The sequence below is a fragment of the Acetobacter sp. DsW_059 genome (genome assembly GCF_002153695.1).
In the GTDB taxonomy this organism is placed as follows: Bacteria; Pseudomonadota; Alphaproteobacteria; order Acetobacterales; family Acetobacteraceae; genus Acetobacter; species Acetobacter thailandicus.
The window spans coordinates 57,672-170,761 of record NZ_JOPI01000014.1 but is presented as its reverse complement, the minus strand read 5'-3'; the positions used below and the strand labels follow the sequence as shown (position 1 = coordinate 170,761).

General features: G+C 51.2%; 119 protein-coding genes and 2 tRNA genes (2 of these 121 cut by a window edge). 68 read left to right on the top strand and 53 right to left on the bottom strand.

Features of this window, described 5'->3' with window-relative positions; translation table 11 throughout:
• Positions 1-455, bottom strand: the 5' end (the start) of a protein-coding gene (gene eno / locus HK25_RS04120) for a phosphopyruvate hydratase (RefSeq protein ID WP_086554138.1). Its footprint begins 823 nt before the window's first position; the window shows 455 of its 1,278 coding nt (coding positions 1-455); the start codon lies at positions 453-455; its stop codon lies beyond the left edge, outside the window.
• A gap of 182 nt (positions 456-637) precedes the next feature.
• Between eno and HK25_RS04115 the strand changes: the two genes are divergently transcribed.
• From HK25_RS04115 to HK25_RS04095, 5 genes are read left to right on the top strand one after another with little or no spacing between them, the layout of a single operon-like run.
• Positions 638-1,114, top strand: a complete 477-nt coding sequence (locus HK25_RS04115) for a DUF3429 domain-containing protein (RefSeq protein WP_086554139.1) — start codon at positions 638-640, stop codon at positions 1,112-1,114.
• Positions 1,115-1,144: 30 nt separating this feature from the next.
• Positions 1,145-2,122, top strand: coding sequence for a glycine oxidase ThiO (thiO, locus tag HK25_RS04110; RefSeq protein WP_086635394.1), 978 nt, complete (start codon positions 1,145-1,147; stop codon positions 2,120-2,122).
• A gap of 39 nt (positions 2,123-2,161) precedes the next feature.
• Positions 2,162-2,359 (top strand): sulfur carrier protein ThiS, encoded by a 198-nt coding sequence (thiS, locus tag HK25_RS04105; protein WP_086554141.1) that lies wholly within the window; start codon positions 2,162-2,164, stop codon positions 2,357-2,359.
• A gap of 3 nt (positions 2,360-2,362) precedes the next feature.
• Complete coding sequence (locus HK25_RS04100; protein ID WP_086635393.1) at positions 2,363-3,139, top strand: thiazole synthase; 777 nt, start codon at positions 2,363-2,365, stop codon at positions 3,137-3,139.
• Positions 3,136-3,741, top strand: coding sequence for a thiamine phosphate synthase (locus tag HK25_RS04095; RefSeq protein ID WP_086635392.1), 606 nt, complete (start codon positions 3,136-3,138; stop codon positions 3,739-3,741). Before HK25_RS04100 ends, HK25_RS04095 begins: the two co-directional genes overlap by 4 nt.
• A gap of 166 nt (positions 3,742-3,907) precedes the next feature.
• Here the strand turns inward: HK25_RS04095 and recG are convergent, their stop codons facing one another.
• Positions 3,908-6,049: an ATP-dependent DNA helicase RecG gene (gene recG, locus HK25_RS04090; RefSeq protein WP_198945942.1), complete on the bottom strand. Its 2,142-nt coding sequence runs from the start codon at positions 6,047-6,049 to the stop codon at positions 3,908-3,910.
• A gap of 68 nt (positions 6,050-6,117) precedes the next feature.
• Between recG and HK25_RS04085 the strand changes: the two genes are divergently transcribed.
• The 3 genes from HK25_RS04085 (at position 6,118) to HK25_RS04075 (ending at position 10,505) form a co-directional block, all read left to right on the top strand.
• Positions 6,118-6,420 carry a succinate dehydrogenase assembly factor 2 gene (locus tag HK25_RS04085; protein WP_233127669.1) on the top strand — a complete coding sequence of 101 codons (303 nt, stop codon included), beginning with the start codon at positions 6,118-6,120 and terminating at the stop codon, positions 6,418-6,420.
• Positions 6,421-6,426: 6 nt separating this feature from the next.
• The gene (mfd, locus tag HK25_RS04080; RefSeq protein WP_086635390.1) at positions 6,427-9,894 is read left to right on the top strand and encodes a transcription-repair coupling factor; all 3,468 of its coding nucleotides are present in this window, start codon (positions 6,427-6,429) and stop codon (positions 9,892-9,894) included.
• A gap of 173 nt (positions 9,895-10,067) precedes the next feature.
• Positions 10,068-10,505, top strand: a complete 438-nt coding sequence (locus HK25_RS04075; RefSeq protein ID WP_233127668.1) for a hypothetical protein — start codon at positions 10,068-10,070, stop codon at positions 10,503-10,505.
• A gap of 50 nt (positions 10,506-10,555) precedes the next feature.
• Here HK25_RS04075 and HK25_RS04070 read toward each other — a convergent pair whose 3' ends face one another.
• Positions 10,556-11,479, bottom strand: a complete 924-nt coding sequence (locus tag HK25_RS04070; protein ID WP_086554147.1) for a hypothetical protein — start codon at positions 11,477-11,479, stop codon at positions 10,556-10,558.
• Positions 11,480-11,603: 124 nt separating this feature from the next.
• Here HK25_RS04070 and HK25_RS04065 point away from each other — a divergent pair, with 124 nt between their 5' ends.
• Positions 11,604-12,584: a bile acid:sodium symporter family protein gene (locus HK25_RS04065; protein ID WP_086635389.1), complete on the top strand. Its 981-nt coding sequence runs from the start codon at positions 11,604-11,606 to the stop codon at positions 12,582-12,584.
• A 25-nt stretch (positions 12,585-12,609) separates the two neighbouring features.
• On the opposite strand, the gene cobT is transcribed toward HK25_RS04065, so the two are convergent.
• The 3 genes from cobT to HK25_RS04050 form a co-directional block, all read right to left on the bottom strand.
• Complete coding sequence (cobT, locus tag HK25_RS04060; RefSeq protein ID WP_086635388.1) at positions 12,610-14,526, bottom strand: cobaltochelatase subunit CobT; 1,917 nt, start codon at positions 14,524-14,526, stop codon at positions 12,610-12,612.
• A gap of 37 nt (positions 14,527-14,563) precedes the next feature.
• Positions 14,564-15,562, bottom strand: a complete 999-nt coding sequence (locus tag HK25_RS04055) for an AAA family ATPase (protein WP_086554150.1) — start codon at positions 15,560-15,562, stop codon at positions 14,564-14,566.
• A gap of 115 nt (positions 15,563-15,677) precedes the next feature.
• A complete protein-coding gene (locus HK25_RS04050) occupies positions 15,678-16,268 on the bottom strand; it encodes a J domain-containing protein (RefSeq protein WP_086635387.1) in 591 nt (196 codons plus the stop codon).
• 45 nt (positions 16,269-16,313) lie between these two features.
• Between HK25_RS04050 and HK25_RS04045 the strand changes: the two genes are divergently transcribed.
• Both HK25_RS04045 and HK25_RS04040 read left to right on the top strand, forming a co-directional pair.
• Positions 16,314-16,655 (top strand): BolA family transcriptional regulator, encoded by a 342-nt coding sequence (locus HK25_RS04045; protein WP_086635386.1) that lies wholly within the window; start codon positions 16,314-16,316, stop codon positions 16,653-16,655.
• The gene (locus tag HK25_RS04040) at positions 16,643-17,227 is read left to right on the top strand and encodes a hypothetical protein (protein WP_086635385.1); all 585 of its coding nucleotides are present in this window, start codon (positions 16,643-16,645) and stop codon (positions 17,225-17,227) included. Before HK25_RS04045 ends, HK25_RS04040 begins: the two co-directional genes overlap by 13 nt.
• Here the strand turns inward: HK25_RS04040 and lipB are convergent.
• Entirely contained in the window at positions 17,154-17,894 is a 741-nt protein-coding gene (gene lipB, locus HK25_RS04035; RefSeq protein ID WP_086635384.1) for a lipoyl(octanoyl) transferase LipB, read from the bottom strand. The genes HK25_RS04040 and lipB overlap by 74 nt on opposite strands.
• 75 nt (positions 17,895-17,969) lie before the next feature.
• Here lipB and HK25_RS04030 point away from each other — a divergent pair.
• The 3 genes from HK25_RS04030 (at position 17,970) to moaA (ending at position 20,354) form a co-directional block, all read left to right on the top strand.
• Positions 17,970-18,056: transfer RNA gene (locus tag HK25_RS04030), tRNA-Leu, on the top strand.
• 270 nt (positions 18,057-18,326) lie between these two features.
• The gene (gene galU, locus HK25_RS04020; protein WP_086554155.1) at positions 18,327-19,202 is read left to right on the top strand and encodes a UTP--glucose-1-phosphate uridylyltransferase GalU; all 876 of its coding nucleotides are present in this window, start codon (positions 18,327-18,329) and stop codon (positions 19,200-19,202) included.
• Positions 19,203-19,337: 135 nt separating this feature from the next.
• Positions 19,338-20,354 carry a GTP 3',8-cyclase MoaA gene (gene moaA / locus HK25_RS04015; RefSeq protein ID WP_086635382.1) on the top strand — a complete coding sequence of 339 codons (1,017 nt, stop codon included), beginning with the start codon at positions 19,338-19,340 and terminating at the stop codon, positions 20,352-20,354.
• Positions 20,355-20,365: 11 nt separating this feature from the next.
• On the opposite strand, the gene HK25_RS04010 is transcribed toward moaA, so the two are convergent.
• Entirely contained in the window at positions 20,366-21,244 is an 879-nt protein-coding gene (locus tag HK25_RS04010) for a methyltransferase domain-containing protein (RefSeq protein ID WP_086635381.1), read from the bottom strand.
• A gap of 37 nt (positions 21,245-21,281) precedes the next feature.
• Between HK25_RS04010 and HK25_RS04005 the strand changes: the two genes are divergently transcribed.
• The 4 genes from HK25_RS04005 (at position 21,282) to HK25_RS03990 (ending at position 24,315) form a co-directional block, all read left to right on the top strand.
• The gene (locus HK25_RS04005) at positions 21,282-22,088 is read left to right on the top strand and encodes a ComF family protein (protein ID WP_086635380.1); all 807 of its coding nucleotides are present in this window, start codon (positions 21,282-21,284) and stop codon (positions 22,086-22,088) included.
• A gap of 51 nt (positions 22,089-22,139) precedes the next feature.
• Positions 22,140-22,400, top strand: a complete 261-nt coding sequence (grxC, locus tag HK25_RS04000; RefSeq protein WP_086635379.1) for a glutaredoxin 3 — start codon at positions 22,140-22,142, stop codon at positions 22,398-22,400.
• A 131-nt stretch (positions 22,401-22,531) separates the two neighbouring features.
• On the top strand, positions 22,532-23,026 hold the full coding sequence (locus HK25_RS03995) for a DUF2147 domain-containing protein (protein WP_233127666.1): 495 nt from the start codon (positions 22,532-22,534) through the stop codon (positions 23,024-23,026).
• Positions 23,027-23,052: 26 nt separating this feature from the next.
• A complete protein-coding gene (locus HK25_RS03990) occupies positions 23,053-24,315 on the top strand; it encodes a lactonase family protein (RefSeq protein WP_086554160.1) in 1,263 nt (420 codons plus the stop codon).
• A gap of 22 nt (positions 24,316-24,337) precedes the next feature.
• Here HK25_RS03990 and ubiG read toward each other — a convergent pair whose 3' ends face one another.
• On the bottom strand, positions 24,338-25,081 hold the full coding sequence (ubiG, locus tag HK25_RS03985; RefSeq protein ID WP_086554161.1) for a bifunctional 2-polyprenyl-6-hydroxyphenol methylase/3-demethylubiquinol 3-O-methyltransferase UbiG: 744 nt from the start codon (positions 25,079-25,081) through the stop codon (positions 24,338-24,340).
• A 177-nt stretch (positions 25,082-25,258) separates the two neighbouring features.
• On the opposite strand from ubiG, the gene HK25_RS03980 reads away from it, so the two are divergent.
• From HK25_RS03980 to HK25_RS03950, 7 genes are all read left to right on the top strand, one after another.
• Positions 25,259-26,512, top strand: a complete 1,254-nt coding sequence (locus HK25_RS03980) for an aspartate kinase (RefSeq protein ID WP_086635378.1) — start codon at positions 25,259-25,261, stop codon at positions 26,510-26,512.
• Complete coding sequence (locus HK25_RS03975; RefSeq protein WP_086554163.1) at positions 26,502-27,590, top strand: nitronate monooxygenase family protein; 1,089 nt, start codon at positions 26,502-26,504, stop codon at positions 27,588-27,590. The genes HK25_RS03980 and HK25_RS03975 overlap by 11 nt, the downstream gene beginning before the upstream one ends.
• Entirely contained in the window at positions 27,583-28,902 is a 1,320-nt protein-coding gene (locus HK25_RS03970; RefSeq protein WP_086635414.1) for a RodZ domain-containing protein, read from the top strand. The genes HK25_RS03975 and HK25_RS03970 overlap by 8 nt, the downstream gene beginning before the upstream one ends.
• Positions 28,903-29,036: 134 nt before the next feature.
• Positions 29,037-30,188: a flavodoxin-dependent (E)-4-hydroxy-3-methylbut-2-enyl-diphosphate synthase gene (gene ispG, locus HK25_RS03965; protein WP_086635377.1), complete on the top strand. Its 1,152-nt coding sequence runs from the start codon at positions 29,037-29,039 to the stop codon at positions 30,186-30,188.
• A 123-nt stretch (positions 30,189-30,311) separates the two neighbouring features.
• The gene (gene hisS / locus HK25_RS03960) at positions 30,312-31,580 is read left to right on the top strand and encodes a histidine--tRNA ligase (RefSeq protein ID WP_086635376.1); all 1,269 of its coding nucleotides are present in this window, start codon (positions 30,312-30,314) and stop codon (positions 31,578-31,580) included.
• Positions 31,580-32,638, top strand: coding sequence for a peptide chain release factor 1 (gene prfA, locus HK25_RS03955; RefSeq protein ID WP_086635375.1), 1,059 nt, complete (start codon positions 31,580-31,582; stop codon positions 32,636-32,638). The genes hisS and prfA overlap by 1 nt, the downstream gene beginning before the upstream one ends.
• 265 nt (positions 32,639-32,903) lie before the next feature.
• Positions 32,904-33,275, top strand: a complete 372-nt coding sequence (locus tag HK25_RS03950) for a YidB family protein (RefSeq protein ID WP_086635374.1) — start codon at positions 32,904-32,906, stop codon at positions 33,273-33,275.
• 56 nt (positions 33,276-33,331) lie between these two features.
• On the opposite strand, the gene HK25_RS03945 is transcribed toward HK25_RS03950, so the two are convergent.
• Positions 33,332-33,805 (bottom strand): hypothetical protein, encoded by a 474-nt coding sequence (locus HK25_RS03945; RefSeq protein ID WP_233127664.1) that lies wholly within the window; start codon positions 33,803-33,805, stop codon positions 33,332-33,334.
• 37 nt (positions 33,806-33,842) lie between these two features.
• On the opposite strand from HK25_RS03945, the gene prmC reads away from it, so the two are divergent.
• Both prmC and HK25_RS03935 read left to right on the top strand, forming a co-directional pair.
• Positions 33,843-34,724, top strand: coding sequence for a peptide chain release factor N(5)-glutamine methyltransferase (gene prmC / locus HK25_RS03940; RefSeq protein ID WP_086635373.1), 882 nt, complete (start codon positions 33,843-33,845; stop codon positions 34,722-34,724).
• A gap of 241 nt (positions 34,725-34,965) precedes the next feature.
• Positions 34,966-35,415 (top strand): DUF4167 domain-containing protein, encoded by a 450-nt coding sequence (locus tag HK25_RS03935; protein WP_086635372.1) that lies wholly within the window; start codon positions 34,966-34,968, stop codon positions 35,413-35,415.
• A gap of 135 nt (positions 35,416-35,550) precedes the next feature.
• On the opposite strand, the gene HK25_RS03930 is transcribed toward HK25_RS03935, so the two are convergent.
• Positions 35,551-35,625, bottom strand: a tRNA-Met gene (locus HK25_RS03930).
• 107 nt (positions 35,626-35,732) lie between these two features.
• Complete coding sequence (locus HK25_RS03925) at positions 35,733-36,191, bottom strand: MlaD family protein (protein WP_086635371.1); 459 nt, start codon at positions 36,189-36,191, stop codon at positions 35,733-35,735.
• Positions 36,192-36,311: 120 nt separating this feature from the next.
• On the opposite strand from HK25_RS03925, the gene HK25_RS03920 reads away from it, so the two are divergent.
• Together HK25_RS03920 and HK25_RS03915 are read left to right on the top strand one after the other, a co-directional pair.
• Positions 36,312-37,160 (top strand): undecaprenyl-diphosphate phosphatase, encoded by an 849-nt coding sequence (locus HK25_RS03920; RefSeq protein WP_086554171.1) that lies wholly within the window; start codon positions 36,312-36,314, stop codon positions 37,158-37,160.
• Positions 37,161-37,199: 39 nt separating this feature from the next.
• Positions 37,200-38,717 (top strand): amino acid permease, encoded by a 1,518-nt coding sequence (locus tag HK25_RS03915; RefSeq protein WP_086635370.1) that lies wholly within the window; start codon positions 37,200-37,202, stop codon positions 38,715-38,717.
• 9 nt (positions 38,718-38,726) lie between these two features.
• On the opposite strand, the gene HK25_RS03910 is transcribed toward HK25_RS03915, so the two are convergent.
• A complete protein-coding gene (locus HK25_RS03910; protein WP_086635369.1) occupies positions 38,727-39,806 on the bottom strand; it encodes an ATP-grasp domain-containing protein in 1,080 nt (359 codons plus the stop codon).
• On the bottom strand, positions 39,803-40,378 hold the full coding sequence (locus HK25_RS03905) for a DedA family protein (protein ID WP_086635368.1): 576 nt from the start codon (positions 40,376-40,378) through the stop codon (positions 39,803-39,805). The genes HK25_RS03910 and HK25_RS03905 overlap by 4 nt, the downstream gene beginning before the upstream one ends.
• A 202-nt stretch (positions 40,379-40,580) precedes the next feature.
• Here HK25_RS03905 and HK25_RS03900 point away from each other — a divergent pair, with 202 nt between their 5' ends.
• The 8 genes from HK25_RS03900 to HK25_RS03865 are packed head-to-tail and all read left to right on the top strand — an operon-like array spanning position 40,581 to position 48,454.
• Entirely contained in the window at positions 40,581-41,597 is a 1,017-nt protein-coding gene (locus HK25_RS03900) for a lytic transglycosylase domain-containing protein (RefSeq protein WP_369824728.1), read from the top strand.
• A complete protein-coding gene (locus HK25_RS03895) occupies positions 41,594-42,478 on the top strand; it encodes a septal ring lytic transglycosylase RlpA family protein (RefSeq protein WP_233127662.1) in 885 nt (294 codons plus the stop codon). The genes HK25_RS03900 and HK25_RS03895 overlap by 4 nt, the downstream gene beginning before the upstream one ends.
• A gap of 8 nt (positions 42,479-42,486) precedes the next feature.
• Positions 42,487-43,698 (top strand): D-alanyl-D-alanine carboxypeptidase family protein, encoded by a 1,212-nt coding sequence (locus HK25_RS03890; protein ID WP_086635367.1) that lies wholly within the window; start codon positions 42,487-42,489, stop codon positions 43,696-43,698.
• 3 nt (positions 43,699-43,701) lie between these two features.
• Entirely contained in the window at positions 43,702-44,334 is a 633-nt protein-coding gene (gene tmk, locus HK25_RS03885; RefSeq protein ID WP_086635366.1) for a dTMP kinase, read from the top strand.
• Between the two features lies 1 nt (position 44,335).
• Positions 44,336-45,292, top strand: a complete 957-nt coding sequence (locus HK25_RS03880) for a DNA polymerase III subunit delta' (RefSeq protein ID WP_086635365.1) — start codon at positions 44,336-44,338, stop codon at positions 45,290-45,292.
• Positions 45,289-46,827: a methionine--tRNA ligase gene (gene metG / locus HK25_RS03875; protein WP_086554178.1), complete on the top strand. Its 1,539-nt coding sequence runs from the start codon at positions 45,289-45,291 to the stop codon at positions 46,825-46,827. Before HK25_RS03880 ends, metG begins: the two co-directional genes overlap by 4 nt.
• Before the next feature lie 3 nt (positions 46,828-46,830).
• Positions 46,831-47,619 carry a TatD family hydrolase gene (locus HK25_RS03870; protein WP_086635364.1) on the top strand — a complete coding sequence of 263 codons (789 nt, stop codon included), beginning with the start codon at positions 46,831-46,833 and terminating at the stop codon, positions 47,617-47,619.
• 19 nt (positions 47,620-47,638) lie between these two features.
• Complete coding sequence (locus HK25_RS03865; RefSeq protein ID WP_086635363.1) at positions 47,639-48,454, top strand: MBL fold metallo-hydrolase; 816 nt, start codon at positions 47,639-47,641, stop codon at positions 48,452-48,454.
• 38 nt (positions 48,455-48,492) lie between these two features.
• On the opposite strand, the gene HK25_RS03860 is transcribed toward HK25_RS03865, so the two are convergent.
• Complete coding sequence (locus tag HK25_RS03860) at positions 48,493-49,371, bottom strand: universal stress protein (protein ID WP_086635362.1); 879 nt, start codon at positions 49,369-49,371, stop codon at positions 48,493-48,495.
• A 43-nt stretch (positions 49,372-49,414) separates the two neighbouring features.
• A complete protein-coding gene (gene pdxH, locus HK25_RS03855) occupies positions 49,415-50,041 on the bottom strand; it encodes a pyridoxamine 5'-phosphate oxidase (RefSeq protein WP_086635361.1) in 627 nt (208 codons plus the stop codon).
• Between the two features lie 197 nt (positions 50,042-50,238).
• Between pdxH and fabI the strand changes: the two genes are divergently transcribed.
• The 3 genes from fabI (at position 50,239) to HK25_RS03840 (ending at position 53,923) form a co-directional block, all read left to right on the top strand.
• Positions 50,239-51,075, top strand: coding sequence for an enoyl-ACP reductase FabI (gene fabI, locus HK25_RS03850; RefSeq protein WP_086554183.1), 837 nt, complete (start codon positions 50,239-50,241; stop codon positions 51,073-51,075).
• Positions 51,076-51,085: 10 nt separating this feature from the next.
• Entirely contained in the window at positions 51,086-52,159 is a 1,074-nt protein-coding gene (gene aroC, locus HK25_RS03845) for a chorismate synthase (RefSeq protein WP_086635360.1), read from the top strand.
• A gap of 249 nt (positions 52,160-52,408) precedes the next feature.
• Positions 52,409-53,923, top strand: a complete 1,515-nt coding sequence (locus HK25_RS03840) for a malate:quinone oxidoreductase (protein WP_086554185.1) — start codon at positions 52,409-52,411, stop codon at positions 53,921-53,923.
• A gap of 9 nt (positions 53,924-53,932) precedes the next feature.
• Here HK25_RS03840 and HK25_RS03835 read toward each other — a convergent pair whose 3' ends face one another.
• Genes HK25_RS03835 through bioB form a run of 4 tightly spaced genes read right to left on the bottom strand, consistent with a single transcriptional unit; the run spans position 53,933 to position 56,877 of the window.
• Positions 53,933-54,463, bottom strand: coding sequence for a 6-carboxytetrahydropterin synthase (locus HK25_RS03835; protein ID WP_086635359.1), 531 nt, complete (start codon positions 54,461-54,463; stop codon positions 53,933-53,935).
• Positions 54,456-55,184: a 7-cyano-7-deazaguanine synthase QueC gene (queC, locus tag HK25_RS03830; RefSeq protein ID WP_086635358.1), complete on the bottom strand. Its 729-nt coding sequence runs from the start codon at positions 55,182-55,184 to the stop codon at positions 54,456-54,458. The genes HK25_RS03835 and queC overlap by 8 nt, the downstream gene beginning before the upstream one ends.
• A gap of 3 nt (positions 55,185-55,187) precedes the next feature.
• Complete coding sequence (gene queE, locus HK25_RS03825; RefSeq protein ID WP_086635357.1) at positions 55,188-55,829, bottom strand: 7-carboxy-7-deazaguanine synthase; 642 nt, start codon at positions 55,827-55,829, stop codon at positions 55,188-55,190.
• A 25-nt stretch (positions 55,830-55,854) separates the two neighbouring features.
• Positions 55,855-56,877: a biotin synthase BioB gene (bioB, locus tag HK25_RS03820; protein WP_086635356.1), complete on the bottom strand. Its 1,023-nt coding sequence runs from the start codon at positions 56,875-56,877 to the stop codon at positions 55,855-55,857.
• 223 nt (positions 56,878-57,100) lie between these two features.
• On the opposite strand from bioB, the gene HK25_RS03815 reads away from it, so the two are divergent.
• The 15 genes from HK25_RS03815 to HK25_RS03745 all read left to right on the top strand — a co-directional run bounded on the left by HK25_RS03815 (position 57,101) and on the right by HK25_RS03745 (position 72,275).
• Positions 57,101-57,412, top strand: a complete 312-nt coding sequence (locus HK25_RS03815) for a DUF333 domain-containing protein (protein ID WP_233127660.1) — start codon at positions 57,101-57,103, stop codon at positions 57,410-57,412.
• Positions 57,413-57,685: 273 nt separating this feature from the next.
• Positions 57,686-58,372 carry a phosphoadenylyl-sulfate reductase gene (locus HK25_RS03810; protein WP_086635355.1) on the top strand — a complete coding sequence of 229 codons (687 nt, stop codon included), beginning with the start codon at positions 57,686-57,688 and terminating at the stop codon, positions 58,370-58,372.
• Between the two features lie 53 nt (positions 58,373-58,425).
• Positions 58,426-59,220, top strand: coding sequence for a sulfate adenylyltransferase subunit CysD (gene cysD / locus HK25_RS03805; RefSeq protein WP_086554191.1), 795 nt, complete (start codon positions 58,426-58,428; stop codon positions 59,218-59,220).
• 24 nt (positions 59,221-59,244) lie between these two features.
• Complete coding sequence (gene cysC, locus HK25_RS03800) at positions 59,245-61,125, top strand: adenylyl-sulfate kinase (RefSeq protein WP_086635354.1); 1,881 nt, start codon at positions 59,245-59,247, stop codon at positions 61,123-61,125.
• Positions 61,126-61,174: 49 nt separating this feature from the next.
• A complete protein-coding gene (gene cysT / locus HK25_RS03795; protein WP_086635353.1) occupies positions 61,175-62,026 on the top strand; it encodes a sulfate ABC transporter permease subunit CysT in 852 nt (283 codons plus the stop codon).
• The gene (locus HK25_RS03790) at positions 62,023-62,826 is read left to right on the top strand and encodes a sulfate ABC transporter permease (RefSeq protein ID WP_173559884.1); all 804 of its coding nucleotides are present in this window, start codon (positions 62,023-62,025) and stop codon (positions 62,824-62,826) included. Before cysT ends, HK25_RS03790 begins: the two co-directional genes overlap by 4 nt.
• Entirely contained in the window at positions 62,823-63,884 is a 1,062-nt protein-coding gene (locus HK25_RS03785; RefSeq protein ID WP_086635351.1) for a sulfate/molybdate ABC transporter ATP-binding protein, read from the top strand. The genes HK25_RS03790 and HK25_RS03785 overlap by 4 nt, the downstream gene beginning before the upstream one ends.
• A gap of 128 nt (positions 63,885-64,012) precedes the next feature.
• Entirely contained in the window at positions 64,013-64,333 is a 321-nt protein-coding gene (locus HK25_RS03780) for a DUF2849 domain-containing protein (RefSeq protein WP_086554196.1), read from the top strand.
• Between the two features lie 49 nt (positions 64,334-64,382).
• On the top strand, positions 64,383-66,077 hold the full coding sequence (locus tag HK25_RS03775; protein WP_086635350.1) for a nitrite/sulfite reductase: 1,695 nt from the start codon (positions 64,383-64,385) through the stop codon (positions 66,075-66,077).
• A complete protein-coding gene (locus HK25_RS03770) occupies positions 66,064-66,558 on the top strand; it encodes a DUF934 domain-containing protein (RefSeq protein WP_086554198.1) in 495 nt (164 codons plus the stop codon). Before HK25_RS03775 ends, HK25_RS03770 begins: the two co-directional genes overlap by 14 nt.
• 147 nt (positions 66,559-66,705) lie before the next feature.
• Positions 66,706-68,583, top strand: coding sequence for a glycosyltransferase N-terminal domain-containing protein (locus tag HK25_RS03765; RefSeq protein WP_233127658.1), 1,878 nt, complete (start codon positions 66,706-66,708; stop codon positions 68,581-68,583).
• Positions 68,580-69,578: a tetraacyldisaccharide 4'-kinase gene (lpxK, locus tag HK25_RS03760; protein ID WP_086635348.1), complete on the top strand. Its 999-nt coding sequence runs from the start codon at positions 68,580-68,582 to the stop codon at positions 69,576-69,578. The genes HK25_RS03765 and lpxK overlap by 4 nt, the downstream gene beginning before the upstream one ends.
• 26 nt (positions 69,579-69,604) lie before the next feature.
• Positions 69,605-70,501 carry a lauroyl acyltransferase gene (locus HK25_RS03755; RefSeq protein ID WP_086635411.1) on the top strand — a complete coding sequence of 299 codons (897 nt, stop codon included), beginning with the start codon at positions 69,605-69,607 and terminating at the stop codon, positions 70,499-70,501.
• A 39-nt stretch (positions 70,502-70,540) separates the two neighbouring features.
• Positions 70,541-71,341 (top strand): inositol monophosphatase family protein, encoded by an 801-nt coding sequence (locus HK25_RS03750; RefSeq protein WP_086635347.1) that lies wholly within the window; start codon positions 70,541-70,543, stop codon positions 71,339-71,341.
• 94 nt (positions 71,342-71,435) lie between these two features.
• Positions 71,436-72,275 (top strand): lipid-binding SYLF domain-containing protein, encoded by an 840-nt coding sequence (locus HK25_RS03745; protein ID WP_086635410.1) that lies wholly within the window; start codon positions 71,436-71,438, stop codon positions 72,273-72,275.
• A gap of 43 nt (positions 72,276-72,318) precedes the next feature.
• On the opposite strand, the gene mltG is transcribed toward HK25_RS03745, so the two are convergent.
• The 9 genes from mltG to HK25_RS03700 all read right to left on the bottom strand — a co-directional run bounded on the left by mltG (position 72,319) and on the right by HK25_RS03700 (position 80,845).
• Complete coding sequence (gene mltG / locus HK25_RS03740; RefSeq protein WP_233127656.1) at positions 72,319-73,227, bottom strand: endolytic transglycosylase MltG; 909 nt, start codon at positions 73,225-73,227, stop codon at positions 72,319-72,321.
• A 98-nt stretch (positions 73,228-73,325) separates the two neighbouring features.
• The gene (gene fabF / locus HK25_RS03735) at positions 73,326-74,603 is read right to left on the bottom strand and encodes a beta-ketoacyl-ACP synthase II (RefSeq protein WP_255406288.1); all 1,278 of its coding nucleotides are present in this window, start codon (positions 74,601-74,603) and stop codon (positions 73,326-73,328) included.
• A gap of 89 nt (positions 74,604-74,692) precedes the next feature.
• Positions 74,693-74,932: an acyl carrier protein gene (locus HK25_RS03730; protein WP_006557907.1), complete on the bottom strand. Its 240-nt coding sequence runs from the start codon at positions 74,930-74,932 to the stop codon at positions 74,693-74,695.
• Positions 74,933-75,204: 272 nt separating this feature from the next.
• Positions 75,205-75,948, bottom strand: coding sequence for a 3-oxoacyl-[acyl-carrier-protein] reductase (gene fabG, locus HK25_RS03725; RefSeq protein WP_086554204.1), 744 nt, complete (start codon positions 75,946-75,948; stop codon positions 75,205-75,207).
• 36 nt (positions 75,949-75,984) lie between these two features.
• Positions 75,985-76,929 (bottom strand): ACP S-malonyltransferase, encoded by a 945-nt coding sequence (fabD, locus tag HK25_RS03720; RefSeq protein WP_086554205.1) that lies wholly within the window; start codon positions 76,927-76,929, stop codon positions 75,985-75,987.
• Positions 76,930-77,033: 104 nt separating this feature from the next.
• On the bottom strand, positions 77,034-78,293 hold the full coding sequence (locus tag HK25_RS03715; protein WP_233127654.1) for a class I SAM-dependent methyltransferase: 1,260 nt from the start codon (positions 78,291-78,293) through the stop codon (positions 77,034-77,036).
• 14 nt (positions 78,294-78,307) lie between these two features.
• Positions 78,308-79,060 (bottom strand): glycine betaine ABC transporter substrate-binding protein, encoded by a 753-nt coding sequence (locus HK25_RS03710; RefSeq protein ID WP_086554207.1) that lies wholly within the window; start codon positions 79,058-79,060, stop codon positions 78,308-78,310.
• Positions 79,061-79,205: 145 nt separating this feature from the next.
• The gene (locus HK25_RS03705) at positions 79,206-79,565 is read right to left on the bottom strand and encodes a hypothetical protein (protein WP_086554208.1); all 360 of its coding nucleotides are present in this window, start codon (positions 79,563-79,565) and stop codon (positions 79,206-79,208) included.
• Between the two features lie 209 nt (positions 79,566-79,774).
• Complete coding sequence (locus HK25_RS03700) at positions 79,775-80,845, bottom strand: lipid A deacylase LpxR family protein (protein ID WP_086554209.1); 1,071 nt, start codon at positions 80,843-80,845, stop codon at positions 79,775-79,777.
• A gap of 66 nt (positions 80,846-80,911) precedes the next feature.
• On the opposite strand from HK25_RS03700, the gene HK25_RS03695 reads away from it, so the two are divergent.
• Together HK25_RS03695 and HK25_RS13525 are read left to right on the top strand one after the other, a co-directional pair.
• Positions 80,912-81,238: a hypothetical protein gene (locus HK25_RS03695; protein WP_086554210.1), complete on the top strand. Its 327-nt coding sequence runs from the start codon at positions 80,912-80,914 to the stop codon at positions 81,236-81,238.
• Positions 81,235-81,945 carry a cold-shock protein gene (locus tag HK25_RS13525; protein ID WP_086554211.1) on the top strand — a complete coding sequence of 237 codons (711 nt, stop codon included), beginning with the start codon at positions 81,235-81,237 and terminating at the stop codon, positions 81,943-81,945. Before HK25_RS03695 ends, HK25_RS13525 begins: the two co-directional genes overlap by 4 nt.
• 97 nt (positions 81,946-82,042) lie before the next feature.
• On the opposite strand, the gene smpB is transcribed toward HK25_RS13525, so the two are convergent.
• Genes smpB through HK25_RS03670 form a run of 4 tightly spaced genes read right to left on the bottom strand, consistent with a single transcriptional unit; the run spans position 82,043 to position 85,070 of the window.
• Positions 82,043-82,540, bottom strand: a complete 498-nt coding sequence (gene smpB, locus HK25_RS03685) for an SsrA-binding protein SmpB (protein WP_086635344.1) — start codon at positions 82,538-82,540, stop codon at positions 82,043-82,045.
• Positions 82,540-83,430 carry a 4-hydroxy-tetrahydrodipicolinate synthase gene (gene dapA / locus HK25_RS03680; RefSeq protein WP_086554213.1) on the bottom strand — a complete coding sequence of 297 codons (891 nt, stop codon included), beginning with the start codon at positions 83,428-83,430 and terminating at the stop codon, positions 82,540-82,542. Before dapA ends, smpB begins: the two co-directional genes overlap by 1 nt.
• A 6-nt stretch (positions 83,431-83,436) precedes the next feature.
• Complete coding sequence (locus HK25_RS03675; RefSeq protein WP_086635343.1) at positions 83,437-84,330, bottom strand: prephenate dehydratase; 894 nt, start codon at positions 84,328-84,330, stop codon at positions 83,437-83,439.
• Positions 84,327-85,070, bottom strand: a complete 744-nt coding sequence (locus tag HK25_RS03670) for a 3-deoxy-manno-octulosonate cytidylyltransferase (RefSeq protein ID WP_086635342.1) — start codon at positions 85,068-85,070, stop codon at positions 84,327-84,329. Before HK25_RS03670 ends, HK25_RS03675 begins: the two co-directional genes overlap by 4 nt.
• Positions 85,071-85,227: 157 nt before the next feature.
• On the opposite strand from HK25_RS03670, the gene HK25_RS03665 reads away from it, so the two are divergent.
• The 4 genes from HK25_RS03665 (at position 85,228) to HK25_RS03650 (ending at position 89,398) form a co-directional block, all read left to right on the top strand.
• A complete protein-coding gene (locus tag HK25_RS03665; RefSeq protein WP_086635408.1) occupies positions 85,228-85,740 on the top strand; it encodes a cytochrome c family protein in 513 nt (170 codons plus the stop codon).
• Between the two features lie 10 nt (positions 85,741-85,750).
• A complete protein-coding gene (locus HK25_RS03660; protein WP_086635341.1) occupies positions 85,751-86,551 on the top strand; it encodes an inositol monophosphatase family protein in 801 nt (266 codons plus the stop codon).
• A 75-nt stretch (positions 86,552-86,626) separates the two neighbouring features.
• The gene (gene serA, locus HK25_RS03655) at positions 86,627-87,880 is read left to right on the top strand and encodes a phosphoglycerate dehydrogenase (RefSeq protein ID WP_086554217.1); all 1,254 of its coding nucleotides are present in this window, start codon (positions 86,627-86,629) and stop codon (positions 87,878-87,880) included.
• Between the two features lie 21 nt (positions 87,881-87,901).
• A complete protein-coding gene (locus HK25_RS03650) occupies positions 87,902-89,398 on the top strand; it encodes a YifB family Mg chelatase-like AAA ATPase (protein ID WP_086635340.1) in 1,497 nt (498 codons plus the stop codon).
• Positions 89,399-89,407: 9 nt separating this feature from the next.
• Here the strand turns inward: HK25_RS03650 and metC are convergent, their stop codons facing one another.
• Both metC and HK25_RS03640 read right to left on the bottom strand, forming a co-directional pair.
• Positions 89,408-90,619 (bottom strand): cystathionine beta-lyase, encoded by a 1,212-nt coding sequence (gene metC / locus HK25_RS03645; protein WP_086635339.1) that lies wholly within the window; start codon positions 90,617-90,619, stop codon positions 89,408-89,410.
• A 4-nt stretch (positions 90,620-90,623) separates the two neighbouring features.
• Positions 90,624-91,472, bottom strand: coding sequence for a sulfurtransferase (locus HK25_RS03640; protein ID WP_233127652.1), 849 nt, complete (start codon positions 91,470-91,472; stop codon positions 90,624-90,626).
• Between the two features lie 206 nt (positions 91,473-91,678).
• Here HK25_RS03640 and HK25_RS03635 point away from each other — a divergent pair, with 206 nt between their 5' ends.
• Together HK25_RS03635 and HK25_RS03630 are read left to right on the top strand one after the other, a co-directional pair.
• The gene (locus HK25_RS03635; protein ID WP_086635338.1) at positions 91,679-92,770 is read left to right on the top strand and encodes an AI-2E family transporter; all 1,092 of its coding nucleotides are present in this window, start codon (positions 91,679-91,681) and stop codon (positions 92,768-92,770) included.
• A gap of 35 nt (positions 92,771-92,805) precedes the next feature.
• Positions 92,806-93,453, top strand: coding sequence for an endonuclease/exonuclease/phosphatase family protein (locus HK25_RS03630; RefSeq protein ID WP_086554244.1), 648 nt, complete (start codon positions 92,806-92,808; stop codon positions 93,451-93,453).
• 2 nt (positions 93,454-93,455) lie between these two features.
• Here the strand turns inward: HK25_RS03630 and cls are convergent, their stop codons facing one another.
• On the bottom strand, positions 93,456-94,886 hold the full coding sequence (cls, locus tag HK25_RS03625) for a cardiolipin synthase (RefSeq protein WP_086554039.1): 1,431 nt from the start codon (positions 94,884-94,886) through the stop codon (positions 93,456-93,458).
• A gap of 29 nt (positions 94,887-94,915) precedes the next feature.
• Between cls and HK25_RS03620 the strand changes: the two genes are divergently transcribed.
• Positions 94,916-95,332: a YraN family protein gene (locus HK25_RS03620; protein ID WP_158092915.1), complete on the top strand. Its 417-nt coding sequence runs from the start codon at positions 94,916-94,918 to the stop codon at positions 95,330-95,332.
• A gap of 70 nt (positions 95,333-95,402) precedes the next feature.
• Here HK25_RS03620 and HK25_RS03615 read toward each other — a convergent pair whose 3' ends face one another.
• From HK25_RS03615 to purB, 9 genes are all read right to left on the bottom strand, one after another.
• Positions 95,403-95,810: a hypothetical protein gene (locus tag HK25_RS03615; protein ID WP_233127650.1), complete on the bottom strand. Its 408-nt coding sequence runs from the start codon at positions 95,808-95,810 to the stop codon at positions 95,403-95,405.
• Positions 95,791-96,114: a Grx4 family monothiol glutaredoxin gene (gene grxD, locus HK25_RS03610; protein ID WP_086635336.1), complete on the bottom strand. Its 324-nt coding sequence runs from the start codon at positions 96,112-96,114 to the stop codon at positions 95,791-95,793. The genes HK25_RS03615 and grxD overlap by 20 nt, the downstream gene beginning before the upstream one ends.
• A 20-nt stretch (positions 96,115-96,134) precedes the next feature.
• Positions 96,135-96,371: a BolA/IbaG family iron-sulfur metabolism protein gene (locus HK25_RS03605; protein WP_086554043.1), complete on the bottom strand. Its 237-nt coding sequence runs from the start codon at positions 96,369-96,371 to the stop codon at positions 96,135-96,137.
• 25 nt (positions 96,372-96,396) lie between these two features.
• Entirely contained in the window at positions 96,397-98,595 is a 2,199-nt protein-coding gene (gene purL, locus HK25_RS03600) for a phosphoribosylformylglycinamidine synthase subunit PurL (RefSeq protein WP_086554044.1), read from the bottom strand.
• Positions 98,592-99,293: a phosphoribosylformylglycinamidine synthase subunit PurQ gene (purQ, locus tag HK25_RS03595; protein ID WP_086554045.1), complete on the bottom strand. Its 702-nt coding sequence runs from the start codon at positions 99,291-99,293 to the stop codon at positions 98,592-98,594. Before purQ ends, purL begins: the two co-directional genes overlap by 4 nt.
• Complete coding sequence (locus tag HK25_RS03590) at positions 99,290-99,661, bottom strand: Rap1a/Tai family immunity protein (RefSeq protein WP_086635335.1); 372 nt, start codon at positions 99,659-99,661, stop codon at positions 99,290-99,292. The genes purQ and HK25_RS03590 overlap by 4 nt, the downstream gene beginning before the upstream one ends.
• Positions 99,658-99,900, bottom strand: coding sequence for a phosphoribosylformylglycinamidine synthase subunit PurS (gene purS, locus HK25_RS03585; protein WP_086554047.1), 243 nt, complete (start codon positions 99,898-99,900; stop codon positions 99,658-99,660). The genes HK25_RS03590 and purS overlap by 4 nt, the downstream gene beginning before the upstream one ends.
• Positions 99,901-99,934: 34 nt before the next feature.
• Positions 99,935-100,687 (bottom strand): phosphoribosylaminoimidazolesuccinocarboxamide synthase, encoded by a 753-nt coding sequence (gene purC / locus HK25_RS03580; RefSeq protein WP_086554048.1) that lies wholly within the window; start codon positions 100,685-100,687, stop codon positions 99,935-99,937.
• 120 nt (positions 100,688-100,807) lie between these two features.
• A complete protein-coding gene (gene purB / locus HK25_RS03575; RefSeq protein ID WP_086554049.1) occupies positions 100,808-102,157 on the bottom strand; it encodes an adenylosuccinate lyase in 1,350 nt (449 codons plus the stop codon).
• 162 nt (positions 102,158-102,319) lie between these two features.
• On the opposite strand from purB, the gene HK25_RS03570 reads away from it, so the two are divergent.
• From HK25_RS03570 to HK25_RS03555, 4 genes are all read left to right on the top strand, one after another.
• Complete coding sequence (locus HK25_RS03570) at positions 102,320-102,940, top strand: YjbE family putative metal transport protein (protein ID WP_086635334.1); 621 nt, start codon at positions 102,320-102,322, stop codon at positions 102,938-102,940.
• An 85-nt stretch (positions 102,941-103,025) separates the two neighbouring features.
• Positions 103,026-105,005 carry a lytic transglycosylase domain-containing protein gene (locus HK25_RS03565; RefSeq protein WP_086635333.1) on the top strand — a complete coding sequence of 660 codons (1,980 nt, stop codon included), beginning with the start codon at positions 103,026-103,028 and terminating at the stop codon, positions 105,003-105,005.
• Positions 105,002-105,472, top strand: a complete 471-nt coding sequence (locus HK25_RS03560) for a phosphatidylglycerophosphatase A (RefSeq protein ID WP_086554052.1) — start codon at positions 105,002-105,004, stop codon at positions 105,470-105,472. The genes HK25_RS03565 and HK25_RS03560 overlap by 4 nt, the downstream gene beginning before the upstream one ends.
• A 6-nt stretch (positions 105,473-105,478) precedes the next feature.
• Positions 105,479-105,997: a CinA family protein gene (locus HK25_RS03555; RefSeq protein WP_086635332.1), complete on the top strand. Its 519-nt coding sequence runs from the start codon at positions 105,479-105,481 to the stop codon at positions 105,995-105,997.
• 9 nt (positions 105,998-106,006) lie between these two features.
• Here the strand turns inward: HK25_RS03555 and HK25_RS03550 are convergent, their stop codons facing one another.
• From HK25_RS03550 to moaC, 8 genes are all read right to left on the bottom strand, one after another.
• Positions 106,007-106,225 (bottom strand): hypothetical protein, encoded by a 219-nt coding sequence (locus HK25_RS03550; protein ID WP_086635331.1) that lies wholly within the window; start codon positions 106,223-106,225, stop codon positions 106,007-106,009.
• Positions 106,226-106,283: 58 nt separating this feature from the next.
• Complete coding sequence (locus HK25_RS03545) at positions 106,284-106,763, bottom strand: type II toxin-antitoxin system RatA family toxin (RefSeq protein ID WP_086635330.1); 480 nt, start codon at positions 106,761-106,763, stop codon at positions 106,284-106,286.
• Positions 106,756-107,736: a lipoyl synthase gene (gene lipA / locus HK25_RS03540; protein WP_086635329.1), complete on the bottom strand. Its 981-nt coding sequence runs from the start codon at positions 107,734-107,736 to the stop codon at positions 106,756-106,758. Before lipA ends, HK25_RS03545 begins: the two co-directional genes overlap by 8 nt.
• A gap of 133 nt (positions 107,737-107,869) precedes the next feature.
• Complete coding sequence (gene lpdA, locus HK25_RS03535) at positions 107,870-109,282, bottom strand: dihydrolipoyl dehydrogenase (RefSeq protein WP_086635328.1); 1,413 nt, start codon at positions 109,280-109,282, stop codon at positions 107,870-107,872.
• Positions 109,283-109,296: 14 nt separating this feature from the next.
• Positions 109,297-110,541, bottom strand: coding sequence for a pyruvate dehydrogenase complex dihydrolipoamide acetyltransferase (locus HK25_RS03530; RefSeq protein ID WP_086554058.1), 1,245 nt, complete (start codon positions 110,539-110,541; stop codon positions 109,297-109,299).
• Positions 110,542-110,552: 11 nt separating this feature from the next.
• On the bottom strand, positions 110,553-111,905 hold the full coding sequence (locus HK25_RS03525; RefSeq protein WP_086635327.1) for a pyruvate dehydrogenase complex E1 component subunit beta: 1,353 nt from the start codon (positions 111,903-111,905) through the stop codon (positions 110,553-110,555).
• A gap of 6 nt (positions 111,906-111,911) precedes the next feature.
• A complete protein-coding gene (gene pdhA, locus HK25_RS03520; RefSeq protein ID WP_233127649.1) occupies positions 111,912-112,937 on the bottom strand; it encodes a pyruvate dehydrogenase (acetyl-transferring) E1 component subunit alpha in 1,026 nt (341 codons plus the stop codon).
• A gap of 112 nt (positions 112,938-113,049) precedes the next feature.
• On the bottom strand, positions 113,050-113,090 hold the final stretch of the coding sequence (gene moaC / locus HK25_RS03515) for a cyclic pyranopterin monophosphate synthase MoaC (protein WP_086554061.1). 442 nt of this gene lie beyond the right edge of the window; 41 of the gene's 483 nt are visible here — the last part of the coding sequence; its start codon lies off the right edge, out of view — the gene reads right to left on this strand; the stop codon is at positions 113,050-113,052.

Here is a 113,090-nt window from a genome sequence, read left to right as displayed (position 1 = left end):
CCGTTGACGATGTTCATCATTGGCACAGGCAGAGTGTGAGCGAAAACGCCCCCTACATAGCGGTAGAGTGGTACACCCAGCTCAGCTGCTGAAGCTTTTGCAACAGCAAGGGAGACACCAAGAATCGCATTGGCGCCCAGGCGGCTTTTATTGGGTGTGCCATCAAGGTCGATCATCGCATTATCAATGTCGATCTGCTCTGACGATTCGAAACCCTGAAGTGTGGGCAGGATTTCACTTTCAATATTTTCAATGGCTTTCAGAACGCCTTTGCCGCCAAAGCGTTTTTTGTCGCCATCTCTGAGTTCAACCGCCTCATGTGCACCGGTTGAGGCACCTGACGGAACAGCAGCCCGGCCAACTATGCCAGAGGCGAGTTCTACATCAACCTCAACAGTGGGGTTACCACGGCTGTCAAGAATTTCACGTGCTACGATATCTGCAATGACACTCATGTTTTTTATTCCCGTTGCTTATAGCCAGAGAGCGCTCCGGCTGCGATGGTCCTGTTTTGTTGTTTAGTGTCTCAAAAACACGAAGGGGCCATCGGCCTGTTGCCTAGTGGCCTCCTGTTGGGCTTCTCTGTCAACCTGTCTCTTGTCGTAAAAGCGTATCAAAAAAGGTGAAATAGCAATTTATGAAAAAAACATCTGTGATCGCAGGTGGTCTGACAATAGCGGGCTTGCTGCCTTTTGTGTTCAGTGCCGGCTGTATAGTGTTCTTTAATTCCGGTGTGCCGGTAACGAATCTGCTTATGGCCTTTGTATCTTATGGCGCGATTTGTCTGGCTTTCTGGGGGGCAGTGCAGTGGGGGCTTTCACTTGAGACAGACCGGGCTATTCTGGTAGCAGGGGCTGAATCGCGCGATGTCGTGCGTCTGCTGCTGGGGGTAATACCTGCGGCTCTTGCCTGGCTTGCAATCTGTCTCGCCTTTATGTGGTCAGCTGTTATGGCTGTCGCTCTTCTGGCTGTTGCTGTGCCGTTGCAGGGGCTTGCTGAGCGGGCAGGCTGGCGCCGCGGGATGCTGCCGCGCGGGTATATGGGGCTGCGCTGGATAGCTGTTGCTGTTATGGAGAGTTGTCTGCTTGTTGTGCTGATGGCACGTTTGTTTTGATTATGAGCCGGCGTTGCGGGGAGATAAAATATGCAGGGTAAGCCGCGTATTCTGGTCAGAGGTGCCGGTGTGGCAGGTATGGTGACAGCTGTCACACTGGCTGAGCGTGGCGGGCTGGTTACTGTTTACGATCAGAGCGGGCGTGTCGGGGCCGGAGCTTCATGGATGGCGGGCGGCATGCTTGCACCCTGGTGTGAGGGTGAATCTGCCCCGCCGGAGGTTACAGCGCAGTCAGTCGCTTCTGTTGACTGGTGGGCCACACACGTGCCTGACGTGACCAGAGCAGGCAGCCTTGTACTGGCTCCCCCGCGTGATGTCGGGGAGCTTGCACGTTTTGCCCGCCGCACATCGCATTGCGAGATGATAGACGGTAAAAAAATTGCGGCGCTTGAGCCCGATCTGGCCGATCGTTTTCATAAGGGCCTGTTTTTTGAGCAGGAAGGGCATGTTGACCCCCGCAAAGCGCTGCCTGCACTCCTGAGTTCCCTCCTGCAACAGGGAGGAACTATGGTCCATGCGTCAGAAAAAGCGCCCGATAGTGCTGATTTTGACTGGGTCGTTGACTGCACTGGTCTGCAGGGCCGCACAGAGTTGTCTGAGCTGCGTGGTGTCAGAGGTGAGATGCTTTTGCTGCGTTGCCCTGATGTTACGCTACATCGTCCGGTGCGTATGCTGCACCCGCGTATCCCGGTTTATATCGTGCCGCGTGCTGACCATATTTTTATGGTGGGAGCGACGATGATAGAAAGTGAAAATGCCGGGGCGATGACCGTCCGGTCTGTGACGGAGCTGCTCAATGCGGCCTGGACCCTGCATCCGGCTTTTGCTGAGGCTGAGATTGTTGAAATGGGAACAGGTGTTCGTCCTTCTTTCCCTGACAATGTGCCCCAGGTTGTGCAAGAAGGGCATAAGGTTTTTGTTAACGGCATGTACCGGCATGGCTTTTTGCTTTCTCCGGCAAAAGCGGGTGAGGCCGCAGATCTGATTTTTGGCAATGCAGGCGGATGACTGCGAACTGAGTGAGATACGCTCGCAGGGAGAATGACCATGAAAATTATGGTTAATGATGAAGCGCATGATGTGCGGGCCACCACACTTGCGGCCCTGGTTGAAGAGCTGGGGTATGGCGGGGCACGTATTGCGACAGCACTGAACGGAGGGTTTATACCGCTGGCCCGCCGTGGTGAGACAGCTTTGCATGAGGGGGCGCGCATTGAAATTGTCGCCCCGATGCAGGGAGGATAGTAAATGTCAGCGGAATTTTATGGGGTTTCTTTACGCTCACCACTGATGATGGGCACGGCGCAGTATCCGTCTCCTGAAATCCTGCGTGAGGCAGTGCAGGCAGCTTTGCCTGGTCTTGTGACTGTTTCACTGCGACGCGAGTCAGCGGGAGAGCAGGCAGGTCAGTCCTTCTGGTCGCTCATTCGTGATCTTAATGTGTCTGTGCTGCCTAACACGGCCGGGTGTTATACCGTTAAGGAAGCTGTAACTACCGCGCATATGGCCCGCGAAGTTTTTAATACAGAGTGGATCAAGCTTGAAGTGATTGGCGAGCCTGACACACTTCAGCCTGATGTGTTCGGCCTGGTTGAAGCGGCCCGTATCCTGTCAGAAGATGGGTTTAAGGTTTTCCCCTATACGACAGAAGATCTGATCGTCGCTGAAAAGCTGATGGCTGCCGGCTGTGAAGTGCTGATGCCATGGGGGGCGCCTATCGGTTCGGGTAAGGGGTTAAACAACGTGTTTGGCCTGCGTGCCCTGCGTGCCCATTTCCCTGGTGTTCCTCTTGTCGTTGATGCGGGTATAGGTGTGCCTTCTCACGCATTGCGTGCGATGGAACTGGGCTATGATGCTGTGATGATTAACACTGCCATTGCCGGTGCCGGAGATCCGGTCACGATGGCCCGTGCTTTCAGCCTGGCGGTAGAGGCCGGCGTGCTGGCACGTAAGGCCGACCCGATGGAAGAACGTGATATGGCTGTTCCCTCAACCCCTGTTATCGGAAAGGCCATGCTGTCGTGAGCGGACTTCCTCAAAAAATATATCCTGTTGTTGATACTGCCCGCTGGATTGACCGTCTGGGCGGAGCAGGTGCCCGTTTCATTCAGCTGCGTGTAAAAGAGCTGGAGGGTGAGGCGCTGCGTGAGGAGATTCGTCAGGCGCATATTTTTGCCCGGACTCATGGTGTTTGCCTGGTGTTGAATGATTACTGGCAGATCGCACTCGAAGAGGGGATAGACTATATACACCTTGGTCAGGAGGATCTGGATACAGCCGACCTGGCGGCTGTACGTAAGGCGGGTATTCGTTTTGGACTGAGTACACACAGCCACGAAGAGCTTGACCGTGCCCTGTCATTTAAACCTGATTATGTGGCTCTTGGCCCGATCTGGCCAACACGTCTGAAGAAAATGGCTTTTGGTCCTCAGGGTGTTGCAAAGCTGACTGAGTGGAAGAAGCTGATCGGTGACCTGCCACTTGTTGCTATTGGCGGGGTGGCGTTTGAGGGACTTAAGCCTTGTCTTGATGCCGGTGCTGACAGTGTTGCTGCGGTGTCGGCATTTACACAGCATGCTGACCCGGAGGGGCAGATTAAACGCTGGCTGACTGAAGCCGGCGCTTAAGGTGCCGCTGCGACGCCCTCAGGGTTGAGCTTCGAGCTTCAGAGAGGGCATTGTGGCTGCCTGCGTGTTAAAACAACACGCCGCAGCCATTGATATATTGGATGCAAAATACTCTGGCCTGTTTGCAAAGCATGTTTTTCATGTGTTGTCCTGACAATGCCCTGGTTTACCCTCCGGAAAAGAGGCGTGCGGCATCTGCTTTATTGAATAACGTCAACAGAATATTAAGCGGAGGGGAGAGTGACGCCTGATGCTCAGAGGCGCAGCGTTTAAATAAATAACCGGCTTCTTTGTGTGCCAGGTCAAGCAGTTCATCGAACAGATCTTCCTGAGCTATGCGGTATTCAGGCAGGCCTGACTGGCGGTGCCCTGTGGCATCCCCTCCGCCACGCAGGCGAAAATCTTCGTTGGCAATGATAAACCCATCTTCTGTGTCACGCAGACAGTTCAGGCGCCGGCGTGCTGTCAGGCCGAGCTTATCATCGTGCAGCATGAGGCAGTAAGAGGCTTCGCTGCCACGCCCAACGCGCCCGCGCAGCTGGTGTAGCTGAGCAAGCCCAAAGCGTTCAGCATGTTCAATAACCATAATTGTTGCCGCCGGTATATCGACGCCCACCTCAATGACTGTCGTAGCAACCAGCAAACGGGTATTGCCCCGGGCAAATTCATCCAGCTCTTTTTCGCGCACCGCAGTGTCCTGCTGCCCATGGGCCAGGCCGGTTTGCGGGCCAAAACGTGCGCTCAGCTCTGCGTGGCGTGCCTCGGCTGCGGCGATATCGAGGGCTTCACTCTCGCTTACGAGCGGGCAAACCCAGAAAATCTGTGCCTTTTTTGCCAGTGCACGTTCAAGAGCATCAAGGATATCAGGCATTGTGCTGATGCTGTGCAGAGATGTCCGTACAGGTTTACGGCCTGCCGGTTTGCCTTCAAGCCGGCTTGTCTGCATATCACCAAAGCGTGTCAGCAGAAGTGTGCGGGGAATGGGTGTGGCGGTCATGACCAGCATGTCAGCCTCATGACCTTTTTCAACCAGGGCAAGGCGTTGCTCAACACCAAAGCGATGTTGTTCATCAACAACAGCCAGAGCCAGGTCAGAAAAAGATACACCCTCCTGCATTAGTGCATGCGTGCCAACTGCCAGAGGAGCCGATCCGTCAGCAATGCTTTGCAGCACTGTTTTGCGGGCTTTGCCTTTGACTGAACCAGAAAGATAGGCAACCGGAACGGATGTCAGCCTGCTAAAAGTTTTCGCATGCTGCCGTGCCAGAATTTCAGTAGGGGCCATCAGGGCTGCCTGCGCCCCGGCCTCGACAGCTCTGAGCATGGCCAGCAGGGCAACCAGTGTCTTACCCGCGCCGACATCGCCCTGGAGCAGGCGATTCATGCGGTACGGAGCCGCCATATCATGCTCTATTTCGCTGAGTACTTTGCTTTGCCCCGGGGTTAGTGCATGACCAAAAGTTTCCAGGGCTTGTTTTTGTAAAATCCCGGTTCCTTTAATGATACGACCAGGCCTGTGCTGAGAGGCGCGTTGTGCGATACGTGTTGCCAGCTGGTCAGCCAGCAGTTCGTCACAGGCCAGGCGTGCGCGGGCAAGTGCATATTGCTTGCGCCATGCGTCACCGCTTTCACTGCCAGGAATGTTGTCAGGAAAATGGACCTGATTCAGCGCGGTGATGAAATCAGGCCAGTGGTGTGATGAAATCAGACTGGTTTCATGCCATTCAGGCAGGCCTTCAGGTATCAGTGAGAGCGCATGTACCATGGCCTGTCTGACCTGCCCGCTGAACAGGCCTGCTGTAAGTGGCCAGACAGGGTCAAGACGTGGAATGCGCCCGGCAGAACGGGCCGGCAAAACATAGTCCGGAGCTGAAATGCAGACCTTATCATGAAAGAATTCAGCTTTACCTGAGACGACAATATCCTCCCCCTCAGCAATCTGTTTCGCCTGCCAGGGAGAGAAGAAGGCGACCTCAAGCACGCCGGTCCCGTCATACAGGGTAACACGCCATGGCTGGCGGGTGCGCGGAGTCGGTGCGCGTATGGTTTTGACAGTGCCTGTTACTGTGACAATGTTGTCTGGTTTTATTTCTGCCAGCGGCGGGGCAAGGCGGCGGTCTGTAATGCTGTCGGGCAGGCAGAACAAAAGGTCGATGACCCGCGAACCTCTGGCGATACGTCTTATAAGCTTGCCGCGTGCAGCACTGACGCCAGACAGGCTTTCAGGCGGAGCCAGTAAGGGGGCAAGTCTTGTCGTGCTGACAGATGCGTGAGAAGACTCAGTTATGACAGGGACAGGACTGGACACCGGAGAAACTCAGGCCTTTGCTGGGCAGCTGACAGATGGAACTGCCAACGCTATAGGACATCAGCATTATGAACCACAATAATAGTAACATCATGACAGAAAATGATCCACTCGCTGCACGTCGTCGCAGGCTGATCTTTCGTGCTAACCACAGAGGTACTTTTGAAACCGATATTATAATCGGTGATTTTGTAAGAGACACTGTGGCTACCATGACAGAAGCAGAACTGACCGATATGGAGGCTGTGATGCAGATGCCAGACCCTGAACTGACAGACTGGCTGTTTGGACGATTGCCTTTGCCCGCAGAGAATGTGAACCCTATGTTGCGCCGCATGGTTGAGAGCTGCCGTGCCAAAAATAACGGATAAATAGTAATGACTGCACAGGCAGGCTCAGAGCGTCAGGTTGTTTCTGTATGGGGTGTGACAGAAGGCTATGATGCCTTTTTGCTGGCCCGCAGAGCGAGAGAGCATAAAAACGTCGTTTTACATGTTGCCCGTGATGATGCCGCCGTTGCTCGGCTTGCTGATTTGCTGGCTTATGTGGCTGATGATGTTGAGGTTCTGCGTTTTCCGGCCTGGGACTGCCTGCCCTATGACCGGGTGTCACCTAACCCGACCCTGGTTGCCGAACGGGTAGCAACACTTACACGCCTGCTTGAGCCAGCCGGAGGGAAACCCCGGCTTGTGCTGACAACAACAGCTGCCCTTGTGCAGAGAGTATCACCCCGCAGTACGTTCGAGGGGCAGTCTCTTGCCATAAAGCAGGGTGAGAGCCTCGATCAGGAATTTTTGTGTGAGCTGCTGGTTGCTAATGGCTATACCCGCACTGACACCGTGATGGAGCCGGGTGAATTTGCTACCCGTGGTGGTATTTTCGATTTGTACCCCGCAGGTGCATCAGAGCCGGTCAGGCTTGATTTGTTCGGTGATGAAGTTGAAAATATCCGAACATTCGACCCGGGCAGTCAGCGCTCAACCGGCCACCTGACAGAGCTTACGCTGCGGCCTGTTTCTGAGCTTTCTCTCGATGCCGACAGTATTTCACGTTTTCGCACAGGCTGGCGCGATGTGTTCAGTCCTGCCGCGGCATCTGATTCTCTCTATGAGTATGTTTCTGAAGGCAGACGCTATCCGGGCCTCGAGCACTGGCTGCCACTTTTCCATACAAATCTTGAAACCCTGTTTGATTATCTGCCGGGGGCTTCAGTCTCTCTCGATTATCAGGTGAGTGAAATACTTCATGCACGCCTTGAGATGATCGAAGATCATTATCAGGCGCGCCGTCAGCCTGTGCGCGAAGGAGAAACACCTTACAGGGCTCTGCCGCCACATTTGCTTTATCTTGATCAGAAGGGATGGGATGCTGCTCTCGCCCGTTTCCCCTGTGTGACATTAAGCCCGTTTGCTATGCCCGATGGTGCCAGTGGCCTCGATGTCGGTGGCCGCCCAGGTAAAATGTTCTCTAAAATCGTTGCGGGTGCTGAGCGCGAGCAGGTTTTTGGCCTTCTGGGTGAACAGGTGCGCGAGTGGGGTGAGGTGAAACGCCGGGCTTATGTCACAGCCTGGACGCGTGGTTCACGCGAACGTATTGCGACTTTGCTGCGCGAGCATGGTGTGACCAGCCAGAGTTATGACAGCTGGGCTGAGGCAAAAAAAGCAAAACCTGGTGTGGTGGCATTGCTTACTCTGGGGCTGGAACGCGGCTTCGTTGCTGACAATATGGCCTTTGTTTCAGAGCAGGACCTGCTGGGTGAGCGTATTGGCCGTCCGCCGCGCCGCCGCCGCCGTGCTGATGAACTGATTGCTGAGGCAGGCGAAATTACTGCCGGTGACCTCGTTGTGCACCAGGATTATGGTATCGGCCGTTATGATGGTCTTGAGACTGTAAGTGTTGGTGTTGCGCCACATGACTGCCTGCGTTTGCTTTATGACGGAAATGAAAAGCTTTATCTGCCGGTTGAGAATATTGAGCTGCTGAGCCGCTTTGGTTCTGACCAGGCCAGTGTACCGCTGGATAAGCTGGGAGGAGTAGCTTGGCAGGGTCGTAAGGCGCGTATGAAGCAGCGCATTCGCGATATGGCTTCTGACCTGATTCGTACAGCTGCGGCCCGTGCAATGAAGGAGGCACCGGCTCTCGCACCGGCCGAAGGGCTGTGGGATGAGTTTTGTGCACGTTTTCCTTTTGTCGAAACAGATGATCAGGCCAGGGCGATTGCCGATGTTCTGGAGGATATGAACTCTGGTCGTCCGATGGATCGCCTGGTGTGTGGAGATGTTGGGTTCGGCAAGACCGAGGTTGCATTACGCGCCGCCTTTGTGGCTGCGATGTCGGGCGGGCAGGTGGCTGTTGTTGTGCCGACAACCCTGCTGGCCCGCCAGCATTATAAAACCTTTGTCTCACGTTTTGAGGGCTTCCCTGTTAAGGTCGCACAGCTTTCGCGTATGGTGACAGGTAAAGAGGCAACACAGGTTCGTAAGGGTATTACCGACGGCTCAGTGAATATTGTCATTGGTACTCACGCGCTGCTGGCAAAAACTGTACAGTTTGCTTCTCTCGACCTGCTGATTATTGACGAAGAGCAGCATTTTGGTGTTTCGCACAAAGAGAAACTGAAAGCCCTGCGCGAGGATGTGCATGTGCTGACACTCTCAGCCACACCGCTGCCGCGCACATTGCAGCTGTCCCTCTCCGGTGTGCGGGAGATGAGTCTGATCGCCACCCCACCGACTGACAGGCTGGCCGTACGCACTTTTATCATGCCGTTTGACAGTGTGGTGATCCGTGAAGCAATTCAGCGGGAGCGTTTCCGGGGCGGGCAGATTTTCTGTGTTGCACCGCGCATAGAAGACCTTGACCATCTGGCAAAGCGCCTGGCAGAAATTGTGCCGGACGCTCGTATGGTTCAGGCTCATGGCCGTCTTAGCCCGACGGAGCTTGAGCAGGTCATGACAGAGTTTTCTGATGGCCGGTATGATATTCTTCTTTCAACTAATATTGTTGAAAGCGGGCTGGATATGCCTGCGGTGAATACGCTCATTATTCATCGTGCTGATATGTTCGGTCTGGGGCAGCTCTATCAGCTGCGCGGGCGTGTGGGGCGTGGTAAGCAGCGTGGTTATGCATATCTGACATGGCCACAAACGCACGTACTTTCAGCTTCTGCACAGAAGCGTCTCGAAATTATGCAAACGCTTGATACGCTGGGTGCAGGCTTTACCCTTGCATCGCACGATCTTGATTTGCGTGGTGCCGGCAATCTGCTGGGTGACCAGCAGTCAGGTCATGTGCGCGAGGTCGGGATAGAACTTTATCAGCAGATGCTTGAGGATGCCGTGGCTGAGCTGCGTGCCGATAAAGAACGCAAGCGCGCTGAGGACAGAGACTGGACCCCTAACATTATCGTCGGTCTGCCTGTTCTTATTCCTGTTGAGTATGTGCCTGACCTGCCTGTCAGGCTGGGACTATACCGGCGGATCAGCGGTCTTGCCAGTGATGCAGAACTTGAGGCGATGGAGGCTGAGCTGGTTGACAGGTTTGGTCCTGTCCCAGCTGAAGTGAAGAACCTGCTTGATATTGTTGATCTTAAACGCCTGTGCCGTAGTGCCGGTGTTGAGCGTGTTGAGGCCGGGCCAAAAGGTATGGTGCTTCAGTTCCGCAAAAATCAGTTCTGTGACCCGCAGGGGCTGGCAGGATGGATGAACCGCTGGAAGGATGGCACAGTCAGGCTGCGTGCTGATCATAAACTTGCGGTGGTGCGCGAGCTGACAAATGTACAGCGTATTGATCTGGCGCGGAGGGTTCTGCGTGATTTTGCACGCCTGGCAGAGAAAAATGCTTAGAGGGTATTATTAGGTTGATTTTGTTAAATTTTTAATGATAAAAATTATCAGAAGAAATCAATACTCTGATATCTGTCGTGATCTGGTACAGGCGAGCTGTCTGTCAAATATCGCCTGCCTAAAGAACAGGCGGAGGGCTCTGCCTGTTCGTTGGTACAAAACAGGAATACATTATGAAGTATGTATTAAAAGGTGGTGTAGCAGCCTTTGTTCTGGGGGCACTGGTCGTTTTGCCAGGCTGTCAGTCTGCAAAGCAGGCAGTTGCTGCTAAAGAAGATCACCTTGCGGCGGCAGGTTTTCTTGATAAGCCCGCTACGACAGCAGCACAAAAAGCGATGCTGGCCCGTCTTCCGGCACATCATTTTGTCAGTCGTGTTAAAGGTAAAGACGTTTACTATGTCTATGCTGACCCGGTCGTGTGCGACTGCCTGTATGTTGGCAATCAGGCTGCCTATGATCGCTACCAGCAATATGCTCAGACAAAAGCATTGCTGAACGAGCAGGCAACAACAGCACAGACATATGAAGATGCGCAGTGGAACTGGAACGAATGGGGCGCATGGGATTCTCCATGGGGACCAGGTTTCGTTGGCTATGGCCCCGGCTGGTAAGCCCTGATATAGTCGCAGGAGTTAAAAAGGGGAGATTTTCTCCCCTTTTTTTATTTGATGGGTAGGGGAATACCGTTAACGGTCAGTATACCGCCCGACCAGGTTGCGTTCCATGAGTTGCCACCATCAGATTCGCGATGACTGACAAAGCGGGCCATAACGAGTGCAGCAGCAAGCTTAAGCTGGCCAATAGCGCGCACTTTCTGAATGAGGCTCTCAATATTTTGTATTTCCAGATGACCTTCTGCCGAGGTTGCATCGACATTACCCGTTAATACGGCTGAGCCATGACCACCCAGGGTGATGTCGCTATTTTGTGCACTTAAATCCGATATTGTAACGTGAACAGCCGGAGCTTCTTTTGTTTTGCCACCGATAGCAGCCATCAGTCCTGGCAGCTCGGAAGAAGGCAGAGAGAAGGCCGCATGTGCTGATTCGGGGAGGAGATCCTGGTTGGCAATGTTTTTATAGGCCAGCCCCTGCATAGCCAGTGAAGCAGCTGCGTTACCTTCGCCGGTTTTACCCGACAGTGACAGTGCTGCTGAGCTCAGGCTGATACCAGTTTTCTGGTGGCTGATAGAAGCGTTGTTCCATGTCAGGTTATAAGACTGACCAGCCTCAAGGCCGGTTGCGATGGCCTGTCCCTGTTTTTTCAGCCATGCTGAACAGGCGGCATTATGGTGCCCGACCATAGCTGAAACCAGCAGCAATGATGCCGCATCTGCCTGATCCTGCAGGTCAGTCGCAGAGGCCGCGGCTGAAATCGTGTAACTCATCTCTCCTATAGAGAGAGAGGTTTTGTGATCCGGCGTGGAGATTGTGGAAGAGGTATATGTAATATTTTTATCAGTAACCTGCTTGCCGCCGTGATTGACAATAGCGCACGCAGCCGGTGGGGCTGCAAACGTACGCGGTGAGAAAGCCACGCTCACAAACGTGAGAGAGGCAAGGGGGAGGATGTGGCGTGTTTTCATTTGGTGTAAGGGTGGCTCAAGCAGACGCCTGGTGCAACGAGTTTCTGGAGGCGGAAATTTTTTGTATTATGCGTTTTTTGCATAGCCCATGTTCTGAGCTCTGGATGTGAAAGTATGAAGTCACATGTTTGGTGTTGATCCGTTTTTGCTTAGCCTCATAGGCACCGTTCTCCTTGCAACATTTGTGCCGTGTCATGGCGCGGGTGTTGAAGTTTTTCACTGGCTGGCGATTATTGTCATCGGCATTATGTTTTTCCTGCAGGGTGCCAGGCTTTCCCGCAGCGCTGTTGTCGACGGGCTGACAGCATGGCGCCTGCATATTTTAATTTTATGCTGCACCTTTATTTTGTTTCCGTTGCTTGGCCTTGGTTTTCATGCGGCTTTTCCAGGGCTGTTGCAGAATGATGTCTGGCTTGGTGTATTATTTTTATGCTGCCTGCCCTCAACAGTACAGTCGTCCATTGCATTTACCTCTATCGCGGGGGGTAATACGTCCGCTGCAGTCTGTGCAGCTACGGCCTCTAATATCTTTGGTATTTTTATAACACCTGTTCTGGTCGGGCTTATCCTGGCTCGGCATGGAGTGCAGGATAGTAACGGGCTTGATATCGTCTTTCAGCTTTTATTGCCTTTTATTGCGGGGCAGCTGCTTCAGCCATGGATTGGTAATTGGGCACGCCGGCATAAAAAGCTGTTGTCTCTGACTGATCGCAGTTCAATTCTGGTTGTTGTTTATGCCGCCTTTAGTGATGCCGTGATGCAGGGGCTATGGCATAAGCTGCCGCTGAGTGAGCTGGGCATGATTGCAGTCGTTGACTTTATTTTGCTGGCTATTGTGCTGATTGTTACGGCACTGACCTGCCGTCTGGCCGGGCTGCCGTTCCGTGATGAGGTTGCGGTTATATTCTGCGGTTCAAAGAAAACTCTCGCATCAGGCGTACCCATGGCTAACGTGCTGTTTCCGGCAGCAAGTGTTGGTATTATCGTGCTGCCGCTGATGATTTTTCATCAGATACAGCTTTTTATCTGCGCTATTCTGGCACGTCGCTTCGCTGAGGTGACAAAAAGAAGAGCCGCCGCAGGTGCTGCCCTGTCAGAAGAATAGCCGGTTAATAAACCGGCTATTTGCCTTATCTGCTTTTGCGGTTTTTGCCGCTTTTGTAAGTGTCATCAAACAATGCTGAGAGAGACTGGAGCATTGTGCCCCCCAGCTCTTCGGCATCAGTAATGGTCACAGCCCGCCCGTAATAGCGGCCGACATCATGCCCGATCCCGATGGCTGATAATTCGACCGGGGTGCGATTCTCGATCATATGGATGACCTCTCTGAGGTGATCCTCCAGGTATGAAGGCGGGTTTGCCGACAAGGTACTGTCATCGACCGGAGCACCATCTGAAATGACCATAAGAATTTTACGCGCTTCAGGGCGTGCGCGCAGGCGGCGATAGGCCCAGAGCAGGGCCTCACCATCAATATTTTCTTTTAACAGACCTTCGCGCAGCATCAGCCCCATATTCGCACGGGCTCTGCGCCAGGGCATATCTGCCGCTTTATAAATAATATGACGCAGATCATTCAGCCGGCCAGGCTGTTCTGGCTTGCCGTTCTGAATCCATTTCTCACGGCCTTGTCCACCTTTCCAGGCACGGGTTGTAAAGCCGAGAATTTCGACCTTAACACCGCATCGTTCGAGTGTTCTGGCCAGAATATCACCGCATGACGCAGCAACTGAAATGGGGCGTCCACGCATTGACCCTGAGTTGTCGATAAGCAGGGTGACGGCTGTGTCACGAAATTCGGTATCTTTCTCCTGCTTATAAGACAGCGACAGCATTGGGTTAACAATAATGCGTGACAGGCGCCCGGCATCAAGCAGACCTTCTTCCATGTCAAACTGCCACGAGCGGGTTTGCTGAGCCATAAGCTTACGTTGCAGTTTATTAGCCAGCCGCGACACAACGCCCTGCAGGGTTGTGAGCTGCTGGTCCAGCTGACGACGCAGGCGGGTGAGCTCCTGTGGATCACACAGCGATTCAGCCGGAACTTCCTCGTCAAACTGTGTGGTATAAGCTTTGTAAGGAGGCGGAGTATCGTCTGAGGGTGAATCTTCGTGGTGACCGTGTCCGGCTGATTCCCCTGCGCTTTTTACGCTTTCTTCATGCTCCTGCGGCGTGTCAGGCGAGCTCTCACCTGTTTCAGCCGAGGGTTGCTCCTCCAGTGCCTCAGGGGTGGTTTCAGCCTCGTCTGATTCTGTTTCGGGCGTTTCACTTTCTTCAGGTGGGGCGGCTTCGTCAGCGGGCAGATCATCGTCCTGTTCATCAGAGGGGGTGTCGTCTTCCTCCTCCTCTTCTGCCAGGGCAAAGGCTCCCATAAGCTGGCGGGCAGCCTGCGCATAGCTCTCCTGATTATCCTGTGTTTCTTTCAGATGCGTCAGAGCTGTCAGTGCTTTGGCCGGCATAGCCTGACGCCACTGTTCGAGAATATTTTTTGCCGCGGCAGGTGGTGCTTCACCTGTCATGACTTCACGTGCAAGCAGGGAAAGAGCAACGGCTGGTGAGAGCTGTGCCGGGCTGGTGATTTTACCCAGGCCACTTTCTTCACACTCCGCTTCAAGGCGGTGGCGCAGGTTTGCGGCCACTCCTTTCAGGTGTCGTGCCCCGACAGACTCGATTCGGGCCTGCTCAAGTGCGTCATAAACCTCGCGTGCAGTGCTGTCTTCAGGCAGTCTGGCGCGGTGCAGTCTGGCATTATGGTGCTTCAGGCGCAGTGCCTGGGCATCAGCAGCACCACGAATACGTAAAATCTCTTCCTCTTTCAGGCGGCGGGAGGGCGAGGGTAGTCGGGCAGTAGCACCTTCATGGCTGAGAGGTGCAAGAGGTGCGTTGCCGGTCAGAAAAGAAACTTCAGTTTCTCTTGTGCCGCCAAGTGCACGAAAAGCTGCTGTTGTCGCCTGTCTGAAAGCCTCGACCTGCTTATCCTGATGAGAGGCAGACGTCTGGTTATGCCCCGGAGAGGGCGGCTGCGGGCCTGTCCTGCTGTCAGTCATAATATGACGATCCTTCTTTCAGAAAACGCAGGCATCCTTATTTTGCAAACGGGCTGGTGTTAAAGCAGCGCTGATAATATTCAGCAACGATATTGCGTTCAGCTTCATCACATTTATTGAGGAATGTGACGCGGAAGGCAAAAGCAATATCTTTAAAAATACGTTCGTTTTCAGCCCATGTAATGACCGCACGCGGTGACATGACAGTAGAGAGGTCGCCTGCCATAAAACCAGCGCGGATCAGGTTTGCCAGTGCAACCATGCTTTCTATCGTGTTGCGGGCCTCTTTGTTCTGCGGGTCGGTTTTCATGCGGGAAAGAATGATCCCGACTTCCTGCGCATGGGGCAGGTAGTTGAGTGAGGTAACAATGTTCCAGCGATCCATCTGCCCCTGATTGATCTGCTGGGTACCGTGATACAGGCCGGTTGTGTCACCCAGGCCAATAGTGTTGGTCGTGGCAAAGATGCGGAACCATGGGTGTGGCTTCAGTACCCGATTCTGATCAAGTAATGTCAGGTGACCTTCTATTTCGAGTACGCGCTGAATAACGAACATCACATCAGGGCGGCCGGCATCATATTCATCAAACACCAGAGCGCAGGGGTGGCGCAGGCACCAGGGTAGCAGGCCTTCCTGAAACTCAGTGATCTGCTGACCGTCTCTGACCACGATGGCATCTTTGCCAATCAGGTCAATACGCGAGACGTGGCTGTCGAGGTTGATACGGATACAGGGCCAGTTCAGGCGGGCGGCAACCTGCTCAATATGGGATGATTTACCAGTACCATGAAAACCCTGCACCATAACGCGACGGTTGCAGGCAAAACCTGCCAGAATGGCGAGCGTGGTATCGTGGTCGAACAGATAAGCCGGGTCGATATCGGGTACATGTTCAGTGCGAACAGAATAGGCCGGCACTTTAAAGTCTGCATCAATACCAAAGACGTCACGCGCGGACACTTCGAGGTCAGGGGCAGAAAGAACGGAAATAGGAGGAAGTGAATCCGCTGAATCAGAAATGAAAGAATCGGTCATTCTTTATCCATCTTGTGCGTGTGGTGTTGGAAAAAACGATGCAGCCTCTGCCTGTGCTGATCTTTAAGAACGCATGAGGGGAGCATGCCACGGCTTGCGTATTTTTTCGAGCCCCTCAGACATCAAGGTGCGCCTTAACTATTGTATAGGAAATATTAATATCTTTCAGGCGTTCCTCAGCCTGGCGGTCTCCGTTATTGCGGTCAGGGTGGTATTTGCGGGCCAGGTCACGATAACGCGCTTTCGCATCGGTCAGGGTCAGGGGCCAGTTCAGCCCCAGTATTGCCAGATGCTCGCGCAGTTCTGCCGGTGCGCGTGGTGTCGCGTTTCTGCGGTATTGCTCAGCCCGGGCCTGACGGCTGCGGTTGAGGATGTTGAGCGGGTCAAGCACATCCTCTTCATTAAATCGTGTATGTTTTGGGCGTGCTGCGCTTTGCCCGAAGGCCCATGACGGGCGCTCCCACGATACATCAGCGCGCAGGTGGGCTTCAATCTGCCCCGGGTTCATCCCCTTATAATAGTCCCAGCGTGAATTATATTCACGGACATGCGGGAGGCAAAACCAGAAATACTGGTTGAGCGTATCGCGCGAGCGAGGGGCCCGATATCCTGCCTGTTCTGTACAGTCAGGCATATCGCAGCATCGTTGTGGTGCATCCGGATCAGGGTCGAATGCTTTATGTCGGGTATTCCTTTGCTTCATCATCTGCGGTTATGTGCGTTATGAAGGCTTCAGTGCAAGGGGAAAGATATGAGTGGTTCTGGTCGTAAAGCTTCAGGGCAGGAGGCGTCAGGCCCCCGTTCTGTACGTGTTCGTGAAAAGCTGACTGAATTTTTTGGTGCGCAGAAATTAGAAATTTTTGATGAAAGTAGTCGTCATGCACATCATGCGCCGATGGCGCGTGGACCAGGAGAGAATGCAACAGAGACACATTTTCGCCTGCTGATGGTCAGTCCGGCCTTTGAGGGAGTCAGCCGTGTTAACCGTTTCAGGAAGGTGCATGAAGTTCTTCAGCCTGAATTTGACAGTGGTTTGCACGCCCTGGCGATGGTGCTGCGTACACCGGAGGAGGACGCAGCATGTCCGACGTGATATCTGCGGGGAGAGTGTCTCGTCGTCAGGTTCTGGTATGGAGCGGTATGCTCAGTCTGGCTGGTTGTGCGGGCACAAAACAGCCGTCTGATACTGGCAGGCAGGTGCAGATTAACCGCGTCGAGCAGTATTTACGCACTGTGCACCTTAATGCCGTGCCGTTTACGCAGCTATGGCCTGATGGTGCAACAGGCATGGGGCAACTGACCTACAGCCCTGGCTATCTGTATCTGTTTTATCAGGATCCCCCGGGTACAGAGCTGAAAGCCAGGGGGCTGCACGCTGTGTATAAAGATGGGCAGAATGGCTCTGAAACCAGTATGGGGCTTGCGCATAATCCGCTTGGATTACTGATGGGCAACCCCATTGTGCTTTCAGGCGCTGTGATGGTGACTGACGTTAGGCAGCAGCCTGGTGTTTTGCAGATCTCGCTTGCAAGAGCAGCTAACCCTTCTCAGGGGCTGGTGACACTGACATTTGCCGATTCAAACAATATACTTAGCCTGTCTGATATTCATGTGACGGATGAGCGCAGGCGTACGCTTGAGGTTCATCTTCTTCAACAGGGGTAAAGCCAGAGGGCAGGGATCCGAAAATCTTTGCCCAGTTTTTCATCAGTGCCTGGTCAAGCTGTGCCTTTGTATAAGAAAGCCCGAGCTTTTGCAGGCTGGTGACGCCATATTCACGAATACCGCATGGTACAATGCCATCAAAATCATTCAGATCAGGTGACAGGTTGATGGAAACGCCATGCCAGCTGACCCAGCGGGAGACCCTTACGCCAATAGCGGCAATTTTTTCCTCTTTGCCGGTTTTGGGGTCGGTAACCCATACGCCAACCCGCCCGTCACGACATTCGCCTTCTGCACCAAGGTCTGAAAGTGTGCTGATAACCCATTTTTCAAGGCCGTGAACATAAGCGCGTAAATCACGCGGAGGGATGGTACCGTGCTGCTTTTGCAGGTCCATCATCACGTAAGCGATTCTCTGACCCGGGCCGTGATAAGTCCATTGCCCGCCGCGCCCGGCATCATAAGTGGGGTAATTTTGCGGGTTAAACAGGTCCTCCTGCTTTGCTGATGTACCTGCTGTATAGAGGGGGGGGTGTTCAAGCAGCCATACGCGTTCTGCCGCACCTTCCTGCCTGATTTTCTGAGAGATTTCCTGCATGCGACTGAAGGCAAACGGGTAGGAAATAGTTTTTTTGCTTATTTCCCATAAAAAATGCTTTTTGGTCATTGCGGCCTGATACGTGTTGGGTTATACGCCTCTTCAGTAACACGGTGTCGGAGTTTCTGATACAGGTTAACATGTGCGGCCGTGGCGGAATGGTAGACGCGCAAGCTTGAGGTGCTTGTGGGGGAATACCCCGTGGAAGTTCGAGTCTTCTCGGCCGCACCATTTAACTGAAAATGTTACAAAAAAGCGGGCTTCAGGCCTGTTTTTTTTTGCCTTTTTTATGCGAAAAAACATCAGTTTTTCTAACTGTCATACGATCCTGCCTTTTAATTTCCTCATTATATGTTTATCAAATAGCTTCCTGTGTTCGTTTCTGTGTCGAACTGCGGGAGCATGTTGCTCTGCCCCTGTTCGTTGTGACAGTGCTGCTAAAAGCTTTGATGCGTGTGACGTGCCGGATTTAAACTTTAAATTCTTTAAGGTGTTGTATTCGTGTCCAGACCTAAGCCTTTACGTAAAGCAGTCCTGCCGGTAGCAGGGTTGGGTACGCGCTTTTTGCCGGCTACCAAAGCCATGCCAAAAGAAATGCTGACGGTTGTTGACCGTCCGCTCATTCAGTATGCCATTGATGAAGCGCGCGCTGCCGGGATTGAAGAGTTTTGCCTTATCACAGGTCGTGGCAAAGATTCGCTGATTGACTATTTTGATATTGCTTATGAGCTTGAGTCTACACTGCGTGAGCGTAACAAGACTGATGCACTTAAAGCCCTTGAGCCCAGCTCGATCGAGGCAGGATCCCTCGTTGCCGTGCGTCAGCAGGAGCCGCTTGGGCTGGGTCATGCTATCTGGTGTGCCCGCAGCTTTATCGGTGATGACCCGTTTGCTATTTTGCTGCCAGATGACATTGTTAAATCCGGCGTTCCCTGCATGAAACAGCTGGCTGATGCCTATTATCAGACAGGTGGCAGTGTTGTTGCCGTGACAGAAGTGCCGCGCGCGCATACTAATCGTTATGGTATTCTCAAAACCGGGAAAGACGACGGCCGTCTGGTTGAAGTGCAGGGGCTTGTTGAAAAACCAAAACCTGAAGACGCTCCTTCTAATCTGTCAGTCATCGGACGGTACATTCTGACGGCTGACGTGATGAAGCACCTGGCTAAGCTTGAAAAAGGTGCCGGTGGTGAAGTCCAGCTGACAGATGCTATGGCAAAAACCATTGGTGAAGCACCTTTCCATGGCCTGCGCTATGAAGGTGAGCGTTTTGACTGTGGTAATAAAATAGGCTTCCTTGAAGCGCAGATTGCGTTCTCGCTTGATCGCCCTGATCTTGCTGGCGAGGTTAAAGAGTTTCTTAAAAAATATAGCTGATATGCATATATTTCAGCCAGCGTGCTGAAACTGGCTGAACGACTGACATAACGCATTTATATAGTTGTGTTATGTCAGTCGTCGGCATATTAAATTTTTCGACAACGGTCAGCTTTTTTGTTACTTAAAGGACCTATGGTGTCCTCTTTGACCGACCGTGATGGTCGACATATCTCCTACCTGCGCGTTTCGGTGACAGATCGCTGTGATATGCGGTGTGTTTACTGCATGTCTGAGAACATGCGTTTTTTGCCTCGTGAAGATGTTTTGTCTTTCGAGGAGCTTCTGCGGTTATCGCGTGTTTTTATCCGCCAGGGTGTCAGGCGCTTGCGTATTACCGGGGGGGAGCCTCTGGTCAGGCGTGACATAGGAGAGTTTTTCACAGAGCTTGGGCAATGGCTGCATCATTCCGATCAGCAGGGTATGCTCGATGAACTGACCCTTACCACAAATGGCACTCTGCTGGCCGATTATGCTGAGCTTTTATATAAGGCGGGCGTCAGGCGGGTTAATGTTAGTCTTGATACTCTGGATGATGTGCGTTTCAGGCAAATCACGCGCCGGGGGCATCTGGCAACTACGCTGAATGGTATTCGTGCTGCGCGGGCAGCGGGTCTTGCCGTGCGCATTAATACCGTGGCGATGGCCGGCGTCAATGATGACGAATTTGACGCGCTGCTGTCATGGTGTGGCGAAATTGGTGCTGATCTCTGTTTTATTGAAACCATGCCTATGGGGGAAACAGGCGAGGATCGCACAGCTTCTTACCTGCCGCTCTCACGGGTGCAGGAGCAGTTGCGTACACGCTGGTCTCTTACCCCCCTGAACGACAGAACCGGCGGGCCTGCACGGTATATGCGCGTTGAAAAAACCGGGCAGCGCATCGGGTTTATTACCCCGATGAGTCATAATTTCTGCAGTAGCTGTAACCGAGTACGACTTTCATGCACGGGGCGTCTCTATACCTGCCTCGGCCAGGAGGATGGTATAGATCTGCGTGAGATTATGCGCAGCGGCGGTGATGATGCCGCTATTCTGACGGGTATCGAAGAAGCGATTTCCCGTAAGCCCACAGGTCATACTTTTTTGCTTGATGAAAAAATGGGCAGAGTGTCGGGGCCGGCCCGGCATATGAGCGTGACCGGCGGCTAAAGCCGGTAATTTTATTCTTGGTCCGGGTGGGCTGCGTTCAGCGCGCTTTCCAGAGAGTGGGTAAACTGTCCGGGTTGCAGCGGCTTAGGCTGTGTCGGGGCAGGGCTCCAGGCTGTCAGTACTGCCATATGCAGTGGCATGGCGAAGCGACCGTCCTCATCATAGGTTATTTCAGCGTCTGCCGCGGGGAACAGCATGCGTGGTGGTATCTTTTTACTACGAAATGCCAGAGCATTACTCTCTCCGGCATGACGTAAATCCTGCAGCAGGCCAGTGAGTGATTCGTAGCGCAGGGGTATAATTTCAGTATCCACAACAGGCAAAGCAAAGCCGCAGCGTTGCAAAAGTGCTGCGCAGCTGTGCTGTGTCGGTAAAGGTGCAACGCGGGGCGAAAGGCCGTCGCACAGAGCCAGCTCCGCGTTTTCCAGTGCCTGTTTTAACGGGCGCAGCGTTGGCAGTATGGGAATACTGGCGAGTAACAGGCCATCAGGACGCAATATGTGGCGTATTTGCGATAAGGTGCCGGGAAGGTCATTAATGCTGTGCAGCGACAGGCTGGCCGTTACCAGGTCAAAACTTTCAGGCGCAAAGGGAAGCTGTTCCTCATCAGCGCAGAGGGTGTGCCAGCTTCGGGAGGATGTGGCTCTTGCCAGTTTAAGGCTGCTTTCGCACTGCACGACAGTGATACCTTTTGCGGCGAGGTGCGGTGCAATAAATCCCTTGCCACCGATATCAAGGGCCGTATCAAACGTGCGCGTTATATCATTCAGCCTGTCGAGAAGAATATCAGCCGCAGCCTCAAAAACAGGGGCAACATGATGCAGAGTATCTGCTGCCCTGTCTTTATACTGGCGTATTGCTTTGCGATCGAAAATAATAGGAGCTTGCATAGTCTCAGAGACACGCTTTCAGAACTGAGAGAGTAAAATGAGCAGACATGTAGTATGGAGCAAGCTGTCAGCATTGGCCAGAAAAGCAACGCTTGCTGGCATAGATGTTATTTTTCCGCCTGCGTGTCTTCTGTGTGGTGAGGAAATACAGCAGTCAGGTCTTCTGTGTGCAGGTTGTTTTGCGCATCTTGTGTCAGTTGGTCAGCCATTTTGTATCAGATGCGCTTTGCCGCAATCTTCCGCAGAGTGTCTGAATGCAGAAGGGGAGTGCCTTGAATGTGTACAGCATCCTCCCCCCTGGCATGCTGCACGTTCAGCATTTGTATATGAAAAAACAGCACGGGACTTATTATTGCGTCTTAAATATGCGGATCGCCCTGAGTATGCCAGCTTTGCCGGGCGTTATATGTGGCAGGCAGGAGAAGACGTTTTGCGCCAGGGAGCTCTGGTTATACCGGTTCCTGTCCATAAAAAACGCCTGATGGAAAGGCGTTATAATCAGGCTGCGTTGCTGGCGTGGGCTGTTGCCCGTTGTGCGAAGCTCAGATGTTTGCCTGACGGCCTTGAGAGGCGTCGTGTCACCGGGCGACTTGCGGGCTTTACGAAAGCGGAACGACAGCAGGAGATGGAAGGGGCTATTACTGTTCGTTCTGCTTATGTGTCAGATATGGCCGGGCGTGACGTTGTACTGGTGGATGATCTGCTAACGACCGGAGCAACGGCTTCGGCCTGTACGAAGGCATTGTTACAGGCCGGAGTGCGTTCGGTGTTTTTGCTGGTTGCTGCACGTGTGGTTTTGCAAAAAAATGCAGATTTCGGGTTATCCATTCTGGAAGACGAATGATTTTTTCACTACTTATGAAGCCACCTGTGATTTTTTTTAAAAGGGGGCGTAATGCCAGTCGTAGAAATTTATACCCAGCCGGGGTGCCCTTACTGTGTGCGTGCAGTCGATCTGCTGCGAAGCAAGGGTGTGGAAATGAAAGAAATTAACGCTCCTCGTGGCACGGCGGAGCGCCAGGAGGCTATTGAGCGTTCAGGCGGAGCACAGACTGTACCGCAGATTTTTATCGGTGATCAGGCTCTGGGTGGCTGCACAGAGCTGATAGGCCTCGATCGTGCAGGCAAGCTCGATAGTTTGCTGGGTATTAATTAGTTTATATTAATATGCTGAATGTGCTTTCATAAAACTGGTTGATCGTCAGGAGTGCAGCAGGATGCGGTGTTGAAGTGTCACTGTCTGTCCTGACGGCTGGGTATACTTCCGGAAGATGGAGTGAGGTCAGAGTGGTCAGAAAAAAAAGATGTTTTATTACGCTGATGGTAACCGCTCTGGCTTGTGTCGGTGCAGTTATGCCATTTGGTTCTGCTGCAGTGCAGGCAAAAAGTATTTCTCAGTCTGATAAAGCGGCTCTTCACGGATACTGGCTGAGCCAGGAACGGGATGGTGTGTTCAGGCTGGAGGAATGCGGCGATAAATTATGTGGTCGCCTTGTTGCACTGCAGTACGAAGGCACAAATGTGCCCCGGGACAAAAATGGCAAGTCAGAATGTAACCTGCTGATGCTGACAGATTTTAAACCGACTGACGGTAAGCGGTGGTCCGGGAAAATTCTTGATCCCGACAGCGGGGCTGTTTATCAGGCTCAGATATGGCTTTCCTCACATAATGTGCTCAAGCTGCGTGGCTATATAGGCTTGCCTCTTTTTGGTGAGACGCAGGTCTGGAGTCGTTATCAGACACCGGGGAAAATTGGGCCAGAATGTAAGATGCTGCCTTGATATCAAGGGTGAAGGTAACGCGTTAAATGAAAAATTCTCTTTCTCGCCGGCTGTTTGGGCTGGGAGGACTGGCTGGCGTAGCTGTGGCCGGGAGTCACAGTGCTTTTGCTGCGGATGATACAGCAAAAGCGCCGGAGCAGGATACTACGCCATCAAAGCAGAAAACATTCTGCTATCTCGGGGCATATACAAAGCATGGCCCGCCAGGCGGGAACGGGGCAGGTATTACAGTTTTCGAAATGAATTCTGAAACCGGTTCGCTGACGAATGTCATGACGTTTACCGATATAGACAGCCCGTCTTATATCGTGCTCTCTCCCGATAAACGTTTTTTATATGCCGTCAGTGAGGTCAGTGACTTTGACACAACGCATAGTGGCTCTGTCACAGCGTTTTCTGTCAATCATGAAACGGCAGCCCTGACCAAGCTGAATACGGTTGCGTCCGGCGGGGCAGACCCCGCTTATGTCAGTGTGCACCCTTCGGGGCGATATGTATTTATTGCCAATTATACCGGGGGAACTGTGAGTGTTATTCACGTTCTGGCGGATGGGTCACTAGGGCATACAACTGAGCTGATACATGATTCCGGCCCGAGAATGCCTGACAGGGCAGCTGATAACCCGACAGGTAATTTTGCGGTCAGTGATCACTCCTCCGCGCATCCGCATATGGTGCAGGCTGATCCGACAGGTAAGTTTGTTCTGGTCGCTGATGCTGGCCTTGATCGTATGTATGTCTGGACGATCGACCTCGATACGGGCCACCTTAAGCCGGCAGCTGTGCCTTTCACCAATATGACGCCGGGCTCTGCTCCACGCCATTTTTGTTTCAGTTCAGATGGCAGGCGGCTTTATATTCTGTGTGAACAGGATTCTAAAGTTGTTGTTGCTGATTTTGACCCTGATACCGGCAAAATTGCGCCGAGGCAGACAGTCAGTACAGTTACGGCTCACTTTAAAGGAAGTACTCTGGCTGCTGGTATTGTTTTATCGCCAGATGAGCGCTTCCTTTATGTTTCTAACCGGCTTGGTGATTCACTCGCAGTGTTTCAGATGGCAAAGGATGGCGGTTTAACGCTGGTTGATGAAATCTGGACACATGCAGATTACGGCCGTGCGCTGAGCTTTGATCCTTCTGGCAGCTATCTCTATGTAGCCAACCAGCGCAGCGATACGATCACTTCGTTCCGTGTTGATAAAACGACCGGGAAAATAAGCTTCACGTGGGACTTTACGCCAGCAGGCAGTCCCACATGTTTTGCTTTTCTCAGGCTGCCCGCAGCCTGACAGGCATATGCTCTCGCAGCTTTCAGAGTTTTCTGAAAGCTGCGATATAATTGATACTCAGGTTGCGGCTTTCTTTCCAGTCTCCCGTTATTGTGGGGCTCATGCCGGCAATAGCTTCAATTGTAAGGCCGGCAGCCCGTGCGTAACGACCCAGTTCTGCCGGGGTGACAAATTTTTTCCACGTGTGTGTGCCGGTGGGTAGCAGGCGGAGTAAATATTCAGCGCCGATTTTACCAACCGCAAGTGAGCTGAGAGTGCGGTTCATTGTCGAGACAATGAGCGTGCCACCTGGTTCAAGCAGCTGAGAGAGTGTGGCCATAAAAGCCGCCGGGTCAGTAACGTGCTCAATAATTTCGAATGCTATGACAGCGTCAAATTTTGCGCCCTCTTTTGCAAGCTCTTCTGCGCTGCCTTCACGGTAAGACAGTGAGCCGGCACCCCGTGGCAGCGGATACGTCTCCAGGTGCTTTCTGGCGGCGGCAATGCCGTTTGCTGAGGCATCCAGGCCCGTCACATTATGACCTGCCTTAGCGAGAGCTTCGCTGGCCAGTCCCGCACCGCAGCCAATATCAAGGGCTGAGACCCGTCTGCTATGCCGGCCCTGAACCGGTATATGGCGACATGCCCAGCTGATACGTAAAGGGTTCATGGCATGGAGCGGGCGCATAGGGCCGCGTGGGTCCCACCATTTCTCAGCCAGAGCACTAAAGCGTGAGATTTCATCCGGAGCGACGGAGGAGAAAGAATCGGAGCTGGAGGTGGTCATACTGTGAAAAATTCCTTTCCTGCGGAGCTTACCCGCTGGACGAGAGAGGGTTTAAAGAGTATGTGGCGCGCCTTGCAAGGCTTCATAACTCTCCTTTTGCGTCTTTCATATCTGCATGTGAAGCGGTAAGAGACTAAAAGAGCGCTGATTTGCCTGTTTTTTAGTGGAGTGAAGACTATGCCCGGTTCCGTACCTCGGATCGTGATGAAGTTCGGCGGAACGTCCGTAGGTGATCTGGAGCGCATCAGAGCAGTAGCCGCACGCGTTAAGCAGCAAAAAGATGCTGGCTGCGATGTTGTTGTTGTTGTTTCTGCTATGGCCGGTGAAACCAATAAACTGGTTGGATACTGTAACGCACTATCTCCGTTACATGACCCAAAAGAATATGATTCTATTGTTGCTACCGGCGAGCAGGTGACAAGCGGGCTTCTGGCCATTGCTTTGCAGGCACTGGGTGTGAAGTCACGTTCACGGGCTGGCTGGCAGATTCCGTTAGTTACCGATTCGGCGCACGGTAAAGCGGGGATCGTTTCTGTTGATGGTACAAGCCTGCTGGCTGATATGGCTGATGGTATTGTGCCTGTTGTCGCAGGGTTTCAGGGTATTGGCCCGGATGAGCGTATAACGACGCTGGGGCGGGGTGGCTCTGATACATCTGCCGTTGCGATTGCAGCCGCGGTTAAAGCAGACCGGTGCGATATTTATACCGATGTTGACGGTATTTATACGACTGACCCGCGTATTGTGGCTAAGGCTCGCAAACTCGATAAAATTACTTATGAGGAAATGCTTGAGCTGGCTTCAGTTGGGGCAAAAGTGTTGCAGACACGCAGTGTCGGGCTTGCGATGCGCGAGGGAGTGCGCGTTCAGGTGCTGTCTAGCTTTGTAGAGGGAGAGGCCCTGGTTGAAGGAAAGCTCCCAGGCTCTCTGGTTGTAGATGAGGACGAAATAGTGGAAGATAAACTGGTCACCGGGATTGCATATTCGCGTGATGAAGCCAAAGTGTCAGTCAGACGCATTCCTGATCGTCCAGGGATCGCCGCTGCTATTTTCGGTCCGTTAAGTGAGGCTGGCGTGAACGTCGATATGATTGTGCAGAGCACAGGTGCTGACGGTACGACTGATATGACATTTACAACAGGTAAAGCCGACTTGCCCCGGGCAATCAGCACGCTTGAATCTGTGCATGATAATGTCCAGTACGAAGAACTTCTGACTGATGATGACGTTGTGAAAATCAGTGTTGTTGGTACAGGTATGCGTTCTCATGCCGGCGTTGCCAGCACTATGTTCCGCACATTGTCTGAGCGCTCTATTAATATCCAGGTCATTTCAACCAGCGAAATCAAGGTTTCAGTTCTGGTTTCAGCTGATTATGCTGAGCTGGCTGTCAGAGCCTTACATACCGCTTACGGTCTGGATGGTGTCTGAAGTTATGGAAGAGAACATTTACGCTCCTGTGACAGATACTGAAAAAGAGTTTGCACGGCATAGCCTGCACCGTGCGTGTCAGCGGGGGAGTGCTTTTCTGGGGTCTGAATACGCTATTCTCGGCGGAGCCATGTCGTGGCTGAGTGAGCGTCATCTGGTTTCAGCAATTTCCAACGCCGGTGGTTTTGGGGTTATTGCCTGCGGAGCGATGTCGCCTGAGTTGCTCGAGGCTGAAATTCTGGCAACCCGCGCCATGACTGACCGCCCGTTTGGCGTAAACCTGATTACAATGCATCCTCAGCTCTCTGAGCTGGTTGATGTGTGTCTTAAAAACAGTGTCGGTCATATTGTGCTTGCTGGTGGCATTCCGCCAGCTGCGGCTATTAAGGCGGCAAAAGATGGTGGTGCCAAGGTTATTGCCTTTGCACCGGCTCTGGTGCTTGCAAAGCGTCTTATTAAGATGGGTGTCGATGCTCTGATTATCGAAGGCGCAGAAGCCGGTGGACATATCGGCCCTGTTTCACTGACGGTTCTTGCGCAGGAAATTCTCCCCGTTATCAGAGAAGTGCCGGTTTTTGTTGCCGGCGGAATTGGTCGCGGTGATGCGATGGTCTCCTATCTTGATATGGGGGCATCAGGGGCGCAGCTTGGAACACGCTTTGCCGCAGCATCAGAAAGCATTGCACACGAGAAGTTTAAAAAGGCCTTTGTGCGCGGCAACGCCCGTGATGCAGTCGCTTCTGTGCAGCTTGACCCGCGTTTTCCTGTTATTCCTGTGCGTGGTCTCAGTAATGAAGGCAGCCAGCAGTTTATCGTGCACCAGGCTGATGTCATTAACCGTTTCCAGAGTGGCGCCCTCACTCGTGAGGAAGCTCAGCTTGAAATTGAACATTTCTGGGCTGGTGCTCTCAGGCGCGCAGTTATAGACGGAGACGTTGAGCACGGTTCTGTTATGGCGGGGCAGTCTGTCGGACTGGTTCGTTCAGTGCAGCCTGTTGCTGAAATTATAGCAGATCTTGTTGACCAGGCGCTGGAGGCTATTGTGCGCCGCAAGCGACGTCTGGATGCTGATGCCTGACAATGATACCGACACCGGACAGGGAGAACTCCCTGTCGTTTATCATGAGCTGCCTGATGTTAACAGCCTGAGGGTAGGACCCGCGCTGCGCAAGCGTCGGGAGCAGCTTGGATGGACACTGCCTCAGCTTTCTGAGTGGCTGCGTATTCGTATAATTTATCTTGAAGCTTTTGAAGCAGAGCGTACGCAGGACCTTCCTGCCGAGGTCTATGCTCTTGGCTTCCTTAAATCTTATGCGCTGGCTCTGGGCTTTGATGTCGGGCACGTTGTGAATTGCTATAAACAGGAGCGGCGCTCCGTTGTTATACGCGCCCCGGAGCTGACTTTTCCGGCTCCGCCACCTGACCGGCGCATTCCGCCACGCGTTACGGTTTCTCTTGGTATTGTGGTTCTTATCGGGGCTTATATAGGCTGGTACCATTTTATGGACCACACCCCGCTTATGCCAGAGCATGTTCCCCCTGTTGCTCAGGTTATTCCAGGGGAGAAAGTGGCGCATGCACCGTCACCTCAGGTTGCGTCTCTTTTGCCTGAGCCTGGTTCATTACCTGTTATTCCAGCCTCTCCTCAGGTTGATAAAAATGAAGCGCCACCAGCTACAACGTCAGCTGAACCATTTGATAATTCGGCTGCAGAAACTTCACCACAGCCCGGTGATGTGCCGCCTTCTGCTGTGCCCCAGGGGCAAAATTCCCCAGGGGCTGTGCAATCCCCCGAAACTCTGGCTGCACCAGAAGGCAGCATGGAAGATCTGAGTGTTCGTGCTACGGCTGCCAGCTGGATACAGGTTAAAGATGCTCAGGGTCATGTGGTATATGACCATATAATGCAGCCCGGGGATGTGTGGAGTGTGCCGTTGCAGAATGGCCCCTACATCATGACAACAGGTAATGCCGGTGGTATCGTTTTACAGGTCGGGAATGTTACAACATTGCCGCTTGGTAAAAATGGTGCCGTGTTACGTGGTCTGTCTCTTACCCCTGAGGCTGTAAGAGCAGCCGCTGCTGAAACTGATCAGACATCTGTCGGGAAAGCAGCGGTAACTGCTCCTGCGTCTATGGGAACAGCTGTGCCAGCGCCTGCACGGCAGGTGGCCGCGCCGGCTGCCCGGACAGAAGAGGAAAAGGCTGATTTATCAGCCCCCGTGTTTTCTCCTGAGAGGGCAGAGGAGGGCGTGATAAATAATAGTGCGGCGCCTGTTGCGTCTTCACCTCAGATGGCGGTGAGACCGTTAAGACATTCCGGATCCTCAGAAAAAACTACAGCTGATGATCTTAACGCAGGTCAGTTAAGTCATATAAAAGAGCACTAAGTGTTTTTGTTATGTGCTTTCATATAGCCAAACCGGACTGTTTTTGGCAGGAAGGCACCATAGTAGTACCAGGGCCACGCAGTGTGATGTTGTGGTCTGTTTAACCAAGTGTCGTATTGACAAAAGGATGCAAGATGAGCGGCTACCGGCCTTACCAGCATATCGAACGTCGCAAATCCCGGCAAATTCACGTTGGCAAAGTTGCTGTGGGCGGAGATGCACCGATTTCAGTGCAGACAATGACCAACACGCTGACGAGCGATGCCCAGGCGACTATTGAACAGATCCGTCGTGCAGAGCTGGCTGGCGTGGATATTGTACGTGTTTCGTGCCCTGATGAGGAAAGCACGGCAGCGCTTGCAGAAATCGTACGTGAAGTGAATGTGCCGATCGTCGCAGACATTCATTTTCATTATAAGCGCGCCATTGAGGCTGCTAAAGCTGGTGCTGCCTGCCTGCGTATTAACCCGGGCAATATTGGCAGCGCGGAACGTGTGAGAGAAGTTGTTAATGCAGCTAAAGATTATGGCTGCTCTATCCGTATTGGTGTGAATGCCGGCTCTCTTGAGAAGCATTTGCTTGAAAAATATGGTGAGCCTAACCCTGAGGCTCTGGTTGACAGTGCACTCGAGCATGCAAAAATCCTTGAAGATCATGATTTCCGTGAATTTAAGATCAGCGTAAAAGCGTCTGATGTCTTTATGGCTGTTGCAGCTTATCAGCAGCTGGCTGAGGCCTGTGATTATCCCCTCCATATCGGTATTACAGAAGCTGGCAGTAAACGCGCAGGTACGGTTAAGTCTTCTATTGGTCTGGGCAATCTGCTCTGGGCTGGTATTGGTGATACAATGCGTGTGTCTCTTTCTGCCGCACCGGAAGAGGAAGTGCTTGTTGGCTGGGATATTCTCAAGTCACTGGGGCTGCGTCATCGCGGTGTAAAAATTATCTCCTGCCCGTCCTGTGCGCGTCAGGGCTTTAATGTTGTCGAGACGGTTCAGACACTTGAAGACCGCCTTGCCCATATTAAAACGCCACTGACACTCTCTATTATCGGGTGTGTGGTCAATGGCCCTGGTGAAGCACTGATGACTGACCTGGGTGTTACCGGTGGTGGTTCAGGTCGTCACATGGTGTACTCAGCCGGTAAGCAGGATCATACCATCCCGGCCGCTGATATGATTGAGCATGTCGTTGAACTGGTTGAAGAGCGTGTTGCTAACATCCAGGCCGAAGAGGCAAAAGAAAAAGCTGAAAAAGAGCGTGCTGAAGCCCTGATTACAAAATAATCAGATCTCTTTTTGTAAGGTTTTCTCAGGTGGTATTTCTGCCTGAGAAAACTGTTATTTGTATTAAAAAACTAAGCCCGCCTCTGGTCAGAGGTGCGGTGGTATCTGTCAGGATTATATCCCGTGAGCATTATCCAGCCCGTCAGAGGAACGCACGATCTTATCGGTGAGAACCAGAGACGTCACAGCCATGTTGTGTCTGCGGCACGTCGTATCTCTGCGCTTTACGGCTTTGGAGAGTGGTCTACCCCGATTTTTGAAGATACACGGGTATTCTCGCGCTCACTGGGGGATACGTCAGATGTGGTCTCAAAAGAGATGTACTCTTTTAGTGACCGTGATGGGGAAAGCATTACATTACGCCCTGAAGGTACGGCCGCGATTTGTCGTGCTCTGGTGACAAATGGTCTGACACAGTCTTTGCCGCAGAAGGTATTTTATGCCGGCCCGATGTTCCGTTATGAGCGGCCGCAGAAAGGGCGTTACCGTCAGTTTCATCAGATTGGTGTTGAGCTGATGGGCGCTGCCGAACCTCAGGCAGATGCTGAGGTTATTGCCTTAGGGTATCAGATTTTGCAGGATCTGGGCGTGGCTGAACACGTTACGCTTGAGCTGAATACACTGGGTGACGCTGCAAGTCGTGAGGCCTGGCGTGAAGCCCTTATCGCGTATTTCTCGCGTTATAAGGACCAGCTGTCAGAGGACAGTCGGGTACGTCTTGAAAAAAATCCTCTGCGTATTCTCGACAGTAAGGACCGAAGCGACCGTGCGCTGGTGGCTGATGCTCCGCAGATGGCTGAGTTTCTTACGCCTGAGGCCAGCACATTCTGGGATGATCTGCGTCGTACGCTCGATAATTTTGGTATTTCTTACAGGGTCAATACCAGCATTGTGCGTGGCCTTGATTATTATAATCACACCACGTTTGAATTTGTGACAGATAAGCTGGGGTCTCAGGGTACTGTTATGGCGGGTGGCCGTTATGATGGTCTGGTAAAGCAGATGGGTGGCCCGGCAGTACCCTCCGTTGGTCTGGCAGCCGGTGTTGAGCGTTTGTCAATGCTGCTTGACACAGCACCTGAGTCCGCACGCCCCGTGATTATTGTGCCGGTTGGCTCTCCCGCTGAAGGTACGGTGTTTAAGGTCTTGCAGTCTCTGCGTCAGCAGGGTGTGTATGTTGAAATGGGTTATCGCGGTTCTTTGCGTAAACGCATGGAACGGGCAGGTAAGCAGAATGCAGCTTATGTTCTCTTTCTGGGAGAAGATGAGGTAGAGCGGGGTGTATGCCGTATTAAGCATATGGAAAGCGGGCAGGAGAGCGAAGTTACGCTCGACAGCGTGTTATCAGATGCGGCGACATTCTTTTTATCGGGTGAAAAGGCCGCCATCTGATGAATTTTGATGAGCAGCTCGACAGAATTGTAAGCCGCGCTCTTGAGCTTGAGAATATTCTTGCCAGCGGTGTCAGTGGTGAGGCGTTTACCCAGGCTTCACGGGAATATGCTGATATTGGCCCGGTTGTGGAGCGTATTAATGCTTTGCGTCAGGCTGAAGAAGAAGCGCAGCAGGCTGAGCAGCTGCTTTCTGACCCTGAAATGAAAGAGCTGGCTGAAGGGGAATTTTCTCGTTTGCAGGAGAGTTTGCCCGAGCTGCGTCAGAGTGTTCGCCTCGCATTGCTGCCGCGTGATGAAGCTGACGAGCGAAGTGCTATTCTTGAAATACGTCCGGCTGCAGGGGGCGACGAAGCTGCCCTGTTTGCTTCCGAGCTGTTTGATCTTTATCGTCGTTATGCTGACCTGAGGGGCTGGCAGTTTTCGGTTATGGATTATGATGAGAGTGAGCTTGGCGGCCTGCGCGAAGGTATTGCCGAAATTACAGGTCGTGGTGTTTTTGCCCGCCTTAAATACGAATCAGGTGTGCACCGTGTGCAGCGTGTGCCGGCGACTGAAAGTCAGGGGCGTATTCATACTTCAACGGTGACCGTCGCTGTACTGCCTGAAGCTGAAGAAGTTGATGTAACAGTTTCTGAGACAGACTTGCGTATTGATGTTTATCGTGCGTCCGGCGCAGGCGGGCAGCATGTGAATAAAACAGAAAGCGCTGTGCGTATTACGCACATTCCTTCAGGTATTGTCGTGGCAATGCAGGAAGAAAAAAGCCAGCATAAAAATCGTGCGAAAGCGATGAAGATTTTGCGGGCCCGCCTGTATGAGCAGGAACGTGCACAGGCCCATGCGAGCCGTGCGGCTGACCGGAAATCTCAGGTTGGTACGGGTGACCGCTCAGAGCGTATAAGAACTTATAATTTTCCGCAGGGCAGGGTGACAGATCACCGTGTAAATCTGACGCTTTATAAAATTGACCGTATTATGCTGGGTGAAATTGATGAGTTTGTTGATGCACTGACCCAGGAAGAACAGGCTGCTTTGCTTGCGGCACAGGGTATCTGATACCGTTTTTAGCTGGTTAAAATGACAGACCCTCTCTGGTGTTAAAGCAGAGAGGGTTTTTTTTTGTTATATATTTCTAAAATATTTAAGATTTATATAACAAAAATAGACTTTATTTTTAATTGAAATATTTACATTAAATCTATTGCTATGTTTATTTATAATAATTATTTAAATCTCAGGTTTTATCCTGATTTTTTATTTTATTTCCGATTTCAGATCCTGAGGCTGAAAATTTTTTCTCGGGATTACTGGGAGAAAGCAAATGAGTGGTTTTCTTAATAAACTTAAAGATAAAGCTTTAAGCTCTGCGGGGCTTGAAGACAAAGCAACAGACGCGCTGACAAAGGTACTTGGGTCTGGTGTCGGTCAGGCTGGTGTCGAGAAACTTATTCAGCAGTTTGATAGTGTTGGTCTGGGTGATAAGGCCCGCTCATGGGTGGGGCCAGGGCCGGCGCAGCCTTTAACAACAGAGGAATTGCAGCGTGTTCTGACGAGTGATCAGGCAAAACTTATTGCCAGCTGCACAGGGCTCCCTCTGGCGCCGCTGCTGCCTGTCCTTGCTAAAGTGCTGCCGGTTGCGATTGAAAAAATGGCGAAAAAAGATAAGGATGGCGACAAAATTGCTGTAGCCTGATTTGTTTTTGCAGGCTTTGCTAAGCCCCGGAGTTTTCGCCGGGGCTTTTTTTATTGCTAACTGACGGGCGTAGAGCAGACCCGTGAATGTGATGTATGGTGTTCTGATGCGTCAGGATCATCAGGGTCAAGCAGGTAGAATTCGGTGAAGTTGTTGCTTCCCAGTGCGTAAAGCAGGCGGCCGTCGGGATGATGGAGGATGCCGTCGCTGCTGACCTCGTGTGTTTCAACCATACCTTCGGGGTTTCGTATCGTAATTTGCCCGCAAAGCGTGTAAGTGTGCTCAACCCGTCCGGCTGGTGTCATGACTTTAACAGTTTTTTCCTGAGTTTTATCGTCCAGCCTGATAGTCGCAGCCAGTGTCCCGTCAATATAAATACGTGTAACTTCAGAGAGTTCATCACTGGCTTTGCTATCAGATATATGAAATTCACCGGCATGTGCTGCGCAGGCCTGCAAAAGCATCAGACTGGTCAGGGCAGCGGGTAGCCGCGGGAGTGCAAGGGTGGCTTTGCGGAGGGCGCAGAACATATTTGCAATAACCATTTCGGAAAAACAGGAAGAGAGCGTGAGTAGAGCAGAAAATAATATATCAGGCCAGCCGCTGAAAGAGCTTCTGACTTACGGAGCGCAGCAGATTGAGCAGGCGGGTATAGAAAACCCTGCGAGGGAAAGCCGTATGCTTATGGCGCATGCTCTGGGGGAAAATTCTGATCATATTTTTTTAAAGCGCAACTCGATGGAGATAGTGCCGGCAACTACATTTCTTGCCTGTGTTGCTCGACGGGTTGCGCACGAACCCATGGCCTATATTACCGGCGCGCAGGGGTTCTGGACGCTCGATCTCGCGGTGTCTCCGGCTACGCTTATCCCCCGGCCTGATAGTGAGGCTGTTATCTCCTCTCTCAGCGGGGCGCTGGCAGATAAAAAGGGGGCATACTCTTTTTTAGACCTGGGGACAGGGACGGGATGTCTGCTACTGGCTGCTCTTGATGAATATCCTTACGCATGGGGGCTTGGTATTGATATTAACCCTGATGCAGCATTGCTCGCCGCCCGAAACGCACGATCATGTGATCTGTCGCACCGTGCATCTTTCTTTGCCGGTAGCTGGGATCATGCCCTGAAAGGGGATGTGCGCTTTGATGTTGTGATCAGTAACCCTCCCTATATTCCGACAGCCGATTTACAGACTCTGATGCCGGATGTTCGGTTATATGAGCCGGTTGCTGCTCTTGATGGCGGGGCTGATGGTATGGATGCCTATCGTTTTTTATGCAGTCGTCTGCCATTTTTACTGTCACCTCAGGGTGTCGCAATTTTTGAAATAGGCATTCATCAGCGCCCGGATCTGCAGGCGGTTGCAGAAAATGCGGGGCTGGAAGTCGTGCAGGTGTGTGCTGACCTGGCCGGCATCGAGCGTGCTGTTACTCTGAAAGTCCGGACATAAGAGTAGTTAAAAAAACAGGTTGGCTTTATGGCTGAGGCTTGCTAATATCCCGAAGGCTTATGGTGGCTGAGATGTTTATTTCTCAGGTTAAGCCTCCAGGACACTTTGCCTGGCAATTATTTGCCAGCTGGTTGCCCGCTCAAGACAGACAATTCAGGCTTCATGCGGAAAATATGCCCTTTTGAACACAAGGCAGTTTCCTGCTTTCGAATGCCATAAAGAGAAAGTGCTGCAATAGCTCATGAATGTAAAACGGATGCGAACCCGCAATCATCGGCCTGGTGGTGGGAGTGGCGGCGGCGGCGGTTCAGGTCGCCATCTGAACGGTCAGATTCCGATGAACCGTAACCATGTGTTTGATAGCCATGGACCTGATGTACGAGTAAGAGGAACCGCTCAGCAGCTTTTTGAAAAATATCTTCAGCACGGCCGTGATGCGACCAGTTCCGGAGATCGCGTTGCTGCAGAGGCTTATTTTCAGCATGCAGAGCATTTCTTTCGCATCATGAATGCGATGGCTCAGGCTGCGCAGCAAAGCCAGCAGGAGCGCGCAGAACGTCAGGCGGCGCGTCAGCAGCGTATGGCGGCAAGTGCTGAGGAAGATGCTGAAGGAGGTGAGGTGAACCGTCCCATAAGAGGGGATGAGCCGCAGCCTGATATTCAGGAACAACCAGAATTGTCTGACACCTGATTAAGACGTGGTGTCTGAATGGGGAGTGGTTTCTTTCGGGAAATCACTCTTTTTTGTTTCCGGATTTTTTGAGTATATTAAATAGTAAAACGATATGAGTTTTATTATTTAATATTTAAAGAGAGATCCAGAAAATGGTAGCGGCGGACGGATTTGAACCGCCGACCAAGGGATTATGATTCCCCTGCTCTACCACTGAGCTACGCCGCCATAATCTGGTGGCCCTGATCTACTTCGATGTAGGGAGGGCGTCAAGGCTATATGCGCATATTCCTGCAATTTTTTTTTAAATATGCCTGCTATTTGCCTGTTTCGGGTTACTGCCCCAGATTTCCCGCGCCAAAAATATAGTTGCTGACCTGCTGTTCCAGGCTCGATGGCTCCTGTGTGCTGGTGATCAGGCTGCCCGCTGAGGCATAGGTATGTGCGTTCCCGGGTTCTATGATGAGTGCGTTGTTTGCTGAGAGAGAGGGGCTGCCAATTGTCAGCTGGCTGTTATCGGGAATTTTAAGTTCAGCATTAACGCGAAAATTTACGATTGCCATCTGTGAGACGGGGTCCAGGGTGATTGACGTGACACGCCCGACAGGAATGCCCCCCATATCGACATCCGCACCTCTGCTCAGGCCATTAGCTGAGACAAAACGTGCTGAAAGATCATACTGTTTTTTCCCGAATGCCATCTGAGTGGATTCTGCATAAACAGCAAAGGACAGGGTGCCTGCGAGGATCGCATAGCTAAAGAGTTTGGCACCTGTGCGACTTCTTCGGCTCATAGGGTATTAAATTCCGTCAGTTGTTATCTATAATCAGGATCTGTGTCGATCAATGCTTGCAGCACACTGGCTCTTGGTGCAAGGACAAGCTTAGTACGAGCCGATCTGGAATAAGTAATAATGTCTTTCTTACAGGCGATTTTTATAGCAATTTTACAGGGCGCAACAGAGCTCTTTCCCGTGAGCAGCCTTGGCCATGCCGTCATTCTTCCTGCCTTACTGCACTGGTCTTATGATCTGCACGATATTTCTTTCCTGCCGTTCCTCGTTATGTTGCATCTTGGCACGTCAATTGCACTTCTTATTTTTTTCTGGAGTGACTGGATGGCCTTGTTCAGGGGGACGCTTGGCCTGGAAGGCAGGCAAATTCAGCGCGAGAGTGTTCATATTCTTCTCCTTCTGGTCATTGCGACAATTCCCGCAGTTATTATCGGCGCTTTATTTGAGCACGTCCTGCGCCAGTTTTTTGGTTCGGCATCTTCTGCCGCGATCTTTTTGATCTTGAATGGGCTGATGCTCCTGATTGCTGAAAAATTGCGGGGGCTTGGAGGTCGATACGGCGTTCGTACTGTTGCGGATATGACTGTCCGTGATGCCCTGGTGATAGGGCTGTTTCAGTGTATTGCATTTTTCCCCGGCTTTTCGCGCTCAGGGGCTACTATATGCGGTGGTCTTATTCAGGGGCTGCGTCATGATACAGCGGCACGCTTTGCCTTTTTAATGGCCGAACCGGTGATTCTGGCCGCAACGGCTAAAGAAGGCCTGAAGATGCGTTCGCTCCACCTTGATGTTTCTCAGCTCTCAGTCGCTTTTTTTGCCGCTCTGGTCGCCGGCTGTGTGGCGCTTCTGAGCACAGCGTTTCTGATGCGCTATTTTCAGAATCACGACAAATGGGCACTTTCACCTTTTGCTTATTACTGCATCTGTGCGGGTATCCTTTCGAGCGTTCTTTTACATTTCTCAATCTGACAGTGCTGATACCTGTTTCGGAGGGGTATATAAATTTTCATGGGAGACATATCAGTAAAGCAGAGGAACCCGCGGCGTAAATCTCTTGAAAGAATAGAAAAAGAGAACAAAACACAGCGCCTGTCGCGCTCGCTGGGGGCATTGCAGCTGACAATGCTGGGAGTGGGCTCCACCGTCGGAGCCGGTATTTATGTGATGACCGGTACGGCTGCCGCAAATTATGCAGGGCCGTCCATTTTACTTTCTTTTATTGTCGCCGGGCTGGCCTGCCTGTTTACAGCTTTATCTTATGGTGAGCTGGCTTCTGCCATGCCGGTCTCAGGTTCAGCTTATACATATGCTTATGTTTCGATGGGGGAGGCCTGCGCCTGGGGTGTGGGCTGGCTTCTTTTGCTTGAATATGGTGTTTCCTGTGCCGGGGTCGCTGCCGGTTTTTCGGGATATGCTGTCAGCCTGCTGCAGGATTTTGGCATTGTTATTCCCCATCAGGTGAGTGCTACGACGTTCCAGGTTTCTCTTGAGGGTATTCTGAGCTCAGGAATGCAGGCTGACCTGGTTGGCGCTTTTTCTGTCGTGGTTGTGACCTGCTTTCTGATTTTAGGAGTGCAGGAATCTTTAAGGGTCAATACTGCGATTGTCTTTCTTAAGGTCGGTGTTCTGGTCGTTTTTGTTGTGCTGGGGCTTCGGGCAGTTCATCCTTCTTACTGGGTTCCTTTTATCCCTCCCCATGAAGGGGGGTTTCGTTATGGTGTGCCTGGTATTTTCAGGGCAGCATCGATTATTTTCTTTGCCTATGTTGGCTTTGAGGCTGTTTCAACAGCATCAGCAGAGGCACGTAACCCACGTAAAGATGTGCCGGCAGGTATTGTTGGTTCATTGCTGATCTGTACACTGATTTATATTGTGGTGGCGGCCGTATTAATTGGTGTTGTACCATGGAAAACACTGAATGTGGCTGACCCGCTGGCTATTGCAGTCAATGCGATGCATCAGCCCTGGCTTGCGTTTTTTGTAAAAATTGGCGCGGTTATAGGTCTTTGTTCGGTGCTGCTTGGGCTGCTTTATGCGCAAAGTCGCGTCTTTTTTGCGATGGCTGAAGACGGTTTGCTTATGCCATTATTTAGTGCGCTGCACCCCAGATTTAAAACGCCATGGCTCGGCACGATTGTGCTCGGTGTTATAACAGCCGTGGCAACAGCAGTTTTGCCAATTGATATCATCAGTGACCTTGTCAGCCTGGGTACAGCGACAGCATTTGGTATTGTCTGCTTCACCGTTATATGGGTGCGCAATACTGCACCAGATACACCACGGGTATTTTCAGTGCCTGGAGGAGGTATGACGATCAGAGGGGTATGGATAGGCTACGTGCCGGTGATGGGGATGGTGCTGTGTGTTGTTATGACAGCACCTTTGTTTATCGACATGGTGGCCGCGTCTTTTTCCGGTAATCCGGTGCCTGTGTTCCTGCTGTTTGTATATCTCACCCTGGGGTGGGCCAGTTATTATTTTTATGGCCGCAAACATTCCCGCATCGGGCGGGAATGTGATGAGTGAGGCTGAATATCAGTCATTCAGAGGGTAGGAGGCAATCAGGTCTCTTTGCCTGAACCATAATCTGAATCCATAGAAAAGAGGGCAGGGTTTCCAGCCTTCTTTTCGTTTTTTGGCTCCGATAAGAAAAGCCTCGTGATAATGGTGAAATTGTGTGGCGTAGGCTTCCCTCAGGGTCGTTTTTGAATCCCATATATGCGTTGCTTCTGAACCAATGCCGTTAATTTCGATAATTTCGAAATTTTTGCCTTCGCGGAGGGATTCAACACTATCAAATTTCACATCGACTCTTCCAAAATGGAAGTCGGGAATATCTTTCATAATTTCATCAAGCCGGCGGGTAAGAGCTGGTGTGATATCGTCTTTGCCATTACGAAAAATACTGCCTTTGCAATGATTTCCCGCAAATACCAGGTCAAGTGTCTGACCTTCTGGCAAAACCTCTTCAAGCCGGTCTTTCAGGCGAGGGGTATAAACATCAAGCAGAAGACTTGCGCGAGGGTCCTGTCTGAGAAGGGAGAGTATGGTGTCACGGCCATTGCCTGTGAGTGTTGGGATATCTTTGTATGTAAGCGAAGAAATAATGCCATTGGGGCGGTCGGGGTGTCGAATATAAAAAAGACCGGCCTCGTGCCTGTATGGGATAAGCTTCTGGATAACGAGTTTAACGCCTCTTGGAAACGCAGCAAGAATATCTGCCAGCTCTTCATATGTCCTGATGAGTTTGACGCCACTGCCATTGCAGCCAATATCAGGTTTAACAACAGCCGGAAGAGTCAGGCCCTTTTTCTTCATACTTTCGAGGGCGCGTTCATAGTCTTTTGTGCTTGTTGTGACTGTGACGTAGGGGGCTATCCATTGTGAGGCGACAGAGCCGGCAAGATCAAGGATACCACTTTTACTTTCACCGCACAGCCCGCCGGTTTCAATGCGTGGATTAGCCGCTGTTGGCAGGCATAAATCGCCATAACGAAGACCCAGCAGGATATAGTAAGTCACGACAGGGATATAAAACAGCCAGTCAGGCATTGTTTCAAAGCTGGATAAAGGATGGCCGGAATTACCCTGGAGTGAAGGGGAGTGAGAAGTCATTTTTTCTGCTTTTGAATACGTGTGGCCAGATGCCCCATCAGGATAATAATCAGTACGAAGCCAGCAATGCCTGCCCATCGCCATTGTCCAAGGTGCGTTAGCAGCAGGTTGCCTATGTGCAGAGATAAGGCAAAGAGAGCTGAAGTCCAGATCAGGGTTGCGAGAAAGGTTGCAAGAGTAAAGACTTTCAGGCCTGCATTGAAAAAACCACAGGCGGTATAAAGTGGCAGGCGTGTGCCCGGTATAAAGCGACTGACAAAAACAACTCTGAACAGGTTATTGGTCAGCCATTTTTTTTGCATGGCCCGGTCGGGGGTTTCCACCCACCTTCTGGCAGGCGGCCAGCGTGCTGCCAGATACCCCATGCCGTATAACCCGATATCTCCTGTGACGATACCAATATAAAGGGCAATGAGGGCTTCACCTGCTCCCAGTGTGTGCAAATTGACCTGTATTGCCGTTATGACAGTGGCTGCATCCTCGAGAATAAAAGTGGCAAGTATGACAATGAGGATCTGAATAATGGGAGAATGCGCAGAGGAGGTCAGAAAATTCTCAAGGGAGTGTATCATATAACTATCGAAAAAGAGCTTTGTCAGATTTGAGAAAGATAAATATCGTCGGACATCAGCTTGTTATAGTAAGAGATCTGTATAAAAAATATTTACTTTTATAGTGAAGAAGAAGGAACATAAAAACCTCGCCGCGCTGAACCGGATCAGCTGATTTTTTTAATTTTGCTGAATAACCACATAAAACTAAAGTAAGCCAATGATGAATATCAAAAAAAGGCAATTTGTTTGCGGGGTCGCTTCATTGCTGGCGCTTCCGACTGGTGCGTATGCAGCATCAGCGCATACTATGAGCGATTATACTGTTGATGCTGCGGAGCGGCGTCGTTATGCCCGCTTTCTGAGTGTGGTAAGAGGTGAAGCCATCAGGCAGGGGATGTCTGCTTCTGTGGTTGATGCCGCTCTGGCGGTTACGCCCGCGCCCAATGCAAAAGTGCTCAAAGCTGACAGGCACCAGCCGGAATTTACGCTGACCTGGGCTCAGTATAAAGAGCGTGTTCTTACAGATAAAAAAATTCTTGATGGGCAGTCCGCGGTGGCGCAGCGCAAGTCTCTTTTTTCTCAGGTGAGTTCGCTTTACAAAGTCAGCACAGGTGCGATTGCCGGTATATGGGGGCTGGAATCAGCATATGGTAAAAAAACAGGCACCTATCATGTGATTGATGCGCTTGCGACTCTGGCATTTGACGGGCGTCGTTCCTCTTTTTTTCGTGCCGAGCTGTTTAAGGCGCTGCAAATTCTTAACCAGGGTGACATAACACCTTCTGCCATGCTGGGCAGCTATGCGGGAGCTATGGGGCAGCCCCAGTTTATGCCCAGTGCCTATCAGCGTTATGCAGTGAGTTTTCCCGAAGGCGGGCGACGTAATATCTGGACGAATGAGGCCGATGTTTTTGCCTCAGTTGCGAATTACCTTGCTAAGTGCCACTGGCGCTATGGTGAGCCATGGGGAGAAGCAGTGCATACGCCGGAGACACTCGCGCAAAGCGAGACAGGCCGTACGATTGTTCGTCCTTCATCATACTGGGTCAGTAAGGGGGTGACGCCTGTACTGGGGGGCAGTTTTGCACGCCCTGACCTGCCTGGCGCTATTGTTCGCCCGGATGGGCCAGGTGGTGAGGCTTTTATCGTCTATGCAAATTTTAACGTTATCAGACGTTACAATCCCTCTGATTTTTACGCATTAGCTGTTGGTCTGCTGGGGGATGCCATAGCGTGAAAAAACAACTGATTTTGTCTGGTGCCTGTTTGTTGCTGTTCGGGTGCGATACGTCGCACCAGTCAGGGCCGGCACCACAGCCCTCTCTCCATTATGTGGTTGGTTCTGCGTGGTATGCTGAAAACCGGTGGTTTTATCCGCGCGAGACATTTTCATATGCTGAGACCGGCCTTGCCGTCGTGCAACCAAAAGTAAAGAGGGCGACGCCTTTAACCGCTGACGGAGAGGTCAGAAGTGATCTGACCATGACAGCTGCGCATCAGACTTTGCAGCTGCCGGCGATTGTGACTGTGACTAATCTGGAAAATGGCCGCCAGGCAGTCGTTCGCCTTAATGATCGCGGGCCAGACCAGGCTGGTCGCCTTCTTGCCGTAACACCCAGAGTCGCATCAGTGCTCGGTATAGGGCATGAGCCGGTGAGAGTGCGTATTGTTGAAAATGAAACTGCCAGCCGTGAACTTGCTGGTCAGCTTCCGGGTGGTCCCGCACTTCAGATCGCGGCTATCCCTGTCAAAGAAGTGTTGCAGAATGCCCTGGATAGCAGCGAAGCCCCGCATGCTGTCGGGGCAGTTTCTCACACGGCGGCTGTGAACCCTGAAAGCAGACCGTTAACGTCGTTGCCGGATTTGCCCGCTGTGTGGCAGGAGGGAGCACCCGCACCGGCGTCAGACTTGTGGGTTGAGACGGCAAATTTCACATCACGTTACACGGCGCAGAGAGCTGCAGCCGGGCAGGGAGCGCTGGTGGTGCCAACAATTACGCCTCAGGGGCAAATGTGGTCTGTCCGACTAGGCCCTTTTTCGACTATACATGAGGCTGATGCAGCGTTGAGAGGTTCTCTTGCCGCTGGTCAGACCGGATCTCATATTGTTGTTGAATAGGATACAGCGTGCATACTCGGCGGTTTCTTCTTGCAGGAGGGGTAGCTCTTGCTGGCAGTGGCTACTCATTGGCAGCACAGGCTCGTAAAGGGCATGCTCCATCTTTAAAAAAGAATCATGCTGCTGAAGCATCGGCTGCAGATGTTTCGACAGGTGCCGCGATTACACCGGTTGGTCCGGTTGATACGGTTGCTCGCTGGGCCTGCATTCTTGATTATGACAGCGGTTCTGTTCTGCTTGAAAAAGCAGCTGATGAGCGCATGCCGCCATCTTCTCTGACAAAAATGATGACGGCTTACATCACTTTCGAAATGCTGCGTTCAGGGCGCCTTAAGCTCGATCAGTCTCTGCCGGTCAGTGAAAGGGCCTGGCGTATGCAGGGGTCACGTATGTTCGTGCCTCTTGGTGCGTCTGTTCCTGTTCAGGATCTGATTCAGGGGATGGTTATTCAGTCAGGCAATGATGCCTGTATCGTGGTGGCGGAGGGCATTTCCGGCTCTGAAGAACAGTTTGTCGCTCTGATGAATGCAACAGCTGAAAAGCTGGGGCTGAAAAATTCGCACTTTATGAATGCAACGGGCTGGCCTGCTGAAGGGCATTATATGTCAGCGCGGGATGTCGCTTATCTGGCAGTGCGCCTGATCCATGATTTTCCGGAATATTATCATTTCTTCTCAGAAAAAGAGTTCTTCTTTAACAAGATACGTCAGGAAAATCGTAATACCCTCGTCGTTAAAGGCTTGGCTGATGGCCTGAAAACCGGCCACACAGATGCCGGTGGTTTTGGTCTGTGTGCGTCATCGCTGCGTGATGGTCGTCGGGTTGTGATGGCACTTAACGGTATGCCAACATCATCTGCCCGCGCCCGCGAGGGTGAGCGTTTGCTTGGGTGGTCTTTTGCAAATTTCGAGACAGCGAGAATTCTTGAGCATGGCACTGTGGTGACCCAGGCTCCTGTCTGGATGGGGCATGAAAAAACAGTCCCGCTTATGGTTGCTCAGGATGTCTCTCTGCTGCTGCCTCATGGCTGGCGTAATGATACCCATGTGTCGTTCGATTATCAGTCTCCTTTGCCAGCACCTCTGGTGCAGGGGCAGGCTGTGGGAACAGTCACTATGGCTCTCTCCGGTAACCGTCAGATGACCGTGCCGCTTATTGTCGGACAAAGCGTACAAGCTCTTGGTGTCTTTGGACGTGCTGCCCGCCGGATGCATCTTTAAGATATGACGAAGGGACTTTTCATTACACTGGAGGGTGGTGAGGGCGTTGGTAAGTCAACGCAGCTTGCCCTCCTTGAGCGCGCTTTGCAGGCTCGTGGGCTGGATATACTGGTAACGCGTGAACCAGGAGGCTCACCAGTCGCTGAGGATTTACGTAATCTTTTGCTGTTTGGTCAGCACAGCTTTTCGCGCCGCTCTGAAATTCTTACACATTTTGCCGCACGCTTTGATCATGTTGATCAGGTTATAGAACCGGCTCTTGCTGCAGGTAAGCTGGTGGTGTGTGACAGGTTTACTGACTCAACTCTGGCTTATCAGGCCTATGGCCGCGCTGAGGGTGAAGTAGGAACGTTGTCTCTGATTAATAACCTGCAAAAGCAGCTGGGTCGTCAGCCTGATATGACGTTTCTGCTTGAAGTGTCGCGTGATACGGCACGTAGGCGGCTTGCAGCGCGAGGTAAGCCTACGGATCGTTATGAAAAGTCCGATGAGGACTTTCATATTCGTGTGGCGGAGGGCTTTCGCACGATAGCGGAACAAAATAAGAACAGGGTTATTGTCCTGAGTACAGAGCATATGCCGGCCGAAAAAGTAAATGCTGTAATCGTCGAACATATTTTATCAAGATTGCCGTAGAATGACGTCACCCGGAGAAGATCCCCGTTTGTCCTCCCTGCATTTACAGGGGCATCAGTCGGCGATTCAGCTTTTCACAGAGGCTAAGCGTTCAGGGCGTATGCCGCATGCCTGGCTGCTGACTGGCCCTCCGGGCATTGGTAAGGCAACTCTGGCATTTCATCTGGCCCGGATGGTGCTGGGAGGGGAAAGCGCTGAAAGCCCTGCCGGTCGTCGCATCTCTGCGGCAACACATGCTGATTTGCTTGTTATCAGTCGTAGTTATGACGAAAAACGCCAGCGTTACCGTGGTGAAATTGTTATGGACGAGGTGCGTCCGGTTAATGATTTCCTTCATCGCACTGCGGCGGAGGGCGGCTGGCGTGTCGTGATTGTTGATGGTGCCGAGTGGATGAACCGTAACGCTGCCAATGCGTTACTGAAAATTCTTGAGGAGCCACCTCCGTCTGCACTGTTGTTGCTGACATCTTCCTCACCAGGGCGGTTGCTGCCAACAATACGAAGCCGTTGCCAGCGTATTGATCTTAAACCTTTGTCCTCTTCCGAGCTGGCAGCCGTGATCGCGCGTGAGGCGCCGGGCACAGCACCGGCTGAGCTTGAACGGGCTTTATCTGCAGCGCAGGGCTCTCCCGGGCGGGTGTTTGATCTTCTGGCTGATGAAGGCGGGCAGATGGCGGGTCTGGTGCAGCAGGCCCTTAACGGTGTTTCAGTAAGTGATGCATACATAGTGGCTGAAACAGTTTTGAAAAAAGAGAATGGTTTTAATTTATTTTTCAGTCTGTTATCAAATGCCCTGCAGGAACAGGCCCGTTCTTCAGCCAGGCAGGGACTGACAAAGTCAGTCTTTTTCGCTAAGGCGTGGGAGAATGTTATGCGTCTTCAGAATGAGACCGACCATTTTAATCTTGATAAACAGGAAGCGCTTCTCGAAGCGATGATGATTGCGGGTAAAGTATGACCAGTCGTTTTTACGTCACAACGCCGATTTATTATGTTAACGGAGCCCCCCATATCGGGCACGCTTATACATCGGTTGCGGCAGATGTTCTCGCACGTTTTCATCGTTTGTCCGGGCATGAGGTTTTCTTTCTGACCGGAACAGATGAACATGGCCAGAAAGTTGAACAGGCCGCGCAGAATGCTGGCATAGCACCACAGCTTTTTACTGATCGTATTTCTGCAGATTTTCGCGATATGGCTGATGTAATGGCTATTTCGTACGACGATTTTATTCGCACGACCGAGCCGCGCCATATAAAAAGTGCTCAGGCTTTGTGGCAGAAAGTGGCTGAAAATGGTGCCATTTACTCTGGTGCTTATGAGGGCTGGTACGCGCTGCGTGATGAGTGCTTTTATGGTGAGGATGAGCTTGTTACCGGTGCAGATGGTGTAAAAACAGCTCCTACCGGCGCCCCGGTTGAGTGGGTTAAGGAGCCGTCTTACTTCTTTAAACTGTCAGAATATCAGGACAGACTGCTTGAGCTGTATGAGAAAAATCCTGAATTTTTAGGGCCAAACAGCACACGTCGTGAGATTATCAGCTTTGTAAAACAGGGGCTGCGCGATCTTTCTATCAGCCGTACAAGCTTTAAATGGGGTGTCCCTGTACCAGGTGACGAAGACCATGTGATGTATGTCTGGTTCGACGCACTGGCAAATTACCTGAGCGCGCTTGATTATCCTGATATGTCAGCAGAAAAAGCCGCTTTCTGGCCGGCCAGTCTGCACCTTGTTGGCAAAGATATTGCTCGTTTTCATGCCGTTTACTGGCCTGCATTCCTGATGGCTGCTGGTATTGAGCTGCCTGAGAAGATTTTTGCAAATGGCTGGTGGACTGTTGAAGGCCAGAAGATGAGCAAGTCACTGGGTAATGTTGTTGACCCACGTGAACTTGTAAAAGAATTCGGGCTCGACAGCGTCAGGTTTTTTCTGCTGCGTGAAGTCCCTTTTGGCGGCGACAGCGATCTGTCACGTAAATCAATGATTATGAGAAATAACATTGAGCTGGCGAACGATTTGGGCAACCTGTGTCAGCGCACGCTCTCTCTCGTTGCCCGTAACTGTGGCGGTGTCGTGCCTGAGCGCAGGGTACTGACGGATGAGGATAAGCAGCTTCTTGGTCAGGCTTCTCTTCTGCCGCAGCTTCTGAGTGATCGCATGGCAGCCTGTGCTCTGACTGATGCTCTTGAAGATGTGTGGAAAGTCATTCGTGCAGGTAATGCCTATATCGACCATCAGGCACCCTGGGCACTCCGTAAAACAGATGAGGAGCGTATGAAAGACGTTCTTCGTGTGCTGCTTGATACGCTGCGCAGTATCGCAACAGTGCTTCAGCCCTTTATGCCTCAGAGCATGGAGAAAATGCTGGTGCAGCTGGGTGTTAATGAAGATGAGAGAAGCTTTGCTGCTCTTGAGGTTCTGCTGCCGGCTGGTCGTAGTCTGCCAGCGCCTCAGGGTATTTTCCCCCGTTATGTCGAACAGGAAGCTGGCTGAGTTATGACCGGTCTGATTGATTCTCACTGTCATCTTGATCATTTTAAAGATGAAGAAATACCGGGGCTGCTTGCCGCAGCTCAGGCCGCAGGTGTCAGCGGTATGGTCACGATAGGGACCTATCTGTCACGTGCGGCTCAGCAAAAATCTCTGACACGTTTTTCAACGCCAGATGTGCGTATATGGTGCACAGTTGGTACACACCCTGATTCCGTCGGGGAAGAAACTCTGCCTGAGGTTGAAGATATCGTTCAGATCGCCAGCGCACCGGAAGTTATCGGTATTGGCGAAAGCGGGCTCGATTATTTTCACGGTGAAGAAGCGGTCAGACCTTTGCAGCAGGAGAGTTTCAGGCGGCATATTGGCGCTGCCCGTGAACTTGGTCTTCCGCTCGTTATTCATGCCCGGCAGGCTGATGACGATATTGCGCATATTCTGCGCGAAGAGACGGAGCGGGGTGCTTTCCCGATGTTGCTGCATTGTTTTGCATCAGGGGCAGATCTGGCCAGGTGTGTGGTTGATCTTGGTGGTTACGTCAGTTTTTCTGGTATTTCGACTTTCCCGAAATGTGGCGAATTTCGCGATGTAGCCCGCTCTTTGCCACGGGAGAGGGTGCTGGTTGAGACAGATTCACCTTATCTTGCGCCTGTTCCTAAACGTGGCAAACGAAATGAGCCTGCTTTTGTTGCGCATACAGCGGCTTGCCTTGCCCGTGAGTTTGGGCAAAGCGAAGAGGATTTTGCCCGCATGACGACTGAGAATTTTTTCAGGCTGTTCCGAAAAGCAGCATAACAGGGCAGGTGGTTCAGAGATGAAAGTCACCATTCTTGGGTGCGGCGGGTCAGCCGGTGTGCCAATGATAGGCGGAGATGACGGCTCAGGCATATGGGGATGTTGCGATCCGTCTGAACCCCGTAACAGGCGTACGCGCGCTTCCATTTTCCTTGAGATGGATAATGGCGAAAATATTCTGATTGATACCGGGCCTGATCTTCGTCATCAGCTTCTGTCAAACGGTATCAGTGCCTTTCGCTGGTTATTTTTCACGCACGCCCATGCTGATCATGTGGCTGGTCTTGATGATGTGCGTGGGATAAACAGAGTTATAAAAGAGCCGATCAAAGCGTTTGCCCGCCGTGAAACACTCGATGATATCCGGAATAAGTTTGGCTATGTGTTTCAGCCCTGGACACCGCCCTCATTTTTTCGGGCTGTTGTTGAAGCAAATTGTTTGCCAGATTACGGTCATTTTAACATGGCAGGCTATCGTTTTACGATTTTCGGGCAAATACACGGCAAGGTAAGTTCCGCTGGCCTTCGCTGCGGCCGTTTTGCCTATAGTACCGATGTTGTTGAGTTAAGTGATCAGGCTCTGGAGGCTCTTGCCGGAGTGGAAACCTGGGTCGTTGGCTGTTTTCAGCGCGAGCCACATGTTGCTCATGCCTGGCTTGAGCGTATTGTCGAGTGGCAGGCAATTATAAAACCACAGCGTATTATTCTTACGCATATGGGGCCTGATATGGACTGGCAGTGGATGGAGAAAAATCTGCCATCTGGGATTGAGGCGGCCTGGGATGGTATGAAGCTCAGTCTTCCACAGGCAGAGCGTGACATGGAAGAGATCTGATTTCTCCTCCACGCACGTTTTCTGAGTATTTATAAAAGTCAGCGGCTCATAAGCACTGTGATGTCGGCATGCTCCAGGACATGGCGTGTTACACCGCCAAGGATAAGCTGCCTGAGCCTGGAGTGGGAGTAAGCACCCATGACCAGCATATCAGCATCAAAGTCTTTACAGGCCGCGAGCAGCCCTTTGCCAACATCTTTATTAACAGGTGCAAATGTTACAGTGTCAGCTCTGATATCGTGGAATGACAGATAGTCTATAACATCTGCAACGTCAGGCCCTTTGCGCTGATAGTCATCGCAGTAGAGGACACGCACGGCGTCAGCACCAACAGCCCAGGCCAGAGCCGCGCGGAGTGCTGATGAGGCCTCCGCTGTGCCATTCCATGCGATACAGACACGTTTGATAAGGCCGGTCGTCGGCGTTTGTGGTGCGATAACAACCGGGCGGCCACTGTCAAACAGCACTGAATGAAGGGTTTCTGAAGAAGACACTTCTTCGCCAGACTGAGGATGAGGCACCAGTGTGAAGTCAGAGAGGCGTGCGTGATAGGGTATAATTTCTGCCGGGTTGCCCGTTAGCGTACAAAAGCTGATGCTTGCTTTATCAGCCGGGAATGGCGAATGCGGGGGCACAACTTCGATATCTTTATGTTCGGCAACAAACCTGACAAACAGATGATGGACGTCGTGTGCGGTTCGCGCACTCTCATGTTCAGCTGAGCGCATCAGCTCCTCAACCATAGCACCAGACAGACCTTCACCGGCCAGGGGAGCTATGTCTCTTCCATCAGATCTGATGTGCAAAACAGCAAGATGAGCATGAAAGCGCCGCGCAAAATTATAGCCGCGTATCAGCGCGGCTTCTGCGTTGGAGGTACTGGGTAAAGGAAGTAAAATCTTTCTTACATCTTTCATTAGCGTAACACTCCTTAACTCTGTTTTGGCTGTTATATCACAATCAGGGATAAAGTCTTGTCGCGCTCCAGGTGTTCGCTTCAGGTGTCCAGCGGGCTCTGTCATGTAATCTGTAGGGACGCTCCTGCCAGAACTCAAAGGCTAAAGGCTTCACTCTGTAACCTGACCAGTTGGCAGGACGAGGCACCTGCTGTCCTTCGTAGCGCTCTTCAGCCTCCTGAATGCGTTTTTTAAAGATTTCACGGTTTTCAAGCGGGCGTGACTGGTCTGAGGCAACGGCTCCCAGCCTTGACATTCTGCTGCGGCTGGCAAAATAGAGATCTGCCTCCTGCTCCGAAACAGGGGAGACAGCGCCTTCAATTCTGATTTGCCGGCGAAGGCTTTTCCAGTGGAACAGCAGGGAAACAAAAGGGTTTTCTGCCAGTTCAAGGCCCTTGCGGCTTTCTTTGTTCGTGTAGAACACAAAACCGTTTCGGTCGACACCCTTGAGGAGAACAACCCGAAGGGAAGGGAGACCATCGGGTGTGCTGGTCGCCAGAACCATAGCATTAGCATCTGATGGTTCACTGACCTCTGCTTCTTCCATCCAGTCAGTAAATAAATCGAAGGGGTCAGACTTCAGGTCAAGAAGCGTCTGAGTGTTTTCTGTATTTTGAGAATAATCGCCCATATGTCGCTCTTTTATCTCTCAGGGTATCGCTCGTCAGACACAGTGCCTTAGTTTTCACTTTGTCAACCGGGAGAATACACTTGCTTTTAGTTTTCGGGAAAGGCAAATCAGTGGGTGTTGGGGTATGGCAGATGCCTCCGGCTTTAAATGACCCCGTATTTTTAAATAACCCAATATTTTTAATTGAGGAATAGAGCATGACAACAGAGCACGCGACAGCCTGTACAACACAGGGCACACTGATGCAGGGCAAAAAAGGTCTTATTATGGGCGTAGCTAACGACCATTCTATCGCCTGGGCTATTGCTCGTGCTGTAGCGGCTCAGGGTGGTGAGCTTGCTTTTACATATCAGGGTGAGGCGTTAGGTAAGCGTCTGCGCCCTCTGGCTGAAAGTGTTGGTTCTCAGCTGGTTCTTCCCTGCGATGTATCAGATGAAGCGGCTATTGATGCCGTGTTTGAACGTCTGGAAAAAGAATGGGGAGAGCTCGATTTCGTTGTGCATGCTATCGGCTGGGCTGATAAAAAATATTTGCGCGGCCGTTATGTTGATACACCAAGAGAAGCTTTCCTGACGGCAATGGATATTTCATGCTTTTCTTTCACAGCTGTTGCGCAGCGTGCTTCAAGGCTGATGAAAAAAGGCGGCTCACTTTTAACGCTGAGTTATCTTGGCGCAGAACGGGTAATGCCACATTATAATGTGATGGGTGTTGCCAAAGCAGCTCTTGAGGCGTCAGTACGTTATATGGCAGCCGATCTTGGGGCTGATGGCATTCGTGTTAATGCTGTCTCGGCAGGTCCGATCAAAACCCTTGCCGCGAGTGGTATTGGCGATTTCCGCTACATTCTTAAGTGGAACCAGCATAATTCACCGCTTGAGCGTAATGTTTCTCTTGACGATGTCGGTGGGGCAGGCCTTTACATGTTGTCTGATCTTTCCGCCGGTGTGACAGGGGAGGTTCATCATGTCGATTGTGGGTATCACATCGTTGGTATGAAAAACCCTTCAGCTCCGGATATTTCCATCGAATAAGAGGAACGTGGTGTCTCATAATACTTTTGGGCATTTATTTCGTGTAACGACCTGGGGGGAAAGTCACGGGCCGGCTATTGGCTGTGTTGTCGATGGGTCTCCGCCTGGTCTTGTTTTATCAGAGGCTGATATTCAGCCTTTTCTGGACCGCAGAAAACCAGGCACATCTTCTTTTACGACACAGCGTAAGGAGCCCGATGCTGTCAGGATTCTTTCTGGTGTTTTTGAGGGGAAGACGACAGGCACACCTGTTTCTCTTCTGATTGAAAACACAGATCAGCGTTCACGAGATTATGGTGACATCGCACAGACATACAGGCCAGGTCATGCTGATCTGACCTATGACCTTAAATACGGCATTCGTGATTATCGGGGGGGTGGCCGCTCTTCTGCACGTGAGACGGCAATGCGCGTCGCTGCCGGCGCTGTTGCGAGACGCATTCTGGGTGAGCAGGTCAGAATACGTGCAGCCCTGATACAGCTTGGCCCGCACAAAATTGATCGCTCAGGGTGGGACTGGAGTGAGGTCAACAATAACCCCTTTTTCTCACCCGATGCCTCTGTCGTGCCTGCATGGGAAGAGTATCTGACCACCATCCGTAAAAATGGCCTGTCAGCCGGAGCCGTGATTGAGGTTGTGGCCGAGAACGTACCGGCCGGGTTAGGCGCGCCCATTTATGGCAAGCTGGATTCAGATCTGGCAGCGGCTTTTATGAGCATTAATGCTGTCAAAGGTGTTGAAATCGGTGATGGCTTTGCTTCTGCTGCCTTAACCGGAGTTGAAAACGCAGACCCGCTGTTTATGCGAGATGGTCAGATTGCGTTTGGTGCTAACCATGCAGGGGGTATTCTCGGTGGTATTTCTACCGGTCAGCCTGTGGTTGCACGTTTTGCAGTAAAACCAACCAGCTCGATGCTTACTCCTGTACCATCAGTCACGAGCGATGGTGTGGAGAAAGAAGTTATTACAAAAGGTCGTCATGACCCTTGTGTTGGCATTCGGGCGGTGCCTGTTGGTGAAGCTATGATGGCCTGTGTTCTCGCAGATCATCTTTTGCGTCACAGAGGCCAGACAGGCCGCTAAGCGCCCGTGCCAGGCCGGAGTATCATTGTGATACCCTGCCTGGCGCTATTTTCTAAATAAATTTTATAATTCATGCCACCTCTCGCAGAGATGAGAAGGCAGATGGTGTAAGCTGTGCCATATATTCACCATCTTAACGGTGCTTTTAGTATGAGCCTGATGTTTTTGCTTGTCAGATGATATTTTTTTTGAGGTCTTTTCGTATCGTTTGCGGGTTAAAAGCAAAGTTTGTTATTTGCGGAGATCATCATGAGTTCCACCCCAACCAGTAATGTATCCTCGGTTGATGTCGCTTTAATCGGCGGAGGCGTGATGAGCGCCACCCTGGGAACCCTGCTCACACAGTTGCAGCCAGACTGGAAGATCAGCATTTTTGAACGTCTTGAGGATGTTGCTCAGGAGAGTTCAGATGCATGGAATAATGCAGGCACAGGGCATTCAGCTCTCTGTGAGCTGAATTATACGCCACAAAAACCAGATGGCAGCGTTGATATCAGCAAAGCTGTCGGTGTGAATGAGGCCTTTCAGGTTTCCAGGCAGTTCTGGAGCTTTCTGGTTGAAAACGGGTTCATTAAAAATCCAGAGGATTTTATTACGCCTATCCCGCATATGAGCTTTGTATGGGGTGAAAAAAATACTGAATTTTTGCGTAAACGCTACGAGGCGCTGAGTCAGCACCCGCTGTTTGAAGGGATGGAGTATTCGGAAGATCCTGCACAGATGGCAGAATGGATGCCTCTCGTGATGCAGAATCGTAAACCTGGTGAAAAACTCGCCGTTACACGCAGCCTTAATGGCACAGACGTTAACTTTGGCGCCTTAACGCATCTGCTGACAAAATATCTTAAAGAGAGTGGTCACTGCACCATTAACACCGGTCATGATGTTCTGGATATTACACGTGACCCGGCGGGTGGCTGGCAGCTCAGAGTGCATAATCTGACAGTCAACACACAGTTTACTGTTAAGGCGAAGTTTGTATTTATCGGGTGCGGTGGTGGTGCTCTGCCATTACTCCAGAAAACTGGTATTCCTGAATCACGCGGTGTAGGTGGTTTCCCGGTGAGCGGGCAATTCCTGCGGTGTAAAAACCCTGACATCATCGCGCGTCACGGTGCCAAAGTGTATGGCAAGGCATCAGTTGGTGCACCACCAATGTCTGTACCTCATCTTGATACAAGAATGATCGATGGCAAGCGTGCTCTGCTGTTCGGACCATATGCCGGGTTCTCAACACGCTTCCTTAAAAAAGGTTCGCTCCTCGACCTGCCTAAATCTGTTAAAACAGGCAATATTCTGCCAATGCTGGCGGTTGCCCGTGATAACTGGGACCTGACACGGTATCTGATTCAGCAGGTAATGGAATCAAATAAAGAGCGTATTAACGCGCTGCGTGATTTTATTCCTGATGCACAAGCTGAAGACTGGGAGCTGGTTACAGCAGGCCAGCGTGTGCAGATTATTAAAAAAGACGCGGCAAAAGGTGGCGTGCTTCAGTTCGGTACGGAGGTTATTTCGAGCCAGGATGGTTCGGTTGCTGCACTGCTTGGTGCTTCTCCCGGTGCATCAACTGCAGCCCCGATTATGCTGTCAGTGCTGAAGAAATGCTTTGCAGATAAATTGCCTGAATGGGACGCTAAGCTTAAGGAAATTGTGCCTTCTTACGGTCAGAAACTGGCTGATAATCCTGAACTGTGTCGCAAGCTGCGTGAGAAGACATCTGAAATACTGAAACTTAACAACCCAGGGCGGGCAGAGGTCTGAAAAGACCTCTTATAACGGGTCAGATATCGACATATCCGGCCTGTACCACCAGCATTGTTCAGGTGCCCGGGGGCGAGGTAAAAAATCCTCCGGGTTGCCATCAAAAGTGACAGTGTTGGTGGGGGTCTCCTGTAATGAGACCTCAGTGCATACTAACAGTCCGCCCTCTGCCTTTAAAAAGGCATTGAGCTTTGCCATCATCAGGCAGACCATGAGTTCCGTTGTGGGATCTCCCGGGGTGACGACGATGCGCTGAGCACGTTCGGGTTCGTTTGCTTCAAACCATAATAGTAGCGGGTCATCCTCTGCCAGTTGCAGGGCATGGTCGAGTTTTTCATCAATGAAATGATGCCAGGTACTTTTTGCCTGCTGAAAAGAGACCGGCATATTGCCAGAACCATCAAGCGGAGCAGGGCTTGTGCTGGCGAGGCGCACAGTTACAAATTCATTGTGACCATGGGGAAGGGCGCAGCGCTCGCTTGCTCCGTGTACCAGTCTGTGCCCCATGGAAAAACGACGGGTAAAAACAAGATCAGGCATGTGGCGCAGGCCCGTTATAATTTTCCCATCCAGCTTTGCGCAGGTCGCAGGCAGGGCAGTGACCGCACCCATGCCCCCATGCATGAGCCGGGCCACGTTCACCCATGTAGCAGGTATGACTTTCCTGATTGATGAGTGTGACGAGGGATTGCCCGCCAATATTTTTTGCCAGGCGCCATGTTTCGGCTTTATCGATCCACATCAGAGGAGTGTGCAGCACGTAGCGACTTTCCATGCCCAGATTTAACGCGACCTGCACGGCTTTAATCGTATCGTCACGGCAATCCGGATAGCCGGAATAGTCTGTTTCGCACACGCCGGTAATAATATGACGAATACCACGACGGGCAGCCAGAGCTGCGGCAAAAGTCAGAAAAATAATGTTGCGGCCGGGTACAAAGGTATTGGGCAATCCGTTTTCGGCCATCGCAATCTCTGCATTACGTGTCAGTGCCGTTTCAGAAATATCGCCCAGGGCCCCCAGAGCAAGGGTGTGATCCTCACCAAGGCGTTCAGACCATAATGGATTAAGCGCCGTCATACCCTCTCTGAGGGTTTTGCGACATTCAAGTTCAATAGCATGGCGCTGACCGTAATCGAAACCAAGCGTTTCGACACGGCCGAACTGAGCCAGCGCCCAGGCGAGACACGTTGCAGAATCCTGACCGCCTGAAAATAGTACGAGAGCAGATTCATTCAGATAATGCGACGGAAAGGTCATAACTTAGGGGATACCTGTCAGTTTATGCGTTTGCAGAGACAGACCCCATTGAGGGTGCTGCAGACAGTAGCGGATAGCGGCCTGTATGTTGTCCTGCTGATTGGCACCATCCATTGGCTGGAGCCAGAAATGTTTAAAATCAAGAGCGGTAAGTGACGCGGGATCAAGCCCAGGCTGAGGATAAACCAGCTTCAGCTCGGTTCCACTCGTCTGGACAAGGTCAGTGCCTGCTTTGGGGCTGATACATACCCAGTCTATCGTTTCGGGTGCGGCAATAGTGCCATTGCTTTCGACAGCTACTGAAAAGCCCTGTTTGTGCATAGCACTGATCAGAGCGTCATCAAGCTGAAGGAGTGGCTCGCCCCCGGTAAAAACAACGAGCCGATGGCTGTAAGAATCGCTATCAGCAGGCCACTGCAAAGCAATGGCAGAGGCAAGATTTTCAGCTGTTTCAAACTTACCGCCGCCAGGGCCATCGGTGCCGATAAAATCAGTATCGCAGAACTGGCACTGTGCTTTTTCACGGTCTTCAGAGCGACCGCTCCACAGGTTGCATCCTGTGAAACGGCAAAACACGGCGGCTCGTCCGGCCTGACCACCTTCACCCTGAAGTGTCAGAAAGATTTCCTTTACTGAATACGTCATCAAATAAAAGCCGGTTTATGGTTGCTCATGCAGGTGCGTGTACTGGTACGGCATCCAGGCCGATACCTGTTGTATGCATACCAAGACGATCAAGCAGCTTACGATCTCTCTGCGCCTGAGGGTTTGGGGTTGTGAGCAGACGTTCACCGTAGAAGATTGAGTTAGCACCCGCCAGGAAGCACAGGGTTTGTGTCTCATCGTTCATATTTTCACGACCCGCTGCCAGACGCACACGACTTTTTGGCATGGTGATTCGTGCAACAGCAATCATGCGTACAAAGTCTATGGGATCAACGGTCTCAGCTTCACCCAGAGGGGTTCCTTTAACGCGTACAAGCAGGTTAATGGGCACGCTTTCAGGGTGAACGGGCAGGGTAGCCAGGCCAGCAATCAGGCCAGCACGGTCTGTTTCATTTTCTCCCATGCCGACAATACCGCCACAACAGACGTTAATGCCTGCATCACGTACGTTTGAGAGCGTATCCAGACGATCCTGATAGGTGCGGGTTGTAATAATTTCACCGTAAAATTCAGGAGATGTATCAAGGTTGTGGTTATAATAATCGAGGCCTGATTTTTTAAGTTTCTCAGCCTGGTCTGTATCGAGCATACCCAGCGTTACACAGGTCTCAAGTCCCAGTTCCTTCACGCCCTCAATCATAGAGCAGACTGTTTCCAGGTCGTGCTCTTTAGGCGAACGCCAGGCGGCGCCCATGCAGAAGCGGCTTGCACCTGCGCTTTTTGCTTTACGTGCTTCTTCCAGAACTTTCTCAACCGCCATCAGACGGTCAGCTTTCACGCTTTCTTCATGCCTGGCGCTTTGTGGGCAGTAGGCACAGTCCTCAGGGCATCCACCGGTTTTAATAGAGAGAAGAGTTGAGATCTGAATATCGGTCGGGTCAAAGCTGGCACGATGTATTGCCTGTGCACGAAACATCAGCTCAGGAAACGGGAGGTCAAGCAGGGCCTGAATTTCAGCAACAGTCCAGTCATTGCGACACTGGGGCGCACCAGAAGAGAAGGGGGCGATAGGCGAACCGTCAGCCATAATATATGCAATCCTGAATATTGAGAGATAGAGAATGGGGCGAGTATAGTCGCTTTATAACATGAAAGCCAGCAGGAGAGATGCCCTCTGCTACAGAGACGGAAATCCGGCCTGCACCTGTTAATTTTTTAAGTTATAGTTCATAATAAGCAGTAAAAAAAGAGTTAAATGATCTTATATATCAGGTCGTTTCTCTTGAAATTTAAGGGGGTATCTCAAGGATATGCAGATTCATTTTTCACCTTTTAAAAAGGGAATGGTTATTTTCGCACTGGCAGCAGGACTGACAGCATGCAGCCATCCTGATCAACCATCTGCCGATGCATCTCTGACCAAGACGACACAGGTTCGCACTCTGAGAGTGCCTAATCCTGCAACCGTGTATTGCATAAAGCAGAAAGGGACTATTGAGATACGCAATGAAAGCAAGGGACAGATCACATACTGCCACTTGCCAGATGGTACAGTGACCGAACAGTGGACCTTGTTTCGTCAGAACAATCCTGATCAGGCAGCGGCAGGAGCATCGAAATAACATCATTCAGTTGCGGGAGACTATCGGTTTCCCCCTCTGATATATAAATCCTATAAGATATATTATGCCAACTAAATGATAATACGACGGGAGAGCACCATATGTAATTTGTGGGTTCAACGCTATTGAAGTGGAATTTTTATAATTTTTTTCATTAATCCGGTTAAAATCTTAAATACTGATCAGAAAGTGAATTATTTGGTTGCTTGCATTTCAAACTACGAATGAATAAGTCACTATCAGAACATAGACCCTGTTTTTGAGGGAAATCAGATGACAGTCACAGCCAGTGTGCTTCAGGAACTGAAGAAATCAGAAGACGATCCGGTTAATCTTTTAAGGCGGGCCTCTGAACTGCTGCCTGGTAAGATTGCCGTCATGTCATCTTTTGGCGCTGAATCTGCGCTGTTGCTGGCCTTCGTCGCTGAGGCTGATCCGGCTTTGCCTGTGATTTTTCTGCAAACAGGTCAGCATTTTCCTGAGACTTTACGTTACCGTAAGGAGCTGGCTGAGAGACTGGGTTTGACAAACGTGCAGGACGCGGCTCCGCCCCCTGCCCGAATTGCCGAATTCGATCCTACAGGTGAGCTGTGGGCTTTTGACCCTGACGCCTGTTGCCGTATTCGCAAAGTTGAGCCGCTTGATACGGCCTGCCTGCCTTATCCTGTGCTTGTTACCGGGCGTAAACGTGGTCAGGCCATAACACGGCAGGCCTTGTCTGTTGTCGAAGTTAAAGATGACGGCCAGGTTCGTCTCAATCCTCTTGCCGCATGGTCAGCTGATGAGATCAGGCAGGAAATGGTGCGTCGTGACCTGCCTCCGCACCCCCTGGTTGCTGAGGGTTACCCTTCAATCGGATGTGCGCCATGCACACATTCTGTAAAAGAGGGGCAGGATGCACGGTCAGGACGATGGGCCGGCCTTGCCAAAACAGAATGCGGTATTCACACAGCCCGCTAAGGTGCATGCTGTGACGGTTTAATTTACTTTTTAGAAACAGGTTTTTATCCATTATGGACCATTTAGATCAGCTTGAGGCTCAGAGCATTTTCATTCTGCGTGAGGCCTATCGTAAATTGCGTCCTCTGGCCATGTTATGGTCTCTGGGCAAAGACTCAAACGTCATGGTGTGGCTGGCGAAAAAAGCCTTTCTGGGTCGTGTGCCTTTTCCTGTCATGCATGTTGATACAGGCAAAAAATTTCGTGAAATGTACGAATTTCGCGATGAATATACAAAAAAATGGGAGCTTGATCTGCTCCTTGGGGATTGCCCGCCTGTAGAGGAAATGGACCCTTCTCTTCCTCCGGCTGCCCGTTCGGCTGCCCGTAAAACGGCTGGTCTTGCGGCTATGATTGAGAAGCACCGCCTGCAGGGTGTTATTGCCGGCATTCGTCGTGACGAACAGGGCACCCGTGCTAAAGAGCGCGTTTTCAGCCCTCGTGGTGCCAGCCATAAATGGGATATCCGCAATCAGCCTCCCGAGTTCTGGGACCAGTATGCCACCCCGCATGAAGAAGGTATGCATATTCGTGTTCATCCTCTTCTTTCATGGAGAGAGATTGATATCTGGCGTTACATCGAGCGTGAAGGTATCCCGCTGGTCGATCTGTATTTTGCAAAAGATGGTAAACGTTATCGCTCTCTGGGTGATCAGGATATTACCAGTCCGGTTGAAAGTAATGCCTCAACACTTGCTGAGGTTATTGCAGAGCTGGAAACGACACGGACATCTGAGCGTTCAGGCCGCGCGATGGATCATGAGTCTGAAGATGCCTTCGAACGTCTGCGTGTTGCAGGTTATCTCTGATATTTAGTGCGGACAGGAAAGATCATGACCCAGAGCAATACTTTTTCTCACGAAGCAGCAACGCCAATTGTTATTGTTGGCCATGTCGATCATGGTAAATCTACTTTTATTGGCCGGCTGCTGCACGATACAGATAATCTGCAGGATGGTAAGGTCGCCCAGATTATTGAATCATCTAAAAAACGTGGCCTCAAAATTGAGTGGAGCTTTCTGCTCGACTCTTTGCAGATTGAACGTGACCAGGGCGTTACGGTTGATTCAACCCGTATCCCGTTTCATCTGAACAAACGTGAATTTGTTATTGTTGATGCCCCCGGCCACCGTCAGTTTTTGCGTAATATGATAACCGGTGCCGCCGATGCAGAGGCCGCTGTGCTGGTTGTTGATGCAGCCGAAGGCGCTCAGGAGCAGACACGTCGTCATGCAATGCTGCTGCATCTTATCGGCATCAGGCATGTCATCGTTTTGCTTAATAAAGCTGATCTTCTTGATTTTGATCAGAAAAAAATTGAGGCCGTTCAGGAGTCAGTGACTGACCTGCTGGAGAAACTGCATCTGAAAGCTGCTGTTTTTGTTCCGGCTTCTGCTCGTGATGGTGATAATATTGCAGCACGTTCAGAGCGTACACCATGGTACAAAGGTCCGACGCTGACAGAAGCGCTGTCAGCTGTTCCCTCACCTGAATCCCGTAACGAGCTGCCCCTGCGTCTGCCGGTGCAGGATGTTTATCGTTTTGGAGATAAACGCTATGTTGCCGGTCGTATCGAACGTGGTCGTGTTCGCGTTGGTGAAACGGTCATTATTGGCACACAGAAAACACCTGCCCGTATTGCCTCTATCGAAAGCTGGCACACAGCCCCGCAGATTTCTGCCGTTTCAGGGCAGTCTGTCGCTGTAACGCTTGAGCCGGATGTTATCCCCGATCGTGGTGATATTCTGTTTCAGCCCGAGGCATCTCCTGTGAGTGCATCACGCATTAAAGCCCGTCTGTTCTGGCTGCGTCAGGAACCGCTACATGTTGGTGAGAGCTTTAAGCTGCGCCTGGCGACAGCAGAGCATGATGTAACAATTGCATCGATTGACAGTGTACTTGACCTTGAGAACCTGACACAGAACCCTGGCGATGAAGTGCCTGCTGAAGGTTTTGCTGAGGTTACATTTGCCGCTTCAGAAAATATTTTGTTTGACCCTTTTACACCGGGTACCGCTGATGGTCGTGGTGTTCTGGTTGATCGTCAGCAGCGTATCGTTGGCGGTGCACCGCTGATTGGTGCTGCTGCAGTTGCTCAGGGCGAAAATGCTATTCACCCCAGTGCAAGCCGCGTAACACAGGCTGACCGTGCACGTCAGGCTGGTCATCGCAGTGGCGTGTACTGGCTGACCGGGCTTTCCGGCTCAGGGAAAAGTACTCTGGCCCGCGGTGCAGAGGCTCAGCTTTTTGCTCAGGGCCTTAATGTAAGTGTGCTTGATGGGGATACGCTGCGTGCAGGCCTGTGCAAAGACCTTGGTTTTTCAGAAGAAAGCCGGACAGAAAATGTTCGTCGTGCAGCTGAAGTGGCCAGAATTCTGAGTGATGCAGGTCAGGTTGTTCTTGTCGCCCTGATTTCCCCGTTACGTTCTGATCGTGCTCTCGCACAGCAGATTATTGGCTCAGATTTTAATGAAGTCTTTGTTGATGCTGCTCTTTCTGTGTGTGAACAGCGTGACCCTAAAGGGTTATATGCAGCAGCCCGTGCCGGAAAAATTTCAGGTTTCACCGGTATCGATGCGCCGTATGAAGCTCCTGAAAGTCCTGCCCTGCGCCTTGAAACAGCTGACAATGGTGCTGATGCGGGTGTAAAAAAACTGACAGACTTTATTAAAGGCAATGTAGCTCTTGCTGCATCTGCGCGTAAAACTCTGTAGTCACCTGTTTAGTGTCATGGGCTAACGCTTGCTTATGGTAGCCGGAAAAATGAAAAAAGCTTTTGCTCTCTTCTGGCAGGGAGGAGATTCCACCCTGCCCGGCTATCGTCTGTCACTTACTGTGACACTCGTCTGGACCGGTTTTTTTATTATTTTGCCTCTTTTTGCTCTGGCATTGCGTCCCTGGCAAAATGGTTTTGGCATGGTTTTGAACGAGCTGCATGATACACGTATGTTTGCAGCGTTATGGACCAGTTTTTCGAGTGCGGTTGCTGCTGCACTCTTAAATATTCCTCTGGGTTGGTTTCTGGCATGGATGCTGGTTCGCGGTCATCTTCCTGGCCGTAAAATGGCTGATGCTCTGATTGATCTGCCACTTGCTATTCCAACTGCGGTGTCAGGCATTACACTGGCTACGCTCTACAGCCCCAGAGGCTGGCTTGGTGCTCCTCTGTCCAAAATAGGCATTGATGTTGCCTATACCCGCACGGGTATTGTTCTGGCTCTTATGTTTGTTGGCCTGCCTTTTATGGTCAGGACAATTGAGCCTGTTTTAAAAAACCTGCCCCACGAGCTTGAAGAGGCAGCCAGACTTCTTGGCGCCAGACCCCGGCAGGTTATAGGGCGGGTTCTGCTCGCACCCCTTATCCCCACAGTTATAACCGGATTTGGCCTCGCTTTTGCGCGGGGTATGGGCGAATATGGCTCTGTTATTTTTATTGCAGGTAATCAGCCGTTTAAAAGTGAAATAGCACCTTTACTTATTGTCGTGCGCCTGCAGGAGTTCGATTATTCCGGTGCTACGGCTATCGCTCTTATTTTGTTGCTGATTTCTTTTCTGTCTCTGATTTTTGTCGGCGCCGTTCGCAAAAAACTCTCAGTCTGGACATCTGCATCATGACCCGCTTTTTTCTGTGGTGCGCAACCTGGGGGCTGATTGGCCTGGTTTTGCTGATGCCACCAGCTGTTATTCTTGCCGAAGCACTGAGTCATGGCATTATGCCCGCTCTGAAAACGCTTCAGGACCCGGATGGTATCGCAGCGATTGAGCTGACACTTGAGGTGACTGTGGTTGCGGTCGTGCTGAATACGATATTTGGCATTCTTGCAGCCTGGCTTCTGACCCGCTTTCGCTTTCCGGGGCGAGGTTTGTTGCTGGTGCTGGTCGAACTGCCTCTGAGCATTTCTCCTGTTGTTTCTGGTCTGGTCTGGCTTTTGTTGTTTGGTGCGCAGGGCTGGTGGGGTTCTGCACTTGATCGTATGGGGATCCAGATCGCTTTTGCGGTGCCTGGTATCATTCTGGCGACATTATTTGTTACCCTGCCCTATGTTGTGCGCACACTTATCCCATTGATGGAGCAGCAGGGGCGCGACGCTGAAGAGGCCGCAACTCTGGCAGGTGCAGGGTTCTGGCAAATTTTGTTCAGAGTGACATTGCCTGGTGCACGGGTTGCGTTATTTTCTGGTGTTCTCATGACAACAGCCCGTGCAATGGGCGAGTTTGGTGCGGTTTCTGTGGTGTCAGGGCATATCCCGGGACTGACAGAAACAATGCCTTTACATATTGAAAGCCTGTATAATGGTTATCAGACGGTGGCAGCCTTCACGATGGCAGCTTTGCTTGCATTTATGTCGATGACCGTTGTCTTTTTACGTTCACTTCCTGATTTTATGAACCGCACCCGGGAAGATCCCTCATGAGTGTTGTTGTTGAAAACCTGATCAGATGTGCTCCCGGTAGTGAGCGCATATTACTCAGTGATGTGTCATTGTCAGTCGAAAGCGGTGCATTTGTCGCCCTTGTCGGGCCATCAGGTGCAGGTAAAACCACCCTTTTGCGCGCTATCGCCGGCCTTGATAAATATGATACAGGGACTGTTTCCCTGAACGGAGAGACCCTGGCCAGTATTCAGGAGAGAGCGGGAAAAGTCGGTTTTGTGTTTCAGAGCTACGCACTTTTTCCGCATATGACAGTTGCCCGTAACATCAGTTTTGGCCTGGATGTTTTGTCAAAGGCGCAGCGTCCGTCAGCATCTGAGATTTCGGCTCGTGTGCAGGAACTGTTAGACCTTATGCAGATTCCTGATCTGGGTAAGGCTTACCCTTCCCGCCTGTCTGGCGGTCAGCGTCAGCGCGTGGCCCTTGCCCGTGCGCTCGCAACGCGTCCTGATGTGTTGCTGCTTGATGAGCCCTTTGGTGCTCTTGATCCGATTGTGCGCCGTGCAATCAGAACCTGGCTTCGTGCCTTACATGATCAGCTTGGCCTGACAACTATTCTCGTCACTCATGATCAGGAAGAAGCTCTTGAAGTTGCGGATCGTATTGTCGTGATGCAGCACGGGCGTATTGTGCAGAATGCAAGCCCGGCCCAGCTTGATGAAGCACCCGAAACAGCCTTTGTGATGGAGTTTCTGGGAGAAGCCGTCAGTTTCAAAGGTATCATTCAGGCTGATACAGGTCTTTTTATACCTGACGAAGCCGGTGTTTTGCCGTTTGCAACCTCATGTCCTGCCGGCCCGGCAGAAGCAATGATACGACCGTTTGAGATTTTTCCTGAAAATGCAGCAACCGGGGGTAAGGTTGCGCTGGTGCGTCATGGCCGGCGCAATGGTTTTCTGCATTATTCAGCACAGTTGCCTGAGCGTAGTGTGCCAGTATTTTTTCCGGTGCATACAAAGCACCAGTCCGTTTCTGATTCCTGCCAGGGGTTAAATATTGCAGAGGCCCGTCTTTTCAGGAATGGACAGAGGATTGTTTGATTTCACGTAAAAAACTGTTATTATGCAGCATATACTGGCTGTTTTTCGTCAGATAACAGTATTTTATCAACGATATGCCGGCGTGAATTTCTGCCGGCCTGGCTTCAGATGTGTTGTGAGAGTGTGAAATGGACCGTAGAAATAACCGCCGTGACACAGAAGGGTCGAGTGTTCTGACCGCGAACAATCTGCTTGATGGTCGTATTGTCTGGCTGGCGGCAGATGGATCGTGGCAGCCTTTCCTCAAACAGGCCAGAGTGTTTGATAATACTGAAATTGAGCAGATTCTGCCCAAATATCAGGGGCTGGCTCAGCAGGAAGGTCTGGTTGGCATTTATGGGGTGCAGGTCACTCTGACAGATGCGGGGCCGGTGCCTGTGACAACACGTGAAATTATACGTGCTGATGGCCCAAGCACACACCCTCAGTTTGCTCCTTCGGCCTCCTGATCTGCCTGTCTGGATTTTATTTTTCTTCTTCAGTCAAAGTCGGTAAAAAATGCCCCAAACTCCTCACCCTGCCCTGTCTGTCGGGCGCTATTCTTATGATGCTGTTGATAAAGCTTTTTTAAAGCAGCGCATTGCCCAGTTTCGTGATCAGGTGGCACGCCGTATGTCCGGTGAGCTGACGGAAGAAGAGTTTAAACCGCTTCGACTGATGAATGGCCTTTATCTGCAGCTCCACGCATACATGCTGCGTGTTGCTATTCCCTATGGTGTTGTCAGCTCTTCACAGATGCGCACTTTGGCGCATATCGCAGAGCGTTATGACCGGGGATACGGGCATTTTACTACCAGGCAGAACATTCAGTTTAACTGGATTAAGCTTGAAGATACGCCGGAAATTCTTGAGCTTCTGGCCGAAACTGAAATGCACGCTATTCAGACAAGCGGCAACTGTATCCGTAACGTAACGGCAGATCAGTTTGCCGGTGCCGCCAGTGATGAGGTGCTCGACCCGCGTGTATATGCTGAAATTTTGCGTCAGTGGTCTACCCTGCACCCGGAATTCACCTTTCTGCCGCGTAAGTTCAAAATTGCTATTTCAGGCAGCCCAAGAGACCGTGTTGCAGCACGTTTCCATGATATTGGCCTTAAAGCGCATCCTGGCAAAGATGGCCGTACTGTTTTCGAGGTTTATGTCGGTGGTGGCCTTGGGCGTACCCCCGTTGTCGGCGTTAAGCTGTGTGACGACCTGCCTGAAGAACATCTGATCGCTTACCTTGAGGCGATTTTGCGTGTGTATAATGCTTTTGGCCGTCGCGATAATATCTATAAGGCTCGTATTAAAATTCTGGTGCAGGCTCTTGGTGCCGACAAATTCCTTGAGCATGTTAATGCCGAATTCGCTGCGATGGATAAAGCCCGCTACAAACTGCCTGAAAGCGTGGTGGAGGATATCCGTGCCCGTTTTGGTGCTCCTGTTTTTCTGCCTCCTGAAGATGCGGCAGAGAAGCTTGCTCATCAGCGTAAAGCTGACCAGGAGTTTGATGCCTGGGTGCATACCAATACGCATCAGCATAAACAGCCTGGCTATATTTCTGTTACCGTCTCATGCAAACCTCCCGGTGGTATTCCCGGTGATGTGACGGCTGAACAGATGAATGTTCTGGCTGATCTTGCCGATCAGTACAGTTTTGGTGAGCTGCGTATTACACACGTGCAAAACGTTGTGCTGGGCCATGTGCGCCAGGATGCGCTCTATGCGCTATGGAAAACCCTTCAGACCTATGCTCTGGCAACTGCAAATGCGGGCTTTATTACTGATATTATTGCCTGCCCGGGGCTGGATTACTGCTCGCTTGCTAATGCGCGCTCCCTTCCCATCTCTCAGAAAATCAGCGAACGCTTCTCCAGCCCCGAGCTGCAGCGCGAAATTGGCACTTTGCGCCTGAATATTTCGGGCTGCATTAATGCCTGTGGTCATCACCATGCTGGCCATATCGGCATTCTCGGTGTAGATAAACGCGGACAGGAAGCGTTTCAGATTACTCTTGGTGGCGCGTCTGACCAGAGCGAAGTGTCCATCGGGCAGATCCTCGGCTCAGCACTGTCTGAAGATGAAACCGTTGATGCGATTGCACGTATCATTGACACCTATCTTGCCAGCCGTAAGGCCGGTGAGCAGTTTATTGAGACGTGCCGCCGTTTAGGTAATGCACCGTTCAAGGATGCCGTTTATGCCTCTGCTTAAAAATGGTCAGATTCAGGATGATACCTGGGTTGTAGTTTCAGAGCAGGATACTCTGCCATCGGGGGATATCCTTGTACCGCTCAGTCAGCTTGATGCTGGTATCGCGCAGAAAAATGGCAGAGAGGGGCGTCTGGGTGTCGTCCTGGCCTCTGGTGATGAGGTTGAGAGCTTACGGAATTTTGTCTCTCAGCTTGATGCCGTAGAGGTGGTATTTCCTGTGTTTCGTGATGGTCGTGGTTTTACCCAGGCGCGTGCTTTGCGCGAGCATCTCAGGTTTGCCGGTGATATTCGCGCATCTGGTCATATCCTGCCTGACCAGTATGAGTTTTTGCTGCGTTGTGGTGTAACCGATGTTGTTCTGCCTGAAGGGGCTGATGTCGCCGCATGGGAGCGTGCGCATAAAGCCTTTACCGTAGCTTACCAGCCCTCAGTGCAGAACGAACGCGCTGAAGGCTTTGCTTTGCGTCGCCGTCTTTTTTAGAGCTGTCTCATTTCTGACCGGCTCAAAACGCCCTCTGTTAAAGAGGCTTTTTTTCAGAAGGCTCTGACAAATATTGTCAGAGCCTATCTTGGTTTTGCTTTAAAAACAACGAGGTGGAGTTTTGAGGTTACGCCAGAAGCTCACACGTTGTTAACTGGTCAAAATGGTCTGACAACAATTGTTGCTTTCTGGCATGAGATATTACCGCTAACACCAGTAATCTGGTGGTGGGCTGAACCTCAAAACTCACAGCTACGTTTATATGTGCTTATCAGCCGCAATGCTGACGGGCGGATGATTGCTGAAATTGTCCGGCCATGGCGTATCTGGTCCATTGCCGGGTCTTCTGATCGTAAAGGAAAAAATAAAGGGGGCGCAGCGGCTATACGCCGTATGCGCGCATGTTTAAAAAATGGCAGTCTGGTTGCTATTACCCCTGACGGGCCACGTGGTCCTCGTCGTATTGTGCAGCAGGGCACGCTGGCTCTGGCCTCACTGACAGATAAACCGGTGGTGCCTGTGGGTGCGTCCTGCTCTGGTTTTCGTTTAAAATCATGGGATAAAATGTTTTTTCCTCTGCCTTTTGGCCGGGGTGCTTTTGTTTGTGCTGATCCGATTTATCCCGATAGAAAAAATGAAGAAGCAACTCATCAGCTGACCGAAAGTCTGACCAGGCAAATGATGCTGGCGGAAGAAAAAAGATGCCACAGGACAGTATCAGTCTCCTCTGCTTTTTTTCATCCTCTGAAAATTACCCCTTCCTGCCTGTGGTATGGTGCTGCAAGCGTTTTATCACCTGCTTTGCCATTTCTCCTTCGCTGGCGTCAGAGCAAAGGTAAAGAGCTGCCATCCCGTGTACGTGAGAAAATGGGGTTTGCGACATGCTCTCGTCCCAGTGGAAAGGTGATATGGTTCCATGCTGCCAGTGTTGGTGAAGTTGTTTCAGTTTTACCGCTTGTCGAAAGTTGTCTGACATATAATCCTGACTGTCATGCGCTTGTGACAACAGGTACGGTGACAGCTGCTCAGCTTGTCGAAAAAAGAAAAAATACTTTAAAAACAAATAATAATATCATTCATCAGTTTGTACCGTTTGATGTGCCCCGCTGGGGTAAGAGATTTTTGTCTTACTGGCAGCCTCAGGTTGCCGTTTTCACTGAGAGTGAGCTGTGGCCTAATCTCTTCGGCCTGTGTCATGCTAAAAATCTTCCGGTAATCCTGGTCAACGGGCGAATGTCAGAGCGTTCACTGGCCACATGGTCAAAAGCACCTGATGTTATTCGTCGTATGCTTGAGCGGTGTCGCTGGGTTTTTCCGCGCTCGGCGCAGGATAAAGCACATTTTTCCGCCTTTGGCCGTCTGAATTATGGCCCCACAGGCGATATTAAAATGGCCGCCCCGCCTCTGCCTGTTGATGAAAAAGCTTTGCTGCAGGTGAAAAAATGCACTGAGGGGCGTCCGGTTTTTCTGGCAGCCTCCACGCATGAGGGTGAAGAAGAGATCATTTTGCAGGCTGCTGCTCTTGCAAGAAAAAAAATACCACAACTTCTGACAGTTATCGTTCCCCGGCATCCTGAGCGTGGTAATGTTGTTGCCGCTCTTGCCGGGGGGGCGCCACGCCGTTCGATGGGGGCGCTCCCTGACAGCACTACGCCCGTATGGGTGTGTGATACTCTGGATGAGCTGGGTTTGTTTTACCGTGTTTCAGACTGCGTATTTATCGGCAACAGCCTGGAAGAGGTTAAGGGGCATGGTGGCGGGCATAATCCGCTTGAGCCTGCCCGGCTTGATAATGCCCTGGCCACGGGGCCGCTGATCCAAAACTTTACCGATGCTTTTGAAATGCTTGGTCAGAGTGTCACAGTAACGCATTCAGCAGAAAGCCTGGCAGAGTGGGTCATCTCTGTGTTGTCAGACAAACAGGTGATGATGGCGCGTGCGGTCGCCGCTAAAGAAGCTATTGCCGGTCACTCAGGTTTACTGATGACGTTAACAGAAAAAATTATGGCCCTGGTGCAGGCATGAGACAATCGCCTCTTTTCTGGCAAAAACAGCAAACAGGCTGGCAGTCATTACTGCTTTCACCTTTAGCCTGGGGCGTTAAGCTCATTGCCGCAGGAAAAGAGAGGCAGCGCAGTTTTAAGGCTTCTGTGCCGGTTTTATGCTGTGGTAATATAACAACCGGAGGCACCGGTAAGACAACAGTCGTAATCGACTTTGCTGTTCGCTTAAAAAATAAAAATATTACCCCGCATATTTTACTGCGTGGCTACGGGGGCAAACTCAAAGGGCCTGTTCAGGTTGATCTGACACGTCATACAGCTGAAGATGTAGGGGATGAAGCACTGCTGCTCGCAGCAGTAAGCCCGACATGGATCGGTGGAAACCGTGCTTTATCAGCGCGTGCGGCCGTGGCCCGTGGTGCACAGTGCCTGATTATGGATGATGGTTTTCAAAACTTTACCCTCCATAAAGATTTTTCTTTGCTGATTATTGATGGTGCGGCAGGCTTGGGCAACGGACAGGTTCTTCCTGCCGGTCCGTTGCGGGAAAGTCCGCAGAGGGCACTGTCACGTGCTTCTGCGATTATGATAATTGGTGAGGATAAGACAGGCTTTCTGTCACGTTATGCAGGCAGTTTTCCGCCAGAAAAAATCATACAGGCGGGTTTGCAAACCTGTTTTGCTGACAGCATTGCGCTGAGAGATAAAAACTGTATTGCTTTTGCCGGTATAGGTCGGCCTGGTAAGTTTTTTGACAGCCTGGCGAAGGCTGGTATCCTCCTGGTGAAAACCATATCTTTTGCTGACCATCATTTTTATAAAACTGCAGAGCTTGAGTGTTTGCAGGCTCTGGCGAGTGAACATCAGGCGCAGCTTGTGACAACGCCTAAAGATTATGCCAGATTACCGGAGTTTTTTCGCTCCGTTGTCAGCGTAACAGATGTGGAGCTGGTCTGGCAGGATGATGCAGTGCCTGAGAAAATTTTGCATACACTCATGCCGGAGACAGGCTTGTGAGCTTTTTTAATAAAAAAACGGCTCTGATGAAAGCTGAGGCTCTGCTTTGCTCTGTTGTGCTTGCATGCCTGAAAAAAGCAGGTCCTGTGAGGGCTTCAGACATAGCCGGAAAATTTTGCCGGCTTTTTGGTCCGTTTCTGCCCCCGTCAAAAATTGCTGACCGTAATTTGCAGATGGCTATGCCTGAGCTGACATCAAAGCAAAGGCAGGACATTATTCGTGGAGTATGGGAAAACCTTGGGCGTACTGCTGGCGAGTTTCCTCATCTTTCCACACTCAGAGAAAATACGCCTGAGGGGCAGCCTGGTTATGAGGTGCAGGGAGTTGAGCATCTGAAGGCACTGGCTCAACATCAGGGGCCTGTTCTGTTTGTCTCAGGCCATATAGGAAACTGGGAGATGCTGCCCCCGGCGGTTGCACGCTACGGCACTCCTTTTGCTTCGTTTTACAGAGCGGCGGGCAACCGGAAGGTTGATGCGATGATCCGTTCTTTGCGTGATGCCGCGATGGGCCCCGACCCTGTGCCATTATTTGCTAAGGGAGCTGAGGGCGCCAGGGCGGCTTTACGTTATGTGGCAAAAGGTGGCAGGCTGGGCATGCTGGTTGATCAGAAAATGAATGACGGCATAGAAGCGCGCTTATTTGGTCTGCCGGCTATGACGGCCCCTGCACTGGCCAGTATGGCACTTAAATATCGTTGCCCGGTTATTCCGGGGTATGTTGTGCGTCTTGGCCCTGCCCGTTTGCGTATTGTGGTTGAGCCGCCCATGGTTTTGCCGCAAACAGGCGATAAACAGCAGGATCTGGCAACATTAGTGCAGATGATTAATGACCGCCTTGAAAGCTGGGTAAGACAAAAGCCTGAAAGCTGGTTGTGGTTACATCGGCGCTGGCCTAAATCGTTATATCGTAAAACACGCTGAGACAGATCCCAGCTGAATTTATATGTCGGAGTGCATGGTATGTCTTCTGTTCTGAGCCCCTCTGTTGCTTATCGTCTGGAGGCAGCGCGCGCAGTTGTAAGTGATGCAGCTCGCCTTGCTATGTCGATGCGCCCTCCTTCAGGCGGGCCGGTTGCAACGCAGAAATCTGCCCAGGACTGGCTGACAGAGACTGACGGTGCCGTTGAGGCCTTTATTGCAGAGCGGATGAAAACGTTATTCCCTGATGATGGTTTTCAGGGGGAGGAAGAAGGTGTCGTACGTGCCGGTGCTCTGCGCTGGGTTGTCGACCCGATTGACGGGACATCAAACTATGCGCGTGGTCGCAATCGCTGGTGCGTTTCTCTGGGGCTGCTTGAAGGTGATGAGCCAGTTGCCGGCGTGATAGAGGCGCCTGCTCTGGGTGAAGTATATACAGCGCTGCGAGGACATGGAGCATTTCTTAACGGCAGGCGCATTCACGCTTCTTCGGTTAAAGATCCGGCCAGTGCCATGATTGAAATGGGCTGGAGTAATCGCGTTCCCAAAGATGTTTTTATTGAAAAAACTGACGCCATTATGGGGCTGGGTGCTATGCCTCGCTCAGGCGGGTCCGGCGCTCTGGCACTGGCAGATGTCGCCTGTGGTCGTCTCGATGGGTATGTCGAGATTGTTATTAACTTATGGGATGTTGCCGCTGCCCTGCCTTTGCTGGCTGAAGCGGGAGCCTGCGTTTCTCCCTTCCTGAAAACAGGCGGGTTAACCGGTGCAGCAACTATTCTGGCTGCGGCACCTCATATTGCCCGCCCTCTTTCTGAGGCAGTGAATATTCCTCTTGAATAAGAGGTTACAGTTTATCCTCTCTCTGTTAGCTTAATAAAATCAAAGGAAAAACACACCAGATGTTTTTCTGCCCGGGTATATGGAGATCATAATTATGCGGTCAGTTCGTCGTTTTTCTGCTTGTGCTTTAGCTGTCGGTGCAGTGGCCCTTTCCGGCTCTTCTCCGTCCCATGCGAGCGCAGCTCAGGATTATCAGACACTGGTTGATAAAGCCGCTCTGACTGTTCAGGATATTTTTCTTGGGGTGAAGCCGACCAGTGCTGTTGCGGTTGATCTGGCAAAAGCGCGTGCTGTCATGATCTGCCCTTCAATTTTCAGAATGTCAGTCGTGTTCGGTGGCTCTGGCGGTGGTTGCGTACTGCTGGCACGTGATGCCCGGGGCTCATGGTCTGATCCGGCATTTTATACAATGAGCTCCGGATCTTTTGGTATTCAGCTGGGCATTCAGAACTCTCAGACGATGTTCTTTATTATGACAGATCGCGGGCTGCAGGCTCTGCTTGACAGTCAGTTTCAGTTTAATGCGAATGCCAGTGCAAATTTTGCAACGATCAGCACGAATGCTGAAGCAGGTAATGCCGGAGCCAGAAATACTGACATTTATGTTGCACAGAAATCGCAGGGAGCTTTTGCCGGAGTTTCAATCGGTGGCAGCAAGCTGAAAGTAAACAGCGATGCAAACCGGCAATATTATAAACAGGTTGTTGGCCCGGAAGATATTCTCATTACAATGAGAGTTAATAATCAGGGTGCCGATCCGCTGCGAAGTGTACTGATGCGTTACAGCAAGCTCGCAGGCGTTAAGCAGGCGACATCGGCAGTGAAGGCCTCTGCTGCGGCTTCAGATGCAGTTGTATCTGACACAGTGCCTTCTTACTCAGCATCTAAAGGTGTTGGCACGGTAAAAAGTGAATCTTTGTCTCCGGCTAAGTAGCCTTTAACGCATAAAGGGTTTTTTCTTTTAACTGAAAAAACCCTTATTTTCTTTTATTTCGATAATAATTTTCAACATTTTTATTATGCTCTTTAAGGTCATTCGTAAAATTATGACCTCCCTCACCTGTTGCCATAAAATACAGGTCTGAACTTTTTGCCGGATGCGCTGCAGCATAAAGAGAGGAAAAACCAGGTGAGCAGACAGGCCCGGGAGGCAGCCCTTTATGCAGATAAGTATTATAGGGACTTTCGATCTGTAAATCAGCATGTGTTAAAGGCCGGTCAAGTGGCTCCAGTCCATTAGTAAGAGCAAAAATCACGGCAGGGTCAGTCTGTAGTTTCATCCCCTTGTGCAGGCGGTTAAGGAAAACACCAGCGACCTTAGAGCGTTCAGACGGCACAGAAGTTTCTTTTTCGATAAGAGATGCCAGAGTGATCAGCGCATTTTTGTCCGGTATTTTTTCATCTGCCTCGCGATCTTCCCAGATTTTCTCTACGGCGTGGGTCATAGCCTCCTGAGTGCGTTTCAGAAGTTCATCACGAGAGGTATTGCGCAGGTAAAGATAGGTCTGAGGCAGTACACTCCCTTCTCCTGGTCTTGCTATATGTCCGCTCAGAAAAGAGGCGTTATTAATTAATGCCTGTATCTGTGCTGCTGATAAACCTTCCGGAATTGTCAGCTTATGCATAATAGGGCGGCCATGACGTAAAACAGAAAGTGTTTGTTTTATAGAAGCATGGGCAGGGAAAAGAAGTTCTGCAGCGTGTAGCTGACCGTCTTTTTTTGTAAGGAAAATAAAGAAAGAGGTCAGGCGTGCATAGAGGGCCCCCTGAGGGATAACGCCTTCATGCTGCAGTGTATTAATAATGCGGGCGTGATCGCCATGATGTACCAGTACTGCGGTGTCCTGTCTTAGTGGACCTGGTACGACATATGCTTTTTTAAGCAAAAAAAATGTGCCTCCTGCTCCGGCAAGGAGCAGAAAGCACAAAAGGACGAAAAATTTACGCATTAGTTTTTAATTTCCGGCAGAAATAAAAAACTTTATCAGACGCGACGTACAATCAGACTGGCATTGGTGCCACCAAAGCCAAAGCTGTTAGAAAGTGCCACATCAATTTTTCTTTGCTGCGCAGCATGAGCTACCCGATCGATCACACTCTCACGAGATGGATTATCGAGGTTCAGTGTAGGTGGGGCAACATTGTCACGAATGGCAAGCATGCTGAAAATCGCTTCGATAGCGCCAGCTGCACCCAGCAGATGCCCGGTTGCTGATTTCGTTGATGACATAGCCAGAGACCTGGCAGAATCACCAAACAGACGCTCAACAGCTTCAAGCTCAAGATCATCTGCCATGGTTGAAGTGCCATGAGCATTAACATAGTTGATATCAGAGGCTGTGATATCTGCACTTTTCAGGGCCGCAGTCATAGCGCGGAAAGCACCATCATGCCCTTCTGCCGGTGCTGTAATATGATAAGCATCGCCAGACATGCCATAGCCGATAACTTCAGCATAAATTTTTGCACCGCGGGCTTTGGCGTGCTCGTATTCTTCGAGCACAACAACCCCGGCACCCTCTCCCATTACAAAGCCATCACGGTCTTTGTCCCATGGACGGGATGCCTTCTGAGGCGTGTCGTTGAAACTGGTTGAAAGCGCTTTTGTTGCACAAAACCCTGCAATGCCTAATTTACAGACAGCAGCTTCCGTGCCGCCTGCAACCATTACATCAGCTTCGCCCAGAGCAATGATTTTAGCAGCATCGCCAATAGCATGTACACCTGAGGCACATGCTGTTACCACAGCGTGGTTAGGTCCTTTAAAGCCATATTTAATAGAAACATGACCTGAAACCAGATTAATCAGAGCAGATGGAATAAAGAAAGGTGAAACGCGGTTAGCGCGACCTTCTGCAACCTGTAATGATGTTTCATAAATCGTCTGAAGACCACCAATGCCTGAGCCGATCATTACACCTGTTGCGCAACGCTCTTCTTCAGTTGATGGTACCCAGCCGGAATCCTGAACAGCTTCTGTGGCCGCAATCATCCCCATACAGATGAAACGGTCCATTTTACGCTGGTCTTTGGTGGAAATCCACTCAGAGAGAGTTAATTTCCCCTCTGCGGCTGGCCCTTCAGGCACTTCACCAGCGACATGACAGGGAAGACCGGCAGGATCAAATGCGCTGATCTGAGCGATACCGCTTTCACCAGCAATCAGACGAGACCATACGTTCTCTACGCCGAGGCCCAGAGGCCCCACAATGCCCATGCCTGTAACGACAACGCGTCTACGGTCCTTGGCTGAATGTCGCAAATGAAATGGCTCCACATTTAAATAATTAATGTGGTCCCTCAACAGATCAGAGGGACCCTCTTAAAGACCTGAATAAGCTAATACTTATTTCAGGCAGCTTTTTGTTTTTCGATATAATCGATCGCATCTTTTACTGTTGCGATTTTTTCAGCTGCATCTTCAGGGATTTCGACATTAAAAGCTTCTTCGAAAGCCATTACCAGCTCAACGGTGTCGAGGCTGTCTGCACCCAGATCGTCAATAAAAGACGCTTCAGGTGTTACTTTGCTCTCTTCAACGCCAAGATGTTCAACGACGATTTTCTTAACTTTGTCAGCGATTTCGCTCATTTGTATCTATTTCCTGTGTGCCCAATATATAATTGGGACTGGTTATCCGAACCTAAAGCGGTCCGTCGTATCCTGATGCAACTTACGGTCTGAGCCTTAACGCTCATAGCCACGCAAAACAAGAGTGCCGGCCCATAGCATGTTTTTTATACACAAGCCAGTATCAACCACTCAAAATATATTCCAGATGGTTTCATGCAAGAACATCATATATGTCTACCTGGCATATTTGAAAAAAAAAAGCACGATTTCTATGGGCTGTTATCTGAAAGTCAGAGCATTGCCATGCCGCCGTTGACGTGTAGTACAGCGCCTGTCACCCATCTGGCCTCATCAGAGCACAGATAAAGTGCTGCTGCTGCAATATCCTTTGGCTCACCGAGCGTTCCCAGCGGAATTTTTGCCAGAAGTTTTTCTTTCTGGGCATCCGTCAGTACACTTGTCATCGGGGTATCAATAAAGCCCGGGGCAATGACGTTAACCGTCACACCGCGTGAGCCGACTTCCTGAGCAAGAGATTTGCTCATGCCGATCAGACCAGCTTTGGCGGCAGAGTAATTGGCCTGACCAGGATTGCCTGTTGCGCCCACGATTGAGGCAATATTGACAATGCGTCCTTTTCTTTTGCGGAGCATACCTTTCAGGGCAGCACGGCATAAACGGAAAGGAGAAGACAAATCGAGATTAATCACCTGATCCCATTCTTCGTCCTTCATGCGAATGGCAAGATTATCGCGTGTCAGACCGGCATTATTGATAAGAATATCAACAGGAGCCCCTGCGGCTTCTTCAGCGCGGGCAATCAGAGTGTCGGCTTCTTCGGGGGAGGAAAGATTAGCGACAACGTAGCTGGCGCGGCGGTCACCCAGCATTTCTGCGTGCGTCTGTAAAACCAGTTCACGCGTGCCGGTAAGAACAACATGAGCGCCATGCTCATGGAGTGTTGTTGCAATAGCGCTGCCTATACCACCTGTCGCGCCGGTGATCAGAGCAACTTTTCCTTCCAGATTAAACATATTCTGCAATTTTCCTCTTATAATTAACGTGTTTTATTAAAGTGTTTTCAGAAAATTTTCTATATCAGCCGGTGTGCCGACGGAAAGAACAGATGATTCGCTGCTGATCCGGCGAATCAGCCCGGAGAGCACTTTGCCTGCTCCGATTTCAATAAAAGACTCAACGCCGGCAGATACCATATTTTCCACACTTTCGCGCCAGCGAACCTGCCCGGTGACCTGGTTGATCAGGTTTGTACGAATTGTTTGAGTATCCGTTTCCTGCTCGGCGGTGACGTTAGCAATAACAGGTACGACCGGTGGCATAACAGGGGCTTTAGCCAGAGCTTCAGCCATCGTTTCCTGGGCCGGACGCATCATGGAGCAATGAAACGGGGCTGAGACGGGCAGTTTCAGAGCACGTTTAATTTTCATTTCTTTCGCTATGAGAATGGCTTTCTCAATGCCGTCAGTCTGCCCTGAAATAACAGTCTGCCCGCCACCATTATCATTTGCGATTTCAACAATTCCGTCACTGCTTGCAGCTTTACAGATTTCTCTTACCTGCTCAGGGGTTGCGCCAATAATAGCAGCCATAGCACCCTCACCTGCCGGTACGGCTTTCTGCATAGCCTGACCACGAAGGCGCAGCAAACGTGCCGTCTCTGCTATGTTCAGTGAGCGTCCGGCGGCAAGTGCTGCATATTCTCCCAGTGAGTGCCCCGCCAGAAAAGTGGCTTTCTTTTTAAGGTCAAGACCACCTTCAGTTTCAAGGACCCGTAAAACAGCCATTGAAACAGCCATAAGGGCTGGCTGTGCATTATCTGTTGCAGTTAAAGTTTCGGCCGGTCCCTCAAAGATGACCTTTGAAAGCTTTTCGCCCAGAGCCTCATCAACTTCCTCAAAGACAGCGCGGGCTGCGGGAAAAGCGGCTGCAAGGTCAGCACCCATGCCAACTGACTGGCTGCCCTGCCCCGGAAAAACAAAAGCATAAACGGTCATAGTCTTTTTACTTTGCTCAAAAATGGATGGTATTTGTTATGGAAGCGAAGACCTTCGCATAGCATTGCCTCTGATATTATAGAAGATGATATCAGAGGCGTTGCTTATGACGGAGCCTGAAGCAGTACGCGGTTGAGACTTTCAAGAACGGAGAAAGTTTCACGCCATACTGTCTCGAATTTAGTGTCAGGAACGCCCCGGGCTGCAAGAATCTGTGCAATGTCACCGACAGACCGAACGCCATCAATTAAAGGTAAAATACCACGTGCCTGAGGCGGAAGAGCGATGGGAACCACCAGCGTACCAAAGGAAAATGGTAATATATGATCAGGCGTCATTTGCATCGCGAGTTCTGTACCGGGGATTTCTCTCATGACCGGCACAGAATCACGGGCCATAAAATCCGGTGGCACTGTCGGGTTAGTATTTTTTACGACATAGGCAACATGAGTGGCCATGTTCCCTGCGAGAGATTCGGCAAGAGCCGCCTGCTCTCTGAAGCTGAGAGAAGAGATGACAGTGCGTAATTTTGCGTCGGGCAGGAAGAGCGATGGATTATAACGCGCAGGCTCAAGCAGGCATGCTGTTTTCAGACCGGCGTTGTCGATCAGATCAAGAAACCTGGGCGCGGTATAAGCGCGGTCTCTCGGGTTGAGGAGGAGATCATACAAGCCAGCATCACCACCGCTCAGATGATCGCCGAAATTACCATTCTGGCGGAGCCAGGCGGTTGCCGGCAGATAACGCATAACGCGGCGTGCAATGTCCAGCCGTGTTTTTGGCGCGTCGCTTACAGGTGCAAGCTGTTGCAACGCATCCTGCAGCATATAAACCCCCGTTCGGCCATAAGGTGCATAGACCATAAGGCCCATGCCGCCATCAGCAGCAAGGGAGTTATTCAGTATTTGTAACGCGGCTTCAGGGTCAGGAAGATGGTGGAGCACACCGCAGCAGTCGATATAGTCAAACAGCCCGAGATTAAGAGAGGGAATCTGATCTATCGAAGCCTGAATGAAGCGGATATTTGTAAGTTTTCGCTCTGCCGCCCGTGCTTTTGCTACAGATAACGCTTTATCGGAGCGGTCAAGACAAAGCACCTCACCCGAACGGTCAGTACGTGTCATGTGTGTCGCAAGCATAATGGCGGCATCACCTGTGCCACATCCCGCGATCAATACGTTCAGTGGGGTCGTGCGTGGTCGCCTCGCTTTGAAAACCCAGTAATCGATTTCTCTGAGGTGACTGGGGCTGCCAATCAGCAGCCTTTTTCGTTCGTCCAGTGGGTTGCGCTCAGGGTAAGGATAAGACTCATACTGTGCAGCCAGACTATTGTCGCGCTCATCAGTTGTGTTGTGTTGTGACAAGGTCCGCTCCCCTTTTAGCGCGGAATCAGTTTGCCACGCTGCCATGCCTCAGCCGCTTCATCAGCAGAGAGACCCTCTGTGCGCATGGCGTAATCCATGGCGCTGATGATTTTAGTGCTGAGCATAAGTTCATCAAGTTCGTCGCGCAGGTCAATATCCATTTCTTCAGCGAGGCCCGGGCGAAGCAGCATATGGGCAGCTTTATTCTGAGGAAGAACGTTTTTTGGCTCATCAAGGGATGACAGGCTGGCCTGATGAAGGAGGAAGCACGGATCGGTCAGAATCATGAGGGACGCGGTATTGTTATCTAACGCGTCTGCGAGAGCTGAAAGAGCCTGATCGTCTGGCATGCTCTGCAGGGTGAAACCGGCTTCATTCAGGTTATATGCGGTAATAATTTTTTCGGCCTGCTGGCGCAGGGAATCCTGTACAATAATCGTGCGAGAGAAAGGAATTTCTTTTTCTGTCAGGTCGTTAAGCGACGCAAACCCTGAGTTGCTGTCTGGCAGATAGCAGCGCGTGCCAGGCTGAAATAAATTGCCAAGCTGCGTTACACCATTTGTAATCAGGGCGTCATCAGCTCCTGGCAGCCAGGCAGAGATATACAGATCAATTTCGCCATCGCTGAGCATCTGTCCGAGAATATCTTTAGGACCAATTGTGACTTCAGGTTCAATATCATGCGCTTCAATGACGCGGATAATGGCCGCTGCAGTCGCTTCATGTATCGTGTTTTCCGGATGAGCGAGCGTAAGAGTGGTTGTCATTTCAAGGGTTCCCTGGCAGCACAGCTAAGATTAAAGTTGTTGCAGCAGCAGAAAGCCCTTGATGCAATCCCTTAAAATAAGTTTCTGCCCTTAATATGCAGTAAAGCGACAGAAAATAGTGAAAACTATACCGGCAGAGCCGGTATCAGCCTGCTGCAACAATTTTTTCCTGACGTGGCAGCACGGGGCGGATCATCAGCAGGGCGTCTGCAAAAGAAGAAAACTGACCGAGTGAATTTTCCCGTATGGCATCGACCACGACCCATTTATTGCCAAGAGAGAAAATTTTATAAGCCGGATCAGCGGTCTCGCGCACCCATACAACGACATATTCAGACGATGAGCCTGCACGTTTCTCGGTCGAAGAAAATACATCTGCATCACACAGGCCCATTGGCAGGCCGGCTTCGAGCCAGCGTGAAAGATAGTCGCGGTGATGAGGGAGGATTTCCAGCTGGAATGGAAGTATCTGGCAGGCGGACGATGCTTCGTTCGTGTGCAACATAATCTTACATCCTGTCATTACATTATCAGAGGCGCTGTGTTGCCTCTGTTTGTATCGGATGCAGATCCGGACCGCTACGGTAAAGTTTCTTTTTCGCCTCCAAAAGAGGCAGAAAAGAACCTGAGTTGCACAAAAAACACACCACCTTGAGTGGAAAGTAAAATAATTGCCTAAAAATTAATCAATAGTCTATTTTTTAGGCTTTCATATTAAAATTTCGCAGAGATCATGACAGAGCCGTAGTTAAACAGGCCTGAGCGCGCTCCTTTAAACTGCTGAGTCTGCCATACCTGGCTGTAAGAAACACGAAGGCCGTAAAACATAACGGCCAGACCGGCGTGAATTTCACCAACATCCCACCGTTTATCAACGTGCAGAGAGTTGCTGCGCATTGTATTGCCCTGAAGGCTGGCATCATAGGCAACAGCCTGCCCTGTTACGCCGCCAAAGACGTACCATGCAAAGGGACGCGTTGCTTTATAGGCATCTGTTCCGTCTGTACCTGATGCAGTGATAGTAGGAACGCCGAAGTCACTGTTTAGTCCCTGACCGATGCGAATCATGTCGCCGATTTTGCCATAAATCTGAAAATCACCGGCTGCGGCCGCAACTGATGGCAGGGTGTCCATCTCAATGCCGTAGACTTTGACAATTGGCAGGCGCCACACCCGACCAGCCTGAACCTGGAAGATGATCTGATTTTGCAGCTGATGACTCCAGCCTTTGTTGGTTGTGTCGCCAATCATGTTGTGAAAGCCGTTCTGAACCTGTCTGGCCAGAGAGGCTGGTCCCATAACGCCAGCCTGAATACCAAAAACGCTGCGGGATAAATCGGTATCGTTGATGAGATTGATTGTTCCCAGCAAGACGCCGCTGTAGGGGCGTGTGCGTAACAGACTGTTATGTGGCTGCCCGGGTGCCCAGGGGCTGCGAACCTGTGTGTCACTTGGGGTGAAGATCAGCTGCTGTATACCCATGCTGATTCGCTGCACACCTTCACCCAGAATGGCTTTGTTGATTTTCGCAATAGGAGCGGGAAGCGTATCTGTGCCCGATGTCCAGTTTATGCGCAGGCCACTGGTATAATACTGATCGGATGTACCTTTCAGAGTTGAGACCGCATCGTTCTCACCCTGGACAGTCCATGTCCCTGTTTTATCCTGTAAAGGTGTGGCATGCGCGCTTTTCGCAGCACTGACGCTTATAAAGAGGCACCCTGTCAGCAGGAGAGTCTTTGTGGCTTTATGCCGGAGCGCAGAAGGGGCGGCGATGGCGGGCATTATCACTCTCTTTGATTTTTAATACAGCAGGATATCAGCAAGGACTCCTTATTAATTGAAAATTATGTGCCAGGTAAAGCTGCTATTTGCCTTACTGATGCGCATACTCCGCAGCTGGCCGCTAAGTTTTTAAGGTTTTTTTCACGTTTTTGTGAGTATCTTTACAAAGATGATGCAAATCTTTTGGTTTTCGTGCTTTCCTGTAGCGGCGTTGCGGTTAGTTATGCTAGCGTTGACGCGAGGAAGTTATTCCAAAGGGTGTATGTCGTGCAGTTCATGGTCAGTTTTATAAAAATGATGCCGGAACCTGCACTGCCGTTTGGCAAGCTTTCCGTTTTTCAATATCTGGAGAAGGTAAAACCTGTCTCCATGTTCCAGGATCAAGACCGTTGAGAAGTAACAGGACCGACCGCAGCTCTCGTTCTCCGCGCCGCGGCGGATTTGACGATGATTTTATGTCTGCACCGCCAGCATCATATGGCGAGCGCCCTTCCTTTGGTGACCGTGGGGGTTTCGCTCCCCGCAGACCAGCTGGTGGTGGTGGCCCGCAGGTTATTGCCTCTGGCGCAGAGATTGGCGCTATAGTCAAATGGTTTAACAATGAAAAAGGCTACGGCTTTGTTGAGCTGTCTGACGGTTCAGGCGATGTGTTCCTGCATGCCAATGCCCTTTCTCAGATCGGCCATGACGGTGTAAATCCAGGTGCAACTCTGGTTGTGCGTATTGGTCAGGGCCCTAAAGGTCGTCAGGTTGCAGAGGTTATCTCTGTTGACGAAAGCACAGCGACAGCACAGGAAGCGTCAGATCGTCCACGCGGCGGTTTTAACGCAGGTGGTGGTAACCGCGGTGGTTTTGCCCGTGCGCCTCGCCCGGCTCCGGATATGTCGCATGCAGAAGAAGTGCGCGGTACTGTTAAATGGTACAACTCCACAAAAGGTTTTGGCTTTATTACACCTGATGGCGGTGGCAAGGACATTTTTGTTCACGCTTCAGCCCTTGAGCGTTCAGGTCTGACCAGCCTTAATGAAGGACAGTCAACCCACGTTAAAGTTGTTCAGGGTCAGAAAGGCCCGGAAGCAGCTCAGGTTGACCCTGCCTGATTTTTCTGAGTAATCAGAATGAAAAGCCCCGCTTTATGCGGGGTTTTTTATTGGTCAGATTTTATAAAAAATGACTGAGCCCAGGAGAGGGAACTCCTCAGTAGTCTCCCCTGCCCTTGTCACGTAAAACCCGAGCCTTATTTCGTTGCCAGTCACGCTCAGCAATAGCATGGCGCTTATCGACATTTTTCTTGCCTTCACCAAGGCCAAGAGTGACTTTGGCAACACCTCTTTGATTGAAATGAATATCCAGCGGCACCAGAGTGGCGCCCTCTTTGGCAACAGCGCCAAGGTATTTTTGTACCTGCTTGCGGTGCAGCAGCAGCTTGCGAGGGGCCTTCGTATCAAAACGCGAGAGTACTCCTCCCTGATACTCCGGGATATAGCTGTTAAAAAGCCACAGCTCACCGTCACGCTCGCCTGCATAGGCCTCTGTAATTGTTGCGCGCCCAAGGCGTAAACTTTTTACTTCAGCGCCTTTAAGTACCAGGCCAGCTTCAACTGTCTCTTTAATGGCATAGTTGAAGCGCCCTTTACGATTCTGCGCGGCGATGCCGTGTGAGATCATCGCGCTTTTACGAGGTTTCTGGGCCATTAGCTGAGTAATCCGGTATCCATAAGTGCTTGTTTAACCTTTTGACGTGAGGTTTCTGTCAGGGGGGCAAGCGGCAGACGAGTCGTTTCGCCTGCCAGTCCGAGAAGGCTGGCAGCGTATTTTACAGGTGCGGGATTGCTTTCACAGAACAGTGCATCATGAAGTGGCAGCAGCTTATCCTGTAAGGCAATGGCTTCATCTGTTTTATTATGTTGCCATGCTTTTTGCACCGCAGCGCATAAAGCAGGAGCAATATTGGATGTCACACTGATGCAGCCATCCCCGCCGGCAGCAAGGAAGGCAACTGCTGTGCCATCTTCACCTGAGAGCTGGTTAAAGGGTTTGTCGATGGCACGGCGGAGCTGAAGGGGGCGCAGAAGGTTAGCTGTTGCGTCCTTTACCCCGGTGATATTGCCATGTTTCGCCAGGCGGGCAAACGTCTCAACGCTGATTTCAACGACAGAACGACCAGGAATGTTATAGAGGATAACAGGAATGGAAATGGCGTCAGCAATTGCTGTGAAATGCCGGTAAAGACCTTCCTGCGTAGGTTTGTTATAGTAAGGCGTAACAACAAGAGCAGCAGAAGCCCCGGCTTTCTCTGCATGTCTGGCCAGGTCAATAGCTTCAGCTGTGCTGTTCGAGCCTGCTCCGGCAATAACGGGTACCCGTCCGCCTGCAATTTTGATGGTTCGCTCCACCACGGCATGGTGTTCGTCATGCGAAAGTGTCGGGCTTTCACCGGTTGTGCCCATAGCACATAACGCCGAGGTGCCTTCTTTGACCTGCCAGTCCACCAGCTTTTCCAGAGAAGGAAAATCAAGGCTTCCGTCTTGATTCATGGGAGTAATAAGGGCCGTAACTGAGCCGGTAAAGCGTGTATGAGACATAATCTGTCAGCTGTCCTGGGCGGTGGTGGTGGTGCGTGTCGTACCAGAAGTGATATCGGTAATTTCCCGGCGGAAGGGCGACTGGGCATAGACACCCAGGATATTTGACTCGCGGGAGAAAAATTCAAGCTCGGCAATAGCCTTTGAAAGTGAGGGACTTTCAGGATGCCCCTCTACATCCATCAGAAAGCGCGTCGCAGCAAAATCCCCTGGCGACATGTAGCTTTCAAGGCGGGTCATATTAATGTTGTTGGTCGCAAAGCCTCCCAGCACTTTATAGAGTGCGCCGGGAATATTTCTGACGTTAAAAATAAGCGTAGTCATAATATTTTTAGCGTCAGCTGCTGGCCGGGCTGCTGTTTCCGAGACGATATAGAATCGTGTTGTGTTGTGTCGGGCATCTTCAACATTATGCTTCAGAATAGTCAGCCCGTTGAGTGTGCCTGCCAGCTCTGACGCTACGGCAGCCTCCTCCGGGTTGTTCCATGCAGCAACCATTTCTGCAGCGCCGGCAGTGTCAAATTCCACAACCGGCGTGAGTTTATAGTCGTGCAGCAGTCCCATGATCTGCCCCATAGCGACAGAATGCGTGTGAACTCTCTTGATATCTTCTATCTTTGTGCCTGGAACAGCGAGTAAGCAGTGCTCAACACGCTGAAAATGCTCGCCAATAATTGAAAGGCCGGCATTAGGCAGCAACGTATGAATGTCAGGAACCCGGCCTGCCAGGCTATTTTCGCATGCCAGCATAGCCTGCTCTGCCCGCCCCTGGTGCACGGCGTCAATGGCTTCGGCAAAGGTTTTGCATGGCAGAGTAATCCATCCCGGTCGGGCTGCGCGGCAGGCCAGATCGGAATAAGCGCCAGGACGCCCCTGAAAAGCTATCGTATTTTTTGTCATGCTATGCCGTTACCCAGTTCTTTGCGGGCCCGCTCAAGGTCTTCGGGGGTATCTACACCAAAGGGAGCATGAGAGATATGCCCGCAGCCAATGCATAACCCGGCTTCAAGGGCGCGAAGCTGTTCGAGTTTTTCACGTTTTTCCAGGCCGGATTCGGGCAGGCTGATAAAATGCCTCAGTGCCTCTCTGCGCCATCCGTACACGCCGACATGATGCCAGAATACACCTTCGCCCCACGGAATAACATTGCGGGAGAAATAAAGAGCGAGTGCGCTGGTGGCATTTTCGCGAAAGTTACAGGCCACTTTAACGACAGAGAAAGCTGTTTTTTCTTCATCTGAAGTAATGGGAGCGACAAGTGTACCAATATCATAAGCCGGGTTGTCCATGACCCGGGCCAGTGTGTGCAGGTGCTCAGGGGCAAATGTTGGCAGATCCCCCTGCAGATTAATAATCAGGTCATGGTTGCCGGCAGGGTCCACCAGCTGGGCTGCATGCCAGGCTCTGTCTGAGCCCGATGGCAGTTCAGGAGGAGTCAGACACGCCTGACCACCGGCGTTGATGACGACATCACAGATTTCCTGGTCAGCTGCGGCAACAATGACGGGACCGATTCCTGCCGCCTGTGCGGCTTCCATGACATGCAAAACCATCGGCTTCCCGGCAATATCAGCCAGTGGTTTGCCCGGTAAGCGCGTAGAGGCAAGCCTCGCAGGAATGATGACAAGAGGTGATGTCATCGGCTTGCTCGATATTCAGCCACAGATTATAGCCTTGAATTAAGCAGTGAATACTGGACCCGCAGCAGGATGCGGAGCGGACGCCTCAGAATGAAGCGGTTTGCAGTCTAGAAAAGGTGCGCATGAAACGCAACCAGAGGCGTGGGTTGAGCAGAAGATGAAGAGTATATTTCTTAACAGGCTGGGTGCCGCAGTTGTGCTTAGTCTGGGTATGGCAGGAGTTTCCTGGGCTGCGGGTAGTGCCGTGGTGCCCGATACGGCCCCTGCTCATCCGGCTTTTTCTGTTCCTGGAATGGAAAAAGCCTCCGCAGAGGTCGCGCTGAAAAAAGGCAATGCTGAACGTGGTGCCGTTCTGGCTCAGCAGTTTTGTGGCATCTGTCATCAGTTTAAAGCGGGACAGGAAAGTGTAGGCCCCGACCTCGCCGGCATAGCAGGACGAAAAATTGCTTCTGTGACGGTTTATTCATACTCTCCTGCTCTGGTGGCTCTGAATAATCAGTCATGGACAGATCAGAAATTATCAGACTGGCTGACATCACCTATGCATTTTGCCCCCGGTACGCGTATGTCATTTCCCGGCCTGCCTTCAGCCGATCAGCGCGCTGACCTGATCGCATTCCTTCATACTCTTGGTCATGCTGATGAAAAAGCATCACCGCCAGCGCAGTAAAGACTGAGCCATGAAGCCTGATACCTGCGATTTTTTTCGTGATGTTGCTGTAATGATGGCTGATGCGGCCCGCACAGTCATCCGTCCCTGGTTCAGGGCACCTTTTGACGTTGTAAGTAAGGCTGATAAAAGCCCGGTTACTGTGGCTGACCGCACTGCAGAACGGGTTATGAGAGCAATACTGGCTGAACTTTTGCCAGAACATGGCGTGTTTGGTGAAGAGTTCGGCCTTGAGAATGAGAAGGCACGCTATCGCTGGCTGCTCGACCCGGTTGATGGCACACGGTCCTTTGTGACAGGCCGGCCTTTATTTGGCACACTGATCGCGCTGCTGGAGGATGGAGAGCCGGTTATTGGTCTTATCGATCAGGCTGTCACCCAGGAGCGCTGGCTGGGTGTAAAAGGCCAGAAAACACTCTTTACTTCCCCGCTGGGAGGGAATGCACAGACCCGCGCCTGTCATGAGCTGGCACAGGCTGAAATGTCATGTACCTCCCCCGAGATGCTTGAAATGGCACCCCATGAAGGCTGGAAAGTGCTTAAGAAGAATACTGCTCGTATGACGTGGGGGGGAGACTGCTATGCATATGGCCTCCTTGCGCTGGGGCAGATCGACCTCATTACTGAATGTGATATGAACCCATGGGACTGGGCTGCACTTGTGCCTGTTATCGAGGGGGCCGGTGGTAAAATTACAGCCTGGGACGGGAGCAGCCTGAGAGCAGATGGTGACAGGACTGTACTGGCAGCCGGTAACGCCGTGCTGCATGAAAAAGCAGTCAGAATGTTACGGTCTTCTCAGGATATCTGACAGGGCAGAGCCTGGAATTTTTCTTCGTTATGCGATATGTGATCGCGTTGCCACAACAGGGATGGTCATTCCGACATGAATACACACTTATCTCTCTCTAAGGATAAGATTCGCATTCTTCTGCTTGAAGGCGTGCATGACAGTGCCGTCGCGCTGCTTAAAGCCAGCGGGTACGAGAATGTTGTCCGTCATAAGGGAGCCCTGGAGGGGGAGGCCCTTACAAAAGCACTTGAAGGTGTGCATATTGTCGGGATCCGTTCCCGCACGCAGCTGACAAAAGAGGTCATAGAAAAAGCAGATCGCCTTATTGCTATCGGCTGTTTCTGCATTGGTACCAATCAGGTTGACCTTGAAGCCGCCCGGATGAACGGTATTCCGGTTTTTAACGCGCCATATAGTAACACACGCTCTGTCGCCGAACTGGTGATGGGTGAAATCGTTATGCTGATGCGCCGTATTTTCCCCCGTTCAGTCGGCTGCCATAACGGTGACTGGAATAAATCAGCGACTGACAGCTGGGAAGTGCGCGGTAAAACTCTGGGTATTGTTGGCTATGGCTCTATTGGCTCACAGCTTTCTGTGCTCGCTGAAGCCTTTGGCATGCGTGTTATTTATTTTGACGTGACAGACAAGCTGGGGCATGGCAACGCGGGAGCCGTTGATACGCTGGAAGAACTGCTGGCAGAAAGTGATGTGGTCAGCCTGCATGTGCCGCAGTTGCCATCTACAAAAAATCTGATGGGTGCCAGCCAGATTAAGGCTATGAAAAAAGGCTCCTTTCTCATCAATAATGCACGTGGCAATGTTGTTGATCTGGATGCTCTTGCTGAGGCTCTCAAAAGCCGCCACCTGCTCGGTGCTGCAATTGACGTGTTCCCTAAAGAGCCTAAAGGCCCGGCTGAAAAATTTGAATCTCCGCTGCTCGGCCTGGAGAATGTCATTCTGACACCGCATATCGGTGGTTCTACCGCTGAAGCGCAGGAGCGTATCGGGGTTGAAGTAGCCCGTAAGCTTGTTGAGTATTCTGATGTTGGCTCGACTTTTGGTGCTGTGAACTTCCCGGGTGTTCAGTTGCCTGAAAGCCCCGGAGGTACGCGCTTTATGCATGTGCACCATAATGTGCCAGGCATGATGATGCGCCTCAATGAAATTTTCCTTCAGGAAAAAAGTAACGTAACCGCACAGTTTCTTCAGACCGATGGTGAAATTGGTTATGTTGTCATTGAAGCTGATACCCAGCGTAACACAGAGCTTGATGACCGTATTCTTGCCGCTCTGCGCTCTCTTGAGGGTACAATCCGCGCAAGATTGATCTATAAAGGTCATTAATTTTATGTAATAAATGCGGATATGATTAATGCTCGTATCCGCAGTTTTTCTTTTTCAGGTATCGAGGCAAGGCCTGTCTGGGTTGAAGTCCAGATCTCGACAGGTCTGCCTTCGTTTCAGATTGTTGGCCTGCCGAATAAAACCGTTGGTGAAGCGCGTGAGCGGGTCAGAGCCTCCTTTGCTTCCGTCGGGTTATCTCTCCCCCCTAAGCGTATCGTTGTTAATCTGGTGCCGGCGGACCTTCTTAAAGAAGGCTCACATTTCGATCTGCCTATAGCACTCGCTCTTCTTGTCGCTATGGGTATTATCCCCCCAGAACAAATAACTGAGTTCGCAGCGTTAGGAGAGTTGTCGTTAAACAGCTCTCTGCATCCTGTCGCAGGTGTTTTATCAGCTGCGATTGAGGCGGCTTCAATGACGCTGGGTCTTATTTGTCCGCATGCGCAGGGAGAAGAATCTCTGTGTGGGGGCAATATTCCGGTTCTGGCAGCGACTAATCTGCTTGAGCTGGTTAATCACTTCAATGGTGCGCAGGTCTTGCCGCAGCCGGTTTTTTCTTCCCCCGAAACAGAGGCACACTCAGAGAAGCTCCCTGACTTATCAGACGTCAGAGGGATGGAGACAGGCAGGCGCGCGCTCGAAATAGCTGCTGCAGGCGGGCACTCTCTTTTATTTTCAGGTCCTCCTGGTGCAGGAAAGTCAATGCTTGCAGCCTGCCTGCCCTCTCTTTTGCCAGATTTAACAGCGCAGGAAAGTCTTGAGGTTTCACGTATTTATAGCGCTGCCGGGTTGTTGCAGGGCGGGCGACCTCTCAGGCGCCCCCCTGTTCGTGACCCTCATCATTCCGCCAGTCAGGCCGCTTTAACTGGCGGAGGCATGAAAGCCGCTCCCGGAGAGATTAGCCTGGCGCATCATGGTGTGTTGTTTCTGGATGAGCTGCCTGAATTTTCAAGGACCGTGCTTGAGGCTTTACGTCAGCCGCTTGAAACAGGTCGTATCAGTATTGCCAGGGCAACGGCTCATGTGACCTACCCTGCCCGTTTTCAGCTGGTTGCAGCGATGAATCCCTGCCGGTGTGGCTATATGGGTGATGCAGAAAAAGAGTGCAGAAAAGCCCCGCGTTGTGCGGAGGATTATATGGCCCGGCTGTCGGGGCCGCTGCTGGACAGAATAGATTTGTTCGTAGCGTTTAATCCGTTCACACCGCTTGATTATATGGCCCGGCCAGCAGGTGAAAGCAGCGCTGCTGTGGCTCAGCGTGTGCTTGCTGCTCGTAAGCGGCAGCAGGTCAGGCAGGACGATGTGAAAAATGCTGAGGCAAAGCCAGAAAACATGAACATGTCAGCCGATGCTGAAGCTACGGCACAGAAAATAGCGGCCCGTTTTCATTTTTCAGCACGTGGTTACACACGTATGATACGCATTGCACGGACAATAGCTGATCTCGCCTGCGCAGAAAATATAGGGCCCCCGCATATTGCGGAGGCCGCGATCTATCGTTCGAGGTCAGGAAGTTAATTGACCATTTTATGATTTTAAAAGCACAAAAGCCTGTGAGAGATCAGCTTTAAGGTCTTCGATATTTTCCAGACCGATCTGTAGCCTGAAGGACGGCCCGGCACCATCTGTCGGGGCCTCATAATTGCGGGTAATCATACCGCCTGATGTTGGCAGAACCAGGCTTTCATATCCGCCCCATGAGGCGCCAATACCGAAAAGCTGCAGGCTATTGATAAATCGCTCCATAGCACTCTGCGCATAGTCCGCTTTCAGAATGACGCCAAATAAACTGCCCGCGCCTTTAAAGTCGCGCTTCCAGAATTCGTGTCCAGGGCAGTCAGGCAGCGCCGGATGAAGAACTTTTTCTACTTCAGGTCGGGTCGTTAACCATTGAGCAATAGCCAGAGCGGATTGCGACTGATGCGCAAGCCTGACACCCATTGTACGCAGGCCGCGTAATGTCAGCCAGCAGTCATCAGCACCGGCAAGCTGCCCAAGTTCAATGGCCGTATCGCGTAATATTTTCCAGTGCTCAGGGGTGTTAACGATAATGGCCCCGGCGATGACATCTGAGTGCCCTGAAGGGTATTTGGTCAGGGCCTGTACTGAGATATCAACCCCATGCTCAAACGGTTTGAAAATGCCAAAGCCCCAGGTGTTGTCGAGTGTCAGAAGAGCATTGTTTTTATGTGCGAGTGCTGCAAGTGCAGGAATATCCTGCACTTCGAAGGTATGGCTGCCTGGGCTTTCCGTAAACAGCATACGTGTGTTGTCGCGAAAATACGCCTGGAGTTTTTTAGGTGAAAGAGATGGTGGGTAGAAGGTGGTTTCTACCCCAAAGCGTTTGAGTGTGTGGTTGGCAAAGCGTCTGGTCGGGCCATAGACATTGTCGGGCAGCAGGCAGTGATCACCTGTTTTCAGAAAGGTCAGAAAAGGCATAGTGCAGGCCGCAAGGCCTGAGCTGACAGCCTGACAGTGGGTGCCACCTTCTATCGTCGCAAGAATTTTCTCAAGCTCATGCTGCGGAGGTGAGCCCATAGCACCATAAATATATTCATGCTCATACCGGAGCTTCCCCCTGGCGTTCATATCCTCCAGTGTCGGGAAGAGAACTGTTGAGCCTCGTGTCAGGGGGACGTTTACAGAAGTGCCCGCAGCATTTTGTTCCGGCCTGGCCTGATGTGTGAGCAGCGTTGCAAGAGCCTGCCAGCCGTTTTTGACGGAATGATCTGATGTCATGGTGCTATTTGTCTTTAGTTACAGGTGTATCAGTGCGCGCGCCCCATTCGGCCCACGAACCATCATAAAGTGCGCCCTGAGGCAGCCCGGCGTGAGCAAGAGCAACGCTCAGCACACTTGCTGTCATGCCGGAGCCACATGTTGTGATAGCAGGCGCACCGGAGGCAGAGACCCCGGCTTGACTAAAAATATCACATAGTTTTTCGGTGCTGAGGAAGGTTTTGTCGGCGTTAAGAACATTCTGGTAAGGCAGGTTTACGGCTCCTGGCATATGGCCTGAAGCAACTCCGGCTCTGGGTTCCGGCACGCGGCCATAAAATCTGTCCGCTGAGCGGGCATCCAGAACCGGGTTCGAGCCATAACGAACGCAATCCAGCATATCCCCCAGCCCTTTAATGCGACTGTAGTGGGTCTTACTGTGATAAACGGCGGCAGCTTTAGCCGGAGAGATGCCTTGCTCTGTCGGTAAATCATGGTTCACCCAGGCCGGTAATCCGCCATCAAGAACGTAAACATTGTCATGGCCAAATAATCTGCACAGCCACCAGCCCCGACAGGATGAAGCAACATTGCCCTGGTCATAAAAAACTACCGTATCAGCGTGAGATATACCCAGAGCGCCAAAGTGCTGTTCAAAATGTGCAGCTCCCGGCGCTGTGTGCGGCTGTGTACTTTCCGGGTCTGAGAACAGGTCTATATCAAAATATGCACTGCCGGGGATATGATTGCCGGTAAATGCCTCCCGGGGGTTGAAGTTCTGCCCGGGAAGTAGTGCCGTGGCATCAAGAATATGTATCTTAGGATCGCTGATATGCTTTTGCAGGGCAGCCACAGAAATAAGAGGTGACATCATGTTACCAACTTTGAAACAGCACCCTGAAGGCGGCAGGGCAGGAAAAAATAATATTTCTCCGATGTTACCGAAGATTTATTTCTCTGCAATCACTTTTCATAATCTCAGGGTATATAAAACAGGCATATAAAGGTGCCGGCTTGCATGTCGGCTCATTCTGGTCATGATCAGGGTGAGAGAAATAAATTGTACGGTTAGCTGAAACGATGACTGGTCCTTCCGGAATTACGACCGAGCGGATACTACAGACTCTTCTGGTTGGTGCTATTGCTTTTGGCTGCATTGTGGTTCTGACACCCTTGTCAGAATCGATTTTGTGGGCGGCAGTGATTACCTACACAACATGGCCTGTTTTTCGGTTTTTAAGGCGACGGATGAAACCCGTGCCAGCCAGCCTGAGCATGGTTGCTTTGTGTAGTGTGTGCGTCGTTATGCCACTGGCATTTCTGGCTTCGACTATTATAGCAGTCAGCCCACGCTGGGCTGAAAAGCTGATGGATATTTTTAGTGTGCAGCATACCCTGCCCCCGTTACCGGGCTGGCTGACACAACTGCCCATGGTGGGGCATGAGCTAAGCAAAAAATGGATCAGGCTGGAGTATGCCATTAACCATCTCAGGCCAGAGATAGGCCCTTATGCTGATAAAATGGTTGAAGCGTCATTTGCCCTTTTTATGCAGCTTGCAAGTGGGGCTCTGCATCTGGTTATGGCGCTCTTTATTTCTTTTTTCTTCTGGCTGAGTGGCCTGTCGATGGTTGATGCCTTGCACACTATCGCAACCCGTATTGCCGGGCGTCATGGTGAAAGACATCTGCATCTGATAGGTGGTACGGTACGTGGCACCGTGTATGGAATTTTAGGTACAGCAATTATTCAGGGCCTGCTGACAGGTATTGGCTTTCGCTGTGTTGCTCTTCCTGACCCGGTGATGTTTGGTGTTATTGCATTTTTTCTGGCTGTTCTTCCGATTGGTGCGCCTCTGCTGTGGGTTCCGGCAGGGATATGGCTGATGGCTGATCATCAGATAATAAAAAGTATTTTTTTACTTTTATTTGGTATTATATTTATTTCCGGAGCGGACCATATTATCAGACCGTTTTTTATTGCCCGTGGTGCAAAAATGCCTTACCTGCTTACAATAATGGGCGTCATTGGTGGCGTTGTGTCTTTTGGCGCATTAGGTGTGTTTATAGGACCTGTTTTGCTGGCTGTCGGATATACGCTGACGATAGAATATGCAGGGCGTGGCCCCTCGTCTCTTATGTCTGAGAGTGATAGCAGGAGTGTGTCTTCATGATGCGCCGTCGTTTACGTTTAGAACCGCTTACGCAGATGCTGCGCCCCAAACAAAGGCTGATACCTGAACATATTCATGTTGCTGGCAATGCGGTAAAAATTATCAGCTGGAATTTGCTGCGCCGTACAGGAGCTACGGTTCACGATGTAACTCAGCTGATTGAGGCAGAGCAGCCTGATATTCTTCTGATGCAGGAAGCAACTGAAGAAATTGATCTGTTACCTGAAATTATGGGCGGCTATTATGAGCGCGCTCCTTTGCCCGGGCGTATTCATGGAGTTGCCTGCTGGAGCCGCAGAGAGTTTCTCAGGCAGCCACGAGCCTGTATTATTCCCTCAGGGGCTGTTGTTAAGCGTCATACCCTGATTATTGAATATCCCGGGTTTTCTCTTGCTAATGTACATTTGTCGCATGGACAGGTTTTAAACAGGCGGCAGTTAAGGCGTATCGCGGCACTTATGCCTGCGCCCTGTGCAATTCTGGGTGACTTTAACCTGATTGGCCCAACGATGGTTCCTGGCTTTCAGGACGCCGGGCCTAAAGCGCCAACACACAATATGGCCTCAGTTTTTCCCATTCGTATTGACCGCTGCCTGGTAAGCGGCATGCATTGTGTTGAATCGCAGGTGCTGCCTGTATTTGCTTCCGATCACAGGCCAATTGCTGTCAGGCTGGTTTATTAACCCTACAGATAAGGCATAAATAGTCGTACTGCTGCATCTCTGATTTTTATCAGATTATGTCGCTGATCCAGGTGATGGTGCGTCAGTCTTATATGTTTATGTTTACTCATAAAATCATCGACAGTACCTGCCAGTGTTTCATCGTAGCTTTCAAAATTAATTTCAAAATTCAGACGCAGGCTTCTTATATCCATATTTGAGCTGCCAGCGAAGGTCCATTTACGATCCACAACCATGAGTTTGGAGTGATTAAAGGGTGGCTTAACCAGCCACACTTTCACACCGGCATCAAGTGCAGGCCCTATGTTGGCGGCACAGGCCCAGTCCATCAACGGATGGTTGCTGTGCTGAGGGATAATGATATCAACTTCAACACCACGCAGGGCAGCCAGAGCCAGTTCGGATAAGACGCGTGACCCGGGCAAAAAATAAGGGGTCATAATTCTGACCTGTTTGCGGGCGAGCGTAACAGCCTGCATCATTGTAAATTCTATTTTTTCAAGGTCACTGTCAGGGCCCGCAGTGACAATACGTGCGGCAATGTTGGAATCTGCTACATGTTCTTTGAAATAAATATCGCCTTTAAGTATCTCTCCGGTAGAGAAACACCAGTCGGTCGCAATAACTTCCGCCAGTTGCCTGACTATCGGTCCTTCAAGCTGGAAATGCGTATCTGATACAGGCTCTTTGGGATGTTGTAATACAAGATTTTCATCTGCAATATTTAATCCCCCCATAAAGCCGATTTTACCATCAACAACGAGAATTTTTCGGTGGTTACGCAGGTTGATAAAAGGCATACGCCAGGGAAGCAGAGAATGCATAAAGCGTGAGCATGGAACCCCTGCCCGCCTGAGCCGATGATAAACCGGGGAGAGGAAATAACCGCTTCCTATGCCGTCTACCAGCACGCGAACCTGCACCCCTCTTTTGTGGGCCTGAGATAATTTTTCAATAAAATCACGGCCTGTTTTATCATTGCGAAAAATATAAGAGCATATAAGAATGCTCTGCTCAGCATCTGCAATGGCCTGAAGCATCAGGGGGTATGTATTATCCCCATCATGCAGGCAGGTAATTTTATTATGTTCGGTTAATGGTCGATCAGTTAATTTACGCACCATAATGGCCAGAGGAGCGAGGTCTCCCTGGGGGTTATGTATCCATTGTGATGCATGGTTTGAGCCTGACGTATCGAGCTGAGAATTATCGACCAGTTTCCGGGCCAGTCTGCGCACCCGGTTAATGCCAAACATCAGATATAGTATTGTACCCATGGCAGGCATAAGGATACAAATACCTATCCATCCTATAGCTGATGATGTATTTCTTTTTGTAAGTAAAATATGCAAAGAAACCGTTATAACCAGTATAAAGCGTATAATAGCCGCTGTGATGAACGGAAGATGTGGCAGAATATCAAAAGGGATCATGGCTTCGTATTTGCATAAGGAGTAAACGATTGCTTACATCAAAAGATATCACAGGCAGCACGCCGGGATATCTGAAGGAAAAGCGCCGTCTGAACGGTGCTCTGGCCCATCAGAGTGGCAGGCAGGCAGAACATGATATTAAAGAGAAGCTGATTATCTCAGGGTGGCAGATTTTACTTGAGCGCGCAAGAACACCCTGCGGAGAGATTGATCTGGTTGTTTTAAAAGAAAATTTATTATGCTTTATAGAAGTCAAAAAGCGCAGAACTATAGAGGGGGCTCTCTGTAGCCTTCGGCCACAACAGCAAAGGCGCCTGTATAAAGCGGCTGAATATCTTTTGTCAGTTTATTCCGACTGGCACTATGAAAATATTCGCTTTGACCTGATCGTAACGGACGCAAAAGGTAACGAATATCAGGTGAAAGATATTCTCAGAGAATATTAATATGTGGAATAAAGTTCTTCTTCAGAGAAAAGGATCTTTCTCTCTGAAGAAGAAGTAGAAAAGCCGGCTATCAGGTATGATGGCGGCGGACAACATGCACTCTGTTATGTTTCACCGGGTAAGAAACCAGATGAACCATGTTACGTGCTGAGGTATGGCGTGTGCTTGCCAGACGGTAGCCAGGCACAGCATGTGCCTTGCGACGCACATGAATAACCGGAGGCGGCGCTGTTAAAGAAGCAAAGGTCAGTTTGGTTGCTTCATAATCAGAGATAATGCGTTCAGCATGGGCGCTGGGCCCTGTTGTAATTGCACAGACACTCATGCCTGCAACGAACAGAGCACAACGAACAGACGAAAAACGCATTATGATATTACCCCAGGCAGCCCATGAAATCTGAAAATAAACTACACGGGCCACCATCATCCTGACAACCGAAAAATCAGGATTTGACAGGTTAACTAACTTTTTTTTCATCCAGGAGTTTCTGGAGCTCCCCGGACTGAAACATCTCCGTCACGATGTCGCATCCGCCAATAAATTCCCCGTTAACATAGAGTTGAGGAATAGTTGGCCAGTTTGAAAAGTCCTTAATCCCCTGGCGAATGGCAGGGGCAGCCAGAACATTAATGGCTTTAAATGGTACGCCCTGGTGAGACAGGATCTGTACAACACGGGCAGAGAATCCACATTGTGGAAAATCTGCATCGCCTTTCATGAACAGAACAACCGGGTTTGAGTCGATTTCTTTCTGAATGATCTGCTGAGCGGTATCAGACATAATGGTAGATCCTTTAAAAATTACGCTTCAGGCGTAGAGGTCTGGAGTGCAAGAGCATGAAGTTTTCCACCCATGTGCCCTTCAAGAGCCTGATAAACCAGCTGATGCTGCCTGACGCGCGAAAGTCCGCGAAAGGCTTCGCTGACAATCGCGCAGGAATAATGGTCACCATCGCCTGCCAGATCAGTAATTTTGATCTGTGCATCAGGAAAAGCTTTGGTCAGATAACCTTCAAGCTCAGAGACGGACATAGCCATAGTCAAAAAACCTTTTTAGTATTTCTCAGCTGGCCATAAGAGCCGGAAAGAAAGAATCATGCGCTGTACGAAGACGTGCTGCTGATATGGTAACGCCGCTTGGCAAAATCAAATCGCTGCCGCCTGAACGCCCGAGCACGCGTGCCGGAACCCCGGCTTTTTCAGCGCGGGCACACAGGTCAGCCGCATTTTTAACGCAGACGATATAGCGGGCCTGATCTTCACCAAACCAGAAAGCTTCAGGTCTGATACCTGATGCCGGGCTTTCAAGAGTACAGCCAACACCGTCAGCCATGACCATTTCTGCCAGGGCGACAAGAATACCACCGTCAGCCAGGTCGTGACAGGAGAGCACATGACCTGCCAGAATTTCCTGCCTGACAAAATCACCATTCCGTCTTTCTGTTTTCAGATCGACCGGCGGAGGAGCCCCCTCTTCACGCCCAAGAATTTCGCGCAGCCAGACAGACTGGCCCAGCTCACCTTTGGTGTCGCCAATCAGAACGATATCCGCGTTGTCCTGCATGGCCAGACCAATGGCCTTGTTTACGTCCTCAAGCACGCCCAGGGCACCGATAGCCGGTGTTGGCAGAATGGACATGGTTGATCCATCCGGCTGGCGTGTCTCGTTATAGAGTGAGACGTTACCGCTCACGACAGGGAAGTCGAGCTCACGGCAGGCATCGCCCATACCTTCAATAGCGGCAATAAACTGCCCCATAATTTCAGGTTTTTCAGGGTTACCAAAGTTCAGGTTGTCTGTCACAGCTAAGGGGCGTGCGCCAACTGCTGTAATATTTCTCCATGCTTCGGCTACAGCCTGGGCACCACCGGTTTTGGCATCAGCCTGGCAATAACGTGGCGTGCAGTCGGTTGTCAGGGCGAGACCCAGTGAGGTGTCTTCAATTTTGACAATGGCAGCATCTGCCGCTCCGGGGCGACGAACTGTCTGACCACCAACGGTGCTGTCATACTGGTTCCATACCCATGAACGAGACGCCAGGTCGGGAGAGGCAACAAGTTTCAGCAGCATATCTTCAAGCGACAGAGGAGCGTGAATGTCTGCTACCGGTGCGGGTGGTGCTGTACGTGTGGCCGGGCGATCATAGATCGGGGCCTGCTCAGCCAGCGGGTCGAGTGGAATATCAGCCTCAACCTGACCTTTATGCCTGACAACAATATGACCTGTGTCTGTCAGATGCCCGATAATCGCAAAATCGAGTTCCCATTTCTCAAAGATTTTACGGGCAACTTCAGTGCGTTCAGGCTTGAGCACCATGAGCATACGCTCCTGGCTTTCAGACAGCATCATTTCATAAGCTGTCATGCCAGGTTCACGCTGTGGCACATCGTCAAGGTTGAGGTCGATACCAACGCCGCCCTTGCCCGCCATTTCGACAGAAGATGAGGTCAGACCAGCTGCACCCATATCCTGAATAGCAACAATTGCGTCAGTTGCCATCAGCTCAAGGCAGGCCTCAATGAGCAGTTTCTCAATGAAGGGGTCACCAACCTGAACAGTCGGACGTTTTGCCAGTGCATTTTCGTCAAACTCGGCAGAAGACATGGTGGCACCATGAATGCCATCACGTCCTGTGCGCGAACCGACATAAACGACCGGGTTGCCAATACCAGCTGCGGCGGAAAGGAAGATGCGGTCTTTGCGGGCAATACCAACTGTCATGGCGTTAACCAGCGGGTTACCGTCATAAGCCGGGTGGAAGTTAATTTCACCCCCCACTGTTGGCACGCCAACACAGTTACCATAACCGCCAATACCACGCACAACGCCATCAATAATCTGACGTGTTCTGGGGGTTTCGGGGCTGCCAAAACGCAGGGCGTTCAGGTTGGCAACAGGTCGGGCACCCATGGTAAAGACGTCACGCAGAATGCCGCCAACGCCGGTTGCAGCTCCCTGGTAAGGCTCGATGAATGACGGATGGTTATGACTTTCCATTTTGAAAATGGCAGCATAGCCTTCGCCAATATCAACAACGCCTGCGTTTTCACCCGGTCCATGAATAACCCATGGTGCCGTAGTCGGCAGCGTACGCAGCCATTTGCGTGAAGATTTATAGGAGCAGTGCTCTGACCACATGACAGAGAACACACCCAGCTCTGTCAGGCTTGGGGTGCGGCCCATAATATCAACAACACGGGCGTATTCTTCTGACGTCAGGCCAAATTCCTGCGCCAGAGCTTCATCAACAGTCTTTTTCACCGGACAATCGCCTCCACAAGACCAGTAAATAATGGCAGGCCATCTTCTCCGCCCATCAGAGGATCAACCAGATCCTCCGGGTGAGGCATCATGCCACAGATACGGGTGTTCTGACTTAAAATACCGGCAATGCTGTTCATGCTGCCATTCGGGTTCGTCAGAGTGTCAGTTTCATCAGCCTGGCCGGTGGCTGAAGCATAGCGAAAGGCAACAAGCCCCTCACCTTCAAGCTGCTCCAGTGTCCGGGTATCAGCGGTGTAGTTTCCGTCACCATGTGCCATAGGTGTGCGGAACACATCGCCTTTTTTCCATTTATGGGTAAAGGCGGTGTCATTACGTTCAACGCGCAGTGTGCAGTCCTGAGAAAGGAAGCGCAGACCGGCATTGCGCAGCAATGCGCCAGGCAGCAGGCCGGTTTCTGTCAGGATCTGAAAACCGTTGCAGACACCGAGAATATGCCCGCCTTTTTGTGCATAGGCACGGATTTCAGACATAATGGGAGAATGAGCGGCCATGGCACCGCATCTCAGATAGTCTCCGTAACTGAAGCCACCTGGCAGAACGACAAGGTCAACATCGGGAAGTTCAGTGTCCCGGTGCCATAACATGACAGGCGCTTTACCCGTAACGCGTCTGAGGGCAATGGCCATATCGCGTTCACGGTTGGTGCCTGGAAAGACGACAATAGCTGCTTTCATTTTTTTGCACTACAGGGGTAAGAGTCATGCAAAGCACGGAAGACACCTTCGCCAACCGGCCGGGAGAGAGTATCGGTATGACCTTTGAGCCATGCGACTACCTTGCCGCGCATTGAGGCTGCATCTTCACTGACCGGGATACAGAAGTCAGCCGCTTCATTGTGCCCTTCATTACGGGCACTCAGCGTGGCAAGCGCGACAGAGTCAGCCATGCCTGAAATATATGCATCACACAATGCGTGACCGGAGGCAGCTGAGCATATTTTGCCAAACCTGCCCGCGGTCATCGGCGTCACACGCTGAGCATGTGCTACGCCCTGTGAGGCGAGCAGTAATGCACCAGCAAGTGTGAGAGAGAAAATTTTCATCCCAGAACCTCAACGGTGAAGTCTTCGATGACCAGGTTTGCCAGCAGTTCACTGGCCATTTTTTCGGCTTCTGCGCGGGCAGCCTGTGCGTCGGTGCTTTTCAGGTCCAGATCAATAATTTTGCCGACACGCACAGCTTCCACGCCAGGAAACCCAAGAGTGTGCAGGGCATGCCCGATGGCTTTACCCTGGGGGTCAAGCACACCTTCTTTAAGCATGACGGTTACGCGTACTTTCATTGGTTGAAATTCCTGTTTACTGAACGAGAGAGAGTTACTGGTCGGTATCGGTGCCGTTTGCTTCCTCGGGAAGGATGCCCAGGCGACGGGCGACTTCCTGATAAGCTTCTTTCACGCCGCCCATATCACGGCGGAAACGGTCTTTATCAAGTTTTTCTCTGGTCTGACTGTCCCACAGACGGCAGTTGTCGGGAGAGATTTCATCAGCAAGAACGATGGTCATATCGTCCCCGTCCCATGCCCGGCCAAACTCGAGTTTGAAGTCAACAAGCTGAATGCCAATGCCGGTGAAAAGACCACACAGAAAATCATTCACACGCATAGCGTGAGCGGTAATCTCTTCCAGGTCGTGCGGTGTGGCCCAGCCAAAAGCGATGATATGATCTTCTGAAACCAGAGGGTCACCCAAATCATCGTTTTTGTAATAAAACTCAACGACCGTGCGAGGCAGGCGTTCGCCCTCCTCCAGCCCGAAACGCTTGGCAATGCTGCCAGCTGAAATATTACGTAAAACAACTTCGAGAGGGATAATTTCGACCTCTTTTACCAGCTGCTCACGCATATTAATGCGGCGGATGAAGTGGGTGGGAATACCGATTTCCTGGAGGCGCAGCATCAGATACTCACTGATGCGATTATTCAGAACACCTTTGCCGGTAATGACAGCACTTTTGGCACCATTGCCTGCTGTGGCATCATCTTTAAAATACTGAACTACTGTGCCGGGTTCAGGGCCTTCAAAAAGGATTTTGGCTTTACCTTCGTAAAGCTGGCGACGACGGGCCATGATTGTCCTTACCTGTCTTGCTGGAAGTCTATCCCTGCGATCGCTGCATACAGGGCCGGCTTGTGCGGCCCTGCCTGGGTGTTAGCTATAACAGGGTTTTAAAGTTGAAGAAACAGTCTTTCAGGCAGCGGGGCCTGCTTCACCGAAGACCTTTTCATAGATGGCGTCGATGGCTTTAAGGTGCTGACGGCTATCCATAGCAGAATCAAGCAGATCAGCTGAAATGCGCCCGGCAATTTCGGGGTCAGCATCAAGATTCTCGCGGAAGGATTTTCCTTCAGGTGTACCGAGCTTTGTCCAGGTTTCCATCGCGTTGCGCTGTACGATGCGATAGGCATCTTCACGGGACAGGCCAGCGCGTGCAAGTGCAAGCAGAACTTCGCCTGAATGAACAACACCACCAAGGCTTTCGATGTTTGCTGCCATACGTTCAGGGTAAACCAGCAGTTTGCCGATCAGGCCTGAAAGACGGGCAAGCGCAAAATCAAGGCCAATGGTCGCATCAGGGCAGATATTACGTTCAACAGAAGAATGGCTGATGTCACGCTCGTGCCACAGGGCAACATTCTCAAGTGCCGGGACAACGGCTGAACGAACCAGACGGGCAAGCCCGGTCAGATTTTCAGTCAGCACAGGGTTGCGCTTATGCGGCATGGCAGAAGACCCCTTCTGCCCAGGGTGGAAGAATTCTTCAGCTTCACGCACTTCGGAGCGTTGCAGATGACGAATTTCGGTTGCAATGCGTTCAATGCCGCTTGCAATCACACCCAGGGTGCAGAAATAGGCTGCATGACGGTCACGGGGAATAACCTGTGTTGAAACAGGCTCTGCCTGCAGGCCAAGGCGTTCAGCGACATAATGCTCAACGCGCGGGTCAAGATGCGCATATGTGCCGACAGCACCAGAGATCGCACAGGTTGCAATTTCAGCGCGTGCAGCCAGCAGGCGGGCTTTGTTGCGCTCAAACTCCACATAATGGCCAGCAAGCTTCAGACCAAAAGAGGTCGGCTCAGCGTGAATGCCATGGCTGCGACCAATGGTAAGGGTGTGTTTGTGCTCAAATGCACGGACGCGCAGGGCAGAGAGAACTTCGTCAAGGTCTTTCAGCAGCAGGTCAGTTGCCTGCACCAGCTGGACAGAGAGGCAGGTATCGAGAATGTCAGATGAGGTCATTCCCAGATGAACAAAACGGCTTTCAGGGCCGACTTTTTCTGCCAGCCAGGTCAGGAAGGCAATAACGTCGTGACGGGTCTCAGCTTCAATTTCGTCAATTCTGGCGAGATCTGCAGCAGAGAAAGCAGCCAGAGCTTTGTCGCCCTTCTCGCGGATCACTTTAACAGCATCTTTGGGGATAGCACCGTATTCAGCCATTGCTTCACAGGCCAGGGCTTCAATCTCAAACCAGATGCGGTAGCGGTTTTCAGGAGACCAGATCGCGGCCATGACGGGACGGGTATAACGTGGCACCATAACTGCAACACTCCTTCAGTTTACAGAAACATGCCGCCTCTCTAGCTGATTTCGTGCTGTGCGTCTGCCACCAAATTCATAAAAGTTTGACCAGAATGCGTGCATTAATCTGAGCGGGCTTCGTATTATACCCGCGCGGATTATTATCGAATCGGAGTTTTTGTGAACAGTTTACTAGATGGCTTTAGCTTTCAGGCTCTTATCGCGTTTTGTCAGGTTATTCTGATTGATATTACTCTGGCGGGCGATAATGCTGTTGTAATCGGGCTTGTGGTTAAATCTCTTGCACCGGCTGAGAGAAAAAAGGCCATTTTTGCAGGCATTGGTATTGCTGCCGTTCTGCGTATTATCCTTGCCCTTGTCGCCGCCAGATTGCTTGAAATTATAGGGCTTACACTTGCCGGTGGTATTTTGCTGCTATGGGTATGCTGGCGGATGTACCGCGAGATGTGCGCCGTTCAGCATGATGACAATGCTGAGGCTGCCGCTCAGGGCAGTATGGGTAAAATTATTTTCCGTATTTTCCTGGCTGACCTTTCTATGAGCCTTGATAATGTTCTCGCTGTAGCGGGAGCAGCAGCCCGGCATCCTTATATTCTTGTGGCAGGGCTTGTTTTCTCTGTTCTTCTGATGGGGGTCGCGGCATCTTATGTTGCACGCCTGCTTGACCGCTATAAATGGCTGTCATGGGTGGGGCTGCTTATCGTGCTGTTTGTTTCCCTTGAGCTGATTTATAAAGGCTCTGCTGAAGTCTGGCCGCATGTTCCGTTTTTTAAGTCGTAATCAGGCTGGCCTGGCCTGTGCCAGGTTGATTGTTCCTGGTGAGCCTGTCAGAGTGAACGAAATGTCATATTCATATTGAGGCATAATGTCTTTTGTTTTGTCTTCGGTGTTGCGTGGTCGTGTTGCAGCACCGCTCATTGTTCTGTGCCTGGGGGCCTGCTCCTCTCATGGGAGAACACAGTCAGCTTCAAATGACGGTCCGGTCAATGCTCCTGCTATTCAGCCCGCTGCACAGTCTGCTGCGGTCAGTTCGGGAGAGACCTCTGTCGCTGACCGTCTTACTCTCTGGCTTAGCCTGACAGGCTCATCGCATGCCAGCGCGCAGGAATATGCAAACTTTTTGCAGACACGCCCTGTATGGCCACGGTGGAGTTTGCTTCAGTTACGTATGCAGCAGGCTCTGACGCGAGAGACTGATACGAGCGTTTTGCAGCAGCTCTGTGCGTCTCAGTCGCTGACTTATAGCCCCGCCCTGGTTAAGTGCGTCACGACGATACCCTCTCTGGCCGGCAAACTCCTTCCCCAGGCGCGTCAGGCCTGGATTAATGGCACAGATTCCGCACAGGCTGCGGTGTCACTGGCGCAGACCTTCCCTCAGGCGGTAACGGCCGAGACCTCGTGGAAACGCTTTAACCGTGAAGAGACCAGCGGTAAGCTTGTTGCAGCACGTCAGACCCTTACTTATCTTGCGCCCTCAGCGCAGGCCCTGGCTCAGGCCCGTTTAGCCTTCAGAGCGGGAGACCCTGGCGCAGAAGCGACACTTGCAGGACTTTCTGCTTCTGATCAGGCTGATACCACACTGGTATATGACAGGCTGCACTGGCTGCGGCTGCAAAAACGTGATGATGAAGCCTTGGCTTTATGGAAAAATGCCGGTGTACAGGCCGAGGAAAAAACGCACCTGAGTGCTTTCTGGCGCGAACGTGATGCACTCTCGCGTGATTTCCTGCAAAATAATCAGAATACTGAAGCGTTCTGGGTCGCTGATGACAAAATAACAACCGGTGTAAACCGTCTTGATGCGGCTTTTCTGAGTGGCTGGATTGCTCTGCAAAAGCTGAATATGCCCTCTATTTCAGAGCCATTGTTTCGCAGCCTGGCAGATTCCTCTTCTTTAATTACAAAAAGCCGCGGTTATTACTGGCTGGGGCGCACGCATGCCAGACTGAACCAAACCGCTTCGGCACAGGCAGACTACGCCCGTGCTGCCGGGTATGCAGGTACATTTTACGGGCAGATGGCAGCGGCTGAACTTGATGGTAAGCGCCCTACCCTGCTTAACCCCGATATTATACCAGCCGCTGTCACCAGAAGTCTGCGCGCATGGCAAAACCCCATGCCTCTTTCTGCTGCGGAGGATAGTCCCGGGGGGAATGATCTTGCCCGTGCTGCCGAAATTCTTGTGTCGTGGAATGACCGGCCTCATGCCCGTGATTTTCTGAGCCTGATGCTTATCAGAGCCAGGTCTCTGCGTGAAAAAATAGCCATTGCGCATCTGGCAACCCGTCTGCAAATTCCTGATACAGGTGTTATGGTTGCGCGCTATGCCGGCAGAGATGGTCTCTTCCTGCTGCGTGAAGGCTGGCCACAGCCTTATACTCTGCCGACAGGCACGGCTGTTTCTCCCGCTCTTGTTCAGGGGCTGATCCGTCAGGAAAGCAGCTTTAACCCGGATGCTGTCAGTCCCTCAAACGCAATCGGCCTGATGCAACTTAAGACAGGCACCGCGCATGATATGTTACAGTCTGCGGGGCTTCCTGCCTCTGCGGCAACTGCAGGCGGGCTGCATAACCCCGATAATAACATGCGCCTTGGCATGGCCTATCTGTCTTATCTGCAGGGGCGGTTTGCCTCTGTCGTACCTTATGTCACCGCATCTTATAACGGGGGACCAAACCGCCTGGCGCGCTGGCTGAGTGCACAGGGCAACCCTGCTGAAAGTCAGGCCAGTCAGGATGACATGATCGACTGGATTGAAACCATTCCTTACGGCGAAACACGTAATTACGTGCAGCGTGTGTGGGAAAATATGACGATATATAGCGTTCTGGGGAAAAACACATGACGATTGCACGTATTATTGCGACCTTTGGTGGCTGTGGGCTTGCACCTAAAGCGCCGGGCACGGTCGGGTCTCTGGCAGCACTCATTGCTGGTTTACCTTTGCTTAAAAAGCCAAAGGTTTTGTTGCTGAGCGCTGTTGCGGCAACAGGTGTTGGTTTGTGGGCTTCACACAAAGCCGGTGACGGTGAAGATCACAGCTGGATTGTGATTGATGAAGTTGCCGGAATGTGGATCAGCCTTCTGGCCTGTGCTGCAGTCGATAAAAAGAAATCAGCCGGCTGGTTGTGGCCTTTAGTTGCTTTTGGTTTATTTCGCCTGTTTGACATTAAAAAACCCGGGCCTGTTGGCTATATGGATCGACGCCATGATGCGGTTGGCATTATGGGCGATGATGTTGTTGCCGGTATAATGGCTGCGCTCTGCATTAAAGTACTGCGTACTGCTGCCGGCTTTTTTAAAAAGGCCTGAGATCTGATGTTTTCCCTCACCGCTCCCTCTGATGCCCTGCTGACAGAAGGTCTGCTGACAGCAAAAGCTGTCATGGAGCGTCTCAGCCAGTCAGGCCAGCGTGTTGTAACTGCAGAGAGTTGCACTGGTGGTCTTGTTTCGGCTTTGCTTGTGCATCATGCCGGTGCATCTGACTGTGTTGAGGGAGCGTTTGTTACTTATTCTAATCAGCTAAAACACTCTGCTCTTGATGTCAGGGACGAGACACTGGCCCGTTTTGGCGCTGTGAGTGCAGAGACCGTGACAGAAATGGCTGAAGGCGCGCTGCGTGCTGCAGCCAGAGCAACAGTTGCAGTTTCTGTCTCTGGTATTGCCGGGCCAGGTGGCGGGTCTGATGAAAAGCCTGTTGGTCTTGTATGGTTCGGTCTGGCGGTGAACGGTAAAAAAACTAAAGCCGCAAGTCAGAATTTTGAGGGCAGCCGTACCGAAATACGCTGGCAGGCTGCCCTTTATGCATTACAGCTTATCGCTGGATATGATGAGTAAAAGCGTGCCTTAGTCTTTACTGAAAGAAGGCATGACTGGTGCATCAGGGAACGGTGGTGCTGTCGTTCCCGTTCCCGGAGCGATCATGACCGGCTGCGGCTGTACAGGCGCTTTAGCTGCTACGGGAGCAGCTGCTTTATGGTCTTTTTTGTGCTTGTCGGGTGTACTGCAGCCCGCAGTCAGTGCTGCGATTGTCACTAAAATAGTCGCGTTACGTATTAAGCTCATAAAATGATTACCCTGCGTGAGACGATTATTACTTCATAAGCTTCGCAGAGTATCACTATTACTGCAAAGCTGCTGACGTTTTACCAAGTGTGAGATATATTGCCTGGGGCGGCCCGTAAATATCACGGGCACGTTTAAGAAACGCTGTGACCATGCGACGCACGGCTTCAGCAAACACGACACCAATTGCGGCTTGCAGAATTTTAGAACGAAATTCAAAGTCGACGAAAAATTCGACCTGGCAACCACGGGGGTCTGGTGTGAAAATCCACACATTTTTGAGGTATTTAAACGGTCCCTGCTCATACTGAACAAGGATGCGCGAGGGTCTCTCAAGCGTTACGCGAGAGGTAAAACTTTCCCGGAAAGGGCCAAAACCAATAGCCAGGTCCGCAACCAGTTCGGTTTGTGTCTTTGTGCGTATACGCGATGAAACACACCAGGGAAGAAATTCAGGATAGCGTGCAACATCAGCAACAAGGTCAAAAATCTGTTCTGGCGGATAAGCAAGAACACGCTTTTCTGCGTGTTTAGGCATTCTGACTTCCTTTCAGACGTTCTGAGCGCGCCTGCCTCAGAGCCGCGAAGTCTGCGTCGGCATGGTAAGATGATCTGGTAAGAGGGCTGGAACTTACCTGTAAAAAACCCTTGGCACGGGCCATAGCGCCATACTCCTCAAATTCCTGAGGGGTAATAAAACGGTCAACGGCAGCGTGCTTAACGGTAGGCTGAAGGTACTGTCCCATGGTGATAAAATCAACATCAGCAATACGCAGGTCATCCATAACCTGTGCGAGCTCCATTTTTTCTTCACCCAGGCCGAGCATGAGGCCTGACTTGGTGAAAATGGAAGGATCAAGCTGTTTGATACGGTCAAGCAGCCTTAAGGACTGATAGTACCGTGCACCGGGCCTGATCGTCGGGTAGAGGCGTGGTACAGTTTCAAGGTTGTGATTAAATACATCAGGTTTTGCTTCAGCAATCACTTCAAGAGTATTTTGCTTACGTAAAAAATCCGGTGTCAGAATTTCAATAGTTGTTTCTGGTGATGCGGCACGCACAGCCGTGATCACACGTGCAAAATGTTTTGCCCCGCCATCAGCCAGGTCATCACGGTCAACCGAGGTAATCACGACATGGCGCAGGCCAAGTTTGGCGACAGCATCGGCAACACGGGCGGGTTCGTCATCATCCAGCGCATTTGGCATACCCGTTGTAATGTTGCAGAACGCGCAGGCACGGGTGCAGATTTCGCCCATGATCATCATGGTGGCATGACGCTGTGACCAGCATTCACCAATATTGGGGCATGCGGCCTCTTCGCACACTGTGACGAGCTTGTTCTCGCGCATCAGGTTGCGGGTCTCATGATAGACCGGATCAACCGGAGCCTTCACACGGATCCAGCTCGGTTTACGGGCAACAGGGTTGTCAGGCCGGTGTGCTTTTTCCGGATGTCTGACTTTCTCTGCGCCACCTTTGCGGTGATCGATCAATACACGAGTGGACATATATCTGGTTCTGCCTGTTCTGAAACCATCATCAGAACTGGAGCTTCCTGCCCTCTGCGTCAAGGCAGGAAGTGTGCTCCTTCACTCTGATCAGGTATTACCTCTGCACAATACACATTTCAGAGTGTAAACTCTAGAAATGCAGCGCACCATCATAAGCTGCAAGTACAGCTTCATGCATTGATTCTGAGATGGTCGGATGCGGGAAGATCGTTTCGATCAGCTCTGCTTCCGTCAGCTCACTGCTGCGCGCAATAACGTAGCCCTGAATCATTTCCGTAACCTCGGCGCCAATCATGTGTGCGCCAAGCAGCTCACCGGTTTTGGCATCAAACACGGTTTTGATCAGACCTTCAGGCTCGCCCATGGCCAGTGCTTTACCGTTTGCTGCCAGAGGGAACTTGCCCACCCGCACTTTATAACCGGCTTCTTTGGCTTTTGCTTCTGTATAGCCAACAGAAGCTACCTGAGGGCGACAATATGTGCAGCCAGGAATTTTTGTCGGATCAATAGCATGAACGGTTTTGCCGGCAATTGCCTCAACGCACATGACAGCTTCGTGGCTGGCTTTATGGGCAAGCCATGGTGCGCCGGCAATATCGCCAATAGCATAAATACCAGGTTCAGCCGTGCGGCACAGGGAGTCAGTTACAATATGGGTACGATCAACAACAATTTTTGTGTTTTCAAGACCGAGATTTTCAACATTACCCACAATACCAACGGCTGAAATCACCCGGTCAACAACGATTGTCTGTGTTTTGCCACCGGCTTCAACAGGAACAGAAACTTCACTGGCCGTTTTGCTCAAAGCTCCCAGTTTTGCACTGGTTATAACTTTAATGCCCTGTTTCTCGAAAGATTTCTGAGCAATAGCACTGATCTCTTCATCTTCGACCGGCAGTATGCGTGGCGCAACTTCAACCAGTGTGACTTCTGAACCCATATTACGGTAGAATGAAGCAAATTCAGTGCCAATAGCACCTGAACCAATAACCAGCAGGCGGGCTGGCAGTTCTTCAGGCACAAGTGCTTCACGGTAGGACCATACCAGCTTACCATCAGGCTCAAGTCCTGGCAGTTTGCGGGCCCGGGCACCCGTGGCCAGAATAACATGGTGTGCGCTCAGTGTTGCCGTAACCGCATCTTTCTCGTGCACCAGCACCTTGCGTGTGCCGTCTTTTGCCAGCTCGCCAAGTTTACCAAAACCATTAAAAACAGGCACTTTGGCTTTTTTAAGCAGGTGAGCAATACCGCCTGAGAGCTTACCGGATACAGCGCGTGAGCGGGCAACGACAGCCTTAAAGTCAAAGCTGATGTTATCAGCTTTAAAACCATAAGCAGGCAGATCATGCAGAAGATGGTTAATTTCCGATGCTCTGAGCAATGCCTTGGTGGGAATACATCCCCAGTTCAGGCAGATACCGCCCAGATGATTTGCTTCAACTACAGCAACAGAAAGCCCCAGCTGGGCAGCGCGCAGTGCTGCCACATACCCGCCAGGTCCGCCCCCGACAACGATAATATCAAAATTTGTCTGGCTCATGATGAGTCTCTCAGTCAGATAACAAGGTTCAGAGGAGATTCAACAACAGAACGGAAGGCTGACAGCCATTCTGCTGCGGTTGAGCCATCAATTACACGATGATCAACTGAGAGGGTCACGGTCATAACAGTTGCTGGCACGATCTCGCTGCCCTTAATCACAGGCTGCCTGCGACCTGCGGCAATAGCCAGAATGGCAGCCTGTGGCGGGTTAATAATAGCTGAGAAATCTTTTACGCCATACATACCCATGTTGGAGACGGAGAATGTGCCACCCTGGAATTCATCCGGCTTCAGCTTGCCTTCGCGGGCACGTTTGACCAGATCTTTCGCTTCCTGGCTGATTTGTCGGAGGCTTTTTTTATCAGCCTGTCTGACGATAGGCGTGATCAGACCATCAGGAATAGAAACAGCGACTGAAATGTCGGCATCATCATACAGAATCATCGCCTCATCGGTATAAGAGGCGTTGACAGCAGGTACGCGTTTCAGAGCCACAGCGACAGCTTTAATCAGCATGTCATTAACGGAAATTTTGAAAGATTCTTCGCCTTCAGATGCTGCCAGAGCATTAATCTGTGAACGCAGAGCCAGCAGAGCATCAAGCTCAACATCAACAGAAACGTAGAAGTGAGGAATGGTGCTTTTGGCTTCGGTCAGACGTTTTGCAATGACCTTACGCATTGTAGAATGCGGGACAGTGCGGGTCTCGCCTGCTGCAACAGCGGCCTGGACAGGTGCTTTTGGTGCAGAGGCCGCAGCTTCAACATCACGACGGACAATACGGCCGTGCGGGCCGCTTCCCTTCAGTTTCGAGATGTCGATGTTGTTCTGCTTCGCAATGCGACGTGCCAGTGGAGAGGCAAAGATACGATCTTTACCATGAGCCGGAGCGACCTTCGCTGGTGTGAGGGCTGGTGCAGCAGCAGCTTTTTTTGCCGGTTCAGCAACGGAAGCTGCCGGAGCAGCGGCTGGTGCCGGTGGCGCAGATTTTGTAACCTGATCAGGCACAGCCTCGCCTTCTTCTACAAGAATGGCGATCGGTGTGTTAACAGCAACGCCCTGCGCTCCGGCCTCGATCAGAATACGCCCCAGAATGCCTTCATCAACGGCTTCGACTTCCATCGTTGCTTTATCAGTTTCGATTTCAGCCAGAACGTCACCGCTTGAAACGGTGTCGCCCTCTTTTTTAAGCCAGCGTGCCAGTGTGCCCTCAGTCATCGTCGGAGAGAGCGCGGGCATAAGAATTTCAGTAGCCATTTTGCTTCTCCTCAGACCATGCCACGCACAGCGTTTACAATATCTTCAGCGTGGGGCAGTGCCAGCTTTTCAAGGTTGGCAGCGAAAGGCATGGGTACATCAACACCAGCCACACGAACCGGTGGGGCATCCAGCCAGTCAAATGCATGTTCGGTGATCTGCATAGCAACTTCAGCGCCAATACCTGCAAATGGCCAGCCTTCTTCAACGGTCACCAGACGGCTGGTTTTCTTCACGCTCTCAACAATTGTTGCGGTATCGAGCGGACGCAGACTGCGCAGGTTAATCACTTCGGCGCTGATCCCCTGCTCAGCCAGAACCTTAGCCGCTTCAAGAGCTTCACCCACCATGATGGAGAAGGCAACGATTGTTACATCAGTCCCTGCCCGTTCAATTTTGGCCTTGCCTATTGGCAAAATGAAATCTTCATCGGTCGGACATTCAAATTTATGCCCGTAGAGAATTTCATTTTCCAGGAAAATGACAGGGTTCGGGTCACGAATGGCTGCTTTAAGCAGGCCTTTTGCATCTGCTGCTGACCATGGCACAACCACCTTCAGGCCAGGCACATGAGCATACCAGCTGCCATAACATTGTGAATGCTGTGCACCCACACGTGCTGCCGCACCGTTAGGACCACGGAACACAATGGGACACCCCATCTGCCCGCCTGACATATACAGGGTTTTAGCAGCAGAGTTGATAATGTGGTCGATTGCCTGCATGGAGAAGTTCATGGTCATGAACTCAACAACAGGTTTCAGGCCGGTCAGGGCTGCACCCACTGCCATGCCGGTAAAGCCGTGTTCGGTGATAGGCATGTCAATGACGCGTTTTTCGCCAAACTCTGCCAGCAGCCCCTGAGAAACTTTATAAGCCCCCTGGTACTGACCAACTTCTTCCCCCATCAGGAAGACGTCTTCGTCATGACGTAATTCTTCACCCAGAGCCTGATTAAGTGCCTCTCTGACCGTCATTTCTGCTGTCGGACCCCAGTCTTTCTCGACATAGGTTTCTCCCTCAGCATATGTCGCTGGTGCGCTCACCGGTGCGACAGCTGCCTGAGCAGGTTCGGCAGAGGGCTGCGGTGCAGCAGCTGAGGCATGCTCGGGAACAGCTTCGCCTTCCTCAACCAGAATGGCGATCGGTGTGTTGACTGCTACACCCTGCGTGCCAGCCGGTATCAGAATACGACCGAGAATGCCCTCATCAACGGCTTCGACTTCCATCGTTGCCTTATCAGTTTCGATTTCTGCCAGAATTTCGCCGCTTGCTACGGTGTCACCTTCGTTCTTCAGCCAGCGTGAGAGCGTACCTTCTGTCATGGTGGGAGAAAGCGCGGGCATTAAAATATCTGTAGCCATAATCAGTCAACCTTCCTGCAGAACGTCAGTGTAGAGCTCGGCAGGGTCAGGGAACGGACTGGTCTGCGCAAATTCAACACAATCTTTAACAGTGTCTTTTACATCATTTTCAATGCTCTTGATCTCATCTTCGGTGACACCGGAATCGAGCAGAATATGACGAACATGTTCAATGGGATCACGATTTTTACGAACAGATTCAACTTCTTCGCGGGTACGATATTTTGCCGGATCAGAGACAGAGTGACCACGATAACGATAGGTCATAATTTCGAGCAGATAAGGCCCTTTACCTGCACGGCAGTGTGCCACGACCTCAGCCGTTGCTTCATACACTGCGGCAACATCCATACCGTCAACGCGGCGACCGGGAATGCCCCATGGCTCGCCATTGCGCCAGAACTCTTTCGAGGCAGAGGCACGTTCGACGCTTGTTCCCATACCGTAGAGATTATTTTCGATAATAAAGATGCAGGGTAATTTATGGAGTGCTGCCAGGTTAAAGCTTTCATAAACCTGACCCTGGTTAGCCGCACCATCACCAAAATATGCGACAGCAACCTCGTCTGTGCCACGATATTTGTTAGCAAAGGCAAGCCCCGCACCCAAAGCAACCTGTGCGCCTACAATGCCATGACCGCCATAGAAATTTTTCTCACGCGAGAACATATGCATCGAGCCGCCTTTACCGCGTGAATAACCTGTTTCACGCCCGGTCAGCTCAGCCATAACGCCACGTGCGCTCATGCCGGCGGCCAGCATCTGCCCGTGATCGCGGTAGGAGGTGATGATTTTGTCACCATCTTTAAGGGCCATCTGCACGCCTACCACAACGGCTTCCTGCCCGATATAAAGGTGGCAGAAACCGCCGATAAGACCCATGCCATAAAGCTGGCCGGCTTTTTCCTCAAATTTACGGATCAGCAGCATATTATGAAAAGCCTGCTGAAACTGCTCTCTGGTCAGAGAGGGACCATTCCCGCCTGAAATGAGGGTGCCGTGGGTCTCTGCCTGCATAAGGTGGTCCTTCATACTTAAAGATGCGTTCGCAACATTTTAAGGAAATGTTATGATAAAGCGTGTTTTTTGAAAATAATGTTTATTACGTGAGAAGGTAAGATTTCTATTTTGTGATAGCGGTCTTTCAGGCTGCGTTATACTCCCCTGACTGTCCTCCGCTTTTAT

Coding starts and splice junctions, on each gene's coding strand:
- HK25_RS03870 (WP_086635364.1), top strand. CDS start 46,831: ATGACCGGTCTGATTGATTCTCACTGTCATCTTGATCATTTTAAAGAT.
- HK25_RS03785 (WP_086635351.1), top strand. CDS start 62,823: ATGAGTGTTGTTGTTGAAAACCTGATCAGATGTGCTCCCGGTAGTGAG.
- HK25_RS03775 (WP_086635350.1), top strand. CDS start 64,383: ATGCCCCAAACTCCTCACCCTGCCCTGTCTGTCGGGCGCTATTCTTAT.
- HK25_RS03530 (WP_086554058.1), bottom strand. CDS start 110,541: ATGGCTACTGAAATTCTTATGCCCGCGCTCTCTCCGACGATGACTGAG.
- HK25_RS03925 (WP_086635371.1), bottom strand. CDS start 36,191: ATGAGCCGAAGAAGTCGCACAGGTGCCAAACTCTTTAGCTATGCGATC.
- HK25_RS03590 (WP_086635335.1), bottom strand. CDS start 99,661: ATGAAAATTTTCTCTCTCACACTTGCTGGTGCATTACTGCTCGCCTCA.
- HK25_RS03675 (WP_086635343.1), bottom strand. CDS start 84,330: ATGACAAAAAATACGATAGCTTTTCAGGGGCGTCCTGGCGCTTATTCC.
- HK25_RS03815 (WP_233127660.1), top strand. CDS start 57,101: ATGCAGATTCATTTTTCACCTTTTAAAAAGGGAATGGTTATTTTCGCA.
- lpxK (WP_086635348.1), top strand. CDS start 68,580: ATGAGACAATCGCCTCTTTTCTGGCAAAAACAGCAAACAGGCTGGCAG.
- purQ (WP_086554045.1), bottom strand. CDS start 99,293: ATGAAAGCAGCTATTGTCGTCTTTCCAGGCACCAACCGTGAACGCGAT.
- purS (WP_086554047.1), bottom strand. CDS start 99,900: ATGAAAGTACGCGTAACCGTCATGCTTAAAGAAGGTGTGCTTGACCCC.
- HK25_RS03660 (WP_086635341.1), top strand. CDS start 85,751: ATGAAGCCTGATACCTGCGATTTTTTTCGTGATGTTGCTGTAATGATG.
- grxD (WP_086635336.1), bottom strand. CDS start 96,114: ATGTCTGATACCGCTCAGCAGATCATTCAGAAAGAAATCGACTCAAAC.
- HK25_RS03865 (WP_086635363.1), top strand. CDS start 47,639: ATGAAAGTCACCATTCTTGGGTGCGGCGGGTCAGCCGGTGTGCCAATG.
- lipB (WP_086635384.1), bottom strand. CDS start 17,894: ATGACCAAAAAGCATTTTTTATGGGAAATAAGCAAAAAAACTATTTCC.
- HK25_RS03780 (WP_086554196.1), top strand. CDS start 64,013: ATGGACCGTAGAAATAACCGCCGTGACACAGAAGGGTCGAGTGTTCTG.
- grxC (WP_086635379.1), top strand. CDS start 22,140: ATGCCAGTCGTAGAAATTTATACCCAGCCGGGGTGCCCTTACTGTGTG.
- HK25_RS03900 (WP_369824728.1), top strand. CDS start 40,581: ATGAATATCAAAAAAAGGCAATTTGTTTGCGGGGTCGCTTCATTGCTG.
- lipA (WP_086635329.1), bottom strand. CDS start 107,736: ATGTCCACTCGTGTATTGATCGATCACCGCAAAGGTGGCGCAGAGAAA.
- HK25_RS03630 (WP_086554244.1), top strand. CDS start 92,806: ATGCTGCGCCCCAAACAAAGGCTGATACCTGAACATATTCATGTTGCT.
- HK25_RS03990 (WP_086554160.1), top strand. CDS start 23,053: ATGAAAAATTCTCTTTCTCGCCGGCTGTTTGGGCTGGGAGGACTGGCT.
- tmk (WP_086635366.1), top strand. CDS start 43,702: ATGACGAAGGGACTTTTCATTACACTGGAGGGTGGTGAGGGCGTTGGT.
- HK25_RS03945 (WP_233127664.1), bottom strand. CDS start 33,805: ATGTTCTGCGCCCTCCGCAAAGCCACCCTTGCACTCCCGCGGCTACCC.
- thiS (WP_086554141.1), top strand. CDS start 2,162: ATGAAAATTATGGTTAATGATGAAGCGCATGATGTGCGGGCCACCACA.
- HK25_RS03980 (WP_086635378.1), top strand. CDS start 25,259: ATGCCCGGTTCCGTACCTCGGATCGTGATGAAGTTCGGCGGAACGTCC.
- HK25_RS04010 (WP_086635381.1), bottom strand. CDS start 21,244: ATGCAAGCTCCTATTATTTTCGATCGCAAAGCAATACGCCAGTATAAA.
- HK25_RS03910 (WP_086635369.1), bottom strand. CDS start 39,806: ATGACTTCTCACTCCCCTTCACTCCAGGGTAATTCCGGCCATCCTTTA.
- HK25_RS04065 (WP_086635389.1), top strand. CDS start 11,604: ATGTTTGGTGTTGATCCGTTTTTGCTTAGCCTCATAGGCACCGTTCTC.
- HK25_RS03835 (WP_086635359.1), bottom strand. CDS start 54,463: ATGCCTGATCTTGTTTTTACCCGTCGTTTTTCCATGGGGCACAGACTG.
- cls (WP_086554039.1), bottom strand. CDS start 94,886: ATGATCCCTTTTGATATTCTGCCACATCTTCCGTTCATCACAGCGGCT.
- HK25_RS03635 (WP_086635338.1), top strand. CDS start 91,679: ATGACTGGTCCTTCCGGAATTACGACCGAGCGGATACTACAGACTCTT.
- HK25_RS03730 (WP_006557907.1), bottom strand. CDS start 74,932: ATGAGCGAAATCGCTGACAAAGTTAAGAAAATCGTCGTTGAACATCTT.
- HK25_RS03650 (WP_086635340.1), top strand. CDS start 87,902: ATGATTAATGCTCGTATCCGCAGTTTTTCTTTTTCAGGTATCGAGGCA.
- HK25_RS04040 (WP_086635385.1), top strand. CDS start 16,643: ATGTCCGACGTGATATCTGCGGGGAGAGTGTCTCGTCGTCAGGTTCTG.
- cysT (WP_086635353.1), top strand. CDS start 61,175: ATGAAAAAAGCTTTTGCTCTCTTCTGGCAGGGAGGAGATTCCACCCTG.
- HK25_RS04045 (WP_086635386.1), top strand. CDS start 16,314: ATGAGTGGTTCTGGTCGTAAAGCTTCAGGGCAGGAGGCGTCAGGCCCC.
- ispG (WP_086635377.1), top strand. CDS start 29,037: ATGAGCGGCTACCGGCCTTACCAGCATATCGAACGTCGCAAATCCCGG.
- queE (WP_086635357.1), bottom strand. CDS start 55,829: ATGACGTATTCAGTAAAGGAAATCTTTCTGACACTTCAGGGTGAAGGT.
- HK25_RS04005 (WP_086635380.1), top strand. CDS start 21,282: ATGAGCAGACATGTAGTATGGAGCAAGCTGTCAGCATTGGCCAGAAAA.
- HK25_RS03840 (WP_086554185.1), top strand. CDS start 52,409: ATGAGTTCCACCCCAACCAGTAATGTATCCTCGGTTGATGTCGCTTTA.
- fabI (WP_086554183.1), top strand. CDS start 50,239: ATGACAACAGAGCACGCGACAGCCTGTACAACACAGGGCACACTGATG.
- HK25_RS03750 (WP_086635347.1), top strand. CDS start 70,541: ATGTCTTCTGTTCTGAGCCCCTCTGTTGCTTATCGTCTGGAGGCAGCG.
- HK25_RS03905 (WP_086635368.1), bottom strand. CDS start 40,378: ATGATACACTCCCTTGAGAATTTTCTGACCTCCTCTGCGCATTCTCCC.
- cobT (WP_086635388.1), bottom strand. CDS start 14,526: ATGACTGACAGCAGGACAGGCCCGCAGCCGCCCTCTCCGGGGCATAAC.
- HK25_RS03755 (WP_086635411.1), top strand. CDS start 69,605: ATGAAAGCTGAGGCTCTGCTTTGCTCTGTTGTGCTTGCATGCCTGAAA.
- cysD (WP_086554191.1), top strand. CDS start 58,426: ATGGACCATTTAGATCAGCTTGAGGCTCAGAGCATTTTCATTCTGCGT.
- HK25_RS04070 (WP_086554147.1), bottom strand. CDS start 11,479: ATGAAAACACGCCACATCCTCCCCCTTGCCTCTCTCACGTTTGTGAGC.
- HK25_RS03615 (WP_233127650.1), bottom strand. CDS start 95,810: ATGAAAAAAAAGTTAGTTAACCTGTCAAATCCTGATTTTTCGGTTGTC.
- serA (WP_086554217.1), top strand. CDS start 86,627: ATGAATACACACTTATCTCTCTCTAAGGATAAGATTCGCATTCTTCTG.
- HK25_RS03605 (WP_086554043.1), bottom strand. CDS start 96,371: ATGGCTATGTCCGTCTCTGAGCTTGAAGGTTATCTGACCAAAGCTTTT.
- purB (WP_086554049.1), bottom strand. CDS start 102,157: ATGGTGCCACGTTATACCCGTCCCGTCATGGCCGCGATCTGGTCTCCT.
- HK25_RS03915 (WP_086635370.1), top strand. CDS start 37,200: ATGGGAGACATATCAGTAAAGCAGAGGAACCCGCGGCGTAAATCTCTT.
- HK25_RS03545 (WP_086635330.1), bottom strand. CDS start 106,763: ATGCCTAAACACGCAGAAAAGCGTGTTCTTGCTTATCCGCCAGAACAG.
- HK25_RS03525 (WP_086635327.1), bottom strand. CDS start 111,905: ATGGCTACAGATATTTTAATGCCCGCGCTTTCTCCCACCATGACAGAA.
- prfA (WP_086635375.1), top strand. CDS start 31,580: ATGAATTTTGATGAGCAGCTCGACAGAATTGTAAGCCGCGCTCTTGAG.
- queC (WP_086635358.1), bottom strand. CDS start 55,184: ATGACCTTTCCGTCGCATTATCTGAATGAATCTGCTCTCGTACTATTT.
- HK25_RS03920 (WP_086554171.1), top strand. CDS start 36,312: ATGTCTTTCTTACAGGCGATTTTTATAGCAATTTTACAGGGCGCAACA.
- pdxH (WP_086635361.1), bottom strand. CDS start 50,041: ATGGGCGATTATTCTCAAAATACAGAAAACACTCAGACGCTTCTTGAC.
- HK25_RS03705 (WP_086554208.1), bottom strand. CDS start 79,565: ATGTTGCACACGAACGAAGCATCGTCCGCCTGCCAGATACTTCCATTC.
- HK25_RS03950 (WP_086635374.1), top strand. CDS start 32,904: ATGAGTGGTTTTCTTAATAAACTTAAAGATAAAGCTTTAAGCTCTGCG.
- HK25_RS03665 (WP_086635408.1), top strand. CDS start 85,228: ATGAAGAGTATATTTCTTAACAGGCTGGGTGCCGCAGTTGTGCTTAGT.
- HK25_RS03640 (WP_233127652.1), bottom strand. CDS start 91,472: ATGATGTCACCTCTTATTTCTGTGGCTGCCCTGCAAAAGCATATCAGC.
- ubiG (WP_086554161.1), bottom strand. CDS start 25,081: ATGACCACCTCCAGCTCCGATTCTTTCTCCTCCGTCGCTCCGGATGAA.
- cysC (WP_086635354.1), top strand. CDS start 59,245: ATGACCCAGAGCAATACTTTTTCTCACGAAGCAGCAACGCCAATTGTT.
- HK25_RS03810 (WP_086635355.1), top strand. CDS start 57,686: ATGACAGTCACAGCCAGTGTGCTTCAGGAACTGAAGAAATCAGAAGAC.
- HK25_RS03745 (WP_086635410.1), top strand. CDS start 71,436: ATGCGGTCAGTTCGTCGTTTTTCTGCTTGTGCTTTAGCTGTCGGTGCA.
- HK25_RS03790 (WP_173559884.1), top strand. CDS start 62,023: ATGACCCGCTTTTTTCTGTGGTGCGCAACCTGGGGGCTGATTGGCCTG.
- dapA (WP_086554213.1), bottom strand. CDS start 83,430: ATGTCTCATACACGCTTTACCGGCTCAGTTACGGCCCTTATTACTCCC.
- lpdA (WP_086635328.1), bottom strand. CDS start 109,282: ATGAGCCAGACAAATTTTGATATTATCGTTGTCGGGGGCGGACCTGGC.
- HK25_RS04115 (WP_086554139.1), top strand. CDS start 638: ATGAAAAAAACATCTGTGATCGCAGGTGGTCTGACAATAGCGGGCTTG.
- HK25_RS03975 (WP_086554163.1), top strand. CDS start 26,502: ATGGTGTCTGAAGTTATGGAAGAGAACATTTACGCTCCTGTGACAGAT.
- HK25_RS03565 (WP_086635333.1), top strand. CDS start 103,026: ATGTCTTTTGTTTTGTCTTCGGTGTTGCGTGGTCGTGTTGCAGCACCG.
- moaA (WP_086635382.1), top strand. CDS start 19,338: ATGGTGTCCTCTTTGACCGACCGTGATGGTCGACATATCTCCTACCTG.
- metC (WP_086635339.1), bottom strand. CDS start 90,619: ATGACATCAGATCATTCCGTCAAAAACGGCTGGCAGGCTCTTGCAACG.
- HK25_RS04055 (WP_086554150.1), bottom strand. CDS start 15,562: ATGACCGATTCTTTCATTTCTGATTCAGCGGATTCACTTCCTCCTATT.
- HK25_RS03770 (WP_086554198.1), top strand. CDS start 66,064: ATGCCTCTGCTTAAAAATGGTCAGATTCAGGATGATACCTGGGTTGTA.
- HK25_RS03700 (WP_086554209.1), bottom strand. CDS start 80,845: ATGCCCGCCATCGCCGCCCCTTCTGCGCTCCGGCATAAAGCCACAAAG.
- HK25_RS03880 (WP_086635365.1), top strand. CDS start 44,336: ATGACGTCACCCGGAGAAGATCCCCGTTTGTCCTCCCTGCATTTACAG.
- HK25_RS04085 (WP_233127669.1), top strand. CDS start 6,118: ATGAACCACAATAATAGTAACATCATGACAGAAAATGATCCACTCGCT.
- HK25_RS03935 (WP_086635372.1), top strand. CDS start 34,966: ATGAATGTAAAACGGATGCGAACCCGCAATCATCGGCCTGGTGGTGGG.
- smpB (WP_086635344.1), bottom strand. CDS start 82,540: ATGGCCCAGAAACCTCGTAAAAGCGCGATGATCTCACACGGCATCGCC.
- HK25_RS04100 (WP_086635393.1), top strand. CDS start 2,363: ATGTCAGCGGAATTTTATGGGGTTTCTTTACGCTCACCACTGATGATG.
- HK25_RS03550 (WP_086635331.1), bottom strand. CDS start 106,225: ATGAGCTTAATACGTAACGCGACTATTTTAGTGACAATCGCAGCACTG.
- fabD (WP_086554205.1), bottom strand. CDS start 76,929: ATGACCGTTTATGCTTTTGTTTTTCCGGGGCAGGGCAGCCAGTCAGTT.
- HK25_RS03970 (WP_086635414.1), top strand. CDS start 27,583: ATGCCTGACAATGATACCGACACCGGACAGGGAGAACTCCCTGTCGTT.
- HK25_RS03670 (WP_086635342.1), bottom strand. CDS start 85,070: ATGACATCACCTCTTGTCATCATTCCTGCGAGGCTTGCCTCTACGCGC.
- fabG (WP_086554204.1), bottom strand. CDS start 75,948: ATGTTTAATCTGGAAGGAAAAGTTGCTCTGATCACCGGCGCGACAGGT.
- thiO (WP_086635394.1), top strand. CDS start 1,145: ATGCAGGGTAAGCCGCGTATTCTGGTCAGAGGTGCCGGTGTGGCAGGT.
- pdhA (WP_233127649.1), bottom strand. CDS start 112,937: ATGAAGGACCACCTTATGCAGGCAGAGACCCACGGCACCCTCATTTCA.
- metG (WP_086554178.1), top strand. CDS start 45,289: ATGACCAGTCGTTTTTACGTCACAACGCCGATTTATTATGTTAACGGA.
- HK25_RS04050 (WP_086635387.1), bottom strand. CDS start 16,268: ATGATGAAGCAAAGGAATACCCGACATAAAGCATTCGACCCTGATCCG.
- purC (WP_086554048.1), bottom strand. CDS start 100,687: ATGGCCCGTCGTCGCCAGCTTTACGAAGGTAAAGCCAAAATCCTTTTT.
- HK25_RS03555 (WP_086635332.1), top strand. CDS start 105,479: ATGTTTTCCCTCACCGCTCCCTCTGATGCCCTGCTGACAGAAGGTCTG.
- HK25_RS04075 (WP_233127668.1), top strand. CDS start 10,068: ATGAAGTATGTATTAAAAGGTGGTGTAGCAGCCTTTGTTCTGGGGGCA.
- HK25_RS03710 (WP_086554207.1), bottom strand. CDS start 79,060: ATGACAACCACTCTTACGCTCGCTCATCCGGAAAACACGATACATGAA.
- HK25_RS03860 (WP_086635362.1), bottom strand. CDS start 49,371: ATGAAAGATGTAAGAAAGATTTTACTTCCTTTACCCAGTACCTCCAAC.
- HK25_RS03560 (WP_086554052.1), top strand. CDS start 105,002: ATGACGATTGCACGTATTATTGCGACCTTTGGTGGCTGTGGGCTTGCA.
- mfd (WP_086635390.1), top strand. CDS start 6,427: ATGACTGCACAGGCAGGCTCAGAGCGTCAGGTTGTTTCTGTATGGGGT.
- bioB (WP_086635356.1), bottom strand. CDS start 56,877: ATGGCTGACGGTTCGCCTATCGCCCCCTTCTCTTCTGGTGCGCCCCAG.